At 40.4% G+C, this 99484-nt stretch carries 102 protein-coding genes, 1 pseudogene and 1 riboswitch; of the genes and pseudogenes, 27 read left to right on the forward strand and 76 right to left on the reverse strand.

The window, feature by feature from the left end:
- Positions 1-146 precede the first annotated feature (146 nt).
- The 12 genes from BN2425_RS14875 to BN2425_RS14930 all read right to left on the reverse strand — a co-directional run bounded on the left by BN2425_RS14875 (position 147) and on the right by BN2425_RS14930 (position 13840).
- Positions 147-1646: an acyl-CoA synthetase gene (locus tag BN2425_RS14875; RefSeq protein ID WP_042460969.1), complete on the reverse strand. Its 1500-nt coding sequence runs from the start codon at positions 1644-1646 to the stop codon at positions 147-149.
- Positions 1647-1960: 314 nt separating this feature from the next.
- A complete protein-coding gene (fabG, locus tag BN2425_RS14880; RefSeq protein WP_042460972.1) occupies positions 1961-2701 on the reverse strand; it encodes a 3-oxoacyl-ACP reductase FabG in 741 nt (246 codons plus the stop codon).
- Positions 2698-3606, reverse strand: coding sequence for an intracellular short-chain-length polyhydroxyalkanoate depolymerase (phaZ, locus tag BN2425_RS14885; protein WP_081798085.1), 909 nt, complete (start codon positions 3604-3606; stop codon positions 2698-2700). The genes fabG and phaZ overlap by 4 nt, the downstream gene beginning before the upstream one ends.
- Positions 3602-4615, reverse strand: a complete 1014-nt coding sequence (locus tag BN2425_RS14890) for a 3-oxoacyl-ACP synthase (protein ID WP_042460974.1) — start codon at positions 4613-4615, stop codon at positions 3602-3604. Before BN2425_RS14890 ends, phaZ begins: the two co-directional genes overlap by 5 nt.
- A gap of 14 nt (positions 4616-4629) precedes the next feature.
- Entirely contained in the window at positions 4630-4809 is a 180-nt protein-coding gene (locus BN2425_RS14895; RefSeq protein WP_042460977.1) for a hypothetical protein, read from the reverse strand.
- A 12-nt stretch (positions 4810-4821) separates the two neighbouring features.
- Positions 4822-5823, reverse strand: a complete 1002-nt coding sequence (locus tag BN2425_RS14900; protein WP_042460980.1) for a branched-chain amino acid ABC transporter permease — start codon at positions 5821-5823, stop codon at positions 4822-4824.
- A gap of 4 nt (positions 5824-5827) precedes the next feature.
- Complete coding sequence (locus BN2425_RS14905) at positions 5828-6688, reverse strand: branched-chain amino acid ABC transporter permease (RefSeq protein ID WP_042460983.1); 861 nt, start codon at positions 6686-6688, stop codon at positions 5828-5830.
- Between the two features lie 17 nt (positions 6689-6705).
- Positions 6706-7416 carry an ABC transporter ATP-binding protein gene (locus BN2425_RS14910; RefSeq protein WP_042460986.1) on the reverse strand — a complete coding sequence of 237 codons (711 nt, stop codon included), beginning with the start codon at positions 7414-7416 and terminating at the stop codon, positions 6706-6708.
- Positions 7409-8164, reverse strand: coding sequence for an ABC transporter ATP-binding protein (locus tag BN2425_RS14915; protein ID WP_042460989.1), 756 nt, complete (start codon positions 8162-8164; stop codon positions 7409-7411). The genes BN2425_RS14910 and BN2425_RS14915 overlap by 8 nt, the downstream gene beginning before the upstream one ends.
- Before the next feature lie 83 nt (positions 8165-8247).
- A complete protein-coding gene (locus BN2425_RS14920) occupies positions 8248-9441 on the reverse strand; it encodes a substrate-binding domain-containing protein (RefSeq protein WP_074433073.1) in 1194 nt (397 codons plus the stop codon).
- A 303-nt stretch (positions 9442-9744) separates the two neighbouring features.
- A complete protein-coding gene (locus BN2425_RS14925; RefSeq protein WP_042460996.1) occupies positions 9745-12981 on the reverse strand; it encodes a BTAD domain-containing putative transcriptional regulator in 3237 nt (1078 codons plus the stop codon).
- A 109-nt stretch (positions 12982-13090) separates the two neighbouring features.
- On the reverse strand, positions 13091-13840 hold the full coding sequence (locus BN2425_RS14930) for a glucose 1-dehydrogenase (protein WP_042460999.1): 750 nt from the start codon (positions 13838-13840) through the stop codon (positions 13091-13093).
- 117 nt (positions 13841-13957) lie between these two features.
- Between BN2425_RS14930 and BN2425_RS22795 the strand changes: the two genes are divergently transcribed.
- Both BN2425_RS22795 and BN2425_RS14935 read left to right on the forward strand, forming a co-directional pair.
- Entirely contained in the window at positions 13958-14101 is a 144-nt protein-coding gene (locus BN2425_RS22795) for a hypothetical protein (RefSeq protein ID WP_195891949.1), read from the forward strand.
- 197 nt (positions 14102-14298) lie between these two features.
- The gene (locus BN2425_RS14935; RefSeq protein ID WP_235714646.1) at positions 14299-16695 is read left to right on the forward strand and encodes an EAL domain-containing protein; all 2397 of its coding nucleotides are present in this window, start codon (positions 14299-14301) and stop codon (positions 16693-16695) included.
- A gap of 158 nt (positions 16696-16853) precedes the next feature.
- On the opposite strand, the gene thrB is transcribed toward BN2425_RS14935, so the two are convergent.
- The 5 genes from thrB to BN2425_RS14960 all read right to left on the reverse strand — a co-directional run bounded on the left by thrB (position 16854) and on the right by BN2425_RS14960 (position 22235).
- Positions 16854-17768: a homoserine kinase gene (gene thrB, locus BN2425_RS14940; RefSeq protein ID WP_042461003.1), complete on the reverse strand. Its 915-nt coding sequence runs from the start codon at positions 17766-17768 to the stop codon at positions 16854-16856.
- Entirely contained in the window at positions 17755-18828 is a 1074-nt protein-coding gene (thrC, locus tag BN2425_RS14945) for a threonine synthase (protein ID WP_042461006.1), read from the reverse strand. The genes thrB and thrC overlap by 14 nt, the downstream gene beginning before the upstream one ends.
- A complete protein-coding gene (locus BN2425_RS14950; protein ID WP_406603194.1) occupies positions 18825-20087 on the reverse strand; it encodes a homoserine dehydrogenase in 1263 nt (420 codons plus the stop codon). The genes thrC and BN2425_RS14950 overlap by 4 nt, the downstream gene beginning before the upstream one ends.
- 264 nt (positions 20088-20351) lie before the next feature.
- Positions 20352-21476 (reverse strand): HAD family hydrolase, encoded by a 1125-nt coding sequence (locus tag BN2425_RS14955; protein WP_042461012.1) that lies wholly within the window; start codon positions 21474-21476, stop codon positions 20352-20354.
- A gap of 162 nt (positions 21477-21638) precedes the next feature.
- Positions 21639-22235 carry a cell wall hydrolase gene (locus BN2425_RS14960; protein WP_052352887.1) on the reverse strand — a complete coding sequence of 199 codons (597 nt, stop codon included), beginning with the start codon at positions 22233-22235 and terminating at the stop codon, positions 21639-21641.
- Positions 22236-22606: 371 nt separating this feature from the next.
- Between BN2425_RS14960 and BN2425_RS14965 the strand changes: the two genes are divergently transcribed.
- Positions 22607-23053: a Dps family protein gene (locus BN2425_RS14965; RefSeq protein WP_042461015.1), complete on the forward strand. Its 447-nt coding sequence runs from the start codon at positions 22607-22609 to the stop codon at positions 23051-23053.
- A 77-nt stretch (positions 23054-23130) separates the two neighbouring features.
- Here the strand turns inward: BN2425_RS14965 and BN2425_RS14970 are convergent, their stop codons facing one another.
- From BN2425_RS14970 to BN2425_RS14985, 4 genes are all read right to left on the reverse strand, one after another.
- Positions 23131-24810: an ABC1 kinase family protein gene (locus tag BN2425_RS14970; protein WP_052352888.1), complete on the reverse strand. Its 1680-nt coding sequence runs from the start codon at positions 24808-24810 to the stop codon at positions 23131-23133.
- Between the two features lie 52 nt (positions 24811-24862).
- Positions 24863-25150: an AbrB/MazE/SpoVT family DNA-binding domain-containing protein gene (locus tag BN2425_RS14975; protein WP_216628809.1), complete on the reverse strand. Its 288-nt coding sequence runs from the start codon at positions 25148-25150 to the stop codon at positions 24863-24865.
- Between the two features lie 110 nt (positions 25151-25260).
- Complete coding sequence (locus BN2425_RS14980; RefSeq protein WP_042461018.1) at positions 25261-25671, reverse strand: disulfide oxidoreductase; 411 nt, start codon at positions 25669-25671, stop codon at positions 25261-25263.
- Between the two features lies 1 nt (position 25672).
- Positions 25673-26377 carry a DsbA family protein gene (locus BN2425_RS14985; protein ID WP_042461021.1) on the reverse strand — a complete coding sequence of 235 codons (705 nt, stop codon included), beginning with the start codon at positions 26375-26377 and terminating at the stop codon, positions 25673-25675.
- A 289-nt stretch (positions 26378-26666) separates the two neighbouring features.
- Between BN2425_RS14985 and BN2425_RS14990 the strand changes: the two genes are divergently transcribed.
- Together BN2425_RS14990 and BN2425_RS14995 are read left to right on the forward strand one after the other, a co-directional pair.
- A complete protein-coding gene (locus tag BN2425_RS14990; RefSeq protein ID WP_052352889.1) occupies positions 26667-28208 on the forward strand; it encodes a response regulator transcription factor in 1542 nt (513 codons plus the stop codon).
- 333 nt (positions 28209-28541) lie between these two features.
- The gene (locus BN2425_RS14995; protein ID WP_042461024.1) at positions 28542-29600 is read left to right on the forward strand and encodes a lactonase family protein; all 1059 of its coding nucleotides are present in this window, start codon (positions 28542-28544) and stop codon (positions 29598-29600) included.
- Between the two features lie 60 nt (positions 29601-29660).
- On the opposite strand, the gene BN2425_RS15000 is transcribed toward BN2425_RS14995, so the two are convergent.
- The 12 genes from BN2425_RS15000 to BN2425_RS15055 form a co-directional block, all read right to left on the reverse strand.
- Entirely contained in the window at positions 29661-31046 is a 1386-nt protein-coding gene (locus tag BN2425_RS15000; protein WP_042461027.1) for a DUF4832 domain-containing protein, read from the reverse strand.
- A 17-nt stretch (positions 31047-31063) separates the two neighbouring features.
- Positions 31064-31687, reverse strand: a complete 624-nt coding sequence (locus BN2425_RS15005; RefSeq protein WP_406603195.1) for a DUF4956 domain-containing protein — start codon at positions 31685-31687, stop codon at positions 31064-31066.
- A gap of 75 nt (positions 31688-31762) precedes the next feature.
- Positions 31763-32473, reverse strand: coding sequence for a polyphosphate polymerase domain-containing protein (locus BN2425_RS15010; RefSeq protein WP_042461033.1), 711 nt, complete (start codon positions 32471-32473; stop codon positions 31763-31765).
- Positions 32474-32485: 12 nt separating this feature from the next.
- A complete protein-coding gene (locus BN2425_RS15015) occupies positions 32486-33829 on the reverse strand; it encodes a CotH kinase family protein (protein ID WP_042461036.1) in 1344 nt (447 codons plus the stop codon).
- 11 nt (positions 33830-33840) lie between these two features.
- Positions 33841-35571, reverse strand: coding sequence for a CotH kinase family protein (locus tag BN2425_RS15020; RefSeq protein ID WP_042461039.1), 1731 nt, complete (start codon positions 35569-35571; stop codon positions 33841-33843).
- Positions 35555-37009, reverse strand: a complete 1455-nt coding sequence (gene pelG / locus BN2425_RS15025; RefSeq protein ID WP_042461042.1) for an exopolysaccharide Pel transporter PelG — start codon at positions 37007-37009, stop codon at positions 35555-35557. The genes BN2425_RS15020 and pelG overlap by 17 nt, the downstream gene beginning before the upstream one ends.
- Entirely contained in the window at positions 36985-38424 is a 1440-nt protein-coding gene (pelF, locus tag BN2425_RS15030) for a GT4 family glycosyltransferase PelF (RefSeq protein WP_042461045.1), read from the reverse strand. Before pelF ends, pelG begins: the two co-directional genes overlap by 25 nt.
- Positions 38424-40256, reverse strand: coding sequence for a DUF2194 domain-containing protein (locus tag BN2425_RS15035; protein WP_052352891.1), 1833 nt, complete (start codon positions 40254-40256; stop codon positions 38424-38426). The genes pelF and BN2425_RS15035 overlap by 1 nt, the downstream gene beginning before the upstream one ends.
- A 10-nt stretch (positions 40257-40266) precedes the next feature.
- Complete coding sequence (locus tag BN2425_RS15040; RefSeq protein ID WP_042461048.1) at positions 40267-41154, reverse strand: hypothetical protein; 888 nt, start codon at positions 41152-41154, stop codon at positions 40267-40269.
- Positions 41147-42037, reverse strand: a complete 891-nt coding sequence (locus BN2425_RS15045) for a GAF domain-containing protein (protein WP_154663517.1) — start codon at positions 42035-42037, stop codon at positions 41147-41149. The genes BN2425_RS15040 and BN2425_RS15045 overlap by 8 nt, the downstream gene beginning before the upstream one ends.
- Positions 42038-42105: 68 nt before the next feature.
- The gene (locus BN2425_RS15050) at positions 42106-43050 is read right to left on the reverse strand and encodes an NAD-dependent epimerase/dehydratase family protein (RefSeq protein WP_042461053.1); all 945 of its coding nucleotides are present in this window, start codon (positions 43048-43050) and stop codon (positions 42106-42108) included.
- Positions 43051-43085: 35 nt separating this feature from the next.
- Complete coding sequence (locus BN2425_RS15055; protein WP_042461055.1) at positions 43086-43427, reverse strand: helix-turn-helix domain-containing protein; 342 nt, start codon at positions 43425-43427, stop codon at positions 43086-43088.
- Positions 43428-44003: 576 nt separating this feature from the next.
- Positions 44004-44119, forward strand: a riboswitch (SAM riboswitch).
- 148 nt (positions 44120-44267) lie between these two features.
- Between BN2425_RS15055 and BN2425_RS15060 the strand changes: the two genes are divergently transcribed.
- The 6 genes and pseudogenes from BN2425_RS15060 to BN2425_RS15085 all read left to right on the forward strand — a co-directional run bounded on the left by BN2425_RS15060 (position 44268) and on the right by BN2425_RS15085 (position 52861).
- Positions 44268-45386, forward strand: a complete 1119-nt coding sequence (locus tag BN2425_RS15060) for a methionine biosynthesis PLP-dependent protein (protein WP_042461058.1) — start codon at positions 44268-44270, stop codon at positions 45384-45386.
- Positions 45371-45643 (forward strand): annotated as a pseudogene (locus tag BN2425_RS15065) (PLP-dependent transferase); the annotation flags it as partial. The gene BN2425_RS15060 and the pseudogene BN2425_RS15065, both read left to right, overlap by 16 nt.
- 15 nt (positions 45644-45658) lie before the next feature.
- Positions 45659-47518 carry a bifunctional homocysteine S-methyltransferase/methylenetetrahydrofolate reductase gene (locus BN2425_RS15070; RefSeq protein WP_042461063.1) on the forward strand — a complete coding sequence of 620 codons (1860 nt, stop codon included), beginning with the start codon at positions 45659-45661 and terminating at the stop codon, positions 47516-47518.
- Positions 47496-50945 carry a methionine synthase gene (gene metH / locus BN2425_RS15075; RefSeq protein ID WP_042461066.1) on the forward strand — a complete coding sequence of 1150 codons (3450 nt, stop codon included), beginning with the start codon at positions 47496-47498 and terminating at the stop codon, positions 50943-50945. The genes BN2425_RS15070 and metH overlap by 23 nt, the downstream gene beginning before the upstream one ends.
- Positions 50946-51222: 277 nt before the next feature.
- Positions 51223-51636, forward strand: coding sequence for a MarR family winged helix-turn-helix transcriptional regulator (locus BN2425_RS15080; protein ID WP_042461068.1), 414 nt, complete (start codon positions 51223-51225; stop codon positions 51634-51636).
- Positions 51637-51649: 13 nt separating this feature from the next.
- Positions 51650-52861, forward strand: coding sequence for an MFS transporter (locus tag BN2425_RS15085; protein WP_042461069.1), 1212 nt, complete (start codon positions 51650-51652; stop codon positions 52859-52861).
- A 258-nt stretch (positions 52862-53119) separates the two neighbouring features.
- Here the strand turns inward: BN2425_RS15085 and BN2425_RS15090 are convergent, their stop codons facing one another.
- Genes BN2425_RS15090 through pxpB form a run of 3 tightly spaced genes read right to left on the reverse strand, consistent with a single transcriptional unit; the run spans position 53120 to position 55553 of the window.
- Entirely contained in the window at positions 53120-54064 is a 945-nt protein-coding gene (locus BN2425_RS15090) for a 5-oxoprolinase subunit C family protein (RefSeq protein WP_042461071.1), read from the reverse strand.
- A complete protein-coding gene (locus BN2425_RS15095) occupies positions 54061-54828 on the reverse strand; it encodes a LamB/YcsF family protein (RefSeq protein WP_042461073.1) in 768 nt (255 codons plus the stop codon). Before BN2425_RS15095 ends, BN2425_RS15090 begins: the two co-directional genes overlap by 4 nt.
- Positions 54825-55553, reverse strand: coding sequence for a 5-oxoprolinase subunit PxpB (pxpB, locus tag BN2425_RS15100; protein WP_042461076.1), 729 nt, complete (start codon positions 55551-55553; stop codon positions 54825-54827). Before pxpB ends, BN2425_RS15095 begins: the two co-directional genes overlap by 4 nt.
- Positions 55554-55711: 158 nt before the next feature.
- On the opposite strand from pxpB, the gene BN2425_RS15105 reads away from it, so the two are divergent.
- Together BN2425_RS15105 and BN2425_RS15110 are read left to right on the forward strand one after the other, a co-directional pair.
- Positions 55712-56275, forward strand: a complete 564-nt coding sequence (locus BN2425_RS15105; protein WP_042461079.1) for an FAD-dependent oxidoreductase — start codon at positions 55712-55714, stop codon at positions 56273-56275.
- 216 nt (positions 56276-56491) lie between these two features.
- Positions 56492-58024 carry an MDR family MFS transporter gene (locus BN2425_RS15110; RefSeq protein ID WP_042461084.1) on the forward strand — a complete coding sequence of 511 codons (1533 nt, stop codon included), beginning with the start codon at positions 56492-56494 and terminating at the stop codon, positions 58022-58024.
- A 21-nt stretch (positions 58025-58045) separates the two neighbouring features.
- Here BN2425_RS15110 and BN2425_RS15115 read toward each other — a convergent pair whose 3' ends face one another.
- From BN2425_RS15115 to BN2425_RS22560, 6 genes are all read right to left on the reverse strand, one after another.
- A complete protein-coding gene (locus BN2425_RS15115; RefSeq protein WP_042461087.1) occupies positions 58046-58441 on the reverse strand; it encodes a hypothetical protein in 396 nt (131 codons plus the stop codon).
- Between the two features lie 32 nt (positions 58442-58473).
- A complete protein-coding gene (locus tag BN2425_RS15120) occupies positions 58474-58674 on the reverse strand; it encodes a hypothetical protein (RefSeq protein WP_042461089.1) in 201 nt (66 codons plus the stop codon).
- 171 nt (positions 58675-58845) lie between these two features.
- Positions 58846-60066 (reverse strand): helix-turn-helix domain-containing protein, encoded by a 1221-nt coding sequence (locus tag BN2425_RS15125; RefSeq protein WP_042461095.1) that lies wholly within the window; start codon positions 60064-60066, stop codon positions 58846-58848.
- A gap of 239 nt (positions 60067-60305) precedes the next feature.
- Positions 60306-61244 carry a magnesium transporter CorA family protein gene (locus tag BN2425_RS15130; protein WP_042461097.1) on the reverse strand — a complete coding sequence of 313 codons (939 nt, stop codon included), beginning with the start codon at positions 61242-61244 and terminating at the stop codon, positions 60306-60308.
- 224 nt (positions 61245-61468) lie between these two features.
- Complete coding sequence (locus tag BN2425_RS15135; protein WP_042461102.1) at positions 61469-62365, reverse strand: cation diffusion facilitator family transporter; 897 nt, start codon at positions 62363-62365, stop codon at positions 61469-61471.
- Positions 62366-62392: 27 nt separating this feature from the next.
- The gene (locus tag BN2425_RS22560) at positions 62393-62536 is read right to left on the reverse strand and encodes a hypothetical protein (RefSeq protein WP_154663518.1); all 144 of its coding nucleotides are present in this window, start codon (positions 62534-62536) and stop codon (positions 62393-62395) included.
- Positions 62537-62629: 93 nt separating this feature from the next.
- On the opposite strand from BN2425_RS22560, the gene BN2425_RS15140 reads away from it, so the two are divergent.
- A complete protein-coding gene (locus tag BN2425_RS15140; protein ID WP_042461107.1) occupies positions 62630-62839 on the forward strand; it encodes a YozQ family protein in 210 nt (69 codons plus the stop codon).
- A gap of 70 nt (positions 62840-62909) precedes the next feature.
- Here BN2425_RS15140 and BN2425_RS15145 read toward each other — a convergent pair whose 3' ends face one another.
- The gene (locus tag BN2425_RS15145; protein ID WP_042461110.1) at positions 62910-63710 is read right to left on the reverse strand and encodes a TraR/DksA C4-type zinc finger protein; all 801 of its coding nucleotides are present in this window, start codon (positions 63708-63710) and stop codon (positions 62910-62912) included.
- A 238-nt stretch (positions 63711-63948) separates the two neighbouring features.
- On the opposite strand from BN2425_RS15145, the gene BN2425_RS22565 reads away from it, so the two are divergent.
- Complete coding sequence (locus BN2425_RS22565) at positions 63949-64110, forward strand: hypothetical protein (RefSeq protein ID WP_154663519.1); 162 nt, start codon at positions 63949-63951, stop codon at positions 64108-64110.
- Between the two features lie 66 nt (positions 64111-64176).
- A complete protein-coding gene (locus BN2425_RS15150; RefSeq protein ID WP_042461112.1) occupies positions 64177-65541 on the forward strand; it encodes an amino acid permease in 1365 nt (454 codons plus the stop codon).
- A gap of 86 nt (positions 65542-65627) precedes the next feature.
- On the opposite strand, the gene BN2425_RS15155 is transcribed toward BN2425_RS15150, so the two are convergent.
- The 5 genes from BN2425_RS15155 to BN2425_RS15175 form a co-directional block, all read right to left on the reverse strand.
- Entirely contained in the window at positions 65628-66404 is a 777-nt protein-coding gene (locus BN2425_RS15155; RefSeq protein WP_042461114.1) for an enoyl-CoA hydratase-related protein, read from the reverse strand.
- A gap of 79 nt (positions 66405-66483) precedes the next feature.
- Positions 66484-67113, reverse strand: coding sequence for a LysE family transporter (locus BN2425_RS15160; protein ID WP_042461118.1), 630 nt, complete (start codon positions 67111-67113; stop codon positions 66484-66486).
- A gap of 94 nt (positions 67114-67207) precedes the next feature.
- A complete protein-coding gene (locus BN2425_RS15165) occupies positions 67208-67666 on the reverse strand; it encodes a GtrA family protein (protein ID WP_042461122.1) in 459 nt (152 codons plus the stop codon).
- Positions 67617-68657 (reverse strand): glycosyltransferase, encoded by a 1041-nt coding sequence (locus BN2425_RS15170; RefSeq protein WP_042461124.1) that lies wholly within the window; start codon positions 68655-68657, stop codon positions 67617-67619. The genes BN2425_RS15165 and BN2425_RS15170 overlap by 50 nt, the downstream gene beginning before the upstream one ends.
- A gap of 20 nt (positions 68658-68677) precedes the next feature.
- Positions 68678-70351, reverse strand: coding sequence for a DUF6044 family protein (locus tag BN2425_RS15175; RefSeq protein WP_406603193.1), 1674 nt, complete (start codon positions 70349-70351; stop codon positions 68678-68680).
- Between the two features lie 177 nt (positions 70352-70528).
- Between BN2425_RS15175 and BN2425_RS15180 the strand changes: the two genes are divergently transcribed.
- Positions 70529-71515: an ion channel gene (locus tag BN2425_RS15180; protein ID WP_042461128.1), complete on the forward strand. Its 987-nt coding sequence runs from the start codon at positions 70529-70531 to the stop codon at positions 71513-71515.
- On the opposite strand, the gene BN2425_RS15185 is transcribed toward BN2425_RS15180, so the two are convergent.
- From BN2425_RS15185 to BN2425_RS15195, 3 genes are all read right to left on the reverse strand, one after another.
- Positions 71516-71923 (reverse strand): YugN-like family protein, encoded by a 408-nt coding sequence (locus tag BN2425_RS15185; protein WP_042461130.1) that lies wholly within the window; start codon positions 71921-71923, stop codon positions 71516-71518.
- 100 nt (positions 71924-72023) lie between these two features.
- On the reverse strand, positions 72024-73373 hold the full coding sequence (locus BN2425_RS15190; protein WP_042461133.1) for a glucose-6-phosphate isomerase: 1350 nt from the start codon (positions 73371-73373) through the stop codon (positions 72024-72026).
- Between the two features lie 158 nt (positions 73374-73531).
- Positions 73532-74695, reverse strand: a complete 1164-nt coding sequence (locus BN2425_RS15195; RefSeq protein ID WP_042461135.1) for an iron-containing alcohol dehydrogenase — start codon at positions 74693-74695, stop codon at positions 73532-73534.
- Between the two features lie 137 nt (positions 74696-74832).
- Here BN2425_RS15195 and BN2425_RS15200 point away from each other — a divergent pair, with 137 nt between their 5' ends.
- A complete protein-coding gene (locus BN2425_RS15200; protein ID WP_042461138.1) occupies positions 74833-75063 on the forward strand; it encodes a DUF378 domain-containing protein in 231 nt (76 codons plus the stop codon).
- Positions 75064-75108: 45 nt separating this feature from the next.
- Here the strand turns inward: BN2425_RS15200 and BN2425_RS15205 are convergent, their stop codons facing one another.
- Both BN2425_RS15205 and yugI read right to left on the reverse strand, forming a co-directional pair.
- Positions 75109-76311 (reverse strand): ornithine--oxo-acid transaminase, encoded by a 1203-nt coding sequence (locus BN2425_RS15205; RefSeq protein WP_042461141.1) that lies wholly within the window; start codon positions 76309-76311, stop codon positions 75109-75111.
- Between the two features lie 352 nt (positions 76312-76663).
- Positions 76664-77062, reverse strand: a complete 399-nt coding sequence (yugI, locus tag BN2425_RS15210; RefSeq protein WP_042461143.1) for a S1 domain-containing post-transcriptional regulator GSP13 — start codon at positions 77060-77062, stop codon at positions 76664-76666.
- 320 nt (positions 77063-77382) lie between these two features.
- Between yugI and BN2425_RS15215 the strand changes: the two genes are divergently transcribed.
- Entirely contained in the window at positions 77383-77643 is a 261-nt protein-coding gene (locus tag BN2425_RS15215) for a helix-turn-helix transcriptional regulator (protein WP_042461145.1), read from the forward strand.
- Positions 77644-77829: 186 nt separating this feature from the next.
- Here BN2425_RS15215 and BN2425_RS15220 read toward each other — a convergent pair whose 3' ends face one another.
- From BN2425_RS15220 to BN2425_RS15245, 6 genes are all read right to left on the reverse strand, one after another.
- Positions 77830-78093, reverse strand: coding sequence for a DUF1871 family protein (locus BN2425_RS15220; RefSeq protein WP_042461148.1), 264 nt, complete (start codon positions 78091-78093; stop codon positions 77830-77832).
- 45 nt (positions 78094-78138) lie between these two features.
- Entirely contained in the window at positions 78139-78516 is a 378-nt protein-coding gene (locus BN2425_RS15225; protein ID WP_042461150.1) for a PH domain-containing protein, read from the reverse strand.
- 127 nt (positions 78517-78643) lie between these two features.
- The gene (locus tag BN2425_RS15230) at positions 78644-79852 is read right to left on the reverse strand and encodes a serine-tRNA(Ala) deacylase AlaX (RefSeq protein WP_042461152.1); all 1209 of its coding nucleotides are present in this window, start codon (positions 79850-79852) and stop codon (positions 78644-78646) included.
- Positions 79853-79996: 144 nt separating this feature from the next.
- Positions 79997-80365 (reverse strand): hypothetical protein, encoded by a 369-nt coding sequence (locus tag BN2425_RS15235; protein ID WP_042461155.1) that lies wholly within the window; start codon positions 80363-80365, stop codon positions 79997-79999.
- A 152-nt stretch (positions 80366-80517) separates the two neighbouring features.
- Positions 80518-80727 carry a hypothetical protein gene (locus BN2425_RS15240; RefSeq protein WP_042461157.1) on the reverse strand — a complete coding sequence of 70 codons (210 nt, stop codon included), beginning with the start codon at positions 80725-80727 and terminating at the stop codon, positions 80518-80520.
- Positions 80728-80805: 78 nt separating this feature from the next.
- Positions 80806-81540, reverse strand: a complete 735-nt coding sequence (locus BN2425_RS15245; RefSeq protein WP_406603196.1) for a peptidylprolyl isomerase — start codon at positions 81538-81540, stop codon at positions 80806-80808.
- A gap of 128 nt (positions 81541-81668) precedes the next feature.
- Between BN2425_RS15245 and BN2425_RS15250 the strand changes: the two genes are divergently transcribed.
- Positions 81669-82052 carry a kinase-associated lipoprotein B gene (locus BN2425_RS15250; RefSeq protein ID WP_042461165.1) on the forward strand — a complete coding sequence of 128 codons (384 nt, stop codon included), beginning with the start codon at positions 81669-81671 and terminating at the stop codon, positions 82050-82052.
- Between the two features lie 53 nt (positions 82053-82105).
- Here the strand turns inward: BN2425_RS15250 and kapD are convergent, their stop codons facing one another.
- The 9 genes from kapD to BN2425_RS15290 all read right to left on the reverse strand — a co-directional run bounded on the left by kapD (position 82106) and on the right by BN2425_RS15290 (position 88706).
- Complete coding sequence (gene kapD / locus BN2425_RS15255; RefSeq protein WP_042461168.1) at positions 82106-82729, reverse strand: 3'-5' exonuclease KapD; 624 nt, start codon at positions 82727-82729, stop codon at positions 82106-82108.
- A 175-nt stretch (positions 82730-82904) separates the two neighbouring features.
- Positions 82905-83285, reverse strand: a complete 381-nt coding sequence (locus BN2425_RS15260; protein WP_042461170.1) for a hotdog fold thioesterase — start codon at positions 83283-83285, stop codon at positions 82905-82907.
- Positions 83286-83423: 138 nt separating this feature from the next.
- Positions 83424-83648, reverse strand: coding sequence for a hypothetical protein (locus BN2425_RS15265; RefSeq protein WP_052352894.1), 225 nt, complete (start codon positions 83646-83648; stop codon positions 83424-83426).
- A 140-nt stretch (positions 83649-83788) separates the two neighbouring features.
- Positions 83789-85297 carry a leucyl aminopeptidase gene (locus BN2425_RS15270; RefSeq protein WP_319922079.1) on the reverse strand — a complete coding sequence of 503 codons (1509 nt, stop codon included), beginning with the start codon at positions 85295-85297 and terminating at the stop codon, positions 83789-83791.
- 60 nt (positions 85298-85357) lie between these two features.
- Positions 85358-85738 (reverse strand): DUF309 domain-containing protein, encoded by a 381-nt coding sequence (locus BN2425_RS15275; RefSeq protein WP_042461173.1) that lies wholly within the window; start codon positions 85736-85738, stop codon positions 85358-85360.
- 94 nt (positions 85739-85832) lie between these two features.
- On the reverse strand, positions 85833-86438 hold the full coding sequence (locus tag BN2425_RS15280) for a 3D domain-containing protein (protein WP_042461175.1): 606 nt from the start codon (positions 86436-86438) through the stop codon (positions 85833-85835).
- Positions 86439-86570: 132 nt separating this feature from the next.
- Positions 86571-86897, reverse strand: coding sequence for a YuiB family protein (locus BN2425_RS15285; protein ID WP_042461178.1), 327 nt, complete (start codon positions 86895-86897; stop codon positions 86571-86573).
- Between the two features lie 148 nt (positions 86898-87045).
- On the reverse strand, positions 87046-87180 hold the full coding sequence (locus BN2425_RS22800) for a YuiA family protein (protein ID WP_195891950.1): 135 nt from the start codon (positions 87178-87180) through the stop codon (positions 87046-87048).
- Between the two features lie 308 nt (positions 87181-87488).
- Positions 87489-88706 (reverse strand): NAD(P)/FAD-dependent oxidoreductase, encoded by a 1218-nt coding sequence (locus BN2425_RS15290; RefSeq protein WP_042461181.1) that lies wholly within the window; start codon positions 88704-88706, stop codon positions 87489-87491.
- A 411-nt stretch (positions 88707-89117) separates the two neighbouring features.
- Between BN2425_RS15290 and BN2425_RS15295 the strand changes: the two genes are divergently transcribed.
- The gene (locus BN2425_RS15295) at positions 89118-90116 is read left to right on the forward strand and encodes an NAD(P)/FAD-dependent oxidoreductase (RefSeq protein ID WP_042461183.1); all 999 of its coding nucleotides are present in this window, start codon (positions 89118-89120) and stop codon (positions 90114-90116) included.
- A 108-nt stretch (positions 90117-90224) separates the two neighbouring features.
- On the opposite strand, the gene BN2425_RS15300 is transcribed toward BN2425_RS15295, so the two are convergent.
- A complete protein-coding gene (locus BN2425_RS15300) occupies positions 90225-90590 on the reverse strand; it encodes a HesB/IscA family protein (protein WP_042461186.1) in 366 nt (121 codons plus the stop codon).
- 123 nt (positions 90591-90713) lie between these two features.
- Positions 90714-90950, reverse strand: a complete 237-nt coding sequence (locus BN2425_RS15305; protein WP_195891952.1) for a YuzB family protein — start codon at positions 90948-90950, stop codon at positions 90714-90716.
- A gap of 236 nt (positions 90951-91186) precedes the next feature.
- Here BN2425_RS15305 and BN2425_RS15310 point away from each other — a divergent pair, with 236 nt between their 5' ends.
- Positions 91187-92254 carry an NAD(P)/FAD-dependent oxidoreductase gene (locus BN2425_RS15310; RefSeq protein ID WP_042461191.1) on the forward strand — a complete coding sequence of 356 codons (1068 nt, stop codon included), beginning with the start codon at positions 91187-91189 and terminating at the stop codon, positions 92252-92254.
- Positions 92255-92286: 32 nt separating this feature from the next.
- Here the strand turns inward: BN2425_RS15310 and BN2425_RS15315 are convergent, their stop codons facing one another.
- Positions 92287-92616 carry a YuzD family protein gene (locus BN2425_RS15315; protein WP_042461194.1) on the reverse strand — a complete coding sequence of 110 codons (330 nt, stop codon included), beginning with the start codon at positions 92614-92616 and terminating at the stop codon, positions 92287-92289.
- 189 nt (positions 92617-92805) lie between these two features.
- On the opposite strand from BN2425_RS15315, the gene BN2425_RS15320 reads away from it, so the two are divergent.
- Entirely contained in the window at positions 92806-93027 is a 222-nt protein-coding gene (locus BN2425_RS15320; protein WP_406603197.1) for a NifU family protein, read from the forward strand.
- A gap of 64 nt (positions 93028-93091) precedes the next feature.
- On the opposite strand, the gene yutH is transcribed toward BN2425_RS15320, so the two are convergent.
- The gene (gene yutH / locus BN2425_RS15325; protein WP_042461199.1) at positions 93092-94114 is read right to left on the reverse strand and encodes a spore coat putative kinase YutH; all 1023 of its coding nucleotides are present in this window, start codon (positions 94112-94114) and stop codon (positions 93092-93094) included.
- Between the two features lie 197 nt (positions 94115-94311).
- Here yutH and BN2425_RS15330 point away from each other — a divergent pair, with 197 nt between their 5' ends.
- Positions 94312-94818, forward strand: a complete 507-nt coding sequence (locus BN2425_RS15330) for a phosphatidylglycerophosphatase A family protein (protein ID WP_042461201.1) — start codon at positions 94312-94314, stop codon at positions 94816-94818.
- Between the two features lie 30 nt (positions 94819-94848).
- On the opposite strand, the gene BN2425_RS15335 is transcribed toward BN2425_RS15330, so the two are convergent.
- From BN2425_RS15335 to BN2425_RS15345, 3 genes are all read right to left on the reverse strand, one after another.
- On the reverse strand, positions 94849-95613 hold the full coding sequence (locus BN2425_RS15335; protein WP_042461204.1) for a TIGR01457 family HAD-type hydrolase: 765 nt from the start codon (positions 95611-95613) through the stop codon (positions 94849-94851).
- Positions 95614-95689: 76 nt separating this feature from the next.
- Positions 95690-96127, reverse strand: a complete 438-nt coding sequence (locus BN2425_RS15340; protein ID WP_042461206.1) for a DUF86 domain-containing protein — start codon at positions 96125-96127, stop codon at positions 95690-95692.
- Positions 96128-96152: 25 nt separating this feature from the next.
- Positions 96153-97454: an EAL domain-containing protein gene (locus BN2425_RS15345; protein WP_042461209.1), complete on the reverse strand. Its 1302-nt coding sequence runs from the start codon at positions 97452-97454 to the stop codon at positions 96153-96155.
- A gap of 177 nt (positions 97455-97631) precedes the next feature.
- Here BN2425_RS15345 and BN2425_RS15350 point away from each other — a divergent pair, with 177 nt between their 5' ends.
- Together BN2425_RS15350 and BN2425_RS15355 are read left to right on the forward strand one after the other, a co-directional pair.
- Positions 97632-97898, forward strand: a complete 267-nt coding sequence (locus BN2425_RS15350) for a DUF3055 domain-containing protein (protein ID WP_042461212.1) — start codon at positions 97632-97634, stop codon at positions 97896-97898.
- Between the two features lie 44 nt (positions 97899-97942).
- Positions 97943-98227, forward strand: coding sequence for a hypothetical protein (locus BN2425_RS15355; protein WP_042461214.1), 285 nt, complete (start codon positions 97943-97945; stop codon positions 98225-98227).
- Positions 98228-98262: 35 nt separating this feature from the next.
- Here BN2425_RS15355 and BN2425_RS15360 read toward each other — a convergent pair whose 3' ends face one another.
- Positions 98263-98538: a YutD family protein gene (locus tag BN2425_RS15360; RefSeq protein WP_042461217.1), complete on the reverse strand. Its 276-nt coding sequence runs from the start codon at positions 98536-98538 to the stop codon at positions 98263-98265.
- Positions 98539-98653: 115 nt separating this feature from the next.
- On the opposite strand from BN2425_RS15360, the gene BN2425_RS15365 reads away from it, so the two are divergent.
- Positions 98654-99295: a YhcN/YlaJ family sporulation lipoprotein gene (locus tag BN2425_RS15365; protein WP_042461220.1), complete on the forward strand. Its 642-nt coding sequence runs from the start codon at positions 98654-98656 to the stop codon at positions 99293-99295.
- The last annotated feature ends 189 nt before the right edge of the window (positions 99296-99484 follow it).

The raw sequence follows: 99484 nt of genomic DNA on the forward strand, positions 1-99484 counted from the left end.
CGCAAGCGCCGAGGAGGCTCCCGGAACCTCCCCGCGGAAAGCGAAGCGCCTGGAGCGCAAATCAACAGGCCAATCGAACGAGCCAAAAACTAAAAAAGGGGGCTATCCAAAGTCAGTTACCTGACTTTTTGGATAGCCCCTTTTTGCTAGACTTTCATGCTCATTTCTTTTAATTTCTTTTTATCAATTTTTCCAACATGGGTTTTGGGCAGTTCTTGTAAAAAGACAAATTGTTTGGGGATTTTATACCCGCCAAGTTTCAACTCACAATATCTTTTGAGATCACCTGCATCTAATGAATAGGTAGGCTTTAATACAATGAACGCCGCAACCATTTCCCCCCATTTTTCATCTGGCAGCCCGATAACGGCAGTTTCATCAATGGCTGGGTGAGCAGCTAACCATTGCTCCACTTCTAGCGGATAAACATTTTCCCCGCCGGAAATAATCATATCCTTTTTCCGTCCTACAATATAATAAAATCCCTGTTCATCCCTTTTCGCCAAATCCCCTGTTTGAATCCAGCCATCCGCCCATGTTTCCTGGGTCGCTGTTTCATTTTTCCAATAAACAGTGAAGGAATGTTTGCCGCGAATTAGCAGCTCGCCAACCTCATTCGACTGCGCTTCCTGTCCGTCCGGCTTCACAATTTTTATCGCATTAAACAACATGGGTTTCCCTACAGAACCGCGTTTTATTTGCGCTTGTTCCGGGGTAATAAAGAAATTATTTGGCCCCGCTTCTGTCAGACCATAGCCTTCTTTAAATGCTATGCCTTTTTTCTGAAAAGCTTCATAAATGCTTAATGGGCATGGTGCCGCTCCCGACAAGAATACCCTCATAGTTGGAAAGCTGCTGTTTTGAAATTCCTCTGTCTGGATGAGGAGATGGTACATGGTTGGAACTAATAGGATAATAGTACACCCGTAACGATTGATAGATTCAACGGTTTTTGCACCGGAAAATTGTTCTCCAATCACCACGGTTCCCCCATTCATTAAGATTGGGATAGACAAGGCGTTTAACCCTCCTGTATGAAACATAGGCATATAGTTGATCGTCACATCATCCGAGGACAATCCCCAGCTCAAAATCGTGTTAATAGCGTTCCAAAGGATTGATTGGTGACTCAAAACCACCCCTTTTGGTCTACCTGTTGTCCCGCCAGTATAAATCATTGCCAATGGGTCATTTTCTTCCATGTCATCAGAAAATTTGTAGTTAATTGGATAGGATGTAATCCTATCGTATTCCTCATTACCTATAGAAAAAAGTCTCAAATTGTTATCATTTAGTGGTTTTGATAGGTTCTTAAACTGCAGGTGAATCCCTATCAAAACAGGTGTACAATCTTCTAAAATTTCGTTTATTTCAAGCAAGGATAGTCGCCAGTTGAGCGGAACAAAAATCGCTCCAATTTTTCCACAGGCAAAGAGTAAATCGAAATAGCTTATATGAGGCGGTGATAAAAGGGCAACCCGATCCCCTTTTGTGACACCTTGCTTTATGAGCCAGCTCGAAACCGCATTCGCGCGGTGATTCAATGCTTCAAATGTCCATGTTTTATTGGTTTTTTCATCTATTATTGCTGTCTTTTTTGGGGATAATCTTGCACGATTCTCCAGCCAATCCAGTTCCCACCTCACTGAATGATCGCTCCTTCACTAGTAGATGAATATATGTTACAAAAACGTAGTTACAGGTAAGTTACAGCAAGGCTTCCATGCTAGTTTTAAACCTGTGTAAAAAGAAATTGCTGATTTTTGTAAACCAGTGATTGGAGAGGAATGCGTGATGACTTCTAGAAAGTCCCCAATTATGCTATCTGATTTTCTACGTTCGCAGAGATGATTCAATAAAGAAATTCAGTGTCCTGCGGAGTATCGGGCAGGGGAGACCCCGCTGGTACTTAACACAGCCTTTATAAAAAAAAACGACCTAAAAAAAGGCCGTCCTTCCTTTACATCATGATCCCGCCATCTACATGTAGTACGGTTCCATTTACATAACCTGCTTCATCTGATGCAAGAAACAAATAAGCATTGGCAATGTCCTCAGGCTTGCCTAGTCTGGCAAGCGGTACCATTTGTTTCATTTGTTCAAGAATCTTTTCAGGCACCTGTGCTGTCATTCCAGTTTCTATAAACCCTGGAGCAACAGCATTCACCGTAATTCCTTTTCGCCCCAATTCTTTCGCCCAAGTTTTTGTCATCCCGACAACTCCCGCTTTAGTTGCCGCATAATTTGTTTGGCCAATATTCCCATAAACACCCGAAACCGAGGAAGTGTTAATAATTCTTCCCTTGCCGTTTTCAATCAACGCTGGCAGTACCGCCTGTGTGCAATGAAACACCCCAGTCAAATTGACATCCAAAACGCTTTGAAAATCAGCAGGTGCTAATTTAGAAAGCAGAGCATCCTTAGTAATCCCAGCATTATTAACTAAAATATCAATTTTTCCGTAGAGTCTAAGCACTTGCTCCACCATTCGGTCAACACTCTCGCGATCTGCCACATTGACCTGAAAAAAGCTAACTTCATAGTCTTTATTGCGAAGTTCACGCGCACTTACTTCTCCTAGTTCTTCATTAAAGTCGGCTACGGCCACTTTTGCTCCTTCACGAGCAAACACTTCGGCCGCAGCTAAACCAATGCCATTGGCCGCCCCAGTTATAATGGCCACTTTACCAACTAACCTCATACCTGTACCTCACTATCCAAAAATTGCTCCATTGCCTTCAATAATTGCTCCAAATCGTCAATTAGTGCGGAATGACCACAATTTTTCAATTCGACTACCGTTGCTTTATCACCTAAGTCCTTAATCAACTCGTCAGTCATTTCCTGTACAACCACCATATCACGATCCCCATACAACACGAGAACAGGGACTTTGATGTCGTCTACTTTTCCATTGCCTTCTACTAAACCGTTATGGTGATGGCTAATATTAAAATGATTTAAAGCATAATAAACTTCGGCTAAATTTTGCTGTGTCCGCATATCTTGAACATACTCATCATACAGTTCTGGTTCTGGCTGCTTGTGGGTATAAATGACCGAATTCCAGATTAATTTTAACAAAGCTGTATCGTTTGTATCGTAAGCTGTTTGGATGGGAATATACCGAACCAAATCCCGCTTCATTTCTTCATGCATTGTCATTCTGCGCGGTTCCTCAGTGTCCTTCAGCTTTCCGTCAAAAGGATAACCTCTGGTGGAGGCGGATGCGAGAAGAATCAGCTTATTGCTATAATCCGGGTAATCTGCACAAAATTGCATGGCAATCGCCCCGCCCAATGACCATCCGGCAATGGCAAAATTCCTTAACCCAATCGCATCAACAAACAGCTTGACGTCATCGGCAAAATCCTTTATCGACATGATCAACTGGTTATAGCTGGAACCGCCAAAGCCTCTTAAATCTACCGCGTAAACTTTGTACTTTTCATCCAAATTGTCAATCACAAGATCCCAGTGCTTCGAGGAAGTCATATTGCCGTGAATCAATAATAAATTGATCTCCCCGCCATCTCTTTCCCGATATGCAAGCGTTTCCCCATTCGATAAGTGGACTTCCTTTAACGTAACATTTGCCAATTTAATCACCTTTCCCCCATTTTATAGTGGTTGCTCCCCAAGCGTAGCCAATACCTGCGCTAACAAAGACAACGACATCGCCATCTTTTATTTTTTCTTGCTCTAAAGCCAGCTCCAGCGATAAAATTTGGTCGAATTGACCGATATGTCCATATTCCTCAAGATAAATCGACTGCTCCTCTGACAAGCCCAGTTCATCCAACACATATTGATGGGCCGAACGCTTCATGTGTAATATGGCCAAATAATTAATTTTCTCGACCGTATAGCCACTTTTCCTGATGGACTCCCGAATCACTTTTAAAAAATTGGTCATCGATTGTTGTTCCAGCCGCTGTTTCATTCCCTCAGGGTCCAGCACATCCAACATATTCTGGCGGTTCTCTAATGCCTCTTTTGTGATTGGATTCTTGGTCCCTCCTGCTACGACTACAACGTCCTCAGAAAAAGAACCATCCGTAATGAGTTTTGTCTCTAACAGCAAATTTTCTTCGTACCCTTTTCTCAAAAGAATTGCGCCGCTCCCAGCCCCGAGATTGTACATAAACCTGGTTCTAGGATTCTGGTAATCAATGAAATCCACATTGCGGTACCCGCCCGCAAGGAGCACCGTATTTATTTCAGGATCGGCCAGCATCATACTTTTCGCCACTTTCAACGCCATGACCGTTGTCCCGCATCTTAATGCCAAATCGAAGGCCCAGGCGTTATACGCGCCAATCTCCTCCTGCAGCTTGATTCCTGCTGTCCACAACGGATATTCCTTATGTTCTTCGCCAATATAGATAACAAGGTCAATCTCTAGCGGGTCGATTCCTGCCTTTTCAAGCGCCTTTTTTGCGGCCACAATCCCCATTTGACATGTATGGTCTTGTAGTCCGGGAATATGTTTTTTCTTAATCCCCATCTTCCCTTCGACAACCGCTGGAGGAAGACCTGCCAGCTCCGCTATTTCTTTGCCGGATATGGTTACATCCGGCAAATAAGTTCCTGTGCTCAGTATGCCAATCTGCACGATAATCACCTCCTCTACGACTCTTCCGCAATCTCCTTCATAAACGACATGGCCTCTTCAATAGATTCAAATAATGTCTCACGGTCTTCCTGTACATGGGTCACCTTTATCCGCCATTGTTTGTTTCCCGTTTCCTTCTCTACAGCAGCCACTTGAAAGCGGACAACGAAGGAAGCAATTTGTTTGGTATCCATTTGCTCCTCCTTTTACCCCGCTGCCTTTTGTTCGCTTTTGACAGGATAAGATTTCTTCTTGCGTTTCCAAGCTATTTTCCTCAATGTCCCAACAATTCCTTGTGGGAAAAACATAACCACTAGAATGTAAATAATTCCGAAGAAGATAATCCAGCGTTCGAAAATCCAATGTTCCTTGGCAAGCCCCGTCAACCAGTCATGAGCAAATTCGATGATCCCCGCGCCAATAATGGGTCCCGCCAAGGTGCCTACTCCTCCAATAATTGTCATCAACAGGGCATCCAGCGTGATATCCATTGAAAACACACTGGTATTCACGTAGCGAAGCGAAATCGCATATAAAATTCCGGCGATCCCGGCTAAAACTCCGGAAACCACACTAGCAGCAATTTTATAATGCAGCACCTGAAAACCAAGGGATGCAGTTCTTTGTTCATTTTCCCTAATGGCTTGGAGGACTCGGCCAAGAGGAGAATTCACAAAGCGCCTTAAACCAAAGAAAACCGCAGCCATACCAATTAAGCAAAGGAGATAAAAATTGGTCCGGTCAATAAACAGTTCCGGAACTCTAAAGGTGAAACCGTCATTCCCAAAAGTGAGCGTCCGCCATTTTTCAGCCAGGACTAAAAACAAACCGGCCAAGGACATGGTTAACATTGCATAGAAGTGGCTTTTCAGCCGCAATGTTAATAACCCGACAATGAAACTGACAATCGCCGTCAGCGCAATCGTAGTCAGTACCGCCCATAGGAAATAGGTCATATCCGGTTCAAATCGTTTCATAAAAATGCCGATTGAATACGACCCAAGGCCAAAATACATGGCATGGCCAAAGGAAACAATCCCGGTAAAACCAATTAACAGGTCGTAGCTCATGGCAAAGATTGAAAAGATGAAAATTTGCGTAAGTAAAATTAATAAATTCCTAGATTCATATACAAAAGGTAACAGGAAAAGCAATAGAATGAATAACAAGAAAATAATCGCCGGCCGCTTGTCTGCAAATTTGTTCATTCCCTCACCCCTTCGCACTGAATAGGCCCTGCGGCCGGATAATTAATACGACAGCCATTAACAGCATGTTGACTGCTAGTGATAAATCCGGTACATAGTACGCCATAAACGAACCGGAAAGACCCACCAAAATGGCGGCTAATACGGAACCTTTAAAGTTTCCCATACCGCCTATCACCACCACAATAAATGCCAATATAGCAAACTCCATCCCCATTCCGGCATGAATCACACCGGAATAAGGTCCCAGCAAAACTCCGCCAAGGGCAGCCATCCCGGCGCCAATCATGAATACAAACATAAATACCCGTTGGATGTTGATTCCGAGTGCCTGCACCATTTCCTTGTTCATGACACCCGCTTGAACCACCAGCCCTATTTTGGTTTTTTTCAACATAAACTGGACCCCGGCGAAAACGAGCAGGCCCACAATGATAATAAACACCCGGTATTTTATCAGATTGATTTCACCAATCTCCCAGCTTCCTTTTAAGTAATCGGGAGGGGATGCCGTTAACTGATTAGGGCCCCAGATGACTTTCAGCATTTCCGAAAGAACCATCATCAGACCGAGAGTGATTAAAATTTGCTGAACATGGTTGCCGTATACCGGTTTAATAATCCATTTTTCTGTTACTATTCCTAAGATAAAACCGGTAACGATTGCCCCGATAATTCCGATTAAAAAGCTGTCTGTCTTGGAATAAATCCACAAGCCGCTGTAGGCTCCCCATGCGAATAATCCGCCATGGGCAAAATTCAGCACATCCATTAAGCCAAAGATCAGCGTGAGCCCGGCCGCCAATAAAAAAATTAGCATGCCGGTTGCCAGACCGTTTAAGGCCAAGTTCATAAATAAATCCAAGAAGAATTCCTCCTTTCCTAGGCAATTCCCAAATACTTCCGTTTCATTTCTTCATCTTCTTTTAATTGCTTCATCGTCCCGTGACTGACAGTCCGGCCATCATCAATGATGTAAAAACAATCGCCAATCGTGCTGGCCATCATAAAGTTCTGCTCCACTAGAACAATCGTGGTTTGGTCTTTCATTTGCATAATCGAATCCATGACTTTTTCGACCATGATCGGGGCCAACCCCTTGCTCGGTTCATCAATCAACAGCAGTTCATTTTCATTGACATAGGCCCTGGCAATCGAAAGCATTTGTTTTTGCCCGCCGCTTAGCAGTCCTCCTGGTTTTTTCCAAAACTTTTTCAGGTCAGGGAACAGTTCAAGAACCCATTCCATCCGCTTGGCTGTTTCTTCATTATCTTTTTGTATGGCAACTTTCATATTCTCCTCAACCGTTAATCCGGCAAAAATTCCTTGATCTTCCGGTACATAGCCAATCCCTCTTTTGGCGATTGTATAGGTTGGGAATGTTTGAATTTCTTCCCCTTTAAATACAATACTTCCTTTTGATGCGGGATTAAGCCCCATAATCGTTCGCAGCGTTGTTGTTTTGCCTGCCCCATTTCTGCCAAGCAAAACAGTTACTTCTCCTTTTCTTACTTCAAATGAGACTCCTTGAAGGATATGATACTGACCGATATATGTCTCGACCTGATTAAGCTTCAGCAGGCTGTTATTCATAATGACCTCCTAAATAAGCAGACTGGACGGTCTCATTTTTCATGATTTCCTCCGGTGAGCCGTCCGCTAACAGCCGCCCGTTAAATAACACCATGACGGAATCTGAAAGATCCAAAATCATATCCATTTTGTGTTCAATTAAAATGATGGTCCGGTTACCCTGATTTTTAATTCTTTTAATAACCTCCAAAATGGCGGGTACTTCCTCTAAAGACATCCCCGCAGTGGGTTCATCCAATAAAAGCACCTCCGTTTCCAATGCAAGAAGCATGGCGATTTCCAGCTTTCGTTTCTCGCCGTGGGCCAAGTTACTAGCTAACGAATCCTTTTTCTCATCCAAAAGCACAAGCCGCAGCCAGTCTATTGCCTTTTCCTCGAAATGGCGGTATTTTTTATAGTGAAATAGCATTTGATAACGGATGCCTGCCTGGGATTGCACAGCAAGGCGCACGTTTTCGAGGACCGTTAAATTGGGAAAAACATTGGTAATCTGAAAGGACCGGCCAATCCCTTCCCTTGTCCGCTTGGTCGGGGAAAAATGGGTTATATCGTTGCCCCGATAAAAGACTTTTCCTTTGGTTGGCGCTAATTGGCCGCTTAACAGATTAAAGAATGTTGTCTTGCCTGCCCCATTCGGCCCAATGATGGACTTGAAATGTTTCTCAGGAACCGAGATGCTGACAGAATCAACAGCCGTATGCCCGCCAAATGTAATGGATAAATCATTGGTTTCAATTAAGGTTGCCATTGGTACACCACCTAGTTAGAACTTGATAGAAATAGGGAGAGGCTGGCAAATAGTTGCTCGCCATCCCCTCCAAAAATCAATGTTTATTTGTTACGGATTGGAGGTGCGGTTTCTTCAGGAGTCAATTCGCGAATCAAGGTTGGAACCGGATAGGACACTCCGTCCTTCTTCTCGAGTTTGATTGCGTACATGGCTTGCAGCGCTTGATGATCCTCAGGGCGGTAAGTCATTTTGCCTTTAGGTGTATCAAAGCTCATTCCTTCCATGGTTTTGATTAGTTTATCAACATCCGTATCCCCATTTGTTTTCTTTAACGCCTCTACAATGGAGATGGCAGCACTCATTCCGCCAGGTGTAAATAAATCAGGTACCTCACCGTTAAACCGTTTTTTGTGCTCCGTTACGAGCCAATCGTTGATTTTGTTTTTTGGCAGATCATGATAATAAACAGTGAAGCCCTCCATGCCCACAAGTGGTTCCATCGTCGATAAAGCAGCAATATCCGGGGCACCGGTAGAAATTTTAATGCCTTTTTCTTGGACCTTCATATCCGCTATTTGCTTCCAAGGAGAGTTGGCTCCTGCCCAAACGACAAATAGGTAGTCCGGCTTAGCATCGATAATTTTTTGGATATTTGATGTAAAATCAGTTGCTGCCGGGTCGGCATATTCTTCTTTGACGATTTCCGCACCTAATTTTTTCGCCGCTTCCTTGAAGGCAGCTACTCCATCACGTCCAAATGAATAATCGGGTGCAAGCGTAGCAATCTTGACCCCTTTCTTTGCTATTGCGGCAGCACCGGCCACGGCATCCTGCGAGGAGTTACGGGCTGAATGGAACATGTACTTATTAAACTCAGATCCTGTAATACTATCAGCAGCAGCTGGTTCTACAATCATTATTTTCTGATATTCTTCTGCCAGCGGTAAAACGGCTAATGTATCTGCCGAGCTAGAAGAACCGACAAGAAAATCTACTTTATCTTCTTCTAATAATTTCGTTGCCTTTTGTACAGCTACTTCTGGTTTAGTTTCCGTATCTTCGACGATAAACTCAATCCTTCTTCCGTCTATTTCCATTTTTCCGTCTGTTGCGTATTCAAGACCCAATTCAAAGCCCCTTAGTGTCTGCTTTCCATAGGACTCTAAAGCACCCGTTTTCGAGGCAAGTACCCCTATTTTAAGCGGATCTTTGCTTTCCTCTTTTCCTCCATCACCTTTTGATTCAGAAGACGATTTTCCTGAACTGCATGCACTTGCAAAAATCATCATAAACATAAGTAACCCTAATAATGACCAATTTTTCTTCACATTTTTTCCCCCTAAATATTTTTAAAAAGCTGTGGTCTTGCTTTGAAATCAGAATAATAAATCCTAGTTGCAAAAAAGTTACAAAATAGAAAACGGAAGCACCCTCGGAACAAGCAAAAACGCTTGTTCCTGCGAAGCATTTTCTCTAAGAAGCTTTCCTTAATGTTCAGCACCGTATTGTCTGGAACGCTTCAACCGAGTTATCGCAGGGCGGGGAGCGAAGGACACCAGGCGCTAGGATGCTGGAGCAGGACAAAAAAAACAGCCCTATTAAGGCTGCTTTATCTGTTGATGGAAACTTTCGGAGTCAATGATCATTTCATACATATGCCTGGTTGGTTCTAATGGAGTCACACCTAACTCTTCTTCTAAAACCTCCGTACATTTTCGGAACCATTTCACGGCTTGAGGACGGTTATTTTTTCGATAATAGCAGTACATCAATAGCCGATATGCCTCTTCCCAAGTCCGGTCTCGGGCTAAAATTTGTTCACACCAATAGATAGCAACATCGTAATTTTCCGTTCTTACCATAATCTGTGCCATTTTTTCGGCACCGCGTAAAAAATACACCAGCATGCTCTCCCGTTTACTGATACACCAGTCATCATAACGGCGGTCTGGCAAATAATCTCCATTGTAAAATGCCAGACCTTTCTCCAAGAGATGAATAGCTTTTTCTTGATTGCCTTCCATAAGTCCTGACTGAATCCATCTTTGAAATTGGGCCGTATCCAATTCAATCACGGCAAGTGGATTTAACCCATAGGAACCCGCATCTCTTATGATAAAAAAGGGATCCGTTCGTGCCTTCCTTGTTGGCTCTAACACATGATGCAGACTGTTTAGAGCTACCTTAAAATCCCGGTCGGCACTTTTTTTATCCTGATGGGGCCATAGCGTTCCAAGTATTTGTTCCTTTGCCATTGGCTCATATCTAGTTATTAATAATTGAAAAATTTCCTTCGCTTTTTCTCGCTGCCATTCCTTTTCCCCGACCTCTTTTTCGCCAAGCCACACTTTAAATTGACCGAAAGTCTGCACCCGGATGGAATAGCCGGGATGCGAATCGAGTGTGTTCATGCCCATATCCTGGAGAATCTTGGCTGCGTAGGCTTTTTGGATACCCTGTTTCATGCATTCAATTAGAAGCGGGATAAAAACTTGTAAATCTCTAGGACTGAAAACAGAGGGGTTATGGAGAAAGAAGTCGTACTCATGGACTTGCACCAAACTTAAAAAGGAATCGGCTGCCTGATAATAGGAATCTAGTTTTTTCTCCAAGAATAACAGGTAAGCAAGCCAGAATTTTGCTAACATTTGACCATAAGAATCCTCACATTGGTCAAATAAATCACCTGCTTGTTCTAAATACTTTAGTGCCTTTGGGTAATAGCCATTATTTATGCAGGTTATGCCGATGCCGAGAGTGATGAGTGCAGAGAGCCATACATCATGAACCTTTTCGGTCTCTTGTAATGCTTTCTTTCCTGCCTCCATTGCCCGTTCAAACTCTCCCCTTCTTCCGTATAGAACACACAGCCCCATTAATGGCTCCGCCTTGCCTCGATCCACATGAAGCGCTTCCATTATTTCTAATGCCGTTTGGTAACAGTTCTCCGCAAGTTCACTATCATATTTATTCAAAATTTGCACGGCATGCCCCATCCGAATCCAGCCGCATGCTTCTACAAAAGGAGCCTTTAAGCCAATCCCTTGCTGTATCCCCGCTTGAGCCAGCTCTTTTGCTTTATTCCCTTCACCGGTAAATGCCTCAATTAACGATAATAATAAGTCGGTTTCGCGATGTGCCTGTGGAAGGGATAATAAATCCTTCCCGCGCATCTCATCTTTCTTTTGATATAGCAGCTTCTTTGCTGCTTCATAACGGCCTGTTCTTAGATACAGTCTTGCCTCAAAATTGCCGTCAATGCTGGAGATATTTAATCTTTTCGCTTTCAGGAGCCATTTTTCTGCTTTACTGGCCTTCCCTAAATTCAGCAAGTTCTCCGATAATAACTCATACAATTTTCCAATATCCTGTGCCTCACTATTGCTTTTTTCACGATAGGAAATGGCTTCATATAACAGCCTTTCTGCATGATGGGGCTGAATCGTGTCCAAAAAAATCATGGCTTTTCCTTCTAGTGCCTTACTTATTCCCAGGTAGTCCTGACGCATGTTTGCTCCTTCATGCGCCATGTCGTAACAGGCTTCAGCCTCTTGAAATTGCGAACGGTAGCGGTATACCTCCGCTTTCAAAAGCCATAGCTGATAATAGTTGCCCATCTCACCTGTTCCCATCATCGATAATAAATCCAATTTTCCGCTCTCTAGCATTCGAAAGCCATGATCTTGTAAAATTGCAGCAATCGCTTGAACCTGTTTGATTTTTTTATAATGGTAGAGGGCTTTTTCCCATAGTTCTCTCTTTTCATAGAAACGGGCACATTTTTCATGAAGGGCTCTATAATGGCCCGGATGGCTGTTTTGAAAATGGCCCTCTAAAAATTCTTTAAACAAGGCGTGGTAACGGTAATGGGTTTTACCTGTCTTTTGAATAAATAAATTCCGATCCTTTAACTGTTCCAGCATACTTGATGCACCTTGTATTCCGATGACTTCTGTACATAATTCTTCGTCGATTTCTTCAAAGATAGCAGTTTGCTCAAGAAATTGTTGAATAATTGGCGGCTGCTTTGAAAACACCTCCATGACTAAGTACTGAAAAAATTCCTGCATGGATTGGGCAGAGTGTGCAAACAGGTCAGAAATGTCGTTTTTAAGAGGAATTTGTTGGGCAATCATGCACAGGGCGATAATCCAGCCCTCGGTCATTTGATAAATCATCTGCAACTGTTTTTCGTCTACTTCCAACCCGTAAAGATCGGTTAACAGTAATTCCATTTCCTCCATCGTTAATGCCAAATCATCCTTTGTAATCTCTAGCAACTGACCACACACCTTCATTTTCGTAAGGTGCTTCCACACCGGACGGCTGCGGCTGGAAATGACAAGATGCAAATTAGCAGGAATATGTTCCAGCAAATTTTCCATCCACGTATTAATTGTGTAGGACTGTTCAATTTGATGGAAATCATCTAATATTAAAATTATTGCTCTATTAGTCTCCAGCACTTCATTTAGAAACAAAGAACATAGCACACTTAACTCCTCACTGCGAATATACCGATCCATCGTTTCCATATAGATTAATAGCTCTGTTCCAAATTCGGGAACGGCTTTTCGAATCGAGTAAATAATGTGGGATAGAAATGGAAGTATGTCATCATCCATGGACGAAATAGAATACCAGCATCCGGAAACTTTTTCATCTCTCATAAACAAAGCAAGAGCAGTGCTTTTTCCAAACCCGGCAGCAGAATGAATAAGAGTCAAGGGATACTCCAATACCTTTTTTAACTTTTGGGTAAGCTTTGCTCTCCTAATAAAATCATCTTTAACAGCGGGAATGCGCAGCTTTGTTTGAATAATTGGAAGCTTCATCCGATCATAGCCCCTCTACTTAAAAATTCCCAATTTTTACATTATTTTATCATATTATAGGTGCTTTGGACGATAACAAAAAATACCCAGCATAAGTTGGGCATTCCATTTATTCATCATATATCATTTTTCTGGTCATGCCTCCGTCAATGACCAAATTAATGCCCGTCACAAAATTATTATCAGGTGCGGTTAAATATAGGCAGCCCTCGGCGATATCACTTGGCTTGCCCACCCGCTTTGAAAAATGCTGCTCATGGTCTGCGTAAGTAAGCTGTGAGTAGTCTCCTGTATGAATCCAGCCTGGTGAAATGGCATTTACCGTAATCCGGTCCTCACTTAAAGTAGCCGCTAATGCATGGGTGATAGCCACAATCCCTCCCTTAGTAGCGGCATAGCTTTCCGAGTTTGGCTCAGACATCAAAGCCCGTGTCGATGCAATATTGACAATCGAACCTCCTGCTTCGTTTTCTCGCATAAGCTTGGCCGCTTCACGTGAACAGAGGAACACACTTCTTAAATTTGTATTGATCACATCATCCCATTGTTCGACCGATAATTCATAGAATGGAAAAAAGCCTCCTTTCCCTGCATTATTAATTAAAATATCCACTCTGCCGTACGTTCTTTTTGTTTCTTTAAACAAATGAATAATCTCTGATTCTAATCGGATATCTGTCTTTATAAAGAGAGCCTTTCCTCCGTTCTCCTGGATTTCTCCAACAGTCCGCTTCCCAGCATCAACATCTACATCCGCAACGACGACCTTTCCGCCATTACGGGCAAATGCTGTGGCCACTCCACGCCCAATTCCACTTCCTGCACCTGTGACAACAATTACTTTATCCAAAAATTTCATTTTCCTGCTCCTTTAGATTTGTCTCTCACTTCTCTTTATTTTACCAAGGAGAATATTGGAATAAAAGGCTATCATCTGAAGATACTAAAACATCATACTAATTAAGGTGGGGTATTCATGAGCGAAAAGTGCTTTTATTGTTCAAATGACATTGAGGAAAACCAGCTTCATTTGGTTTCATTTATTACCTCCAATGAGGAGAGAAACGAATCGCTATGTGATGAATGTTATCAGGAATGGCTCCACGGGATCAAGGGGTAATGCAACTCGACTGTTTTTTCCTTTCTTTCTAATTAGGGATTATGCAGTCTAATTGGAGTGTGGATTCATTGTCAATTAAGAAAAAAATCCCGCTTATTTTTTGCCTGTTAGTTTTTCTAATATTAGTTGCGAACAATGCCATCCATTATATTCGATCTAAAAACCAACTTCTAAAATATAATAACCGAGAAATTTCTATGATCGTCAAGGAGGTATCTTTTCAGGTAGAGAATACAAGAAATGGGGCATTATTCGTGGAAAATATTCTTGCCAGAGATTTGCGGACTGCCTCCATTGCAATTCAACACTTTCTTCCGGCCGATTATCATGATGTGAGTAATGCCCAACTCAAACAGCTCGCAAAAGAAACAGGGGTATCCCATATCACCTTACTAGCCAAGACCGAAAACGACATTATTGGAGTAAAGTCATCCGACCCTGAGGAAATCAATATGGGAACGAAAGGCTGGGGTTATTGGTACAATGCATTTCAACAACTGTTCCAATTAACCCCCGTCTCAGTTGGCAAAGGACTAACCCTAGAGAATTATTGGTCTGGTCCAATTGAAGTTGCCTCCTCCAACCCAGACCATATTGATAAGTGGGGCTACTATTATGATGCCAGTACAAATTATATTATCAATCCTTACTTTCGGGATAAAGTATTGGAATATGAAAAGAAGTTCGGACCCATGAAAATCATTGAAGATTTTACAAGTGAGCATGAAATTTTGGAGCTTTCCGTGTTTAATCCAGAAAAGTTTGGCAAGAAAAAAGAAGTGGTCCATTTGAATGGGAACACCTATACGAGAATCTCTGCCGAGCCCATATGGTACGGCACTTATAATTATCCTAACACCCAACAGGATGCCTCCTATATTTCAAAAGCAATCCAGACCAAAAAGCAACAAAATTATATCGCTGACTTAAATTCCAAAAGGGTCATGAAGACATTTGTTCCAGTTTATCCTGCCAATCAAGCACCTTATGTCATAGGTCTGGTTTATTATTACGAACTTATTGAACAGGAGCTTGTCAAAGAACTCAAAGTACATATTTTGCTCTCTATTGCCATTATGATTATGGTACTCATTATCAGTTTTGTGTTCTCCTACTCCATCACCAAGCCAATAGGTTATATCGTCAATCGGGTAAATGAGATCGCCAAAGGTAACTTTGGGAAAAAAGTTATAGTGAAACGAAATGATGAATTAGGACTGCTTGCTGAGAATGTAAATGCACTTTCAACAGATTTACAAAATTACGTCAACGATCTTGAAAACAGTCGAAAAGTGATTGAATACCAAGCATATCATGATCCATTAACAGGATTAACAAATCGTAGATTTTTTCATGAACGTCTGCATTCCATCGTGAACGAGCCCTCTTCCGAAAAGCAGCAACTATCAATTATTTTCATTGACATTGATCGGTTTAAACAAGTCAATGACACTTTTGGACATAACAAAGGGGACGAGCTCCTAAGAATTGTTGCAGGCCGACTAAGAGATTGTTTTCCTGACAAAAACCAACCGTTGATTACTAGGCAGGGCGGTGATGAATTTCTTCTTCTTTTCCTTCAATCTAGTTTAAAAGAAACCGAGGCAGCTGCAAAAGAAATTATCAACAGTCTACGAAAGCCATACTGGATTGGGGGAAATGAAATTTTTCTGGGGGCTAGCTTGGGCATCAGCCTATATCCTAACCATACACAAGATATCGACACCCTTATTTCATACGCTGACATGGCGATGTATGAGGCTAAGAAATCAGGAGGGAATAAAGCGGTAGTCTATTCAGACCAATTATTAAACGCAAATCTGGAGAGGACCCAAGTAGAATTACGGTTGAGAAAGGCGATTGAAGCTGGAAGCTTAGAAGTATACTATCAACCTAAAGTGAATGCTGCCACCGAATCTATATATGGTACGGAAGCACTAATTCGGTGGTTTGATGACGAACTGGGTGCAGTCTCTCCGGATTTATTCATCCCGATTGCGGAGGAAACAGGTTTAATTCAGCCATTATGGCATTTTGTTATGAAACAAGCCTGTCATCAGATGTACGAATGGAATCAAAATCTCCTTCAACCATTATCAGTTTCGGTAAATTTTTCCGCAAGGCAATTTGGGGATCCAGTTCGTATGGTTGAGCAAGTGAGAGCAATTCTATCAGAAAGTCAGCTCAAACCTTCACAATTTGAAATTGAGATTACCGAAAGCATTCTAATGAATGATTCTAAGGAGATCTTGGAGGCACTTTCTACTTTGCAAGATTTAGGGATCTCCATTTCGATTGATGATTTTGGAACAGGTTATTCATCATTACACTATTTAAGAAATTTGCCCATCTCCACATTGAAGATAGATAAATCATTTATCCAGGATATACAGGAGGATTTAACCAATTCAGAGATTGTAGAAGCGATTATTAATTTAGCAAAGAGTCTTCATTTAAATGTGATTGCCGAAGGGGTTGAAAAGGAGTATCAAAAGAAGTTCCTTTTATCAAAAAAATGCTGGCAAATGCAGGGGTATTTATTTAGTGAGCCGCTAAATAAATACCAATTCGAAGAGTTCATAAAAAAAGGATAAACAGAAATGTCCGTTTATCCTTATACACATTTTTTAGAGTTAACTTTTACAGCAATTGAGCCTGTTGATTTCCACTCCAATCAGCAGTAGTAAATCAATCTAAAAAAATATTCATATTCTTCTAGCCTGGCTAAATTTGTTGTTAATCCTTTTCTATATTATCCCACGATGCTGTCTATTTTGACACAGCTTCCATGTGGAGAGATTTGCAGATGTTTGACGGTCATATCTGGAAATGCCTGTTGCAAAGATTGCGAAAGCTGCTTTCCATACCCTTTTTCCGCAAAACAGATGACCGTTGGACCTGCCCCACTAAGGGCAGCACCGAAGGCACCGTTCGCTTTAGCTGCTTGTTCAATTTCCTCAAAACCGCGAATAAGTGGTTTACGATAAGGCTGATGGAACAAGTCACTACTCATCATCTTCCCAGCAGTGTCCCAGTTTTGGCTGAGAAGTGCTGCAACCAGAAGATTTCCAGTTGCAGAAGCCTGTACTGCTTCTTGCCTTGAAAAAGTCTTTGGCAGGACCTCCCGTGAATCTTTGGTCAGCAGCACTTCCTTGGGAATAACGACGGCCAAATCCATGTCAAGATTGGTAAAAGCCAGCATATCTACTTCATTGTCCTGATAACAGCCAACCACAAGCCCTCCATATAAAGAGGCGCCGACATTATCCGGATGCCCCTCCCACTCTGTTGCCAACTGCAGCTTTTCTTGTTTCGATAATTCCAGCCCGCTCATCACGTCAGCAAGTTCAATTCCTGCCACAATGGCTGAAGCACTAGAACCAAGCCCGCGTGCCAGTGGAATCTCACTATCGATCGTTACCTTACACGGCGGCAAGACTTTTCCAAATCTTTTAGCAGTCGCAATCGCAACCTGACCAATGAAGTGCTGTTCATCAGAAGGAAACTCCTGCAATTCATCATTAACAGTTGAAAACACCCAGCTGTCGCTTTGTTCAACCTCTAATGTCAAAAACAAATCTACTGCCAACCCGATTGAATCAAAACCTGGTCCAAGATTGGCGGTGCTCGCCGGAACTTTAATGATAAAGCGATTATTGAGCGGCATGGAGCATAACTCCTCTAATATGATCCGCAACAGCCTGTTCATCGTTCGGCAATTGCACAGGTTTAATCAAGCTGCTTTGAATCGCCGTATCTGGATCTTTTAAACCATTGCCGGTTAATACAGCAACAATTTTCGTTCCTTTTTTGATTTTTCCATTATGGATTGCCTTATAAACACCTGCTATAGAGGCACATGAGGCCGGCTCGGCAAACACGCCTTCTGACGATGCCAATTTTTTATAGGCTGCAACAATTTCCTCGTCGGTGACTTCATCAAATTGGCCATTGGATTCCTCAACCGCATTGACGGCTAAATTCCAGCTTGCTGGGTTGCCGATTCGGATCGCTGTCGCAATGGTCTCCGGATTTTCAAACACCCGGTTATGGACAAGGGCGGCGGCTCCTGCTGCTTCAAATCCAAACATTCTTGGTAGTCCGGTTCCCTGTTTTTCAGCGTATTCTTTAAACCCTTTCCAATAGGCACTTATATTGCCTGCGTTTCCAACCGGTATCGCTAAAATTTCCGGTGCTTCGCCTAACTGATCACAGACCTCAAAGGCAGCCGTTTTTTGACCTTCAAGCCGGAACGGATTGACCGAATTCACAAGAGTAACCGGCTCAGTCTCACTAATATTGCGGACCATTTGCAACGCTTGGTCGAAATTGCCCTCGATGGAGATGATTTCCGCCCCGTACATCATGGCTTGGGCAAGCTTGCCTAAAGCAATCTTCCCTTCCGGAATCACGATAATGCATTTAATGCCGGCACGTGCGGCATAAGCGGCGGCAGCAGCTGATGTATTACCAGTTGAGGCGCAAATCACTGTCTTACTTCCTTCTTCCACGGCCTTGGCAACGGCCATTACCATGCCTCGGTCTTTAAAGGAACCGGTCGGATTCGCTCCTTCTGTTTTCACGTATAGCTCAACACCCCACTCCTTGGAAAGGTGTTCCAGCTTGATTAATGGGGTGTTTCCCTCATTTAATGTTAATTTTGGAGTTTCTTGATTGATAGGTAAGTATTCTTTATACGCTTCTAATAATCCTGGCCATCTTTTCATGATTTTCTCACAACCCTATACGCACTTTTTACTTCTTTTACTGCTTGTAAATCATATAATTCTTGAATAATCCTGTCATAATTCGTCAATGACGCCTGATGAGTAACCAAGACAATTTCCGATGTTTCATTTTTCTTTATTGGCAGCTGGAGAATTTTCTCAAAGCTGACCTGATGTTTTGCAAAAATACCAGTAATATCTGCGAAAACCCCTATTTCATCTTGAACATGGATCCGAAGAAAATACTTTGAGTATTTTTCCCCATCATTTTTTAAACTTTTGGGATACTGTGGTGACACTGCGCTCTTGCCATTTACGCCAAGGCGCAAATTTTTAATGATTCCCACAAGATCTGATACAACCGAAGTGGCGGTTGGCAAACTACCGGCACCGGGACCGTAAAACATCGTTTCGCCAACGGATTCACCGTAAACATAAACAGCATTATATTCATTTTGCACAGAGGCGAGCGGATGATTGTTCGATAGAAAAGTCGGCGCCACACTGACTTCCACATTATCCCCGTTGCGGTGAGCATATCCGATCAACTTCATAGTATATCCGAGTTGTTTTCCATAATTGATATCTTCTTCTGTCACATGGGAAATGCCAGCTACTGCGACATCCTCTAAGTCAATATGCATGGAAAAGCCCAAAGTGGCCAAAATCGTCATCTTGCGAGCGGCATCAAGGCCTTCTACGTCTGCTGTTGGGTCAGACTCAGCAAAGCCGAGCTCCTGGGCTTCCTTCAGGGCTTCCTCATAGGACCGACCCTCATTCGTCATTTTCGTTAAAATATAGTTGGTAGTTCCATTAACGATGCCCATCATTTGGGTAATCCGATCTGAAGCAAGTCCATCTACTAAACTTCTTAATATAGGAATTCCCCCAGCCACACTGGCCTCATAAAATAAATCACAGCCGTGCTCAGAAGCAACAGTTAACAGTTCGGATCCGTGCAAGGCCATGAGGTCCTTGTTAGCTGTCACGACATGCTTTCCTTGACGGAGGGCCGTTATCAAATAGTCTTTTGTATCCTGAACGCCCCCCATTACTTCAATAACGACATCGATTTCTTGGTCAAAAAGGATCTCATCTGCTTGATCCGTTAATAATTCAGCTTCAACTTCAATAGGTCTTTGTTTACTCAAATCCCTTACAAGGATTTTTTTGATCACAACTGGGCATCCTATTTGATGCATCAATTTATCTTGGTTTTTCTTAATGATTTGCACAACACCTGAACCAACGGTGCCCATACCCAAAAGCCCAATCGAGATTGCCTTCACAAACTTCCCCTCCCGTCTATGTCCTCACAGGGAAAACAATTGTATTTGTATTGTAGACATTATATGATTCTATTCATTTTTTTACAATAGATATATTTTTCGGTTTTCTTGATTGTAATCGTTTACTGCCGCATTATACAAGGATTTTTTTATTAATAAAAAATTTTCTATAAAGACTGAAAATTAATGATATATAAATGGCCAGACCCCCTTTATGGGGTACCAGCCGTTTTTTTATACTATTTCTTTTAGCTGGATAACCGAATCCAAGATATAGTCAGCATGATATTTTTCAAACTCGATCCTTGCTGTCTTGCCAGAAAGACCGGTTAACACTGCGGCGAACTTCGCACCAAGATTTCTGGCAGCAAGCAGGTCAGCCAGGGAATCGCCAACGATCAGCACCTGTTCGGCCCCTTCCATTGGCAGCGGCAGACTTACACATTCTTCCGCCGAAAGCTCCTTTTTATGTATTCCCAATATATACGTAAACGGGTGTGGTTTCGACAGCGATATTTTTTCCTGAAGGGCATTTTCTGCTGCCAGCACATCATCAGCAGTTACCATTCGTTTTTCCTCAAAATACTTCAGCCAATCTAAATGGTGAAACGGTTGGATCGTTTCTAACTCTGGACGTCCTGTACCAACCCCAATTTTATACCCAGAATTTACAAGATACTGAAATAACTCAGCTATTTCTTCTCGAGAAGCCAAAGTTGTTTCATTAGCCAAAAATCCCCGTTTTCCTGTTTGTACAGAAGGTCTCCCTGTTGAAGATAGGACATTGTCGTCTCCAACATACCACTCCTGGCAGGCATGCTCGCAAACCGACCATAACTCACCCTTGCTGAATGCGGAAGTATGTATTCCCAGCTTCTCAATTGCCAGCGTATTTAAATACTCGAACAACTCCTGCTTTACAGCAGATGACCGCCCGAAATCCTTTATAAAAGCCGAAAAATTCATCTTGACGGGATAATTATTCAATACTCTGCCAATTTCTAATAGTGTTTCTCGAGTAATCGGGGTCTGGAGCCATTGATTAATTTTTTCATTCTCCGTTTCCTTAATTTGCATTAATAAGTGAATCAATTGATGGCTAAAAGTTAAATAAATCATATCCCAGTTAGCATTTAGACCACGTGACTTTTGAAATTTGAGGATTTGATCCTGCTCAAAGACCCTGGCTCTTATTTGTTTTATTTCATCTTCGCTGTAGTCAGTTTTAAATTGTTCCGGCGAAAGAGCTAAATAGTTGCAACTAATCAACATTTCCCATACTGACAAGGCCGAAGCATCAAAATAATGCTCCTCACTCAAAAGCACTCCATCAACATCAAACAATATTGTTTTATACAATGACGACTACCTCATTTCCCGAACTGCTTTGTAGGTTATCGTAACATATTAACCAGTGTGATATAAAGTATATTGTCTAAGTATTGGGCATAAAAAAACAGGAAATCCAACAAGGAATTTCCCGCCTTTTACATAAATTTTATTGAACCGGAGATACTTTAATTATCTGGCAAAAACATGGTTTCCAATTCTAACTGTTACTTGACGTGTTGATACCCAAGAGCTTGTCGAAGTTTTAGGATTGTAGAAAAATAAAGATCCATTTCCTTTACCCAATAAGGCCAATGCTTCATTAACAGCTCTTTTCGATTCAACGTCTGCAGCCTGATTAATCTGGCCGTTGGCAACAGGGGTGAAAGCATAGTGTCCATTTGAAATTTGATAAATGACTTCACGGACTGTGTCAGGGAAGTCGGAACTCATAAATACACGGTTCAAAATGACAGTCGCGACAGCTACTTTACCGGCATATGGTTCACCTACGGCCTCTGCACGAACCAAACGCGCCATTAAATCTTTATCTGATGCTGATAGGATCGAGTTAGGTAGAGTCAGAGATTGACCCGAGACAAGTATTTTACTATTGTTTGCTTTCATTAAACTGTTTACAGGAATTCCAAATCCTTTTGAAACGGTCCAATAGGTCTCACCATTTTGAATTTTGTGAGTGGTTGCTGCTTCTGTTTGGTTAGTTAAAGTAAATGCTGAAATAGAAAACATTAATCCAGCGGCTACTAATAGTTTTTTAAATTTTTTCATGACTTGTCCTCCTAGTAGTCGTTTTTCGTCTACTATTAACCTATCAGATGTAATATTTCTGTTCATGGTCCAAAAAGTGGTAATAATCAAAGGTGCTGCTTAAAGCTATGCTATTAAACTAGTAATGTCACTGTTGGAAACATTAACCAGAACTATTGAAACTCCTAAATGTAAACACTTTTGTCAGTATATGGGGCAATTTTTACAACTCGTAAACAATATGTAACAGGAAGTTTGGCTGACTTTCGCTATATATAACTTCTTCCCCCTTCCTTTCATTTCACAGAATTAACAACTATTTCCGCAAAATAGACAAGAATAACATAAACCAAATGGGTAAAATAAAGATGACTATAAAGGAGGCTATAAATATGAACACACAGCTAGTCCATGTCCTTAACAAACAAATCGCAAACTGGTCGGTATTGTATATTAAGTTACATAACTATCACTGGTACGTGAAGGGCGACCAATTTTTCACGCTGCATGCAAAATTTGAAGAACTGTATAATGAGGCGGGATTGCACGTCGACGAATTAGCCGAGCGCCTATTAGCAGTCGGAGGTCAGCCTGTTGCTACCATGAAGGAATGTCTGGAACTTTCCTCTATTGAAGAGGCAGCCGGTACCGAAACAGCTCAGGAAATGGTACAGTCTGTTGTAAATGACTTTTCCATAATCATTGGTGAATTAAAAGAGGGAATGAACTTTACCGATGAGATAAATGATGAAACCACCGGAGATATGCTGCTCGCGATTCATTCTGGCTTAGAAAAGCATGTTTGGATGCTGAAGGCTTTTCTTGGAAAAACAGTTTAAGTGATGCACTCCAAATGTATCATCAATATTAATATTAAAGGCTGATCCAACAGATTTTTCTGGATCAGCCTTTTTTGTTATGATCGCCCCGGGTTAAACGGGGGTTTGGCGTGCGGCCTTCTGCGTTTTTTTTCTTTTTTTCTAATCACTTGTAAAAGCGTCAAAATACTTCCAAAAGCCATCATGATCACACCTAAATCATAGGACTGTTGGATCATTTGTGATCCTGCTATGAATAACCCTGTTCCAAATATCGCTAGGATCATTTTGTTCGTTTCACGGTATTGCTGCGTCAGCATTTTCTGTTCGTACGCTTTCGATGGCTGAAACCGGATATCACCCGATTCAAACTGGTCGATCAGGTGAGCCATTTTGCGCGAAGCAGGAATGATTTTTAATAGTGTATCTTTTACTTGGTTAACAACAGTTTTCTTTGCAGGTTTGACGGTTTCACCACCAACAACATCTTCCACAAACGGCCTAATGCTGGCTACCAGGTCAAAATCCGGATCAAGCCCATTGCAAATGCTGATCACCGTCATCAACGCTTTACCGAAAAATGTCATCCGAGATGGAATCTGAAACGGCTGCTCATAAAGGAATTCTCTCATACCCTCTAAAAAGGCCTCATTATTAATCGTTTCCAAATTAAATTGGCCTTCTGAAAATCCTGCAAGCACGACATTCACACTTTTCTTTAACGCAGCTCTGTCAGCATTTTTACGCAAGAAGCCAAGCTGTGCCAGGGCATCCACTATCCCTCCTGCATCCTTCAAGTAAATATCCATCGCCAGTTTTACCATGTTACTTCTCATGTGGTCAGAAACGGTCCCAACCATTCCGAAATCAATAAAGCAAAGTGTCCCGTCCCTCTTTACTAGCAAGTTACCAGGATGAGGGTCAGCATGGAAAAAACCATCCTCTAAAAATTGTTTTAAATATGCCAGAAACAGAATTGATGCTAGCTTCTTCTTATTGACTGCAGAGGATTCGAGTTTGTTCACCTCTTTGATTTTGACTCCATCGATAAATTCCATCACCAGCACTTTGCTTGTCGTCAGTTCCCAATTAATAGCAGCTGTCGCCACTCCGGGAAAATCCTGAAACGCGGCTTGAAAGGTCTGTAAGTTTTTGGCTTCGGTAAGATAGTCGAGTTCATCTGAAGCAACTTCTTCAAACTCGTCGTATACATCTCTTAAATCTACGAAATTTCCAATTTTGGTAAACCGGCCGGCGAGCGCTGTTAACACTTTCAATGTTGCAAGATCAAGGGCTACTATATCCTCAATCCCTGGGCGCATGATTTTAACGGCGGCTGTTTCACCGTTCGTTAACATCGCCTTGTGGACCTGTCCTAACGAGGCGGCTGCCACTGGGGATACATCGAATTCAGAAAATAGTTCCGTAACCCTTCCGGACAACTCTTGCTCCATTCGTTTCTTAATCGATTCGGCGGGAACTGGAGGCACAGCATCCTGCAGTCCGGATAAAATATCCGTGTACTCCTTGGGCAGGATATCCACCCTTGAACTGACAAATTGGCCCAGCTTGATCATTAACCCCCCGAGTTCTTCTGCTGTACTGGTAAACTTTCTTGCCTGGTCGATATAAACAGCCTTTGCCTTTCTAGCGGCTGCATCTTTATGTAAAAACTTTTTAGTTTTCCCCAGCCACCATAGCTGGATCGAAAATCCAACAAACATAAAAAAGATGGTCCGAAATCGTCTGTTTCCCATTAAACGTACTATTTCACGCATCCTTGTCCACTCCTTCTATAGTTAACACAGGACAAGCCTGCGTGGTACCATGTTAATCTCCCTGTTCTTTTTGTCCTTCTCCCTCTGCCTCAGTCTCTGTCATTTCAAAAATATCACGGGCCATTTTCTCGAACCGTTTTGATTTGTTAAAAAAGAAATTAGCAAACCTGTTGACGATTTCCGATTTAACAAGAATAACGGTGCCTTTGCGTTCATCTCCAAATACCACAAATTTTTCGCCTGATTTAATCCCCAACTCTTCTCTTGCTTCCGCTGGAATGACAACTTGGCCTCTTTCACCGATGCTGGTTGTTCCGAAAATCTTTCCATGATTCATCATGGGTTCATCACCTCATCTGTATGATAATTCATACCTTTCATACGAACCATACACTTCACACAATGTACATATGACATTATTGTGTACATAGAAAAAGAGGATGACGTGTGTCACCCTCTTTTGTGGGAACGGACCAAGATTACCAAACTGATTGTGATAATGGCGAAAGCCGTAAAAGCTAATATTGGAATCGTGATAAACCCGAACCAATTGATATAATCCTGCGAGCATGGAACTCCGGATGTACACATTTCAAATTGCTGCAGGTAAGGAACTTTTTGCAACAGTGTATGATATCCGGAAATCAGCATGCCAATGATAGACAATGGCAGGACATAGCGGTAGATTCTAACATCATTTCGATAGACAGCCATTCCAAGGATAATAGCTAACGGGTACATAAAAATTCGCTGATACCAGCAAAGTGTGCAAGGGATAAAGTGCATTACTTCGCTAAAGTATAAACTGCCTAAAGTGGCAACGATGGAAGCAATCCAAGCCATCATCAATGATTTATTCATGTTATTTCTCCTTTGCCGCTGATTCTACCATTTCCTTTAAATCATCCATCGTTTGCCCGGTAAACTTTTCACCGTTTACAAACAATGTAGGAGTACCGGTTACATTCATCTGTTTCGCTAAATCCATATCCTTCTGCCAGGCATCTACAGATTTTTCAGTCTCGAAATATTTGACTACCTTATCCACCTCTGCGTCACTGGCCACTTCCTTCAATGTATCCGTCAAAAATTGCTCTGTAAAATAGTCCATTTTTTCATACTTGGAATCTTCAGGCTGTTTCTGATAAAGCAGCTCATGGAATTTCCAAAACGTTTCATTTCCCAGCTCATGGAAGACGGATTCAGCAAATTTCGCCGACCGTTCTGAATCGACATTAATGAACGAATTATTCATAAAATATAATTTTGCCTTTCCTGTATCCACCAGTTCTTTTTGAATAACCGGCATGGTTGTTTCGGCAAAATTTTTGCAGGCAGGACATTTATAGTCCCCAAATTCAATGATGGAGACAGACGCTGACTTATCACCCAAAAATGGCTGGCTGCTATAATCAATTTTAGATGCTTCTTGGTTATCCTGCTTGTCCGAAAAATTTCCAAATAAGATTAGGGCTAAAACGCCGACTGCAATCAAACCAATGACCCAAAAGATAAATTTCGATGAACCGTTGTCCTTCTTCTTCATTTTGTTTTTTTGATTTGCCATAATCAGACTCCTTCTATCATAAACTTTGGGAATGGAATACAATGTTTTCATCCCAGTTAGTTTAAATATCACTTATCCATCAAAATTTTGCAAATAATAGGTTCTTATGGAATTATACAACACTGACAGGACATAAGACCCGAGTGCTAACAAGGTCATAGTATATTTCTATCATATATATATATTTATTTAGAAAAAATGACAATCAGCTTGACTGACACTAGATTGTTTACTATTCTTTTTAGTAATGGAAATTTTCTGAAAAATAACTTTCGGGGGAGTGGCAGGTTTGGTTGTTTCAATTAAAGATCAAATGAATCAGCTATTCCGGCTGGCTGGTTTAGAAATTTACAAGCATCAAAAAGAGATTAAACAGGAATGGGAGAACATGATTAAGGGACTAAACCAGCGTAAAGCCTTGATTGACGTTAGCCCTGAGGAACAATTGGTTCTGCTTCACTTGAATCAGTTATTTTGGAACATGATTCCCAAATTTAATACTGGGGATTTAAATACCATCCTTCAACAGCTCCGATCTGATTGGGAAAATCTGAACAGTAAGCTTCAACCTCATAAATTGATGCTGCTTTTCACTTTGTTAGAACAAATCACCCAAAAAATAATCAAAACCAATGATAAAGCTGACATCCACCTTCATCAGTCCATTCAGCATTTCTTTTCTCTGGTCCTACAAAACTTGCTCGTTGAAAACAAAAGTAAATATCTGACGTTTGAAGACTTTTTCAGTAAAATGGGTGATACGAAGGACGGTCCGCTTCTTTGGTTTGCCAAATTACTGATAACGGACAAAGGAGCTTCTATTAATCATTTCAAAGCAAATACAAGTCTGGAGATTGATGAAACATATGAAAAAATCGTCTCTTCACTGCAGGGACCATCCATCGACCTTTTGTCCGAGGCCATTATGCGGTTAATCTCCGATACATTACCAGAAGATGAACTAGAGGTCGCTACGGTCGTTTCTCCTACAGAATGCTACCTATATTGCCTGACTAAATCAGATGGAGAAAAATTTAAACCAGTGATTAACCTGCTTCTCCATATGTTCAAAGAGAATGAAAAATTATCAGAAGTCCTTGAAATTAAGAATGATTGGAAAGACTCCTTGATTTTATTTGATGAATGGATTATGCTGGCCCGTAATTTTAAAGAGGCAATCGAAAGTGTTGTAGGCGGATTCACTAAATATCTTCCCTTTGAGCGTGCGGCTTTGTTTTATTATACAAAAACCGAAACCGGGGAAGACATTGGTATGGGCGTAATGGGGCATAAAATTGCAACGAAGGAAATTCGAAACATCCGAGAAAACCTTGTGAACTTACCGCAAATAACGAAAACCATGTTAAATATCCAACCACTCTATTTACCAAAAGCAAAGGTGGTCCTGCCAAGCAGGTTTGTCCAGCAATTCCGATTAGAATCATTGGTCATTATCCCAATTTATAGTGCATTTAACCAACAAATTCTCGGTGCTGTCTTTTTAGACCAGGGAGAAGGTGAAATGTTTTCTATCTCTAATGCTATGCTGTCTGTTATCACGAAGTTTGGACAGCATGCCGGCGAAATCTTGGCAAAGTATACCCCAGAGAAAGATTATATTTGGCCCATCTCCAATAAAACGCTTCTTTCAAATCGAGAAATTGAAATTCTAAAATTAATTGCTGATGGAAAAACAATTGACGAAGCAGCCGATCTGTTATTTTTAAGCAAGTATACCGTACGTGACTATATATCGATTATTAAAAAGAAGTTAAACGCCCAAAACCGGACCCAAGCGATTGCAGAAGCCATACGGCAGGGATTTATCTAAAAGGAATAAGAGTCCCAGGAATGCCCCTGGAGCGTTTTCCTTTTTTACAAATTTCCTTTTTCTTACTCTTGCTGCACATATTCCAAAATGGTTTGAAGTGTTTCTTCCATCACTGACATACGGTATATAAGCTTCGCTAATCTTTGAATTTCTTCGGAATTCCGGTATTTGTTCTGCCGGCCGCATGCTGAGGAGTTTTTGGCACTAGTATAAGGAACCTTTGCCTTCAGATTCTGGCATATTTCTCTCTCAAGACAAATCAAATGAAAAAAATACCGTTTTTGGGTTATCATAAACACGATGCATATTTTATTACAGCAAGGAGAATAAGTCATGGCTGATAACGAGAAATACATAGGGTTTATTGGAACCTACACAAAAGGAGAAAGTAAAGGAATCTATTCTTTCGCTTTAAATCCAGCGGAAAAAACTTTATCCGATATAAAGGCAGCAGCTACACTGGAGAATCCTACTTATTTGAACATCAGTAAAGACAATCGCTTCCTTTATTCTGTCGCCAAAGACGGAGATAATGGCGGAGTTGCAGCTTTTTCCATTCAACCAGGTGGTGAGCTAAAAGAATTGAACCGAGTTATGGATGCTGGGTCACCGCCATGTTATGTGAGCGTAGACAGCAACAACCATTTTGCTTTCAGTGCCAATTACCATAAAGGAACAGTTGACTCTTACCTAATTAGCCAAGAGGATGGATCTCTTGAATCCATCGTTTCCGTAATGAAACACGAAGGCCGAGGCCCCGACCCACGCCAAGAGAAAGCCCATACCCATTACGCCAATGTTACTCCGGATGAAAAATATATCGCAGTTTGTGAACTGGGAATTGATGCCCTCATTACTTACAAAGTTGGAGAAGATGGCAAACTAGAAAAAGTTAACCTTCTTCCTTTAAAAGCCGGGAGCGGTCCAAGGCATCTAGCCTTCCATCCAAACGGGCAGTTTGCTTATCTCATGACTGAATTCAGCTCCGAAGTCATTGTGTTAGATTATCATCCTGAGAATGGTCATTTTACTGAAAAGCAATATATATCCACCATTCCAGAAGACTTTACGGAAAATAATCAAGGTAGCGCCATCCATATTTCATCTGACGGCCGTTATGTTTATGCAGGCAATCGCGGACACAATAGTATTGCTGTATTTAGTGTTGATCAGACCACAGGGGAACTTACTTTTCTAGAACATACTTCTACAGAGGGAGATTGGCCAAGGGACTTTTCACTGGACCCTACGGAAAAATTTATCGTAGCCTCCAATCAGGAGTCCAATAATCTTGTCTTATATGCAAGAGATGAGTTTTCCGGCCGTCTTTCCTTAATTCAATCCGATATAAAAGTGCCGAATCCGGTTTGCATTAAATTTTTGACTGTATAGCATAAAAAAACAGAAATAAAAAAGAAAGCTGATAGGCAGCTATTAGCTTTCTTTTTTTCATTATTGGGTAATTTTGATTTTCCCGATATCGTATCTCCCATCTGACCTGATACCACTCATTTCCAATTGAATTCCAGGCTTTTGTGTCTCAGGATTAATGATGGCTGCACAAAGGTGGTAATCCCCACCATCTAGCGAGCTTGGAATCGTAATCGTTGCCTGTGCAGAATTTTTTCCTGGCAGCCACTTTCTTATGTCTATGTTTGTGTTTTCCTTATAAACAATCTTCCCCTTGACATCTGTCAAAGACAGCTCTAACGGCCAAGGAAAGTAGAATGGTGCTACACCTGAGTTTTTCCATACCATCTCTATATCTAAGGAATCACCAGTGCTGACTTTTTCTTGATGAGTTACTTTATCTAATTTAAAGTGATAACCAATTTTTGATAAAAATTGATGAAGGTTCCCGTTTAAGGGACCGCTTTTGGGATAATCAGCAGGCGAACTCGGCCCCAGCCAGCTTACATGTGTAAGCTCCAATTGGTCCATAGTGCTTGAAAATGTTGATCCTGAAAAATAATCATTCCAATTATCAGTAGGGGCAAATTCTCCGCCTGTTGGGGCATTCTCCCAATAATCAGGCATCGCGGGAAACTTTTCTTTGGTCAACCAAAATGTGTACCCCTTTGTTACCCACTTCCAAAATTCATCCACCGTATCTTCCTTTTTGCCAAACATATCATTAAAAAGCCCCAATTTGTTATTAATTGCAATTTGATGAGGTCTTCTCATTAATAGAACTTTATTATCAAAGGAGCTTAGATAATGGTTTACATATGTTTCAACAACCGGCAGTTTTGGAAATGGTATATAAATCCCGTCTTGCTGAAGTGTGTGAAATTCAGCCCAATGTCCAATACTTCCAATTTCAATAAACGCAATCTCAGGGTCGGCATTGTATCGTTCTGCTAATTTCTCTATTAACTTTTTGTGGTAAGCAATTAGTTTCTTATTTGAATAATTTGGGCTAAAGCCCTTTCCCCATTGATGGTCATACCAAGTGCCGTCCTGATTGATTTCCTTATAGAGCCAATCCGGAATGTCCTTGTGTTTTTCATCCCCAGGGGTATCCATTACTACACGAAAGATCAGTTTGACATTATGCTTTCTCCAGTAATCTAACTTGTATTTTTTCTCAATCCCCTCAAAATCATAGTGCCCTTTTTCGGGTTCTAAGTCTCGCCAAGTGAAATTCGCGTAAACTAATGTATGAGGCTGACTGTATGGACCACCGTCTGCAGGCGGAGCAAATCCCATGTAAGGATTGACGACAGCACTTATATCCGTGTTTTCAGGCTTGAACACAACTTCCTTTTCTCTCCTTAGGTAGGCTGATAGAATTAAAACCACGAGTATAATCACAATGAATAGGGTTATTTTCTTCATTTTTGACTTCAAGTCCTTTATGCGGCGTAATCACCGTTATAATTAATTAAAGAGACATCCTTTACCCCTTCGACAGAAGACAACTGATGAACGAAAGCAGTATTGTCGCCTTTTATTTTTAATTCCACTGTCAATTCTGTAATATCATTTCTGACAATCTTTGATTTCAGACTATGTTTAATTTTAGCCAATTGATATTTTATCGAGTCCGTTGCTGCCTCATCATGATGGATAACTAGCAAATAAATAGAATCCTTACCTCTTTTTCTTGTCATTATGAACATAACAAGTCCAATAAGAATAGAACCTATGATTGCCAAAGAATAGACACCTGCTCCTGTAGTAATTCCTCCCGAAATCGCCCAAAACATAAAAATAACATCGAGCGGATCCTTAATAGCGGTTCGAAACCGGACAATACTCAAAGCTCCAACCATCCCTAGTGATAAAACTACATTGGTACTAATTGTCATAATGATGAGGGTCGTAATCATCGTCATTAAGATGAGCGTCACATTAAAATTATGGCTGTAAACAACTCCCCTAAATGTCTTTTTATAAATATAGAAAATAAACAGGCCAATGACAAAAGCGATGAGCATTCCTAGAATGATATTTTGAAGGGGTATATCTCCAAACATACCTTGTTCCAGGAAATTCTTTTTTATGACATCATTAAAATTTACTTGATTATTCATAATGGATCCCCTTTTTCTTTATATTTTGTAGTAATACATACCCTCTTCACGGCATATAACATATTTTGAGATTGCGGAACGTTGGTGACTCTCAAGCTGCAGTAATGTATGAATATGCGAGGGTAAATATTCATTATATTTGATTTCTAGAACCATGGCCTTATTGTGAATGGCGTTGACAGTTACGAGTTTGGGATTAAAGATATAAAATGAATTGACACCCGCCATTAGCCGTTTATCAAAAGTGATCCGGACATCGCCATGTTCATAAGTATAAGCTTCTCTTATGTAATCAACGATAATCCGCGGCTGCATGTGTTCACTGGTACATTTGACATAGAAATCCATTCCTAACTGAGAATTTTTTTGCTTTAAAAATTCAAAATCAGACATCATAATTTTTTCATATTCTTCACGTGTAAGATTCATCGATTCTTTGCAAATATAATCCCCATACTTACTTTTTCTTTCTAACTTTATATGTCGATCACTTTCATTGTAAATACGGATGCGATACTTATCCCGACGATGAATCCCCCACAACTTTTCATATATGGCGTTATCATAGACATCATCAAAATAAAGGCTTCGGATGTGATAGCCATCCTCATTCACGGAATTCTTATCCGGCTTTACTACATAACGTAATCTGGAACGCAGCTCTTCAAATATGTTGTAGGAAATATAATATTTCAATTCGTGTCTCAGCTTTTTATTGCCATATTTCATAATAATCTTCCTTTATTGGAGAGTATCAAACAGTTCGGTTAGATATTTTTTCAAGTACTGGGGCCTTTTTTGAGCAAAGTTTTGCAACTCTTGAACATTTGCACGCCAATCGTCCAAGTTTCCTTCCCACTTTTCCAAATGATTTGGCATCTCAGGTTCCAACTGCTGCCTTATTTTATTGATAGTTCCAATTACTCGTTCAGGCTGGAAGGTTTGTGTTAAATGATAATCAGCACGATCACTTAATTCCTTCCGAAACTGCTCATTTTTTATTAATTCACGAAACAGGAAGGAGATATATAAGGAATCGTCCCCTTTTCCTTTATAGTTATATAGTCTTTCGACTGTATTTTCCTGATAATTTTCAAAGCTTAAGTCACTGTCATAAATAATCCAACGCCACCTATCATACTCATCCTCGGCCTTCCAATAGCGGATATTATGACTCGGCCAATCATTATTGGCAATGTAAAGCTCTGTAATGACATAATCCATAAAATTTTCAATATCGATCTGGTTTTTCACATAGTTGAAATGGTCTTGGTCCTTTAGGTCATGGTTTTTAATATAATCAATCAATTGCAGATAATCTTTATTACTGCCTTCTTTTTCAACTGCATCTGCTTCAAGTAAGTCGATATCTTTTTTCTTTACCCCATGATTGTCGGCAAGAAAGGCATCATTGATTTTTTCACGTAAATCATATATGCCCCAGTATTCCTCATTTAAATAGACAACAACAGGGCGATATGCCTGAAAATCTATTTCTGTATCTTTTACGAGGGTCGAGACCAAGCCATCCACCATATGAGTCCTCGCAAAATCCTGACCGCCATTTCGCAGCACAAATGATTCATAGTCATGAAGTTCTTTTTCAGGAAATAACGGATAATCAAAGCTTTTCTTCCCATCTTCCTTTTTTGCAAATAGGGCAAAGGATTTTTGGGGGAGGGTTCTGGTCTCCCCCCCAAAAATCTCCAATTCAGCTGATGCCTTAAAAAGGTCTTTTCCTGGTTCCTTGATTTCTATTTCCACAGGAATGCGTTTTTCCTGCCAATAATTAGCGCCCTTATAAGGGTATTGAGTGGAAGCATGGTCTCCTAAAATGTAGATCCCTTTTTCTTTTGACCAGAGGTTATCAGGATTAGTCTTTATTGAAAATACAGGGAAATTGGACTCTTCAAAGTCTTTGCTCGCAGTTGTCTTATCAATGACTTCCGGCCTTTTTTCTACAGGCTCGACAGGAATTTCCTTAGGACTATGTTGGGAATTCCACACATACAAGCAGGCTATTATTAGTATTAAAATTGAACCAGCTACAAATAACGGTATCTCAATTCTCTTTAATAGTTTCATAGTTTACCTGCCTATTTGATAAAGAAGTCTCTTACACCGTTGTACCAGACATTATCGTCTCCTTCTAATCGGTCGAAGGCAATTTGCGTGTTCCCTTTTGAGTCCTTAATAATAACTCTCCAATAATTCTTCCCTTGTTTCAATTCTTCACGGGAAATCTTCATTGAAGTACTTGAAAGATCCTTTTGTTCAATATAAACAGAGCTAAAATCGATAGTTTGACTGACCTGGAAATCATAGGTTAAGTCATCGCTCTGAAAGTCATAGGATGGGTCCCATGTAAATTCGTACGATCCTTCCTTTTCAACAATTTCTCCTAAATAGATAGGCATCGGTTCTTCTAAACTCTCATAGAAAATCTGTTTGTTCTGCTCAGGTATGTTTACTAGGTTTTGATAGCTCTTCTCGAAATTGTCTATCTTGAATGGAACTCCTTCTAAGTCAGGTGACTTATTAATATACGAGCTGGCAATTGGATAATACTTATCCAAGTATTCTTTGATCTTTTGTTTATTGAGGGTTTTTGAAACTTCCTCAACTTTTTGTGTTAATTCTTTAATATTGTCAGGATCTTTAAAGAACCGTTGATGCAGAACACTGCTCCAGTAATTACTAATGCCCAGCTGCCATTTAGCGGTATACCCTTTGTGTTTCTCGTTTTCTTCGGCTTGCTGTCCCCAAGCTGCATCATAATCCCAAGGCAAGAAGTAAAACTTTTGGGAGTTCAACGGATTGTACAAGAAAAAGTTCTGGGCGTCGGTATCAATATTTCCCATAAGTAAATTAACTGCCAGCCAGGTTAGATAATTTTCCCGGTTAAAGTATTTGTCAATTACATCATTAATGCTTATCTTGTAGTTATTAACGTCGTCTAGCATTTTTAATAGATTTTCGTGATCTTCACTTCCCTTAATTTGCAGGATACTTTCAAATTCATCCTTGTTGTAATCTGGATCGCTTGCCAATTTTAACTTTTCAGGATAACGCAGGAATTCAAATAAATTCGCCTTATAAAGGTTTCCGTTAGGATCCAACCCATGGGAATAAAGGAATCGTTTATTAGGCTGTTCAATTTGAGTAAATAACCCGTAATCAACAAATTGCTGGTCAGGAGTTGGAGCTGTTAAATCCTTAACGTGCAATTGAACAAACTGCGTTCTTAAGCTTGTGAAATTAGGTATATCTCGAAATAGATCAAAGCTTAATTTTTGACGTACCCGTGTAAGGTCATACTGGTGTTTATTCAAGTTGATAATTGTTTGCCCATGCCATAAACCCGCACTTTCCGCCAACTTTAACTTATATGACTTTTGTGAAACAAATCGGCTAGAGTTGCCACGGATTTCAATGCTTGAATTTGGTGAATTGGTTCCGAATCCCCAATCACCCTCCCGAGGACCATTTGGCCCGCCTTCCTGTACAATAGCATCCAGTTTCGGGGGGTCCCCGGTATTTCCATTGTCATACCAATGGTTGATGGAATAAAAACTCTCCAGACTTTCTTTATTAAGAACAGTTACATATAAGTGTATAACGCTGTCTTCTTTATCATTGTCATACACCCTTTTATCCTCTAGTAATTGATCCCCTTTTGGTTCTGCATTCACCTGCTTCGTTTGTTCCTTTTGTGTGCTGGCAGAGTCAACTTTTTCGAAAACATTGAGCGAAGCAGAGCAGCCAGTAATCATGATAATTAGAGTAAGGGCTAGGGCGAGAAGACCAGCTTTATTCTTTAGTTTCATAACTTCCTCCAACACCGTTTAATAAGTTTAATTTTTGTACGACTTTGGTGATAAATAGTTTTTCCTGCTTAACCATGATTGGGAGTGAACAGAAGGTATAGTAATTAAAGTTTTTACTGTAATAGGAAATACGCTTTAATGCCAATACTAAGCCAATGAATCCGGCAAGAAAACAAGATAACCCATAGGTTTCGATTTTTGAAGTGATGATAGTTAATAAAATATTTGCCAAGCAATAACTAGTAATCACAAATGCTGCACCTTTACGGTCATCAAAATACAATAATATTTGAATAATAATGAACATCATGATAAAGAAGTAATTCCCCACTGTAATAATATTAAAAATGTCAACTTGGTCAGTAGATAAAGGGAGCAACTTAGTGCCAATAGCAATGGAACAAATTGTAAAGAACAACTGAAACTCCATAATCCAAGCAAACTCACGAGAAAGGATGCTGAACATTTTTGCTTGCGCATCTTTTATATCATTTAAAGACGATTGACCTAAAATTAAAGAATAGTAATTTTTATATTCATCATAAAAAGAGGTTTCTACTGCTACAACAAACATCACTATTGCTGGAAGTATGGTTAAGTAGGCATAAAAGACAGGGGTATCGTATATGGGTGCCATTACAAAGGTACTGCTTATAATTGTCTTTAAGTCTCCCCCCCAGACAATAAAACTATGACCGTACAGACCTAGTGAATAAAACAAGCCTACCAAAAATAGTGAAGGATACTTTTCCAAATATGTGAGAAAGTCAAAATAACGCAGGTTATTTTTAGGAAAATGTTCTTTAATACTTTTAAAAAAGTACATAACAATCACAAAAAAACCAATATCCAAACAAATAAATATTCCCGTTGAACTGTTGATACCCAACCAAGTAAACCCCAATAAAATGAGTAAAGAAGATATCGCTGCCCCAACTGAAAATCCAACAATAATCTGGAGGTACTTTTTTATTGCGGAAATATATATTGAGAGAAGCCAAATAATAATCAATTCAATATAAAATACATAAGAGAAAATCTTAAAAAATATCGGCAAAGGAGAAAATGAATAAAAAATGATCCCTGCAGCACCACCCAGCATAAGATTAATGGCTAGAATACCATATAAAGAAGATAAGATATTGTCCTGTTGCTCCTGGTAGATTTGATCAGCCAAATAGCGGGATAATAACATGGTGAATCCCCCCGTAAGGAGCTGTGAAAACACAAAGCTGTATAGTGTCCCACCAAGAAACATTTCTTTTTCGTAATATGGTGTATCCATTAACTCAAGCACGTATTCTGATAAGGTCATTAATGTAATACATAGGACCATTGGACCGGCAATGACAATGGATGAAAAGGTAAAAGCTCTTATTTTGCCTAAAAAGCTATTATCCTTAAATAAATGCTTTAACTGGAAACCAATTCCTGCCATTGTAAAGACCTCATGCTTTCGTAGATTTGTTTATATTGTTGGATAAACTTTTCTCTTGTATAAATTTGTTTTACTCGTTCCAAGCCATTTGCTCCCATTTCATAACAAAGGTTTGGGTTTTCGGCTAATCGAATAATCGCTTCTGCCATTTCCACATAATGCATAACAGGGACGATGATCCCAGCTGATCCAATCCCATCATTGACACCGTAGAGTAGTTCCTTACAGCTGCCTACGTCCGTACTAACAAATGGTTTCCCACAGGCCATCCCTTCTAACAAAGCCAATGGCTGGCCTTCACTTATACTTGAAAGAACTAAAATATCCATTCGTCCAATATATTCTTTAATATTTACCGATCCGGTAAAATAGATATCTTCCGCTCCAAGTGATTCTAGTAATTGTAAGCATTCCTCATAATACTCTGGGTCTTCCTCATATGGACCAAATATATAAAATCTTGCCTGCGAAACTGTCTTTTTTACAATGGAGAAACTTTGAATCATTGTCTTGATATCCTTGATTGGCACTACCCTGACAACAGCACCAACATTGACATAGGCGGCTTCTTCTGCCCCTTTTTGCGGCAAGTTACTGAAATCTTCCGGATTGACTCCATTAGGGATGATGGTTATTTTGTCTTCGCGGCAGCCTATTTCGGCCTGTATTTCTTTATTTTTATTAAATAAGCTGATCACTTGGTTCGTGTTGGAATAGGCACAATGGGATAAGCTATAGAAATATTGAATCCACAAATCCTTAAAATACCCTTTGATCCAATCGGATTTAATAATTTCTTCTTCTCTTTCTCTTGTATAAATGCCATGCTCAGTTAATAGATACGGTCTTTTATATAGATACTTTCCATAAGCCGCCACCATACCTGCATAACCAGTCGAAACACTATGGTATAGATCGGCTTCCGGAACAGGGTTTTTTAAAAGCCAAAATAACGGAAGCAGCATAGAGCGGACTGACCAAAATAACTCCGTAAATGGAATTTGCGAGTATCTCTCTAAACAAAGTTCATGGATAATATCAAAGAGGTCCCGACTCATAATAAAATTAGATATGGAACTCATTTTCCGGCTCCGAAAAAGGGAGAATAACAAATTCCAATCAGTCTGGTCTCTATTTAGTAACGATTTAATTACCCTTTTTTGGTCTTCATCCAAGCGAAACTCTTTGCCTGGTTCCCCAATTTCTGATATATAGGAATCCAAGAAAACTTCTCTTACTTCTATTAAGTTATCAGGTAATTTGTATTTAAATTTGCCACGCATTTTTTCTTGGGCTCCAATTGCAAAAATTATAAACTCATGCTCAGGCATATTGGTAATTAGCGTTTGTATCCAACTCGATACACCACCAGTTACGTAGGGATACGAGCCTTCAGCAACAATACAAATCCTCATTACTTACCCTCCAGTTGAATGACTAGCTTGTTATCTTTTGCATGTACCAGATATCGATCATCACTGACCTTCTCTACTTCACAATTCTTACTGCTTAGTATGGATTTTTCCGTTCGGAGCAGAAAATCCAGGCTTCCGGAAAAATTATTAATATTTACAGTTAATTTACTATCTTTCTCAGTAATAAATATTTCTGACTGTGAATAATTTTTTAGTTTTTCTGCGCTTTCAGAAGCGGTCGTGCTTTTCATCCATGGATATTTCTTCTTCACATCATGCATCATTTGTCCAAATTGCTCTGAAAGTACGCTCCAACTGTCGCCTTTATTTCGGTCTTTATCCAGCACATCGTCCGGATGAATAAAATGAGAAAATGATCCAAACATAGTTGCTGAAGCTGCGGTCATCCATTTATTGTTGTCCGAATAATGGTAATCGGAAGTTAACCGTGGAAGCTCAATAAACTCATCTCCAATTTCATATTCTTGCACATAGGAGACCTGCTCCTCATCTTGAATGTATAAAGAAGCTAAAATATCAATAGATGGAATTGCTTCTTTGATGGCCTGTTTCCCTTCTTCACTTAAAATATTAGATGGTGGTACGTAAGTATGCAGGGTATAATTAGGAAAAATGCTATCAAAGTAGTCCTTAGCTTCTTTGAGTGAGTCTGCCATATCTTTTTCACTTTTCCATGCTTTGTATTCTAATGACTCAACTTGATCTTGGTCTGTTGTCAAGGATTGATGGTTATATCCATGTACTCCTATTTCGCCCCCCAGTTTGATCAAATCCCGCCCAAAGGTTTTTAATGTTTCTATTCCAATCCTGTCCTCAAATGGACCGGTAGTTTTGTTATTATAAGTTTCGATTAGCACTCCTGTATATTTCACATCTTCTTTAGTTCCGATTTGTTCAATATCCGGCCACCATATATCACGGAAAAATGTTGAAATATTGCGTCTATACTGTTTATAAATATCTTCATTATAGCCTTCCGGAAAAGGTGCCGGAAAATCATCAATATAGACCACCTTAGAATTCATTATCGGGTATATAAAATCACCATTTAAATAACTTAATGCCCCAACAATAAATCCGCGGTTCAGTTTATCACCGAGCATCGTACCATTAAACACCATAAAGGTCCCTTTACCATAGGCTGTACTCCATAGCAACGGTACATTTTTGAGGGAAGAAGCCAACACTTTACTGGAAGAATTGATTTGAACAGGTAAAGTGCTGTTAACAAGAAAATTATCCTTAACCTTCAAGTTATTTCCCTTTAACAGAATATCAGAAACAAGCTTTATTCCTTCAATGGTCTCATATTCATTACCTAATTCGTAAATACCCAGTTTACGATAAATAGTAAAAAAACCATCCGTTAGTTCTGGCCGGACTTCGAAGAAGACCTCCCCGCCTTGATATACATAATTCGTTATGAAATTAATATCATTGACTTTTTCTAAAGATGAAAAGGCAATGATAATATTTTTATATTTTGACAGATCCTCAGGCAGATCCGACACCTGGACTACCTCTAAGTTCTTTTTTATATACTCAAATGTTTTTTCATTATTATTTTTTAATGCCACACTATCCGAATCTTCCGGGTCATAAACTAAAAGATACTCATCACTGTTAAACTGCTCCGCTTCTTTTGCCGAAAGAGCAGAAGTAGGTTTTGTTGTATGATCGTTTAAATTTCCATTGCCAGTATTCAATTGTAAAACATAATTAGAACGGGCCAATTGAATTACAATTCCAAAAAGAAATAAAAAGACGATGATTATAATGATGTTCTTACTGATTTTAAATTCATATCCCACTTTTTTCCTCCTACAACCAGAAGCGTATGAGACTCAATCCCTGAGCGGATAACTTTACAGGTTGTTTTTTTAAAGTTGTAAGAATGTCTTGTAATTTCTGTGAGTTCGAAAGTTTATATTGCAATTTCATGGCAGTAATATAAGCCATTTCATCATTTGGATATTCGGCTAAAAATTTTTCGCAGAAGTAAGCAGCCTTATCGTATGCCCTCAGATTTAGGTCACAATCGATTTTATCGATATAATGTTGTTTTTGGCTTTGTTCACTTAAGAGGATTCTTTCTAAGACGGAAGACTGAAGGGACTGGTATTGCTTATAGGTCCCTTCATCTAAAAAACCGCTATTTATATACGTTTTAATCACTTCCGCATACGATATGAGGACTTCAGGATCATTCGGCCTTTCCTCTAATACAGATGCTAATTCTTGAATAGAATTCATCAGCTTCCGCTTCATTTCCATAATCGCGGTAGCTGCATAGTGTGATGTTTCGGAATCATCACATTTTAGGGCTTTTTCGAGTACGATCGGGTTACCAATTGAGTTTTCCTTTAAACTATGAATCATCAACTTCCTTTTAATACTATTATCATTTAGCAGCAGTGCTTCTTGGATGGGTACGAAATTGATTTCACTCTCAACGTCAATGGTTTTATACAGGCTGATCTCGCCTTCAATGACTGTTATGGGTTCATCATTACCATCATGTGTGGATCGTGGTTGAGAATTATCGGACTTGATGGGTTTAAACAAATAAACCACAAGTAAGAATCCCAAAAACGGAAAAAAAGTGATTAATAAAGATTTTATTAAAATATTTTCCTTTTTCCGCCTGATACCAACAACCGCGTATCCAATACATACTAAAAAGTAGAATAGAACAAGAATTTTAAACATAGGCTTCTTCCTTATTATCAAAAAGTTTATTCTTTCTACTATTATCAGAAGTTAATAATTGTTCATGTTCAAATGCACGGGTGAGAGCTGAAGAGATCAGGTTTGCTGTGACAAACAATAAATTTTGGTAGGATAATGTCAAGTATTCAAATTCGGGATTATATAGACCTACTACTCCAATCACCTGGCCCTTAATCGAAATGGGTGCCACCAGCGTTGGCAGATTCGGATCTAAATCCTTATTGATCTTTACTGTATTTTTTTCAATCGCTTCAAGCAAAGTGTTTTGTTTCCTAATTTCCAATGAAGCAGGTACCACCAATGCAGTGGATTTCTCTACTAATCCCAAAGTCTTCTCGGAATAATCCAGCAGATATAAGGCAGCTCCACTTGTTTTCATAATTTTTTCCAAAATGGTAATAGAAGAAGAGTAAATGACGGAACGGTCTAAGCTGTTTAAATCCTTCATTACTTCGTAAACAGTTGCAATGCTGTTATTTGTATATAAAACTTGATCCTGTAATTCATTTTTCACAAATAATGTATCCTTATATAATGATGTTAAGGTTTCAAGTTTTTCTTGAATGGATTCCATCTCAGAGCGAGAGTTTTGAACCATTTTTTCTTTTTTCTCTAAAACATATCCCATTGATAATCCAATAAAGATATATAGCCCTATGTGAACTAAGGTAGTATGGTCTATTAGCTGTGAGATGATTTCCTGACCATTGAGTATATTTTGGTAAAAGAACCACACGGAAGCTAACCCAATAGATAAAATGGATTGACTTCTTCCGAATAAAAATGAGGCAGTGACAATATAGAAGAGTCGATAATCTAGGAGGTTGAGTGAATTATCTAGTAAAGAGCTGATTACGATCATTGAAAGGAAAACTGCCAGGTTTTCAATATATGGTATCAACGGTCGGAAAACTACTCGCTTTTTTGACTTTATTTGATTCGTACTTTCCCTTTTTTTTTTTCACTATTTGCATGAAACCATTGATACGTTTTCTCTAAACCCTCTTGAAAGTTATGGAAGGGAACCCAGTCAAGGTCCTTCTTAATTTTTTTATTATCCAATCTAGAATGTTTTATATCGCCTTTTTTGGAAGGGCCATAAATTACTTCTTTTACATCTGTTAACATTTCAAGACTAGCAATAAAGTCATTGACGCTTGTTTCTGTATTCGTTGAAAGATTGTAAACCCCTGCCAAATCATATTCGACAGCGCGATAGATCGCGAATGCTACATCCTCTACATAGATAAAGTCCCTAGTTTGCCCTCCATCTCCAAATACACGTAAAGGTTCTTCTTCAAGTACGTTGTTAATAAAGATAGATATAACTCCACCTTCTCCGACTGTTCCCTGTTTTGGACCATAGACATTTGAGAATCGAAAACAAAGTGTTTCCACGCCGTACACTTCACTCCACTTTTTGCAGTAGAGCTCACCGACCCATTTATTGATACCGTATGGGGATAGCGGATCACAGGCAGAATCTTCTTTTAATGGTATTTCAGTATTATTTCCGTAAACTGCAGCAGATGAAGCAAATACAACCTTTTTCACTTTATATTTATTTGAAAGTTGAAGTATATTGGCGAGACCTAAAACATTTGATTGGGTATCGAGGTAAGGGTCCCCCATTGATGTCCCGACATTAACCTGGGCTGCCAGATGAACAACAACATCAAATCGATTAGATTCGAAGACAGCTTCACATGTAGGATCCTCAACGTTTTTTTCAAAAAATTTGTGTTTGAACTGGACGTTTTCCTTATTCCCTGTCGATAGATTATCAATTATATAAACTTCATGACCTTCCTTATAAAACCTCTCCGCTACAAAGGAACCAATAAATCCGTAACCACCTGTTACAAGCACTCTCATGCTAACACCTCTGCGTATTTTTTAGTTGTACTTTGTCACTTTTTGGATATTCCGTTTTTTATTGCCTGGTTAATCTCCCTTAAATCCTCCTCATCAATCAATCCAGCCTCAAGGGCAGTATTAATCAAGTTACTCCAGTCTTTAATAGGTTCTTTTTTGGCATAAGGTTTGGAAATTAGACTTTCTGGACTTAAAAGGTTTTTGATATCTACGTCTAAAGCCGCTGCAATCTTTGCCAACACCTCAATCGATGGATTCGCTTGGATACTTCTTTCAATATGACTTAGGTAGGATTTTGAGATCTCTGTTTTTTTAGCCAGTTGAGTCAGAGTTAGATTTCTTTCATGCCGTAATTGCTGGATTTTTGTCCCTAACATAAAATAATGAGCCTCCTATAATAAATTCCACTCCTTTCACCTAAAACATTATAACGAACATTTTGTTCCTTGTAAAGAACAATAAAGGTAAAAAAAACCCTTTAGTTTTTAACAAATACTATAATGTTTATTACTATTTTTCTAGATTATATATGGGAGATATTTACTATTACCTGGTTAAACAAATGCTTAATAATAGATTGAATACATATGGTTGATCTAAAGAAGCTTTACCATTTAGTTTAATTTCCTTTTTCTATAATTTATGGCACTTTCAATGATTTGTTTAATCTCTAAAAGCTGTTCCTTTGTTGCATCCTGTTTAATGTAACGAACTGTTTTTTTTATTGTTTTAGGAAATTCGTCCCTACATTTCATTATCACAGCTCCTTGTGAAATATAAATTATTTACAGGTATATATAGCATAGTTTTGTTCTGTATATAGAACGATTATTTATATAATACATCTGCCATTACTTACCGTCAACTACTTTTTCCATTATTGTGTTAAAGTCATTGACACCCGTGCCCTCTTGTAGTAATTTTATAATAATCTAATAAAACAAAATATTGGATTCTTATCAAGAGAGGTTGAGGGAAGGGCCCGATGACACCTCAGCAACCTTCAATGGGATTTTCATTGAAAAGGTGCTAAGTCCTGCAAATTACTCGGTAGTTTGCAAGATAAGAAGAATGACAATTGGCCGTGATTTACAAAAGTCTTCTTCTTAATAAGAAGGCTTTTTTTGTTGATTAATGCTTTAACGCCTTCTAGCGTTAAAGTTTCGGCTATTCCATCCATTAGTTAACTTATTTCAACTTACCAAGGAGTGTGCGTCATGTACAAAATTGATACCAAACTTGCCCAAATCGGCAATCGCAGTGAAACAGCAACAGGAACCGTAAATCCGCCAGTATATTTCTCAACCGCTTATCGTCATGAGGGAATTGGGCGGTCAACTGGGTTTGATTATATTCGGACCGGAAATCCAACCCGTCAACTCCTTGAAAAAACTATTGCTGACCTGGAAGGCGGCGACCAAGGATTTGCCTGTAGTTCTGGAATGGCTGCCATTCTTACCATCCTCTCGTTATTTCAATCAGGTGATGAATGGATTGTCAGCGAAGATTTATATGGGGGAACCTACCGTTTGCTAGAGCAAGGCTTTAAAAAGTGGGGGCTGACAAGTCATTACGTGAACACCTGTTACCCTGAAAAAGTAGAAGAAAAAATCAATGAAAATACGAAAGCGATTTTCCTTGAAACCCCAACCAACCCTTTAATGCAAGAGGCTGATATTGAAGCAATTTCAAAGATTGCCAAACAGCACGGTATCTTGCTAATTGTCGATAACACGTTCTACACCCCTGTTCTCCAGCAGCCAATTCAGCTTGGAGCTGATATTGTCATCCATAGTGCCACCAAATACTTGGGCGGACATAATGATGTCTTGGCGGGACTTGTAGTAGCGAAAGGTAAAGAAGTATGCGAAGCATTAGCATTCCACCATAATGGAGCTGGAGCCGTATTAAGTCCTTTTGATTCTTGGCTGTTAATGCGCGGAATGAAGACTTTATCCCTTCGAATGAAACAACATCAAACAAACGCCAGAGCCATTGCGGAATATTTAAGCAATCATGAAGCCATCACGGATGTCCTTTATCCTGGACAGGGTGGTATGCTTTCATTCCGGCTTAAGGAAGAAGCGTGGATAGATCTCTTTTTACAAAACATCAGGCTAATTACTTTTGCTGAAAGCCTTGGAGGAACAGAAAGCTTTATCACTTATCCGGCAACGCAAACCCATGCCGATATCCCGGAAGAAAAACGAATTGCCTCTGGTGTCGATAACCGCTTGTTACGGTTTTCGGTCGGCATTGAGGACGCAGAAGATCTAATCAAAGATCTTGAGCAGGCTTTAGCCAAAGTGAATGAAGGAGTTTATCGTTTGAACTGAAAAATGAAGCGGCTCTTCGTGAGTTTGTGGCCAATGTGGAACTTCCTGTATTTGCCGTCAGCTTAGGTGCAGTTGAATCGATTCTCTCCTACCCAGCTAAAATGTCCCATGCGGCTATGCCTCAGGATGAACGGGAAAAACGTGGGATTAAGAACAGCCTGCTTCGCCTTTCTGTTGGACTTGAAAATCCAGATGATATTATAAATGATTTTTCTCAAAGCTTAGAAAAACTTGCCCAGAACCAATTAGCCTTCTAACAAGGAGAATAAATGATGAGCTTTCTTCAAAGGTTAAAAAGTCAAATCTTAATCGCCGATGGTGCCATGGGTACCCTGCTATATTCTTTTGGTGTGGATTCCTGTTCTGAAGAATTAAATTTGTCCCAGCCGGAGCAGATAGAAAACATTCACCGTGCCTATATTGACGCAGGGGCCGATGTGATTCAAACTCATACGTATGCCGCCAACTATTTAAAGCTGCAGCGTTATGGACTCGAGGACTCTGTAAAAGAGATCAACAGTGCCGCAGTCCAGCATGCCAAACAGGCCGCTAAACACAGAGCCTTTGTTCTCGGAACTATGGGGGGCAATCGCGGAGTAAAGCCTACCTCTATCTCAATAGAAGAAATAAAACGAAGCTTTCGGGAGCAGCTGTATTGTCTGCTCCTGGAGGGTGTGGATGGACTTCTTCTTGAAACATTTTATGACCTAGAAGAGCTTGAAGCAGTTCTCACTATTGCTAGAAAAGAGACCACTCTGCCAATTGTGGCTCAAGTTTCCCTGATGGAGCCGGGAATTTTGCAAAATCATACCCCGGTTAACACTGCTTTAAAACGGCTTGAGGAACTGGGGGCCGATGTAGTTGGTCTCAATTGTCGGTTGGGACCGCACCATATGCTGCAGGCTTTGGAACAAATTGAGCTCCCAAAACATGCCTTTCTTTCCGCATATCCCAATGCCAGTCTGCCAGCTTATACAGATGGTAAGTTCCATTATGAAGGAGATCCAAATTACTTTCGAAGTTCCGCTCTGGAATTTCGCCAGCAAGGAATCAGACTGCTTGGCGGATGCTGTGGAACGACCCCGGAGCATATCAAAGCATTTGCTTTACAATTAAAGAACAGCGTACCCGTTACGAAAAAAATAGTAAAGCAAACGGCAGCTGTAAAGGTTGAGCATCATGAACCAAAACGGGACTTTGTTCCCCTTCAGGAGATTGTAAAAGAAAGACCATCCGTTATTGTGGAATTGGACACACCTAGAAAGCTGGAAACCAGCAAATTTTTCGAGGGGGCCAAAGCTTTAAAGGATGCCGGAATCGATGCGATTACCATGGCAGACAACTCACTGGCCCAGGTGAGGATTTCAAATGAATCATTGGGATATTTAGTCAAAAGAGAATTGGGAATCAGGCCGCTTATTCATCTTTCCTGCCGCGACCGCAATATCATTGGTCTGCAATCCCATTTGATGGGGCTGCATACATTGGGGCTGCATGACGTTCTTGCAATCACCGGTGACCCGGCCCGAGTCGGCGATTTTCCAGGTGCATCCTCGGTATATGACGTGTCCTCATTTGAACTTATTCACATGATTAAACAATTAAATGAGGGCTTATCCTATTCAGGAAAGGACTTAGGACAAAAAACTGCCTTTAGCATCGCGGCCGCATTTAATCCAAATGTCCGCTCTGTGGAAAAAGCGGTAAAAAGGCTTGAGAAGAAAATCGAATATGGTGCAGATTATTTTATCTCCCAACCCGTCTATTCAGAGGAGAAATTAATCGAAGTCTATGAAAATACGAAACATTTAAAGGCTCCGATTTATATCGGTTTGATGCCACTGACAGGCAGCCGAAATGCTGAATTTCTTCATAATGAAGTACCGGGTATAAAAATCACCGATTCAATTAGAGACCGCATGGCTGAGTTAAAAGACAATCCGGTACAGGCCGCTCGCGAGGGAGTAGCCATTACCAAGTCTTTAATTGATACAGCACTTGATTTGTTCAATGGAATTTATTTAATTACACCATTTTTACGTTATGAGCTCACCGCTGAACTGGCCGTTTATGCTCGGCAGCGTGGGCATGAACGGAGGGGAAACAGCTATGTCGAAACCACCATTTATTGAACAGTTAAAAAAGCGAATTCTCGTCATGGATGGTGCGATGGGCACCATGTTACAACAAGCAGGGCTTACAGCTGAAGATTTTGGAGGAGAGGCCTTTGATGGGTGTAATGAAAACCTCAATTTAACTGTACCATCCGTTATTGCCAAGATTCACCGTGAATACTTGGAAGCGGGTGCCGATATTATCGAAACCAATACTTTTGGGGCTACCAGCATCGTTTTGGATGAATATCATCTTGGATATAAAGCCTTTGAGATTAATAAACAAGCTGCCTTACTTGCAGTGGGCGAAGCTGAAAAAATCTCAACCAAGGAATGGCCGCGATATGTGGCAGGTTCCATGGGACCGACGACCAAAACATTAAGTGTTACGGGTGGCACAACGTTTGATGCCCTCGCTGATGCATATGAGGAGCAGGCCCTTGGATTGATTGACGGCGGCGTTGATTTGTTGCTGCTCGAGACCAGCCAGGATATGTTAAATGTCAAAGCCGGTTTTACTGGAATTGAAAGGGCGTTTGAAAAAACCGGAAAAAAACTGCCGTTATTTATTTCCGGGACAATAGAACCAATGGGCACAACGCTCGCTGGTCAGTCCATTGAAGCCTTTTATATTTCCGTGCAGCATATGAATCCTGTCGCAGTAGGCCTGAACTGTGCCACAGGTCCGGAATTCATGCAGGATCACATCCGATCACTGGCCAATCTTTCTGGAACAGCCGTAAGTTGTTATCCCAATGCCGGTCTGCCAGATGAGGAAGGACATTACCATGAAACTCCGGAAACTCTGTCGAAAAAATTGGCTGATTTTGCTGCCCATGGCTGGCTGAATATTGTCGGCGGCTGCTGCGGTACCACACCAGCCCACATTCGGGCCATCAGTGAAGCGGTTAAACCCTTACCGCCAAGGGAATTTCATCATAAGTCCCTTCATATGGTCTCCGGTATCGAACCGTTCATTTACGATGACCCGACACTTCGGCCTATCATGGTCGGCGAACGGACCAATGTCATCGGCTCACGTAAATTTAAGCGTCTGATTGCCGAAGGAAAGTTCGAGGAAGCAGCTGAAATTGCAAGAGCCCAAGTAAAAGGCGGCGCCCACGTGATTGATATTTGCCTTGCCGACCCAGACCGCGATGAGCTTTCTGACATGGAGAATTTTATAAAAGAAGTTGTCAAAAAAGTTAAAGTACCGCTTGTCATTGATTCCACAGATGACAAAGTGATTGAAAAAGCACTTAAGTATTCACAAGGAAAAGCCATCATTAACTCAATTAATCTTGAAGACGGCGAAGACCGCTTTAAGGCAGTTGTGCCCCTCATCCATCGCTACGGTGCAGCTGTAGTTGTTGGAACCATTGATGAAAAAGGAATGGGCGTTACCGCTGAAAGGAAATTAGAGATTGCTAAACGTTCCCATGACCTTTTAGTGAATAGGTATGGTCTGAAACCAGAGGATTTAATTTTTGACCCTTTAGTGTTCCCGGTCGGCACAGGAGACGCACAATATATTGGCTCCGCACAGGCAACGGTCGATGGAATCCGCTTAATCAAAGCTCAACTCCCTGGGGTACAAACCATTTTGGGAATCAGCAATATCTCCTTTGGCCTGCCGCCGGTTGGCAGAGAAATATTGAACTCCGTATTTCTTTATCACTGTACACAGGCCGGACTCGACTATGCCATCGTAAACACAGAAAAGCTTGAGCGGTTTGCCTCCATTACGAAAGAAGAAATTGAACTGGCAGATAATCTTTTATTCAACACCACAGATGAAACTTTAGCAGTATTTACGGATTTTTATCGTGATAAAAAGAAAGAAGCAAAAGTGGCTGTTTTAAACTTAAGTCTTGAAGAGCGGCTGGCTTATTACGTTGTCGAAGGAACAAAGGAAGGCCTAATTCCTGATTTAGATCAGGCCCTCGCCTCCTACCCTGATCCGCTTGATATTATCAACGGACCGTTAATGGATGGAATGAAACAGGTCGGCGTTCTTTTTAATGACAACCAGCTGATTGTCGCTGAGGTTCTGCAAAGTGCTGAAGTAATGAAGACGGCTGTTTCTTATTTGGAGCCTCACATGGAAAAAGGCGATTCCGCTTCCGTCAAAGGGAAAATCCTGCTGGCGACGGTTAAGGGAGATGTTCATGACATCGGAAAGAACCTTGTTGACATCATCCTTAGTAACAATGGCTATCAAGTTCATGACCTTGGGATTAAAGTGACTTCTGCAGAATTAATCAAGGCCATTCGCGAAGAACAACCCGATATGATTGGATTATCAGGACTGCTAGTCAAATCTGCCCAACAAATGCTATTGACGGCACAGGATATGAAAGAAGCCGGTATTTCTCTGCCCATTTTGGTGGGTGGTGCAGCCCTTTCGCGGAAATTTACCGATACGAAGATTGCCAAAGAATATGATGGACTCGTGCTTTATGCCAAGGATGCAATGGCAGGCTTGGCGCTTGCCAATCAGCTGCAATACCCTGAAGAACAGCAAAAGCTGCTACAGGAAAAGCAAGAAAAACTGGCTGCGGCAGAAATTCCAAGGGATTTGCCAATCCGTGCTTCTGGCTCCGTAGCAGTGAAGGTAAAACCAGCTGTTTCCACTACAGTGCCTGTGTTTGTTCCAAAGGACACGAAACGGCATGTATTAACATCGTATACGCTGGCGCATATTGAGCCCTATATCAATATGCAAATGCTGCTGGGACATCACCTTGGCGTAAAAGGGAAAATCGCTAAGCTAATAGCAGAAAAGGATGAGAAGGTACTTAAGGTCAAAGAAGTCGTTGACCAGTTAATTGCGGAAGCCAGTGCGAACCAGTGGATTACACCGAAAGCTGTCTATCAGTTTTTCCCTGCCCAATCGGATGGTAATAAAGTTTATATTTATGATTCGGAAAATCCTGGTCAAGTGTTGGAAACGTTTGAGTTCCCACGACAAGAATCGGAACCAAATCTTTGTTTGGCGGATTATTTAAAATCTGTTGACAGTGGTGAGATGGATTATGTCGGCTTCTTTACCGTAACTGCTGGCCGGGGAATCCGGGAACAAGCGGACGAATTTAAAAGGCAAGGAAGATTTTTGGAAAGCCATGCACTTCAAGCCTTGGCCCTTGAGAGTGCCGAAGGCTTTGCCGAGTTAATCCACCGCCAAATGCGTGATCGCTGGGGCTTCCCGGACCCAACTGATTTTTCCATGCAGGAACGGTTTGCCGCTCACTATCAAGGTCAGCGTTTTTCTTTCGGATACCCTGCTTGTCCTAACTTAGAGGACCAACAGAAGCTATTTAAGCTGCTTGTGCCTGAGGAAATCGGAGTACAATTGACAGAAGGCTATATGATGGAGCCGGAGGCTTCTGTATCCGCCATGGTGTTTGCCCATCCAGAGGCAAGATATTTTAACGTTTTGAGATAGTTTTCTATTCAAGCCGTGAGTTTTCACGGCCTTTTTGCATTTTTGCAAACATTCATATTTGGATGTTTACGCCCTCACTTTTCTCTTAAACAACCTATTTTTGAGCTTACAACCTATTTCTTTTGAACTTACGACCTTTACTTTACTTTTATTGGAAAACAAAATTAACCATCCTTCGTTTAACGGTCTACCTTCAACATATGTGAACATTCCTTGACAATTTTCCTTATTCGCCTTATAGTTACCTAGGTAATTAATTTCAAATTGGAGAAATAATATGATAAGCCACGAAATATTTCATACTCTTCACCAGCTTTCCCGCCATCTCACCAATAAACAGAATGAAGCCCTAAAACCAGCTGGTTTGTACAGCTCTCAGTGGGCCGTTATTTATGTTTTAAAGCAGAAAGGTTCTCTAACCCAAAAACAGCTTTGTGATTACCTTTCGGTGGAAGCACCGCCTATGACCCGGACCATACAGAGGCTCGTGAAACAAGGCTATGTGAAACAACTTCCCGGCCAGGATAAGCGAGAGAAACATGTGCAATTAACGGATGAGGCTCTTTCCCAATATTCAAATTGGGAGAAAATAGTGTCAGATGTGAATAACGGGCTTTTAAGTCAGTTTCCCGAATCCTCCCAAAAAGAACTGTTTCATCTGCAAAAAACTTGGTTAAAACAACTAGTGTAAAGGAGTGCATCGAATGAATAAACCAAAATTATGGACGAAAGATTTTATCAGCATCTCAGCAAGTAACTTTTTTGTATTCTTAACATTTTATATTTTGTTGGTAACCCTTCCGAGCTATGCATTGGATGACTTACATGCCAGCGCTTCTCAAGCGGGCTTAATGACCACCATCTTTCTTTTGTCTGCAATTATTTCCCGTCCTTTAGCCGGGCAATGGCTCGAACGTGCAGGCAATAAAAAAGTACTTATGACGGCGTTAATACTTTTTGCAGTCGCAGCGCCTCTATATTTTGTTCCAGATGGAATGGTTGGATTTCTGCTGATTCGCTTGCTTCATGGTGTGGGTTTCGGCATGGCAACCACAGCTGTTGGAGCAATTGTCGCTGACATCATACCTTCCTCTCGCAGAGGTGAAGGCATGGGTTATTTTGTATTGTCCACCAACCTGGCAATGGTTTTAGGACCCTTTGTAGGCCTTATGACCATCCAGCAATGGGGAGCCCAAACTGTATTTGCACTATGCGTAGTCGTAGCAGTAGCTGGCATGTTGACTGGTTTAAGCGTCAAAGTTCCAAAATCTGAAGCAGCGAACCAAATTGAGGTTCTTTCCACTTTTTCATTTCGTGGACTATTCGAAGCATCAGCTGTTCCTATCGCAATTGTCGGAAGCTTTTTTGCGATTGTATATTCAGCGTTGCTTTCGTTCGTCTCCATTTATGCGATTGAGATACATGTAGAGCAGGTTTCGAGCCTATTTTTTGTTGTTTATGCCGTCATACTGTTGATGTCGCGTCCATTCACCGGTAAATGGCTGGATAAGTATGGTCCTAACGTAATCAGCTATCCATGCATTGTTTTGTTTGCTGTTGGGATGCTGCTGTTAAGTAAGAGCACCGGCCCTGTCATGTTTTTAGTCTCTGCCGGATTAATCGGCTTAGGCTGGGGAACCTTATTCCCAACCTTCCAAACTATCGCAATCCAATATGCGGAACCTAGGAAAAGAGGTTTAGCAACAGCTACCTTTTTATCTATTTATGACATTGGGGTCGCTTTAGGTTCCTTTTTAGTCGGGTTAATTGCTGCTAAAATGAGTTATAGCTCAATGTTTTTCTTATCTGCATTTTATGTACTCGTTGGAGTCATCTTATTTTTCTATTTGCACACAAGAAAAAAAGCCGTTTCTGGCAAATCAGAGCAGCATTCTTCAAAAATGCAAGAAATTTAAATTAGTCCTTTCCATCTCCTCCAAATCGTTTATAATGAGTTGTAAACCATATTGGAGGAGTGATTTTACAATGGCTAAATCTAAAGCCAGAAAGCTTCGTAACAAACTTGCACGTGAAGGCAAAATGAACCCAGATATAAAAAGAAGTCCTTTTGTTTTCTCAGATATGCGGACCAGGATAACAAAAAACAAAAAGGATCATTTATACCGGCAAAAACACAAGAACCACCATATCCAAAATGGAAATGATGGTTCTTTTTATTTTGCAGCAATAATGAATTGTTTAATTAAGTTTTGCTTTTTCAGATATAGTTCATGCGCTTCTTCAACAGAAATGGAAGAAAAGCGGATAACAGAGGTTGGCCCCGCTTGGGCAAGTAAGGGAATGTCCGTCGAAATGACGGTGCCAATTCTTGCATAACCACCTGTCGTTTGCCGGTCTGACATCAAGATAATCGGCTGGCCGCTTGCAGGCACTTGGATGCCTCCTAGTGGGGTTGGGTCTGATATGATGTCCGGTCCAGCTACATGTTCGATTCTCGGTCCTTCCAGCTGATATCCCATTCGATTTGATTTTGTGGTTACCACAAACTCTTCGTTATAAAAACAATGGATGCCCTGCTTCGTAAACATACTCTGATGCGGTCCAGGTATTACTCTTAGATTCAAATGATTTCCCCAATTTGGAATTAATTCAGTATGGAGGCCTTTAAGCGGCTTTCTAATCAGTGGATGTCCATAAACGATATCATCCTTTTTTAACGACCTCCCCGAGAACCCGCCGAATTTGCCATTTAAAAACGTTGACTTGCTATTCAATATCTTTGGGACATCAATCCCGCCAGCTATCGCCATATATGCTCTTGCTCCCTTTTTACAGGAACCGAAGGCAAGAGTTTGCCCCTTTTTTAACAAAAAGCTTTTCCACATTGGAGTCGTATTTCCATCAACGGTCAAAGAAAATTCCCCGCCGCAGATACTGACCACCATATCACTTTTCGCGACCAAATCCGGTCCTAAAAAAGCAGTCTCAAGCACTGCTTCAACAGGGTCATTTCCTACAAGAATATTGGCTATCTTCATTGAATAGGGGTCCATCGCTCCTGAAGGGCTGATGCCATATTGCTGATAGCCAAATCTGCCCAAATCTTGGACGGTCGTTTGCAGCCCTGGTTTGGTTACTGCAAAAAGCGGCTGCTTCATAGGTCTGTCCAGCTTCTTCTAAGAGTTATATTTTCATGTAAAAATTCTTGTCTCATTTGTTTCACGAATTCAAGTGCCTGCGGTCCGTCGCCATGGACACAAATGGTATCAGCTTTAATAGCGATGTCTGTACCATCGACCGCTTCCACTTTCCCTTCACGAATCATCCGGATTACTCTTTGGATTGCCTGTGCCGGATCGTGAATCATTGCATTCTTTTCCTTTCTGGATGTGAGCGTACCATCCGACTGATAGGTACGGTCGGCAAACACTTCTTCTGCAACTATGAGTCCGCTGTCCCGTCCTGCCTTTACTAGTTCGCTGCCTGCTAATCCATAAAGAACCAAAGAGCTATCTGTGTCTTGGACCGCTTGCGCAATCGCTTCTGCAATTACACGGTCTTTTGCAGCCATATTATACAATGCCCCATGTGGTTTTAGATGGGAAAGGCTCACGCCATTCGCTCTGCAGACAGCACCAAGGGCTCCAATTTGATAGACCACCGAATGATAGATTTCCCGAGGGGCGAGATACATTTCCCGCCTGCCAAATCCCGCAAGATCCGGATATCCGGGATGTGCGCCAATTTTTACTCCCGCTTTCTTAGCAAGCCTGACGGTTTCAAACATTACATTATGGTCGCCCGCATGATAGCCGCAAGCAACATTGGCACTGGAAATATGCGCCAACACCTCTTGATCATTGCCAATTTTATATGCTCCAAAGCTCTCCCCTAAATCACTATTTAAATCAATTACTGTCATCTTGCTTCCATCCTTTTATATGTTGTAACAGTGTACTTTTGTTCATCTGCTAACTGTTTGATTCTGTGAAACTCTGCCTCATCTATTGGGCAAAATTTAAGATAGTTCCCTGCCTCAAGCAGAACCGGGGGTGAATCTTCAATATCAAATAATTTAACTGGTGTTCTTCCAATAATTCTCCAGCCAGAAGGCACCTCTGACGGATAGATGCCTGTTTGATTTCCTCCAATCCCAACGGAACCCGGCAACACACTGGGTCTCGGATGCGGGAGTCTCGGGACGGCAAGCTGATTAGGCAATCCTCCTAGATACGGAAACCCCGGGACAAATCCCATCATGTAGATTAAATAGACCTGGCTGGAGTGAAGGCGGATTACTTCCTCCTCACTAACTCCGGTGGAATCGGCGATAAAAGAAAAATCCGGACCCGCTTCACCACCATAATAAACAGGTATTTCATAAACGGTGGAATTGAATGGCTCTACTTTATTTGTTCGTTCGTACAATGTGTTTAGCTCGGTAATTAAATCGGAGTAACTGATTATGTCAGGCTGATAATAAATCGCAACATTCGTATAGGATGGCACCCATTCGATAATGCCATTAATCGGTTTATCCTTAAGCTGTGAAGTAAACTGTTGGATTTCCCGATGGATGTCTTCGCTAATTATATTTCCAAACTTTATTCTTATTCCCATATCTCCGAGCGGTTCTATCTGCATCATTTGCATCACCTATTCTAAACGTAAATCGGAAAGGGGAAGATTTCAACCCTTTTCGTACTTCGGCTTTCAAAAAGTTTGAAATAAGCAAATAATTTTACAATCTCCCACTTGAAGACGATAATAGTACTGTTAAACATTTATAATTGGAGGTAATCAGCATGTATGATGTAGTAATTGTTGGTGCCGGACCCGCTGGTGCAAGTGCAGCTATTTTTACGGCCAAGGCTGGAAAACAAACATTAGTTATCGATAATGACAAAAGCGTGACCAAACGCGCGTGGATTGAAAACCATTATGGAGTTAAAGAAGTCACTGGTCCTGATCTTGTTCAGACTGGCAAAGATCAAGCTGCAAAATTTGGCGCAGAATTTGCCCAAGCTACTGTAACCAATATCAGCAAAACTGAAAGCGGATTAAAAGTGGAAACCGATCAATCAACTTATGAGGCAAAACATGTAGTAATTGCTACTGGTATGTTGGCTGATTTGGCTGAAAAGGCTGGATTAAATACGAAACTTGGCACTGAGCCAAGAGTGAAAACGATTCTTGATGTGGACACTAATGGTAAGACGAATATTGAAGGCATTTGGGCAGCTGGAACCATTGCAGGGGTCAGCATGCATACCATCATTACTGCCGGTGACGGTGCAAAGGTTGCCATTAACCTGATCAGTGAATTGAATGGCGAGCGTTATGTTGACCATGATATTCTTAAAGCATAGTTTATAAAAAGTCCAAATTAACAAACGCATGAAAAATGGGCCCAGGAACGGGTCCATTTTTTTCTGCATTTATACATCATTTTCGAAACTATCACAGGTTCAACATAGTTTACTCTATCTACAGTTTCCTCCTCCCAAATGTTCCGATTGACAATTTTTGGTTTCTACAATTAAAATGAATGAGCCTAGTAAAGTATTTTAAAAAGGGGGTTGTTTATGACAAAAGAAACACGCCTTAAACCTGTAGTTACAGGATTGTTATTAGCTATTTTAATGTCAGCCATGGACAATACAATCGTCGCTACGGCCATGCCGACGATTGTTGCTGACTTAGGGGGGTTTGATAAGTTTATTTGGGTAACCTCCGCCTACATGGTGGCCGTTATGGCCGGAATGCCGATTTTCGGCAAGTTGTCAGATATGTACGGCCGGAAACGCTTTTTCATTTTTGGATTAGTTGTCTTTCTTGCTGGCTCTGCCCTATGTGGAATTGCTCAAACAATCGTTCAGTTGAGCATTTTTCGAGCAATACAAGGAATTGGCGGAGGTGCACTCATGCCTATTGCTTTTACAATCGTTTTTGACGTTTTCCCTCCTGAAAGTCGTGGAAAAATGACAGGGCTTTTGGGAGCTGTATTCGGTTCTTCCAGTATTTTAGGGCCGCTGCTTGGTGCCTATATTACGGACTATATTAGCTGGCACTGGATTTTTTACGTGAATGTCCCAATTGGGATTGTCTCGATTTTGTTAATTGTCCGTTATTATTTTGAGTCAATGGAGCATTCAAAGCAGAAAATTGACTGGCTGGGGGCGGCCACACTGGTCATCTCGGTCGTCAGTCTTATGTTTGCACTGGAGCTTGGTGGAAAAGAATACGACTGGAATTCTGTTCAAATTATTAGTCTGTTCTCGAGCTTTGCCGTCTTTTTCATCTGTTTCTTTGCAACTGAGTTAAGGGCTGCCGAACCTATTCTGCCGCTTTGGCTGTTTAAAAAGCGGTTGTTTGCCACCTCACAAGTGCTAGCCTTTTTATACGGCGGCACGTTCATTATTCTTACGGTCTTCATTCCAATATTTGTTCAGGCGGTTTACGGAGGAACAGCCAAGAATTCAGGTTTAATTCTGACACCAATGATGCTTGGTTCCGTTGCTGGCAGCTCTATCGGTGGGATTTTTATGACAAAAACCTCCTACCGCAATCTTATGGGTATCTCATTCGTTTCCTATGTTATTGGGATGTACCTGCTTGGAACAATGGATGCTGAAACCGCACGTTGGCTGCTTACACTTTATATGATTTTGGTTGGGTTTGGAGTAGGTTTTTCCTTTTCCCTGCTGCCAACGGCATCGCTTCACGATTTGGAACCGCAATTCCGTGGTACCGCCAATTCGACTAACTCGTTTCTCCGTTCGTTTGGCATGACCTTGGGAGTAACCATTTTTGGGGCAATACAGGGAAATCGATTTACAGCTGGTTTACAAGAAGCCTTTAAAGGAATGCAAGGTGGTGGGAATTTTACTGCCGCTGACCCAAGAGAAATTTTCCAGGCCGATGAACGGTCGAAGATACCTGACTTTGTTTTGGATAAAGTGGTTCACGCACTTTCAGATTCCATAACTTACACTTTTATGCTTACGCTCATTCCAATTGCCTTAATCGTAATAACGGTCTTCTTGATGGGCAATGCACGTGTCCCAATTATCCAAAAACCAGACGGTCAACATAAATCAAGCACTGGAATCCATTGAGGACCAGTGCTTTTTTGTACATTAAACCTTGATGTCATTTCCGGCTTCAGCAATATGAAAAATCAGATGGGCCAAATGGTGAATTGGTCCATATTCCTCGTCTTCCTCTTCTGTTTCCTCGGCATAATCAAGGTCTTGTAAAAATAATGCCATAAATTCATAAAAATCGCTTAGTTGAAAGGCATAACAGCCAACTGGGTCCTCATTGCCTTCTTCATAATGAAGGATCATATAAGAAATGGCCCCATCCTTATCTGCACCATCAAAAAAAACAAATAAGCCAATATTTGTATCGAGCTCAAATAAATGTCTTGTCCCGCCTTCTGATGCTCTTTCGAAATCCTCTTCATTTAATTTTTGGACCTGCATCGTGTCAACATTGTCTTCTTGATGGAAACTTACTACGAATGATTGCATCTTATCCTCCTTAATCCATTGCGATAATAATGTTAATCTTCCCTATAGAACGTAAAATCATTTTTCATTTCCTTAGAATCTTCCTGGTAGTGTTCGTTTAAATAGGGATTTTCCGTGGTGGCAAAGCTAACGGACAGCAGGCTCATTTCCGGATCGAGTCCGTATAGTCCTTTTTCCATTTTATCCGCCAATTCGCCGCTTTGAAATTGCGGCTCCCTCTCCTTCTTAGTCAACTCATCACCCCATTTATGACTTATTATGCACAAAAAAACTCTGACATAAGTCAGAGTTTTTTTATCATACTGGAGGAAGAATTGGAACATTTGCACCTTTAGTTGCTACAAATAGTGCAACAACAGCAATCGTATATAAAATGACCGCAAACTTTTTCATTAGGTAACCTCCTATGTAATTTTATGTAAATATTTAACTGCAGCATGAGCCATTCCCTTTTGGGCGTAATGCTCTGCTAGCATTTTATAAAATTTAATTAAATAATCCTTATATTCCTTAACTTCTTCAAAGTAAGGAATTACTTTTAATTCTAAATACCTTATAGCCTTGTCTTGTGAATTAACATTTAGCAAATAAAATTCGGACAGTAAATAAAATTTTCTTACCTTAAGTTCCTTTGAAAGTAAATGAACTTGTTGAAAACAGGCTATAGCCTTATCTAATTTTTCATTAAAATAATGTAGTTCTCCGATGGAGTAAAGTGTAGCAACATAATGCTCGTTTACTTCACTCTGTAATGAAATACTCTTTTCGAAGTAGTACAGCGCTTCCTTGTAATGATTTAATTTACTTTGGAGATGTCCCATATTATTATAAATTTGCGGAAGCAATCTTTCTTCCTTCAATATTTCAGCATTGCGAATCAAATGCCTGTAACATTCCAATGCTTCTTCATAGATATTCGAATGCGTATAGCTAATGCCGAGAAGCATCAAAGTATGAAGAATCCTGATAAAGTTATATTGATTAGAGTAAATCTCTAATGCCATTTTGCCAAAGTGAATTGCATGCCCTGATTGATCAAGGGATACTTTCACCAATGCTCGGTGATAAAGGAATTCTCCACTTAATGACTCATAATGAGAATCACTATAAAGGCTTTCCAGTATTTCATCTGCTTCCTTATAATGGTTCCTCAATATTAAACATACAGCATTATAATAATGAAATAAATACTCTTCATGTTGGGAAAAATTTTTCTTTTGTTTATATAATAGGTCCTTTTGTGCTTCTGCTTCCGTTAGAAATCCTTTGAATAACAAATACCTATATTTATATAATTCATATGTATAGATATATTTTGAGAACGGAATAATATGCTCCATTTCTTGAAGTTTATGATAAATTTCGTCTATTTCGTTGATCAAGAAATAATTGAGCTTTTCATTAAACAGTCCCAAGAGAGACTGAATCTCTCCCTCTTTTTCTTCTATCTCTTCTAAGCTTACATTCAGCCTGTCAAGCAGCAGACCAATCGTATCCTTATTGGCTTCTTTCGAATTATTCTCAATTTTGCTTAAGTGCGGAACCGAACAAATCCCTTTAGCAAGCTCCGCTTGTGTAATTCCCTTTTGTGTACGATAGTATTTGATCAGGGCTCCAAATTCCATGATTACCACCAAGCTTGCCTTTCTATTTTTTTACTTAATTTTACTACAAAAAGGAATTAAATACACTGATTATTTTTAAAATAATGAATACTGCCATGCCGTTGGTCCATATTGGGAAAATTTTTATGCATTAGTGGTTTGGTCAAATATATTAGCTGCTTTTTTTAAAAAATGAGAAAAAAATACGATTGAAATCTACTATTTTATAAAAAAAGCCAGCCTATATTAGACTGGGAAGTTTAAAAATATTTCTTTTTCCAAAATACAAACCCTGTGATTGAGGATAATACCAAACAAATCAGCAAGGCAATCAAGAATGCGTGTGGACTATGTTGGAAAGGCAGCTCCACATTCATTCCATATAAACTAAATACCATGGTCGGGAATGATAGAATAATAGTTATGGAGGTTAAGAATTTCATCACTATGTTCAAGTTATTGGAAACAATTGATGCGAAAGCATTCATCATTCCAGTTAAAATAGTGTGATAGGTTTCAGCCATTTCAATCGCCTGGGTTTTTTCAATGATGACATCCTCTAATAAATCCTTGTCTTCCTCATACATCTTTAAATAATTGAATCGTAAAATTTTATCCAGAACCACTTTATTTGATTTTAATGAGGTGGTAAAGTAGACCAAACTCTTTTCTAAAGACAGAAAAGCGTATAGTTCTTTATTTTTCAATGATTGGTGGACAACTCGTTCAATTTCATTGGTTTTCTTGTTAATTTGCTTCAGATATCGTAGGTAGTACGAAGAGATAACAAAGAGAAGCTGCAATGCAAAACGCGTCTTTTTAAATGTATAAAATTCTTTTACACGATTTTTTCTAAATTCATCTATGATTGGTGAATCCTTTAAGGATACAGTTATAACGTTATCATCGGTCAAAATAATTCCAATTGGAATCGTTTCATATACTTCAAGCCCATTCTCATCATGGACGATATAAGGAAAGTCTACGATAATATAAATTCTTCCCTCATCACGTTCAATCCTTGGACGTTCTTCATCGTCCAGTGCGTCTTTAATTATGTCGATGTCGACTTGGGCATCCGTTGATACCCGGGCAATTTCTTCTACTGTCGGTGCAAACATGTTCACCCAGCAGCCTTTTGAAATAACATCTACTTTTTCCAAAACCCTAGTTTCGGTACTTTTGAAAATTTCCAGCATAGAAAAACCTCCTCACTTACTTTGGTTGAGGAAGCCAATTACCTCTTAGAGTTGATATTATTGTTGAAACCAAATCCATCAATTGAAAGAAACTATTGACTTCCCCTTGACTGCCGGGGTCCGGGTCTATAGAGTAACTCAACAATATCAACTCCTTTGCATTTATATATCCATACCTATCATAAACCCTTATTTCTGAAAGTACAAACCAGTTTTTTTGGAAATTATTTTTCTTCAGGGAAATAAGGGTTTAAATGGATTAATACTTCACGAATATTGTCGTGCTGATCCATAAGATTTCGCTTGATGGTCCGCGCAAGATCATGTCCTTGCTTAATAGTTTTAAAATGGTCAATGGAAATTCGTAAATCAACGAGAATATAATGTCCATGTTCCCTTGCCCTAATTCGGTCAATTCGTTTGACCTCAGGAAATTCGTTTATAACAGCAATATATTCTTGAATCGTCTCCGTGTTAATATTCCGTTCCAATAAAATATCAAAAGCCTCGGTCAACATTTCTTTTGAAATTTTAAAAATCAGGTAGGCAACAAAAATGCTTGCCGCTTTATCGCCATAAAGCAAAATGGGAATATCCAACCTTGCGCCGATAATCGATAAGATCACCCCGATGCCGGCGGCGATAGAGGCGACGATATCTGCTTTATGGTCAAAGGCAATGGCTTCAATCGCCTTACTTTTGTTTTGCTCGGCAACCTTTAATGAACTGCGGTATAAAATTACCTTTGCTGCAAAAGAAAATACCGCCACCCACACGGCGAGGATGTTCGGTGATTCCGCTTCGTGAAAAAGTCCAGCCAATCCCTCATATACAACATAGATGGAAACTAAGAAAAGCAAAATTCCTACAATCTCTGAAACAATGACTTCCGCCTTGCCGTGTCCATAAGGATGTTCTTTGTCTGCAGGCTTATTGGCAATTTTAATGACCAAAAGAACAATGACCGATGCAAACACATCGGCCGCTGAGTGTATTCCATCTGCAAATACCGCATCACTATTCCCATACCAGCCAATAATAATTTTCCCTAAGGTAAGAATGATGTTGCTGATGACGCTAATCCAGGCAATCTTTTTTGCCAGTGCTTCTCTTGTCCCCATATAGACCACCTTTGCGTTAAAACTCCCTTATTCTTCATTCCCTTGTTTTTCCTCTTTTATCCGCTCCACTTCTTCAGTTACAGAGATTTGATTGATTTGATCATGAAGGTAATGGAAGGCTTGGTCTAATTGCTTACGGCTCGGAAAGTTGTTTTTACGATTACGATTCATTTCGTTTCTCAACCTTTCAGTGAAATTTTTTGTGAGTAATCCTCATGAAAATAGACAACAATAGCCTTGAATCAATTTATAAAAGGAGTGGTCATGTTGTCAAAAAAAAATCAGAGTGACAGTACAGAACTTGCTGGCCGTGTTTTCCATGAAGAAGATTACCAAAAAAGTGATACTTTGTCATCCGGCTTAGCTACTACACATGAACAAGCCATGGACGCTTATATGGAAGGCGAAATTGGCGGTGTTATGGAAGATGTAGCAGGCAAAGATATCCCTCTTGGGAAGGACGATGCCGAGTAAGTTCGGACTTCCACGAGAAGAAATTAGAGAAAACAGCTTTCCAAAGTGAAAGCTGTTTTCATTTATTAATTCAAGGTCTTTGGTCTACCCTTTCAGGATCATGGGGCTCTATATAGTTGTCGGTCTCTTCCACATATGGGTCATGTTCAAAAGCAGGCAGGTCACCGAATGTGGTCATGATTCCTTCTTCATCAAGTGCCTCTTCATATCGTTCATGCTGCGGATTTGGATAAACAGTAATATTTTCTCCATACATGTCGTTCCCGACAAAGTTTTCAAAGTCTTCTACATAGCCTTCGCTTTCTTCTGCCTCCGTCGAGACATCATTGTAATGATCTTTTGTATAAAAAAAGTCAGAAGGCGATTCACTTGTACCCCACTGCGACACGACCTGCCAAGCATCCTCAGCATCGAAGGCGACATTTTCATCCTGTTCGTCCATATCAAACTTACCAAACGGGGGCATTAGCACTCCTTCTTCTAGCGGACGTTCACGAGAAATAACTTTGTCAGGGCTGTGTTCGATACAGTGAGTGGTGTTTGGGATGACTTGCAGCCGTTCTAATGGAATGTCTTTTCCGCAAACAGCACATTGCCCGTATGTCCCATTTTCCATTGCCGTCAAAGCACGGTCGATGTTCTTTAACTGCAATTCATAATGTTCCTTTAAAGCGATATCCTTTTCCCGCTCATATAGGTCTGTTCCTTCGTCAGCCGGGTGATTATCATAACTTGATAATTCCCCCATCGATTCATGATAATGTCCTCTTTCAAGACCAAGATAGTCGTTCTGGTCAAGTCGGTCGTTTATATCACTTTTTTCTTGCAATAATTGTATTCGCAAGTCAGCTAACTGCTCTGTCGTTAACATTTTACATACCCCTTTCATTTAGAAAAGTGCGGTTGATTATCATGTCTGTTTGGTTACAAGCTCTTTTATATTGTCATTGTTTTTCCGGTTGAATATGTAATAAAGTGTCACTTCAGGATATGGGAGTTTTTCCCGTGACTTCAAACTAAATGCCATAATTAACCTCTCCCATTCTGAATAAGTTAAGATTGTCCGTGTATCTTAAAAATAGAACACAGAAAGAAATGAGGGGATCTCTATGGTAAACGAAAACTTTAATAAGTTTAGAAAAGTTCAACATAAGCACGAATCAGCCTATTTGGGAACAGATCGTGAGCAACAGCCTGGTTTGAATGATAGAGACTATAACAACCAAAGTAACACGGATAAATCAATTGGTGCCGCTGGAAGGGACCTGTAGAGGTATAAGGGTTGGGGCAAGCCTCAACCTTTTTTAATGACAAAGCGGCTTAAAAGGAGAATTAAGATGGGTAATTCAAAGACAGGAGCACAGGAGGAAAAGTTAAAATGGTGGCAGCTTTCCTTATTTGGCATTGGCTGTACAATTGGCACTGGCTTTTTCCTTGGTTCCAGTTTAGCAATCAAGATGGCAGGGCCATCCATTTTAATTGGCTATTTCATTGCTGCAGTGGGTACCTATTTCGTTTTCGATGCTCTTTCTAAAATGACCGCCAAGGAGCCTCTCGAGGGTGGCTTTCGCTCCTATGCAAAAAAGGCCTATGGAAAATGGGCCGGATTTAGCAGTGGATGGGTTTATTGGTGTTCTGAGGTACTAATTATGGGAAGTCAAATGACGGCCCTTTCTATCTTTTCGCGATTTTGGTTTCCAAAGGTGCCACTTTGGCTGTTTGCAGCAGGTTATGCCATCCTTGGTCTTGCCATCATTTTGATTGGGGTAGGCGTTCTTAATAAGATTGAAAATATTTTAGCCGTTTTAAAAGTATCAGCCATTCTGATGTTTATCGTGATCGCCTTTCTTGCCCTTTTTGGCGTCATTGATGGTGATAAGCCAATCCGGTATCCTAATGAAACACGAGACTTTTTCCCTGGAGGAGTTACGGGATTGTGGTCAGCTGTACTATTTGCCTTTTATGCCTTTGGTGGCATTGAAATTCTAGGATTAATGGCAAAAAATTTAAAAGATCCAAAGGAAGCGCCTAAAGCAGGGAGAGTCATGCTGTTTACCTTAATGATTTTCTACGCTGTCTCGATCGGACTTGCCGTGACAATGGTGCCTTGGAATCACTTCAACACAAAGGAAAGTCCATTCGTAATTGCTCTGGACGCCTATAATCTGTCCTTCGTACCTCATTTTTTTAATGCGGCGTTAATTATTGCCGGTTTTTCAACGATGACCGCTTCCCTTTACGGTGTGACCAGTGTCCTTGTCACTTTGGCAAAGGAAGGAGATGCCCCGGCCAGCTTTGCAAAGAAAGGCAAATTAAAGGTCCCTTGGCCAACATTGCTGATTACTTTGGGGGGGATTAGCTCATCGGTGTTGGCGGCTCTTCTCATGCCGAACCGGATTTATGAATATATCACAACAGCAGCCGGGCTCATGCTCCTCTATAATTGGGTGTTTATCTTAGCGTCCTCTAGAAAGATCTTGAATTTAACCACAAAAGATAAAATCAAATATATAATCGGAGCAGTGTTTATATTCATCGCCGTAACCGGCACACTATTTCACGATACAAGCCGTCCAGGATTCTTTATCAGCCTAGCATTCATCTCCGTTATCGGGCTCATAACATTACTAATGAGAGCAAAATGGAAAAAAGCAGAAAAACCAAAAAGAAAAAGCATCCTTAAACCTTGGCCAACAGCCTAGTGGGGACAAGTCCCCACTACACTAAAGAATTAACGCAGTGGGGGACTGTCCCCCAGCTCTTTAAAGCGGTAGAGGACTGTCCCCTTTTATTCTCCTTTGAAGGTTGGTGGGCGTTTTTCTTTGAAGGCGTTTAATGCTTCGATTCGGTCTTTGGTTGGGATGATGACTTCGTATGCTTTTGATTCGATGGCGAGTCCGGTTTTGATGTCGACGTTGCTGCCGTTGTTTATGGCATATTTTGCTTGGGTTATGGCCAAGGGCGCGTTCTTGGTAATTTCTTGTGCCAAGTCGAGGGCAGTAGGGGTTAATTCGTTTCGTTCAACGACTTTATTTAAAATTCCGAGCTCATATGCCTGCCAGGCATCTATTTTTCTTGCGGTGAAGATTAATTCTTTCGCCTTCGATGTGCCAATTAACCGGCTTAGCCGCTGTGTTCCACCGGCACCGGGAATGATTCCCCAGCTCACCTCCGTCAATCCGATTACGGCTTCTTTTACGGCAATGCGAAAGTCGCAAACAAGAGCAAGCTCCAGCCCGCCTCCGAGTGCATATCCATTGATTGCTGCTATGGTTGGCTGCGGCAATTCTTCAATCAGTGTAAACACGTCCCTAATCATATGGACATTTCTCAGAACGCCTTTTTCGTCTAATGTGCTGCGTTCCTTTAAATCTGCCCCTGCACTAAACGATTTTTCACCAGCTCCCGTGATAATAACAGCTCGTACCTCTTTGTCCAATTTCAGTCCGGCCACAATTTCTCTCAACTGACAAAGACTTTCCCAATCAAAACAATTTAACTGATCAGGTCGGTTAATCGTGATAATCGCCAATGGATACTCAACAGTTAACTCTACTTTCCTCATGTTATTCCCTCCTCGTATTCTAGGAAAATTTCATATAAAAAGGTAATGGTATTTTCTTACATAGTAATGTCTCCGTTTTTTATCTGTCAAATAAAAGATTAAAAGCTTGGAAGCCAAAATAGATTCCAAAGCCAATTAGGGAAAGACCGGAAAGAAAAGATATGACTACCAGCAGTTTGGAGGTTAAAAAATTGCGGAAACTGCTCGACACACCCGCCATAGTAACATCCCAAATGAGCAGCCCAATAAAAATGGCGCTGCTGTACAGAACTAATTGACCAGTCTCATAGCTGGCAGCTGTCTTCGCCAGAACAGACCCATAAATCCCCAGCCAAAACAATATAGTCAAAGGATTGGATATGCTCATGAAAAATCCAGTAATAAAAGATTTAAATAATGGTTCTTTTCCCCTAGCCTGCTCCAACGAAATTTTCCCTGCATTTAACATCGTTTCTATCCCCGTATAGATAAGGACAAAACAGCCGAACAGCCAAAGAAAGGTCTGAACCATCTCTGCTTCGAGAAATTTGACAACCCCTATGTACACCACAAGCATATAAATGCCATCGGCAATAACTGCCCCCACCCCGATTAACCACGAATGCATAAAGCCGTTACGAATCCCTCTATCAATTTGTGCTGCATTAACGGGTCCAATTGGAGCAGCCAGCGATAATCCCAACAAGATATAACTCAAAAAAACATTCATTCTCTTCTACCCCTCCCCTAAAAGAAGCCTGTCTACCCATATTTATTCACGAAGGAGAGGTTGTACTACAAAAAAATACAGGCTAACCAAGAAATCAGCCTGTTTTAGCGGTTGTGATTTTTTTAAAAACAAAAAACTTTTGTCCGAGATAATTACTTCCGGTGTAAAAGATACTTCCTAACAAGACAGAGTAAATGTGAATATTCTGTGGACTGATCAATTGCAGGTATGAAATCGATAGAACTAATTTTTCACTAAGATAATAGGAACAGAAATAACAAATAAGGATGGTTGCAAAAAATTTGGGCATTCCTGATTGGCTCGAGACGTTGCTTCGAAAGGTGAACGTCCGGTTCAAAAAATAGCTGATACACGCTCCTGCCGCATTTCCTATGAACGTGGAGGCCCAATAAGAAAATCCTGCTAAATTTAACATACATAACGTGGTAGACAGCCCTGCAGCCGTATTCACAAACCCGATTAATAAAAACCGAAAGAAAGAATTATTGATTCGTTTCAGAAACTTTTTTGTTATCAATTCGAAACGGTTCATCCTCTCCAAGTGAATTTAATAGATGGCGTCTCGGAATTGGGAGACTCATTGTATCGATATCAATAATGTATTTGGGCCGTTGCTTGGTCTCTTTATAGATTTTACCTATGTACTCCCCGATGACCCCAATGGCGATTAATTGCAGGCCGCCGATTAGCCAAATCGAGATGATTAAAGAAGTCCAGCCAGTTTGGGTGGCCCCTAAGAATTTTAATGCGATAAAATATCCTCCGAATAACAGGCTGGCTAAGAAGGAAAGAAGTCCGACGATTAGCACAAACCGGATCGGTGAAACAGAGAAAGATGTAATCCCGTCAAAAGCAAACGCCAGCATTTTCTTAAGAGGATATTTTGTTTCCCCAGCCTGCCTCTCTAAGCGATCATAATGAACAATATCAGATCGGAAACCAAGCAATGGAACAATACCCCTTAAGAAAAAATTTGCTTCTTTGAAACGTTCCAGTTCCTGTAATGCCCTTTTGCTCATTAGGCGGAAATCTGCATGGTTATAAATAAGGTCGACCCCCAGCTTTTTCATCAAACGATAAAAACCCTGTGCGGTGCTCCGTTTAAAAAACGTGTCCGTCCCACGACTTTTTCGGACACCAAATACAATGTCACAGCCCTCCCGATATTTTAGGATAAACTCGCGAATGACGCGAATATCATCCTGGAGATCTGCATCGATCGAAACTGCACAGTCCGAAACATCTTTGGCTTTCATTAGCCCTGCAATTAGTGCGTTTTGATGTCCAACATTCCGGGCTAATTTCAACCCACGGATATACGGGCTCCGCAGCCCTTCCTTGTAAATCATATTCCAGGTTTGATCCTTGCTTCCGTCATCGACAAATAAAATCTTGCTTTTATCCGAAACCAGCTCTTCGGATATGAGTTCTCTTAACAGCTGCTCAAGCTCTGTAAACGTTTTAGGCAATACGGCTTCCTCGTTATAACAGGGTACAACAATTGTTAGAATTGGTTCGATCATCTTCGCTTTACCCCCGATGTCTAAGATGTCCTGTATAAATAAATTTTCCATGCGGAAGTTTTCGAAACGAAGACCTTTTCGAGTTTTAGCTGATTTTGTTCCGCATTATCAATTGGCAAAGCAGAAAAAATATAGCGGCCGCCCATTTCTTTAAAAACTTCCGTGTTAAGTTCTAGGTCTTTCAAGTGTCGTTTTGAATCTTTTTTAATCATGTATCTTTTTCCAAGCTGGGCGGTAAAGATGTAGCAGCGCCCGCCCCATTTATCAAAGTATTTCTGAATGGTACTATTTTTCTGTAATTCTTTTTCAATGATTTTTCTAAATTGGTGTTTATAGCGCAGCGGATAGAAATTATTATAGGTATCTAGCGTGTAGAACCCATTGTATTGGGCTATCGCCGGATGGATTCCAATGCTTGCCACCCGGTATTTCTCCTGAGGCTGTCCGATATATTCTTTAATATTGTGAAATAATTCTTCCGCATAAAATTCCTTTACCGTAGGTTTTTGCCGGTATATGATTTCATCATTGAATAAGCACAACAGCAAAATCTGCAAGGCTGCTAACCACTTGGCGGTTTGCGACCAGCTGAACCCCTGGAGTGAGATGATTCTCAAGGCAAGCGCGAAACTGGCATAAATCACCATCGGCCTTAAAAAGTGATAGCGGGCAAAATTAAATGTATTCATAAAATGAAACCTTTGCGTTAACGGCTGCCATCCTTTATAAAACCAAAAAGCATACCATAGAGACAATAGAAAGTTTAATACAAAGAGGACGACGAAAGTCCGTTCCTGCTGCCATAGCTTTTTGGAATAAACAAGGTAGAACGCAATAAAAGTAGCGGGCACAATAAATAAGGTATGGACAGTCATGACATGAGTGTGGCCCAGGAAGTAATTTTTGATGGTTAATCTAACCGCATGCCAGAACGAGAGTTGGGCGTGAAAATATTCATCACGGCTGTTCGGCTCCCCTTTTACGAAAAAGGAGTACACCAGTCGATACTCTATTAACATAAACACAAACGACATATACAAAATAGAGAATAAAAATCGTAAATTCCAGTTCTTCCTCCTTAACACGTCCGTAAGCCACAGGAACCCCATTGCGGACAAGAAAAAGAAAAAACCCAACACAATACTGGCGTAAAAGGGTAGGAAGGTCAGGACAGCGTAACTTTTTAAAGATTCCTCCCCATTCCGGATGTTTAAAAATGCCCACAGGGCAAGTGGCATCCCTAAAGTACTGAGCATTCCCGACGGCCAAAACGGTGTTAAGGCAAATGCCAGTGCGGCAGCTATGTTAAGTGGAAGCCATTTTTCTTCGGGAAGCAAATGCTGTTTCAATAACAGATACATACCAAAAAACGCAACCGCTCTCGTTAACGCTTGATTGATTCCATAAGCAACCATTGTCGGGAATAACGAATACAGCCAAACTATGATACTGTATTCAGTCCCAAACGCATTCCTTGGCAGATAGCCATTTATAATCTGTGGAATCACCCCTGTTACTCCGCCAAACATCTGACCGCTTCGTGACAACACTTTATACCATGCCAGATTCGAGTCTAAGTTGTCATGGACCCGTATATGGGCGTTACCCTGTAGGATAAACAATGGAGAAAGGTAAATAGCAAGCACAAGTAAAGCAAAAATTATATATCTTTGTTCCTTTTTTAAAACCATCATCACTTATCGACACCTCAAAAATGGTAAGTAATGCTATGCATTCTTAAAGTCTGCATAAAGGTAGAAGATTATTCCTTTTGGATTGTAAATTGTCGAGAAAGTATGCAAAGAACAATTTATTAGATGATAATTTTTGGCAAATAATAAAATGTGCGAAATAAAAATGAGGTGAAGAGATTGCCCAATCGAATATTGATCAGCTTTCTGCGATTGCCCTTGCTTTTACGAATTTTGTTCATTGCTTTGCTGGTTTTCCTTACATTTGGCGTCTCCATTCATTTATTAGAACCAGATACTTTTCCTTCCGTATTTGACGGCATTTGGTGGGCCATTATTACAGCTTCTACAGTAGGCTATGGTGACTTTGTTCCTCATTCCCTGCTGGGAAGATTAACGACACTAATATTGATTTTATTGGGGGCGGGTATCGTCTCATCTTATTTTGGAACGTTAGCTGCTGCCGCCGTCACAAAGCAGGATGCCTTATTAGAAGGAAAAGTTGCCTTTAAAGGAGAAGGCCACATTATTATTATTGGCTGGAATGAAAGGTCTAAAGAAATTATTCAAAAGTTAATACATATAAAACAACCGAAAATGGTTGTGTTAATTGACGAAACCCTGGAGGAGAATCCTATTCCCTCACGTTATCTCCATTTTATTAGAGGAAAAGCCCATGTTGATGAGACCATTATAAAAAGTGACGTTTTGCATGCGGAAAAGGTGCTGATTACAGCTGACAGGGGAAATGATGAGTTACAGGCAGATATGAACAGTATCCTTACCTTACTAACCATAAAAGGCCTCTGTTCTAAGGTAAAATGTATCGTTGAAATTTTGACCGCAGAGCAAGTTATTAATGCCAAAAGGGCAGGGGCCGATGAGGTGATTCAGTCCAATAAGCTAACTAGCATTGTGATGATGAACAGCATTCATGCGAATGAGGATGGGCTATTATCGACCATTGTTCACCTGTTGCAGGAAAACCGGCTGTCTACCTTTTTTGCTTTAGATTCAGACGTTGGCAAAACCTTTCAAGAGCTCGGTCAAGAAAAAATCAAAAAAGGATGCCTGCTGATCGGCATAAAAAGAGGAGAGGAAACACTTCTGAACCCTCCCCGTTCAATTGAAATTATGAAAAGCGACCTGCTGTTAATCCTTCAATAATTAATCAGAGAGCAGTAACGTTTCCAATTCTGAAACTAATGCCTTACCTGCCTCAACGTATTGACTTGGGATGCTATCATCTTTATCTACTGGTTCTTGGAACTGATTAAATGAAGCTGAGAAGTTTCCCACTTCTCCTTGCACATCCAAACCTGATTCATATTGGTGGGCTAGCAAGAATGGCCTGCCAACCTTAACGATACAATTGTCGGCATCTAGTTGACTGTCTACAGCTGTAAAAGGCAGCCTGAGAAACTGATAGCCCTGCTCGTCATTCAGCTTGTAATCAAAACAACCGTGGTCATAATCCCAATTCCCTCCAATTGTATAACCGACTGGTTTTAATTTTTGTTCCAATTCATATAAATCAAACCGCTTTCCCTCGACTTTTGATGGCAATTCAATCATTATGTTACCCCCTTTAGTCCAATCACAATTAGTTTCTCCATTCTGGTAAATTCCATTAAAAAAGTGCTGATCATTGGATCTGCACTTTTTTAAACATTATTTATTTCAGACGTTTTTCTAGTTCAGCCTTTATCTCTTCATATCCAGGTTTACCTAACAAAGCGAACATATTGACTTTATACGCCTCAACCCCTGGCTGGTCAAATGGATTTACTCCAAGCAAATAGCCGCTCATAGCACAGGCTTTTTCAAAGAAGTACACTAGATAGCCAAATGTATACTCGTCCATTTCAGGAATGGTTACAATTAAGTTAGGAACTCCTCCATCAGTATGGGCCAGCATCGTGCCTTCAAATGCCTTATTATTGACAAAATCAATTGTTTTACCAGCAAGATAATTCAAACCATCCAAATCATTCTCCACAGCTTCGATTGTTAGCTCATGGCGTGGTTTTTCCACTTTGATGATTGTCTCAAATAAATCGCGGCGTCCTTCCTGTACATACTGTCCAAGCGAGTGCAAGTCAGTCGAGAAGTTGGCTGATGATGGATAAATTCCTTTTTGGTCTTTGCCTTCACTTTCACCAAACAGCTGCTTCCACCATTCGGAAAAGTATTGCAGCCCTGGCTCATAGTTGATCAACATCTCAATGGTTTTCCCTTTATTGTAAAGAATATTTCTAACGGCCGCATATTGATAAGCAGCATTTTGCTCCAGTTCAGAACCGCTGAAATCGTTTTGGGCTTGACGAGCACCCTCCATCATTTTTTCAATGTCCGCTCCGCTCACTGCAATTGGCAGCAAACCAACCGCTGTCAGTACAGAATAACGGCCGCCGACATCGTCTGGAATGACAAATGTTTCAAAGCCTTCTTCGTCAGAAAGGGTTTTTAACGCGCCTCTTGCTTTATCAGTGGTGGCATAAATTCTCTTGCGCGCTTCCTCAGCTCCATACTTTTCTTCAAGCAGCTTCCGGAAAATCCGAAATGCAATAGCTGGCTCGGTCGTAGTACCTGACTTGGAGATTACATTGATAGAAAAATCTTTTCCATCAAGTAAATCCATAACATCCCGCATATACGAAGAACTAATGTTGTTTCCTGTAAAAATAATTTGCGGTGTTTGTCGTTTTTCTTTAGGCAATGCATTGTAAAAACTGTGCTGGAGCATTTCAATAGCAGCTCTTGCTCCTAAATAAGAACCTCCAATACCTATTACAAGCAAAACGTCCGAATCAGATTTGATTTTTGCAGCCGCTTTTTGAATTCGTGCGAATTCTTCTTTGTCATAGTTGGTTGGCAGGTCGATCCAACCGATAAAATCATTTCCGGCACCTGTTTTCTCATGCAAGGAATGATGGGCAACCTTGACCAAGTCCCTTAAATATGTAATTTCGTGCTCTCCAAAGAAAGCAAGTGCTTTTGAGTAGTCAAAACGAACATGTGTCATGCTTACTCCTCCATTATTTTATATTTCATTACTCACTTTATCGAATGATGACCAGAATATCAAGATAACGCATATGATGTAAGCGTGCCCATTATCGATAATTTTTTTACACTAATTATCAAACAAAGAACCCGGATTAGAAATCCGAGTTCTTATTTTTATAGTGATGCGCGATAAATAGCTAAAACATCTTCACGGTCCAGTTTGGCAAACCGGCCAAATTCACCATTTACCATTGCCCGATCGGCCATCACGTCGAGTTTGCTACCATCGATGTCATAGTCGGCCAAGCGGGATGGCGCTCCAATGCTGTTCCAGAATTCACGCAGTTTTTGAATGCCTTCCAAACCTGCTTCTTCTGCCGTCTTCCCTTCTGGATTTACTCCAAAAACTCTCTCTGCCAATTTTTTAAAGCGCTCTGGTTTAACACCTAGATTATGCTCCATCCAATGCGGGAATAAAATTGCCAGTCCTCCGCCATGCGGTATATCATACACAGCAGAAACGGCATGCTCAAGATTATGGGTTGCCCAGTCACCGTTATACCCCATATTTACCATGCCATTTAACGCCATAGTGCCGCAATAAAGAATAGTGGCACGATGCTCGTAGTTTTCAAGGTCCTCCAGTAATTTCGGCGCAGTTTCCATTACTGTTAATAGAAGCCCTTCACACATACGGTCCTGAAAGTCGGTATGCTCTTCAAGATGAAAATAGTGTTCAAACACATGTGACATCATATCGACAATCCCGTAAATAGTTTGATTTTTTGGTACTGAATAAGTATGTACCGGATCTAATATAGAAAATTGCGGGAACGTAGCTGGACTGCCCCAGCCATATTTTTCGTTTGTTTCCCAATTGGTGATAACAGATCCTGAGTTCATTTCGGATCCAGTTGCCGCGAGAGTTAATACAGTTCCAAAAGGGAGAGCTTCCTTGGCGAACGCTTTTTTAGTTACGAGATCCCATGCATCGCCATCATATTTTGCACCGGCAGCAATAAGTTTGGTGCAGTCAATGACACTTCCACCGCCTACTGCAAGTAAAAATTCGATACCTTCCTGTTTGCAAATTTCAACACCTTTACGGGCCGTAGTGATGCGAGGATTTGGCTCCACACCGGACAGTTCAAAAACCTCTGTCCCAATTTCTTTCAAGAGGTTGACCACCTTGTCATATAACCCAGTCCGCTTAATACTGCCTCCGCCATAGACAAGCAATACCTTTTTGCCAAAGCGGGGTACCTCTGCTTTTAATTGTTCAAGCTGATCTTTCCCAAAGATTAATTTAGTCGGGTTTTTAAATGTGAAATTCTGCAAATTTCAGCACCTTCCTTTCCATTCTTCATTATAGTATAGTCTGTTATTTTGCCAAAAAAATTTGTTCATTTTCAATGAATATTTTATTGGAGTTGATTAATTCTAATAATGAATATATTCCAAAAGGAGGAACCATTTTGAGCGCTATCCAACGTATTGCACTTGTCCTTACCATTATCGGCGCCATCAACTGGGGGCTGATTGGCTTTTTTCAATTTGATCTTGTTGCCGCCATTTTTGGAGGCCAAGACAGTGCCCTTTCAAGAATTATTTATGGTTTAGTTGGAATTGCAGGTCTAATCAACCTAGGACTGCTGTTTAAACCTAACCGTGAAACGGTAAGATCCCCAGAAACTAGCCAATCTTAATAAAGTGAAAAAACCGGTACAAAGTATACCGGTTTTTTCTTTGGTTTAACCCAACACCTTATGAATCCTCTCTAATGCCCAATCCAATTCGTCCTTCGTAATCACCAAAGGGGGAGCAAACCTGATAACAGTATCATGCGTCTCCTTACACAATAAACCATGCTCTTTTAATTGTTCACAATATTTTCTGGCCGGCTGATTGAGAACCATGCCAATAAATAATCCCCGTCCCCGAATTTCTTTTATGATTGGATTTTTTATCTCTTTTAACTTTTGGAAGAAATACTCTCCCATCTCCAATGAACGTTCAGCCAGCTTTTCCTCTACCAAAACATCCAGTGAGGCTATCGACACAGCACATGCCATCGGATTACCGCCAAAGGTAGAGCCATGTGAACCTGGATTAAATACACCTAAGATATCTTTGTCTGCGGCAACGCAGGAAATTGGGAATACTCCACCGCCCAGGGCTTTTCCCAGGATATACATATCCGGCTCAATCCCTTCCCAGTCACAGGCAAACATTTTTCCAGCTCTACCTAATCCAGCCTGGATTTCATCTGCAATAAATAGAACCCTATTCTTCTTACAAAGGTCATAGGCTGATTTTAGATAGCCTTCCGGGGGAATGACAATCCCGGCTTCCCCTTGTATAGGCTCCACTAAAAACGCTGCTGTGTTAGGCGTAATAGCTGCTTGCAATGCCTCTATATCACCGTAAGGCACGAGTTTAATTCCAGGGAGCATTGGACCAAAGCCTCGCTTGTATTCATCTTCTGATGATAACGAAACCGCTGTCATTGTACGCCCATGGAAATTTCCGTTACAACCAATGATCTCAACCTGGTTTTCTGCGATTCCCTTTACATCATACCCCCAGCGGCGTGCAGCTTTTACAGCTGTTTCAACAGCCTCCGCTCCTGTGTTCATGGGAAGAGCCATTTCCTTATTGGTTATCTCGCAGATTTTTTTATACCATGGTCCTAGCTGGTCATTATGGAAAGCACGGGAAGTCAGGGTTACCCGGTCTGCTTGTTCCTTTAAGGCTTGAATAATTTTTGGGTGGCGATGTCCTTGATTGACAGAGGAGTAAGCGCTTAACATATCCATGTACTTGTTGCCTTCTGGATCCTTTACCCAAACTCCTTCAGCATATGAAATGACAATCGGCAAAGGGTTATAATTTTTCGCTCCGTACTTCTCAGTCACTTCAATCAATTCATTTGATTTATTCTTTCTGGATGACATAATCGTTCCTCCCCATAGCCATTTAGTGATTTAAAATAGGCTCTGTTATATTTGGATGTTGACTTCCGCTCCAGAAGCTTTAAGTGTTCCCGCGGGCGTGCCGGGGAGCCTCCTCGGAGCTGAAAGCGCCTGCGGGGTCTCCCCACCCCCGTACTCCCACGGGACACTGAAATACATCCTCGCATCAGCCCACGTACGAAGAAAACGCGATAGCATAATTGAGGATTTTCGAGGAGTCGAGCGCCTTCCGTACCAATCAACAAAGCTAAAAAATAATAATTATCGTTTAACAGAGCAAAAAAATAAGGTCTAGTACAGACAAAAATATGCAAGTTCTAGACCTTATCCTGATTTATTTTTTTATTAAATCTTCGCGCTGTGATTGATCAATCCATTCCTGCAGCTTCTCTTTTAACGTGTTAAATCCTTGTTGACCTTCAGCCTCGGGAATAATGGCAGCGGCTTGACGTTTCCGAGGTTTCTTTGGTTTCGCGCTTTGGACTGGCGCCTCTTCCGTTGCTTTAATAGACAGACCGATTTTTCCGGCCTCTTCATCAACGGATAAAACCTTTACCTTAATTTCATCCCCAACTTTAAGATGGTCATTAATATCCTTTACGTACCCGTGAGTAATTTCAGAAATATGAACAAGTCCTTGTGTATGTTCATCTAAAGCCACGAATGCTCCGTATGGTTGAATTCCTGTAACTTTTCCTGTAATGATACTACCTGGTTCAATTTTATCAGACATGAAAACACTCCTAAATATACAATTTAATTTTCCCATTTATATGCAATATAAAATTATATCATACTTAGAGCCTCGAATCAAAGAAGTATCTGGATTATTTGTCGTCTAATTTAAAGGCACTGTTAAATTTGGATGTTGATTTCCGCTCCAGTCACTCGCTTTCCGCGGGCGTGCCAGGGAGCCTCCTTGGCGCTGAAAGCGCCTGCGGGGTCTCCCTAGCCCCGATTTGTAACACAAAATTCATTCCTTCCCCACCTTGTAGAGAAAAATTCCATGTTAAACTAAACTTGATTAACTACGTATTAAAAGAGGTGATTAGTATGAGCCGTTCAATAGGTCAAATCATTAAGGATGCAAGGGAATTAAGGAAGATGACACAAGAGGAGCTTGCACATAAATTGAGAGTGGGGGTTCATACACTTGAAAAGTATGAATCCGAAGAGCAAAATCCGAGTAATGAGACGATCTTAAAGCTGTCCACAGTATTAGATTTGCCAGCTACTGCCCTTTACAACAGCCTAAAACATCATACAGCCTCTTCAGCAGCAGACGTTAAACATTCACAATATAAAAGAGAATGAAGAAGGTTTAAAATATTAAAAATCCTCTTTATTCTCCCTCTTTATATAATGGAACCAAGTATAAACTAGGGAAAACTGGATAAACTTATTTTATAAGCTTTCTAGTATTCCCCCCCTTTTTGAGCGGACAACTTATTGGTTGTCCGTTTTTTTTTTAATACCTGGAAGTTATTTATTCGATTCGTCTTATATCGAGCAGGATTGGTCCGCCTTAATCTTAAGTAACTGTAAGGCAACATGGTAACAACCTTCTAAGGGAATCAACTTTTCAAAGGAAAATTCGTAAATAGCTTGGATTTGTTTTGCCAGTTTTGTTGGATCATCCATTATGTGAACCGCCTGAATCACATCAGCAATCTCTGTTTCATAACTTTCCGAACTTAATTGAAACGGGTCCCATTCATTTAAAATATCAACATATTTTAAGTTAGTCTCAACTTCTTCTCTCATGTTTCCACCTATCATTTTACCTGCTTTAGATTTTTCAAAAGAATGTTATTTCAGCACATAAGCTGCAAGAACACTTTGAAGTTCATAGATATTTAAATTCTTATTAAATTGTTTTTGCAGTGGCAGTGCGTTTCCAGATATCCAAATTTTTAATTCCGCATCTAAATCAAAGTTTCCGGCAGTCTCAATGCTAAAGTGGGTAATGCTTTTATATGGTATAGAATGATACTCCACCTTTTTACCAGTTACTCCCTGTTTATCCACTAATATTAATCGTTTATTTGAAAAAATGAACAGATCACGAATTAGTTTATATGCCTTTTCAATTCTCTCATTGGGTGCAAGTATTTTAGCATATTCTTTCTCTATTTCTGCCACATTGATTTCGGAAGCATTCCCCATTAAGCCATCTAAAAACCCCATTATATCACCCTCATACTTTGATAGTTAAAGTATACCTAATGAACCTGAAATAGAAAACTCACAACCCTCATTATCCTTATCTCAAAAATTAGTGTCTTCTCGGGTTACTCTGCCCTTATTATGCCTTTCATTCGTTGCAAATATCATCCTTGGATGCTATTTGCTGCACATAGTCCAATAGCTGTTCTCCGGAAACCAGCGCGTCCCCGCCCCCTTGAGCAAAACTATCATTGCCTCCCCCTTTTCCATTGATAACTTTAAGGGCATTGCTAAGTATTTTCTTCATACTCTCAGCCCGTGCTTCACCTCGTGCACATACAAGCTGAAGGCGATTTTCATTTTCTGAAATAAGGAACACAATCGCCTGATTATTCTCAGTAATCATCAAGCGCGCTAGTTTTTGAAGCTCTTGTATAGTACGGTTTTGAAAAACAATCCCTATTTGATGATCGGTGCACTTATCCAGCCATTCTCTTGCCTCATAGTGAAGCAGAAGCCCCAGCTGTTCTTCAATTTGCTTTTCCGCTGCTTTTGCACTTTCTACCATTTTCACAACAGCTTGTTCCATATCCCGTTCTGGTGCATTGAGTAACTGGGTTAATTTCAGCAGTAGTTTTTGTTTTTGGTCAAATTGGCTTAAAACCCGTTCCCCACAAATAAAAGTAAGGCGGACCTTTTTCTTTTGCCTTTCCCAATTCAAGACTTTAATAGCGCGAACTTCGCCCGTAGTTTTGGGATGTGTACCGCCGCAGCCATTATAGTCAAACTCCGGAATAATCACCAAGCGAATATTGTCTTTTACTTTTGTTTCTTTTCTTAGAGGATAAAGTGAAAGCTCACCTTCGGTTACCCATTTCGTTTCAATCGTCCTGTTCTCGAGGATTATTCGATTCGCTAATTGTTCAGCTGCTTCTGCCTGTTCCTCATTCAGTTGTTCGGTCTCCAAATCGATGGTAACCGCGTCATTTCCAAGATGGAAACCAATGGTTTTATAACCAAATAAATGGTCAAAGGCGGCAGAAAAAATATGCTGCCCGGCATGCTGCTGCATATGGTCAAACCGGCGTTCCCAGTTAATGGTGCAACATACTTCGTTACTTAGATCCTGTATTGGACTGTCGAGATAGTGAAAGATCTCCCCATCTACTTCTTCGACGTTTACCACCTGTTGTTCTCCGATAAATCCAGTATCAAATGGCTGCCCCCCTCCTGTTGGATAAAAGGCAGTTTGATCCAATACTGCTAGCCATCTGCCATCCTTGTCCTGTTCCTGTCTTAACACATGTGCTGTAAACAAACTTATGTATGCATCATGATAATAAAGCTTAGTAGCCAAGATTGTACACTCCTTTTTTACGTCCCAATAATATACATTCAGTATAGTAGAACTAATTCAAAATGAAAACCTGCCCTTAAAAAGAAGGCAGGTCTTAGGATGAGTATAAGGGGATTATATCCAATGAAACATGTTCAAAAGCTTCTATTTCTTATCTTTCTTCCTTAACGGATATTGACTCCCAAATTGACCTAATTGTTGAGGATATCCTCCCATTTGTGGGTATCCTCCCATCTGCGGGATCCCTCCCATTTGTGGGTATCCTCCCATCTGCGGGAACCCTCCCATGTGAGGATATCCTCCCATTTGTGGGAAGCCCCCCATTTGCGGGTATCCTCCCATCTGCGGGAACCCTCCCATTTGCGGTTGTCCTCCCATCTGCGGGAAGCCCCCCATTTGCGGTTGTCCTCCCATTTGCGGGAAGCCCCCCATTTGCGGTTGTCCTCCCATTTGCGGGAAGCCCCCCATTTGTCCAGGCATGCCTTGTGAACCTGAAAGTTGCCGTTTAGTCATTAATCGTATCGCCTCCTTTATGTCTCATGATAGAGTATGTCTTTCTTTTTGGATTAGCTTAGATATTTACCCATAACTTATCCATTTCATTAAAAACAGGCTTATCCATCCGGATTACGACGACCTGTGGCATAAAAAAAGAACAGCATCGGTCAGCTGTTCTTTTGCTCTGTTTGACTTTTTTTTAACTGTTCTTCTAATTGCTTTGCCTTCTGTTCATCCCGCTTAGAAATTTTCACGATGATCCGCATGGCAACAAGTGCTCCGGCCATAAAGATAATTAACGATATAACTGCGGGGACGTATTCTGATTTATCCTCTGGAAAATATAAAAACAAAGACAAGACTAAGGAATGAAACATTTTATTCTCCCCTTCTGCAGAGAGCTTGTTTTAATAATTAATTATACCAATACTATATGTTCTATTCCAATAATCTGCCTATTTCAAAACCTTGATCCCTTTTATCGTTACATCATTTTGTGGTTTATCCTTTGCATCAACCGGTGTACTGGCTATCGCATCGACCACATCCATTCCTTCAATTACTTGGCCGAAAACAGTATGTCTTCCATCCAGCCACGGTGTCCCGCCGTTTTGGTCATAGGCATGAATGATGTCATCCGGGTAGCCTGCTTTTTTCATTTGGTCCTTCATAGATGGGTCCAATTTGGTGCTCTGGACAATAAAGAACTGGCTCCCATTTGTATTGGCACCAGCATTTGCCATTGATAATGCTCCGCGAATATTAATCAAATTGGGTGCGAACTCGTCCTCAAAAGGTTTCCCCCAGATACTTTCTCCTCCGGTCCCATTCCCCTTTGGATCACCGCCTTGGATCATAAAATCTTTAATAACCCGATGAAATATTAGCCCATTATAATACCCTTGCTCACTATGGGTAATAAAATTCTCCACCGCTTTGGGGGCATACTCCGGAAATAGTTTAATTTTAATATTTCCCATCGAGGTCTCCATTTCAACAAGCCGCTCATTCTCCGAAACCTCTTTCGTAAGTTGAGGATAAACTCCGTTCTCCACTGGTTTGTCTCCTTCCTTCTGTTCGGTCTTCGATTTTGAACTCTCAGGTTTTGCCCCATTCTCGTTTTTGCTGGTCCCACAACCAGCAAGACTAATGAGCAAAACCAATGTTACACAGGTTAATATAATTGTCATCTTGTTCCTCATAGTAGCTTTCCTCCAATTTTTTCACTTTACTCAAATATAATGGCAATATATTTTTAATTTAGCTATTTTCATAATAAAATGAAAGAAACAAATTTGCTAGTTAGGAGTGATTCGCAATGGAAGAATTACAGGCAGGTACCATTGTAACAGGAATTTACAAAACAGGAAAATATATCGGGGAGATTACGGAAGTTCGCCCGCAGCATTATTTAGTAAGAGTGCTGGCAGTTGCCAAACATCCTATGCAGGGAGATCTGCATCATCCTAAAGAGGCGGATGTGGGATTTTTCCATGAACGGCGTGCTCTAAGCTTCAGAGAGCAGGCGAACATACCAAAACAAATGGTCAAACCATTTGACGGGGAAGTGCCGGATTATCAGCAATCTCTTCAAGAATCCGTTCAAAAAATGAGGGATGAGTTGAAAGAACAGGCATCCCCATGGGCAGAAAAAAGCTTACAAATCATTAAATCATTGGAGAAAGATTATTTCAAAGGGTAATAATAAAAATAATAATAAATAAAAGGCCAAACCGGTTTAAAGGATTTGGCCTTTTATGCGAATTCATTTAAAAGTTTTGAGAAATCAACTCGGTCACCAATGGTGGTTGGTTTTGGCTTTTCTAAATACCGTTTATCCTTTTCTACCAGCTTAAAAATATTATACGTAGTTAAAGCATCATCCAAGGCACGATGGTGCCGGCCTGTCCCTTCTTTACCATATTCCTGAACGGCTTTCCATAGGCCCGTTTGGTTTTGGTCTCCAAAGAATCGTTTGTACTCCATCGACAAATCTAATTCATGTGCTTGAAATGGGAAAGGAACACCCGCGGCTAAACAATTCTGCCTTAGTACCTTCATATCCATATTGCCCCAGGTAACGATGGTGGTGTCTAATTTGTTTTTGGTAAACTCCTCAAGTTTTCGAACAAATTCAAAGAAAGATAGCCCCGTATCTACCTGCTCCTGTGTTATATGTAAGAACGATTTGCAGCGTTCCGATAATTTCGAGAATTTTAGTGGCGTAACAAAGGAGGAAAACTGCTCCATTATTTGATTATCGACCACGGAAACAATTCCAACCTCAATAATTTCAGCAAAAAAGTCCTTCGCCCGTACATTTCGCTCAGGCATAGTAAACTCAAAATCAATAAATAAATACTGCTTCTTTAAGACCATAAATATTCACCACCTTTATCGTACATTTGTAATACATTATATAAAAAACCTGTACAAAAAAATTGTGCTTATATCTTACATTATAGCACGAATTCTGGCTAAATTTTTTAAATTTTGAATAAACAGATGTAAAAAAAAGGATAGGAACAAATCCATCCTTTTCCATTCAGAAGCATTATTTTTTCCTTTTAATAATTGCCATTGTACACCTAGAAACACAAATCAGCCGGTCTTGTTCATCCGTTATCTTGATATCCCAAACCATGGTTGTTTTTCCTCTATGTAACAAGGTCCCTACGGCGGTAACTGTCCCATCCGACTTTGGCCGGACATGGTTTGCATTAATTTCAAGTCCTGCTACGGCTTCTGTTTCTTTGTCCACTAATTCATAGGCACCAACGCTAGCGACTGTTTCAGCCAAAGCTACGGACGCTCCTCCATGGAGAATACCAAATGGCTGCCTCGTCCGCCTATCGACCGGCATCGTGGCGATTACTCTTCCATCTTCAATATGGGACAACTCTATTCCAAGTGCCGCTATTAATGTTTCCTGCATGTTTCTTACTTCCTCTCTTATGTAATGTTTTTATAATCTAAATATTCTATCCATTATAAGGAAATCCTTCTTATGATTTCAAAATGCCATGTTTCTAAAGGAAAAACAGCTCTCATGTACGAGCTGTTTCTTCGTTTTCTAATAAAATCCTGGGTATCCGAATGGTGCATAACCAAAACCTGGGTATCCAAATCCCGGGTATCCAAACCCTGGGTAGAATGGGCGTGCTGCTGCAGCTCCTAAACCTCCTCCAATAAGCCCTCCTAAAAAGCTCAGTCCACCGATTGCTAACGGCAGTCCCCATCCCCATCCGAGAAACCTTTGGTCCCCAACCGGATAGGCATTTCGATAATATGGGTACATTAAGGCCTTACCTCCCTTTCTTAGTTCTATTGCAACTATACTATTTCATATGCAATAAAGCTGGAGTTGGAGTGGGCTTAACGTGAAGATACTGGTCCTTAAAAAAGAAGCTGACGATTCATTCGTCAGCCCCTGCTTTATTAGTTTAAAGGTTCAAAACGCTCAACAAATAAGGCAAGTGTCCGAGTCATAACCCCAGTTGCCCCAGCTGGCCCCAGATCATATTCTTTCTTAGATGTTGCAGTACCGGCAATATCCAAATGGACCCATGGAGTACCCTCAGCAAACTCACCGATAAAGGCTCCGGCAACGATCGCGTGTCCCTCACTCCCAGGAGAGTTATTTAAATCGGCTACAGGGCTGTTCCGTACTCGCTCTTTTTCCGATTCAAACAATGGAAGCTGCCACATCTGCTCTCCGGCCTCGATTGAAGCCTCCAATACCTGTTCGTATAATGGTTCATTATTTGTCATTGCTCCTGTAGTGTGTACGCCAAGTGCAGTAATTACGCCCCCAGTTAATGTCGCCACATCTACCAGGTAATTGGCGCCGTGATGCTTGGCATAGGTAATCGCATCGGATAGGACGAGGCGTCCTTCAGCATCAGTATTCAGCACTTCAATGGTTTTGCCGCTCATTGATGTAATCACATCATCAGGTTTAAAGGCATTGCCGCTAATCATATTATCTGTTGATGGAATAACAGCAACCACATTCTGCTCAGGTCTTAGTTCACCGATAATTTCCATTGCACCAAGTACAGCGGCCGCACCGCCCATATCAGTTTTCATGCCAACAATGCCGGCTTTCGTTTTTATGGAATATCCACCAGTGTCAAAAGTTATTCCTTTACCGACTAAACCGATTACATCTGTCCAGTCTTCTTTACCTTGGTATTTCAAGACAATCATTTTCGGAGGTTCTATTGACCCTTGGTTAACAGCCAAGAACGCCCCCATACCAAGCTTTTCAATTTCCGGCTTATCTAAAACTTCCACTTCAAATTGATACTTGGCACCTAGGTCTGCCGCATAATTGGCCAAGTCCGTTGCTGTCAACAAATTTCCCGGCGTGTTGACAAGGCTTCTTGCTGAATTGGTTCCCGTACCAAACGCATATCCAACCATTACCGAAGCACGTAAGTCCTCTTCCTCAACACTTTCGTTATAGATTGTGAGAGTTTCAACTTTACGTTCCGGTTCATTTGACTTTTGCCTATAGCCTTCAAAATGGTAAGAAGCTAGAGCAAATGCTTCTCCTACTGCATGTGCTACATCCAGACCGTCTACCTTTTCTGTTACAAAAGAATCCAAATATACGGCTGCTTCGTTCAGTTTGCTTCGATTGACTTCCTTGAACACTTTACCAAAAGCGTTTCTTAATTGATCAAAGGTTAACTCCTTTTCCTTGCCAAGCCCAACGAACCAAATTCGTTTTGACCCGATTTTCCCTAAACTATGTACTTTGCTAATTCGCTTTAACTTGGCTGAAACATCCCCTGATTTCACTAATTGAGTGAGCTGTCCATCAAAGGACTCATCCAATTTTGCCAATGGCCCAGAAAATTTTTCCGGCTTGTCAAATAGTCCAATAATCAATCCTTCATGTGTAGCCGCAGATGATAATTCTCTTTCAAATTCAAACAACATGATACACCTCCACAATTTTCAAGATTTATTATATCGAAAAAATAAATATATTTCGACTTTCTAATCATCCTCCAAATACAAGAGCAGCTGAGGCAGCTGGGGTAATTGCTTCACTTTTTCAAATGGAATACGATCAATACCCGCTGGAAAGATTGCCAATGCCTGCTCAATAAACGGATAAATCTTTTCTAAGTCGAGCCCCCAAAACTTTGGACGGTATGCTTGTAGGTACTTATGTGCAGTTCTCATCATAGCTCTCGCACCTTTTACGTTGCCATACTCGTAATGGTAAATTGCCACACTCATTTGTAATAATCCCTTTAAAAACAAATTGTCTTTTTCTGTCATCCACATTTCTTCTAATAAGTCATGGCATGTATAATAATCTCCCTCGTTAAAACAGACAAAAAACTCATAGTATTCGATTGGGTAGTCAGTCAAGAGATCTTCCCCTTTTCATCCTCTTTATCTCTATTTTAGGTAATAGAGAAAGATTTGTCATGAGAACAGCAAAAAACAGGCCCGGTTGGCCTGCTTATCGATTTTCCGAACGAATATATTGCTGTCTAAAAACCTGCAGGGATTTGTCTTCATTCAACGCTTGTAGCGCTTCCTCTGTTAACTTTCCCGTCCCTTTTTGGACAACATACACATCAACTGTCTTCTTGCCCCATTGCTGATAAACATCCTCTACTGTTTCGTAATAAAGGTCTAAGCGATTGCCTTTAATGGCTCCTCCTTTATCAGCTACCACTCCGTAACCATAACCAGGTATAAATAGAATCGTTCCAATTGGGAAAACCGATAAATCTGCAGCAATAGTTGAAAATAAATCCCGTTTCACTTTAACCCCAGAATAAGTGATCCCATATTCCGGATGACCTTCTTGCTTTCCTGTAGATTCGATACCGGCTGTATAGCCGGTAGCTGTTACCGTCTGTTTTGGATATTTTGACCAGTCAAAGGCATCTTCCAATGTTGACGATGCAGCAACAGCACTGCTTTGAGAGAAAATGGCTGCCAGCCGCGAAATCAATGTATGTGCATCAACACCCGAAATTGCTTGGAATGTAACAAGGGATGCCATTAAAAAAAGGCAGGTCATCATGAATCTTGTTATCCATTTTTTCGTTTTACTCATCAAAAATTTCACTCCTCCCAAAATATTCATTCCCAAGAAAATAGGAATTATTCAGAAGGATGATGAAGATTTTTTAAATATAGCCTTGGATCGGTCAAAATACAAAAAAAGACCAATCTCATGTGAGACGGTCTAAAACATTTGATAGCCACTTTTTCGTAATTGCTTTATAGTAAAACCGGCAGCAATGGCACCAGCAAGACCACTTAAAAGGATTAAAATATCCGCCGTAGCTAAAGAACTCAAGCGCTGCCCTAATTCCTGAAATGAGTGTCCACTGTTCGTAAAATACTCAATGAAACGTACCTTGTCAACAATAAATATCGCCACAATCGGATAAACAAATGCCATAATCCAAGACATGCGGAGAAGCATGTTTAAGATAAAAGCGATTCCAAAAAATAACACAAAAAATAGCACAATCGATATAATTAAGACAACAATATTCATTTGTTGCATGAAAATTCCCCCTTTGCATCAACTTTTAGTGTACTGAAAGTCAAAAAGGGAGTCAATAAAAACAAATGACTTTACGGTAGATAACATAAATAATTTGGAACAAAAAAATAACTCTCCGAGTGTCTCGAAGAGGTTTATAATGTAAAACCTAGTTTTCATCTTTCATTTGCTGGCCTGTTCCTTCACAGGAGGAACAAGTTTCTGAACCCCCAAGCAGTAATTGGAAATAGCCAACGCCTGAACAATACTCACATGGCTTTGTATCCACAGTATTTACGGTCATTGTACTTATCCTCCTTATATATTGACTTAAATTTCTGATAATATACCATGAAAGAATGAAAAAGAAAAGAGCTAAATTATTGGTAAATCAAGTAAGAAAAGCGATTACATACAGGCTATTCTTGCATTTCCTTGACGTTTCACCTTTTTTTAAAATAGGCTCTGTTAATTTGGCTGTTGATTTCCGCTTTAGGCGCTCGCCTTCATCTCGAATCAACAAGTTAAACAAATCAACATTTTCGTTTAACAGAGCCGAATATAAAAAAGAACAGGCTCCTGTTTTAGGTTGCCCTGTTCTTTTTCACATTATTAAAATACATTAAATTTTCCTTTTTTCAATAATAGGCCTATGCCGCCAATCATGAATAAAGAGCGGTTGTCGATGACTTTTTTCATAAAGGAAGCTTTGGCACCCGTTAACTTTTTGCCAAAAACAACTCCAATTGCATCATCTTCGCCTAGGGAACAAACCGTACCTTTATTATCAAATTCAAATGGCACGAGATCCTGTTTATTGCGAACCAATCTAGCTATATTGGCCGCTACATTTTCACCTTGTTGCATAGAAATCTGTGCAGTTGGCGGATATGGACGATTAATTTCTTCATTAATAACAAGTGAACTGTCCCCGATGACAAATACATCTTCATATCCAGGAACACGAAGTTCCGGAGTTACCTTTACCCGTCCTCGCATTGCTTCAAAACCGGATTTTTCAATAATTGCATTCCCACGGACACCTGCTGCCCAAACAACAGTTTCGGCTTTAATTTCATAAGGCTCTGCGTCACCTTTTGCTACAAAAATTCCTTCTGGAGTACACTCTTTAATGGCCGTTCCAATTAAGAATTCTACTCCTTTGCGCTCCAACTGGGAAACTGCATATTTCACTAGTTCCGGATCAAAACCAGGGAGTACAGTTGGTGCAGCTTCTACACAAAGTATTTTTACTTTGTGAGGGTCTATGTCGTACTCACGGCACAACTCAGGTATTCGGTTGGTTAACTCACCAAGAAATTCAATGCCTGTGAAACCAGCACCACCAACAACAATCGTTAACCGATTATCGTTTTTCTCAGCTTCCATATTATAGGTAGCAAATTGATATTCAATATGCTCACGCAATTGACGTGATGAATTAACATTGGTGATACCAAAAGCATATTCTTTCAAACCTTGAATACCAAATGTTTCAGGTTCGCCGCCCAATGAAATAACAAGATAGTCATACTCCACTTCGCCATTTTCCAAAATAACTTTTTTCTCATCCTTTTTAATTTCCACTACTGTGTCTTGAACAAAATCGACTTTACTGCGATCAATAACAGCTCGGATATCATACCGAACTCTGTCATGATGAAGCGTACCTGCTGAAGCCTCATGGAGCCATGTAGTTTCATAATGATAATCGTTTTTATTTATTAACACAATATCAGCTTCATTTACACCAACTTGCTTTTGCAAGCGTACAGTTGTCATCAGCCCGCCATACCCGGCACCTAGAATTACAATCTTTGGCTTTTTCAAAGTGATCACTTCCACCTTTTAAGTATATTTTTACTCCTTAATAATTTGCACACTTCTTGTGATGCTATTATTTTCTTACTAATAAAAAAGTATGTGATAAAATTCACTAATGGAAATATAGGAAAGGAGTATTTCTTAACCATTGGTCAGAAAGTAAATGCATTAATTCATTCAAAATAATGTACTTATTTTGTCACACAATGTTAACAATATATCCACATTACATCATATGCCAGTTGTTACAGATTATCAAGTAATTTACGTAAAATAAATCTCCCAATTTTTAACTTGTTTGTAACACGGTACTTTTAACCAAAGAGTACGGTCTGCCCTAGAAATAAGTGAGGAAACAATTAAATTATGATATGATAGTGTGTGGAGTTGTTACTACTAGGTTAGGGGGATACCGGAGTGCAAGAAGATCAAAAAGTTTTTGACATAACGATCATCGGTGGAGGTCCTGTCGGTCTTTTTACTGCCTTTTATGGGGGAATGAGACAAGCATCCGTGAAAATAATTGAAAGCCTGCCACAATTAGGCGGCCAATTATCAGCACTATATCCAGAAAAATACATTTATGATGTAGCTGGATTTCCGAAAATTCGGGCACAAGAATTAGTAAATAACCTAAAAGAACAAATGGCAAAGTTTGAACCTACTGTTGTCTTAGAACAATCTGTGGACAAATTGGAAAAACAAGAAGATGGCATATTTAAACTTACAACCGATAAGGATGTGCATTTTTCTAAATCTGTCATTATTACTGCCGGAAATGGCGCATTCCAGCCCCGTCGTCTTGAGCTTGAAGAAGCAACACAGTATGAGAAAAAAAATCTGTATTATTTTATTGAAGATTTAAAGCAATTTGCCGGGCAAAAAGTTGTTATATTTGGCGGTGGTGATTCAGCTGTAGACTGGGCACTAATGCTAGAACCAATTGCTGAGAAGGTGACCATCGTGCACAGGCGCGATAAGTTTCGGGCTCACGAACATAGTGTAGAAAACTTATTCAACTCAAAGGTGGAGGTAAAAACACCATTTGTCCCAGCACAATTAATAGGGAATGCAAATGGAATTAACCAAGTTGTTCTGAAAAGTGCTAGTGGTGAAACAACTGAAACCCTGGATGTCGACGCCGTTATTTGTAATTATGGTTTTGTTTCCTCTTTAGGCCCAATTAAAGAATGGGGTTTACATATTGAAAAGAACGCCATTGTAGTTAACTCCAAAATGGAAACGAATATTCCAGGAATATATGCTGCCGGTGATATTTGCACTTATGAGGGCAAAGTAAAATTAATTGCTTGCGGATTTGGTGAAGCACCAACTGCGGTAAACAACGCTAAAGCGTTTATGGATCCCAAAGCTAGAATTCAGCCATTACACAGTTCTTCTATGTTTGATAAATAAAAAGCAAAAGGCGCCCCAGGGCGCCTTTTTTTGTTTTGGCTCTGTTAATAATATTGGCTGTTGATTACAGCTCCAATCAACAGTATCGCTTAACAGATCCTTTGTTTATTAGCATTCTTCCGGTGATCCGGCTACTGCTGCAGTTCTAAAGGATGAACCGCAGCCGCAGGAAGCGATGGCATTTGGATTGTCAATAGTAAAACCGCCACCCATCATCGATTGCTTATAATCAATCTTGGTCCCTTGTAATATTGGGGCACTTTCCTTATCAACAAGAATCTTTATGCCAAACTGTTCAAATTGTGTATCATCATCCTTGACCTCGTGGTCGAAACCCATTCCGTATGATAAACCACTGCAGCCGCCGCCTTTCACTCCGACACGTAAAAAGGCACCTTCTTCTTCATTATGCTTCATCATATCTTTAATTTGTAATGAAGCTGCTTCTGTTAGAATGATAACATCTTTGCTCATAGGATACTCCCTCCTTTGTCTGAGGTTTTAACTATAGTATATACACTGACCGGAAACTACTCAACTGTTGAGCTTCATAATATAATATGAAGCGCTTTCTAAAAGGAATCGGCTTGGTCCTAATTAAAAAACTGGATGAGTCTCAACATATTCATAGATATGATTAACCAGTTCTTCCGGTGTGTTCCCCGTCACTACTTTGCCATCAACAAGTGCATATAGAGAACGGGCACATTTGCCGCAGTGGCTGAGACAGCCATATTCAATGACGTCCAAATTTGGGTCTTTTTTTAATGTTTCAAACGCCTGGTGGGCTCCATTAGCCAGATTGCTGACACAAAATTCGATGATAATTTGAATCATACTTTCACCCTCTCCGCTAAGTAATTAGCGTACTTCAAACCACTGATTCAGTCAACAGCATGATGTATGTAACGATGTCAAGAAACATGGTATATTTGTTGTTATTTTGTCATATTTTCGCTATACTCGTAAATGGTGTTACACACGGACAAGAAAATTATGAATATTAGCTAAATCAACAATTTTTTTATGCTTATGGATTTGTGAAAGCCTAAACCAAAGGGGATAAAGAAATGAAAAACCTTGTTGTACTTGGCGGCGGTTACGGGGGAATGAAAATTCTTAATGAGCTGCTCCCTGACCAGCTTCCAGAGGATGTATCCATTACCCTTGTCGACCAGGTACCATATCATTGTTTAAAAACTGAATATTACGCACTGGCTGCTGGGACCATTTCAGACAAAGAAGTTCGTGTTACATTTCCAGAACATTCAAGACTTACCATTAAATATGGAACTGTCACTCGAATTGAGCCAAACGAGAAAACAGTATATCTTCAAGACGGTGAGAAAGTAGTTTATGATGATTTAGTGATTGGACTTGGCTGCGAGGATAAATACCATGGTGTTCCAGGAGCGGACCAATTTACTTATAGTATCCAATCGATTAGCCAATCCCGTCGGACCTATGCTGCCCTAAACAATTTAGGACCAGGGTCTGTTGTGGGAATTGTCGGGGCCGGTCTTAGTGGCGTGGAACTTGCCAGTGAATTGAGTGAAAGTCGCGAGGATCTTCAGATTAAATTATTCGACCGCGGTAAACATATCCTATCTGCCTTTCCAACCAGACTCAGCACTTATGTAGAAAATTGGTTTGTGAAGCACAACGTAGAAATCATCAATAATTCGAACATCACAAAAGTGGAACCAAATACTTTATATAATCATGATGAACCAATCTTTTGCGACGTGATTGTTTGGACTGCTGGAATCCAAGCCAATAAAATCGTCCGTCAGATGGATGCTGAGAAAGATGGCATGGGCAGACTGACCGTAACTCCACGCCATCATCTGCCTAACGATGAGCATGTTTTTATAGTGGGTGATTGCGCAAGTCTTCCTCATGCCCCAAGCGCCCAGCTTGCCGAAGGACAGGCTTTGCAAATCGTCGACGTGTTAAAAAAAAGATGGCAAAATGAGGAACCCCCTACTGCGTTTCCGCCGATTAAACTGAAAGGCATCCTTGGCTCTCTCGGTAAAAAGCAAGGCTTTGGTTTAATGTCGGAACGACCGATTACGGGGCGTGTAGCTCGTCTTTTGAAATCTGGTGTTCTTTGGTTGTATAAATTTCATAACGGGTAAACGAAAAGGCTGTCTAGTAGACAGCCTTTTGCTTATTGCTCCGCCTGATATCCGTGCTTCTCAAGCTCCGCAAAAATAGTTTTTAAACGCGGATTTCCTTCCCCTACTACTTTTTCCCCAATAACAACCACTGGATAAAACATATCCTCATCGATCACTCTTTTGGCAAACTCTACTTTAGCCCTGTCCCCAATAGGCTGATCAATATCAACGTAAGTCATCTTGACTGCCTGACCAGGAAACTTTCTGGCAATGGCAGCTTGCAACCATTCATATGTTTCTTTTGAGGATGGGAGGTTCACACAGCTGGGGCAAAGCTGTTCAGCACCATATAGTACGATTTCTACCTCTCTAAACTCCATAAAACCATTCCTATCGTTTTTCTTTCATTTTATCAATACAAACAAATAGAAACCAAATTCTGTGCTTCTTTTGCCGTCAAACTTTTTATTCAACAATACAAATTCCGGCATTTCAAACAATGGATTTTTAATGTAAATACCATTATAATATAATTAGGAAAGGAGTCGATTAGTTTGGAAGATAAAGAGATGTTTGAACAAGTTCAAGATGTACTTGATAAATTACGCCCATTTCTTCTTCGCGATGGCGGAGATTGCGAATTAGTTGATGTAGAGGAAGGTATTGTGAAGCTTCGCCTACTCGGAGCATGCGGTTCCTGCCCAAGCTCAACGATTACACTAAAAGCCGGGATTGAAAGAGCACTTTTAGAAGAAGTACCTGGCGTTATGGAAGTAGAACAAGTATTTTAATATGATAAATGTATTAAGCGATTGCCTTGATTAAGCAATCGCTTTTTTGTTTGCTTCCAGACTTTTAATGGTATAGCCACTCAAGCTGCGGGAGGTTCAGCCTCCTGACTGGCGCACCAGTTAGCTGAAAAAATTGGGCAAGAAATCGCTCATACTCAGAAGATTGCTTAAGAATTCTACCCATCCGTTCCTCTAACAATTTCTTTTCTTGTTCAGATTGTGTAATATAATAACTTTCCACACATTCAAAGTAATGAAGTGGAAAAATTAATCGTGAGTACAACAGCCTCCACGAAAATGAAGACAACGGCGATACGCTTTGATAGTGCTCAAAAAAATACCTAACATCCATATCATATGTTTGAATATTACGCCAATAACGCTCTCTAGTCCATTCCGCCAAATCACGGCTTCGATGGTCAAATACCCAATCAAACGGAAATTTAATAGCGTAAGGACCTGAGGAGGAGGACCACGTATTTTGAGTAAACCGTTCATGGCAAACTGTTCCACTATCTATTTCCAGAGGGTCATCATCCAGTTCTGTATCCACGAGATATTGAATAGCATTTTCAGTTAACCCCATAAAATAAGGGAAAGATTCAATAAACATTCTTTCAAACTCATCTTCTGGCGCTTGGAACAACAATCCATTCCAGACCTTCTCCATTTGCTCAAGACGCTGTTCCCATAAGCGTTTCCATTGGCCAATCCGGCTAATCCGCTGAATTTGAAACGGTACCCTTCTACCCCGTTCATGAAATTTGGCAAGCTTTCTGCCAAGCCTTGTTTGCCTTTGATTTTCCTCTTTTTGCCGGCTAGCCAGTACACAATATTGCCTCTGCTCCCAATCGGTCATCCAGTTTCCCTTTTTGTCTCTCATAAAAATAGCTGTGTCTTTATCTCCTAATTGATTTAAATGCTCTGCAATCTGGACCAATTCTTGAATGCTTTCCTCTTCTCTATTTCCGGGATTGGCTATTAAATAAATCCAACCATTCCCTTTTAGGGCAGGACATCGGTTGATTTCTATCTGCTCATTTTCAACTTTTATGCCATATTGCTGTTCGAGCATACTTTGGAACATCCCTCCACCTCCCAAGAATCCATCTTACCTCATGTATATGTTTTATTATCAAGAAACTTGTGTCTGTTGGTATTGCTTCTGGGATGGAAACAAATTTGCTGGAGCATTGTAATTAAATCATTACAAATGGTAAAATTGCATATATTATGGAAACGCAGTATATATTTAGTGAAAATCGAAGAAATAGGTGATAAAAGATGGCAGAAAATAATGTAGACATTGTAGAAGAGACCGCAAGAAAATGGCTCAACGCAAGAGGAGTCACCATTCAAGACATCGCGGATTTGGTTTTTTACCTGCAGGAAAAATATCATGAAAACTTGCAAATGGAAGACTGTATCCAAAACGTCGAACGGGTCCTATCCAAGCGCGAAGTTCAAAATGCAATTATAACCGGTATCCAGCTGGATGTCCTTGGTGAAAAAAAGATGCTGGAAGAACCTTTGCAAACCATCATTGCCACGGATGAAAGCCTCTACGGAGTGGATGAAATCCTGGCTTTTTCAATCGTAAATGTATACGGATCGATTGGTTTTACCAATTACGGCTATATTGATAAACAAAAGCCTGGCATTTTAGCCCGTTTAAATGATAAATCAACAGGCGAATGCCATACTTTCTTAGACGATATTGTTGGAGCAATTGCAGCTGCAGCCTCAAGCCGGCTAGCACATAGAGCCGCAGGCGTAAATAAAGACGATTAAGAGCAAAGGATGGATTTGCCCATCCTTTGCTTATAGCTTCCATTGATCTAAAGAATCAACCGCGTATGTCGGCTGCTGCTTGTATCCAGAAAGCATTATTTTCGTTGTAACCCCAGTATGAACAATCAGAGTATCGATTCCGGCATTGATACCGGCCATGATATCGGTATCATAATTATCGCCCACCATCAAAGTATCCTCTTTCGCCGTTCCTAAAACCTTCAAAGCCTGATCCATAATAATCGCTTCGGGTTTACCAATAAACACAGGGTTCGTTTGGGTGGAAATGGTAATCACTGAAGTAAGTGCGCCATTTCCTGGCAGTAGTCCTCTTTCAGTTGGGATCGCAATATCACCATTCGTTGAGATGAAACCGGCCCCATTGCGGACAGCCAAGCAGGCTATTGATAACTTTTCATAAGTGATAGCACGGTCAATCCCGATAACAACGAAATCAGCGGTTTCTTCGGCAAGTTGAAATCCTTTTTCGGCAATAGCTGTATGGAGACCCTCTTCACCAATGACATAAACTTTGCCATCTGGCTTCTTTTCATATATGTAATTAGCAGTGGCCTGGCTGGTGGTAAATACCAGGTTCTCCTCGGCTGGTATATCAAAGTTACGAAGCTTCTTTGCAACTTGAGCTGGTGTTCGAGATGAATTATTGGTTACAAATAAATAGGGAATCCCATTGTTTCTCAGTGCTTTTACAAAATCAGAAGCAGCCTCAATCCGTTCAGTCCCCTTATACATCGTACCATCTAGATCGATTAAGTATCCTTTATATTTTTTCATTCTTATGCCTCCCTGTTTATATTATCTTGCCCACAGAAGTCTTTGCAAAAAGAAAAGACCGTACATTTACGGTCCCTCAATTTTTAAAGGCTGAAACTGGCCCTAACTCGTTTTGCAAATAATCTCGTACATTTTTAGGAAAAACCTTTATTGCGGGAAGATGAAGCGTGAATTGCTCAATAAGTTGAGCATGGTCGATCTCCGTATAAAGTTGAACAAGCTTTTTGCGGAATGGGATTAGCACCTTTAAATCCGCTCCCGTCTCAGCAGCAATGACCTTTTCATCCATTAAGATATCAATAATGTCTTCATAACTTCCCGGATCACGCATAATAAAGCCGTCAATCATCGCATTTCCAACGTCTAATACAGCCTCGAGCATCATTTGCGTCATTCTTTCTAATGCGGCTCTGCTTAAAGGATCAGGCCAGGTTTGCTGCCCTTCAAACAGGTTGATTTGTCCTTCTAAATAAGTTAATTGATTTTCAATTTGATCTCGGTCAACGAAATACATATACGCCACTTCCTTTAGGTATGAACTAGGTTGCAATGTCCGGCATTAAAACTGTCGGGGGAGCATAGAAATTACCTTGTGCTAAATGTACCTGATTTCTTGAAAGAACAAAGGCTTCAGCTTCACTTTCAATTCCTTCTGCGACGACTAGCGACCCGGCCTCTCTTGCCACTAACATTAACCCCTTCAACATTGATTCCTTTACAGAGTTTTTGTCAATATTTTGGATCAATGAGCGGTCAATTTTAATGACATCTGGCATAATCTCGCTAATTGTACTCAGGTTGGAGTAGCCCGCGCCTGTATCATCAATCGCAATTCGAAATCCCATTAACCGCAGCCTCTTTATATTATAAATGAAATTCTTTAATCCATCGATAGAATCGCTTTCTGTCACCTCTATCGTAACTTTCTTCGGTGTTATGGTATTATACTTCTGCATCAATTTTTGAAGATCCCGTGTAAATCGAATATTGGCTAAGGTTAGAGGTGTACAATTGATAAAAATGTCCTGTTTACACCTAACCGCTTTTATCTGTTCAAATGCTTTTTCAATGACGATTAACTCTAATTCATATAAATTTCCAGTTTGCTTTGCCACAGAAAAGAGCGATAAGGGGTTTTCCAAAGATGTTCCCTTAGGGCCGCGGGTTAACATCTCCCAAGCACGTATCTCATTAGTTGAAACATCAATGATGGGCTGTGCCATCAATCTGATGTTTTTTTGAGCAATAATCTTATTAATGGTTAGAATCATGTTATTGTATTTAGATGCCATTCTTTTCTCCGCGATGGCAATGGCCTGCATATGAGCTTTCATAATTGAGTCTTGAACAGACCCATATCTTTTATCGACAAACATATATCCTGTTTCAAATTGAAATTGTACGGAAGGGAAATGCCGATTTAAAGCTATTTCCACCTCTTGAACCAGTTTTTCCTTCACCCTGTCTATTTCTAAAACTAAATACTGTTCCGAATCCACCTTTATGAAAAGGGTAAGACCATCACCGTAAAAATCGTGCAGAGTAATAATGCGTGACTGATCAATTTCCTTCAAAACGGCAGTCTGGAACGAAAGTTTTAATGATTTCATTAAGTGTTGGTACTGTGATTGACCAAGCTGCTCTGCAAGGTCACTAAAATTTTGGACATTGAATACAATGACTGCTACCTCGTATCCAGCATCAAATGCGGCAGCTACCCCCTCTACAACAGGGTTACGTACCACAAAATGCGGCGGGTAAAAGCGTAAAGATGATAATGGCAAAAATAGTTTTCTCCATTGAAGGATGTTTTTCGCTTTCTGAATATATTTTTGAGCCATTTAATCATCCCTTATGCAGTATTGGTAATTTTAATTGTAACATAATTTGACAATTTTCGGATTTTTTTACTAAGTTTTTTTAAAATTATATTGGGAAATTTCTGTACTCCCATCCTCATGAGTTATCTGATACTATAGTATATATGGTAAATTCGAAAATAAAGGAGCAATTAATCCGTGAGTGAGCGTTATTTCTTATATGATGATAAAGAAAACACAAAAACAAGGTTTGTCAGTTTTGTTGGCGAAAACCAACGCTATGATTTAGCTATCGTCCAATCGGACCGGCATTATGGGAAATATCTGGTCTTAAATATGCAGGGGAATCGTTTTGCGATAATTGGCCCTGATGACTTAGAAGAGGAAGGCTATTTAGAATACGCTTTTCAAATCAGCGAGGAAGAAGCGGAGGAACTGAAAGCATTCTTACATGAGATTGTTTAGAATATCTCACCGTTAGTCATAATAATCGGAAAGGGAGTGAGCTCATGTCCAAACGAGATGTAAACCTCTATTCCGATTTTTCTAATGTAGAAAAACAAGAAAACTATCTAACGGCTGAAGAATTTCCTGATGGTCCTTTTGGTTCTCCGTTTAACAAAGATAAACCAGTACAATTGAAAAGCACCCCATGGAAACAAGGGCAGCGCCGTTACAGCAATTTCAATTATGAAAACAAATCACTGCATGAGGGGCTGCCACGAGAAATGCCAGGTGCCCACCCTCCGCACGATGATCCGAATACAGATGAACAGAACCAATATAGCAAGTAAATAAAAAACGAAGGGTCCAAACTATGGATCCTTCGTTATTTTTTTGCTTTCTTTAATACAAAATAGGCACAGCCAAAATTACAGTATTCATATAAATACTCACTAAGTGTGCTAATTTTCGTATCAAAGGTAGCCTTTTGATTTTGGTCCTCAAAGAAGCCCTTTAACCGCAGCTGTCCGTAGCCCCAGTCACCCACAATATAATCGTACCTGGATAAAATATCACTATATCTTGCTTTAATTGCCTCTTCGTTAAAGCCGTTCCTATATTCTTGAATTAATTCGTAAGCTGTATTATTAAGGATAATCATGTTTTCACCTCGTTCTGCGGGCCTATCTTTATTTCCATTATAACCGATTCACCATCAATTACTAAGTAAAAAAATACTCCTTATTGGCTAATCTAAAAAAAGGAGGTCGATTAATATGAAAAAATTACTCATCATCCTCGGATTGTTTACCATCACAGCCCTATCAGGCTGTTCTAAAGATAGTGCCAACCGAGATGTTTATGAAGAAAGCGGCAATACCATTAACGTTAATAATAAACGACATGAACTTTATAATGAGGGAGCAAGTCGAGATCTTCGCGATGTAAGCAGGGATTATGGATTTGTCCGTCATCAAAAGAGTCCAGTGATGAACGATAATGAGACTGACGACCACTATGCTGCGCTTGATCGCGAACAGATTGCTAATATTATCAGCAAGTTCTCAACTAGCATGGCAAATGTCAATGATGCAGCCACACTTGTGACGGATCAGGAAGTTTTAGTTGTCTATGATACCGATACAAAAGATCGTAATTTTACGGCCGACCAAGTAAAAAGGACAGCCCTATCGGTTGTACCCCGATATTACCATGTGTACGTTTCTGATAATAAAACGTTAATGCGTGACTTGGAGAATTTGGCCCATTTGGATTCTGGAAGTGCTCAAGCAAGAAATCAAGTGGTCCCTCTGATTAAAAAGATGCTAAAAAGCCCGCAAGGTAACCCAGTTGACACGAACGAAGATGCCAATGGACGGACTGCGGATGATAATAACATGAAAAATAAATTAAAATAAAAGGCTCTGTTCTATATGGCAGTTGATTCCCGCACCAGTTGCTCAGCGAACCCGTGGGCGTGCCGGGGAGCCTCCTCGGCGTTGTACTCCCGCAGGAGTCGATCGCCTTCAGCTCCAATTTACAGAGTTTACAAATCAATAATATTGTTTAACAGAGCCAAATAAAAAAAAATCGAGTAGGAGGGGGTG

This window comes from Neobacillus dielmonensis (assembly GCF_000612665.1).
In the GTDB taxonomy this organism is placed as follows: Bacteria; Bacillota; Bacilli; order Bacillales; family Cytobacillaceae; genus Neobacillus; species Neobacillus dielmonensis.

Excerpts from the sequence above, each read along its gene's own strand:
- fabG (WP_042460972.1), bottom strand. The coding sequence starts at position 2,701 with ATGAGGTTAGTTGGTAAAGTGGCCATTATAACTGGGGCGGCCAATGGC.
- BN2425_RS14895 (WP_042460977.1), bottom strand. The coding sequence starts at position 4,809 with ATGGATACCAAACAAATTGCTTCCTTCGTTGTCCGCTTTCAAGTGGCT.
- BN2425_RS14900 (WP_042460980.1), bottom strand. The coding sequence starts at position 5,823 with ATGAACAAATTTGCAGACAAGCGGCCGGCGATTATTTTCTTGTTATTC.
- BN2425_RS14910 (WP_042460986.1), bottom strand. The coding sequence starts at position 7,416 with ATGAATAACAGCCTGCTGAAGCTTAATCAGGTCGAGACATATATCGGT.
- BN2425_RS14915 (WP_042460989.1), bottom strand. The coding sequence starts at position 8,164 with ATGGCAACCTTAATTGAAACCAATGATTTATCCATTACATTTGGCGGG.
- BN2425_RS14920 (WP_074433073.1), bottom strand. The coding sequence starts at position 9,441 with ATGTTTATGATGATTTTTGCAAGTGCATGCAGTTCAGGAAAATCGTCT.
- BN2425_RS14925 (WP_042460996.1), bottom strand. The coding sequence starts at position 12,981 with ATGAAGCTTCCAATTATTCAAACAAAGCTGCGCATTCCCGCTGTTAAA.
- BN2425_RS14930 (WP_042460999.1), bottom strand. The coding sequence starts at position 13,840 with ATGAAATTTTTGGATAAAGTAATTGTTGTCACAGGTGCAGGAAGTGGA.
- BN2425_RS22795 (WP_195891949.1), top strand. The coding sequence starts at position 13,958 with ATGAGCGAAAAGTGCTTTTATTGTTCAAATGACATTGAGGAAAACCAG.
- BN2425_RS14935 (WP_235714646.1), top strand. The coding sequence starts at position 14,299 with ATGATCGTCAAGGAGGTATCTTTTCAGGTAGAGAATACAAGAAATGGG.
- thrB (WP_042461003.1), bottom strand. The coding sequence starts at position 17,768 with ATGCCGCTCAATAATCGCTTTATCATTAAAGTTCCGGCGAGCACCGCC.
- thrC (WP_042461006.1), bottom strand. The coding sequence starts at position 18,828 with ATGAAAAGATGGCCAGGATTATTAGAAGCGTATAAAGAATACTTACCT.
- BN2425_RS14950 (WP_406603194.1), bottom strand. The coding sequence starts at position 20,087 with ATGGGCACCGTTGGTTCAGGTGTTGTGCAAATCATTAAGAAAAACCAA.
- BN2425_RS14960 (WP_052352887.1), bottom strand. The coding sequence starts at position 22,235 with ATGAAAAAATTTAAAAAACTATTAGTAGCCGCTGGATTAATGTTTTCT.
- BN2425_RS14965 (WP_042461015.1), top strand. The coding sequence starts at position 22,607 with ATGAACACACAGCTAGTCCATGTCCTTAACAAACAAATCGCAAACTGG.
- BN2425_RS14970 (WP_052352888.1), bottom strand. The coding sequence starts at position 24,810 with ATGCGTGAAATAGTACGTTTAATGGGAAACAGACGATTTCGGACCATC.
- BN2425_RS14975 (WP_216628809.1), bottom strand. The coding sequence starts at position 25,150 with ATGATGAATCATGGAAAGATTTTCGGAACAACCAGCATCGGTGAAAGA.
- BN2425_RS14980 (WP_042461018.1), bottom strand. The coding sequence starts at position 25,671 with ATGAATAAATCATTGATGATGGCTTGGATTGCTTCCATCGTTGCCACT.
- BN2425_RS14985 (WP_042461021.1), bottom strand. The coding sequence starts at position 26,377 with ATGGCAAATCAAAAAAACAAAATGAAGAAGAAGGACAACGGTTCATCG.
- BN2425_RS14995 (WP_042461024.1), top strand. The coding sequence starts at position 28,542 with ATGGCTGATAACGAGAAATACATAGGGTTTATTGGAACCTACACAAAA.
- BN2425_RS15000 (WP_042461027.1), bottom strand. The coding sequence starts at position 31,046 with ATGAAGAAAATAACCCTATTCATTGTGATTATACTCGTGGTTTTAATT.
- BN2425_RS15005 (WP_406603195.1), bottom strand. The coding sequence starts at position 31,687 with ATGTTTGGAGATATACCCCTTCAAAATATCATTCTAGGAATGCTCATC.
- BN2425_RS15010 (WP_042461033.1), bottom strand. The coding sequence starts at position 32,473 with ATGAAATATGGCAATAAAAAGCTGAGACACGAATTGAAATATTATATT.
- BN2425_RS15015 (WP_042461036.1), bottom strand. The coding sequence starts at position 33,829 with ATGAAACTATTAAAGAGAATTGAGATACCGTTATTTGTAGCTGGTTCA.
- BN2425_RS15020 (WP_042461039.1), bottom strand. The coding sequence starts at position 35,571 with ATGAAACTAAAGAATAAAGCTGGTCTTCTCGCCCTAGCCCTTACTCTA.
- pelG (WP_042461042.1), bottom strand. The coding sequence starts at position 37,009 with ATGGCAGGAATTGGTTTCCAGTTAAAGCATTTATTTAAGGATAATAGC.
- pelF (WP_042461045.1), bottom strand. The coding sequence starts at position 38,424 with ATGAGGATTTGTATTGTTGCTGAAGGCTCGTATCCCTACGTAACTGGT.
- BN2425_RS15040 (WP_042461048.1), bottom strand. The coding sequence starts at position 41,154 with ATGTTTAAAATTCTTGTTCTATTCTACTTTTTAGTATGTATTGGATAC.
- BN2425_RS15045 (WP_154663517.1), bottom strand. The coding sequence starts at position 42,037 with ATGATCGTAATCAGCTCTTTACTAGATAATTCACTCAACCTCCTAGAT.
- BN2425_RS15050 (WP_042461053.1), bottom strand. The coding sequence starts at position 43,050 with ATGAGAGTGCTTGTAACAGGTGGTTACGGATTTATTGGTTCCTTTGTA.
- BN2425_RS15055 (WP_042461055.1), bottom strand. The coding sequence starts at position 43,427 with ATGTTAGGGACAAAAATCCAGCAATTACGGCATGAAAGAAATCTAACT.
- BN2425_RS15060 (WP_042461058.1), top strand. The coding sequence starts at position 44,268 with ATGTACAAAATTGATACCAAACTTGCCCAAATCGGCAATCGCAGTGAA.
- BN2425_RS15070 (WP_042461063.1), top strand. The coding sequence starts at position 45,659 with ATGAGCTTTCTTCAAAGGTTAAAAAGTCAAATCTTAATCGCCGATGGT.
- metH (WP_042461066.1), top strand. The coding sequence starts at position 47,496 with ATGTCGAAACCACCATTTATTGAACAGTTAAAAAAGCGAATTCTCGTC.
- BN2425_RS15080 (WP_042461068.1), top strand. The coding sequence starts at position 51,223 with ATGATAAGCCACGAAATATTTCATACTCTTCACCAGCTTTCCCGCCAT.
- BN2425_RS15085 (WP_042461069.1), top strand. The coding sequence starts at position 51,650 with ATGAATAAACCAAAATTATGGACGAAAGATTTTATCAGCATCTCAGCA.
- BN2425_RS15090 (WP_042461071.1), bottom strand. The coding sequence starts at position 54,064 with ATGAAGCAGCCGCTTTTTGCAGTAACCAAACCAGGGCTGCAAACGACC.
- BN2425_RS15095 (WP_042461073.1), bottom strand. The coding sequence starts at position 54,828 with ATGACAGTAATTGATTTAAATAGTGATTTAGGGGAGAGCTTTGGAGCA.
- pxpB (WP_042461076.1), bottom strand. The coding sequence starts at position 55,553 with ATGATGCAGATAGAACCGCTCGGAGATATGGGAATAAGAATAAAGTTT.
- BN2425_RS15105 (WP_042461079.1), top strand. The coding sequence starts at position 55,712 with ATGTATGATGTAGTAATTGTTGGTGCCGGACCCGCTGGTGCAAGTGCA.
- BN2425_RS15110 (WP_042461084.1), top strand. The coding sequence starts at position 56,492 with ATGACAAAAGAAACACGCCTTAAACCTGTAGTTACAGGATTGTTATTA.
- BN2425_RS15115 (WP_042461087.1), bottom strand. The coding sequence starts at position 58,441 with ATGCAATCATTCGTAGTAAGTTTCCATCAAGAAGACAATGTTGACACG.
- BN2425_RS15125 (WP_042461095.1), bottom strand. The coding sequence starts at position 60,066 with ATGGAATTTGGAGCCCTGATCAAATACTATCGTACACAAAAGGGAATT.
- BN2425_RS15130 (WP_042461097.1), bottom strand. The coding sequence starts at position 61,244 with ATGCTGGAAATTTTCAAAAGTACCGAAACTAGGGTTTTGGAAAAAGTA.
- BN2425_RS15135 (WP_042461102.1), bottom strand. The coding sequence starts at position 62,365 with ATGGGGACAAGAGAAGCACTGGCAAAAAAGATTGCCTGGATTAGCGTC.
- BN2425_RS22560 (WP_154663518.1), bottom strand. The coding sequence starts at position 62,536 with ATGAATCGTAATCGTAAAAACAACTTTCCGAGCCGTAAGCAATTAGAC.
- BN2425_RS15140 (WP_042461107.1), top strand. The coding sequence starts at position 62,630 with ATGTTGTCAAAAAAAAATCAGAGTGACAGTACAGAACTTGCTGGCCGT.
- BN2425_RS15145 (WP_042461110.1), bottom strand. The coding sequence starts at position 63,710 with ATGTTAACGACAGAGCAGTTAGCTGACTTGCGAATACAATTATTGCAA.
- BN2425_RS22565 (WP_154663519.1), top strand. The coding sequence starts at position 63,949 with ATGGTAAACGAAAACTTTAATAAGTTTAGAAAAGTTCAACATAAGCAC.
- BN2425_RS15150 (WP_042461112.1), top strand. The coding sequence starts at position 64,177 with ATGGGTAATTCAAAGACAGGAGCACAGGAGGAAAAGTTAAAATGGTGG.
- BN2425_RS15155 (WP_042461114.1), bottom strand. The coding sequence starts at position 66,404 with ATGAGGAAAGTAGAGTTAACTGTTGAGTATCCATTGGCGATTATCACG.
- BN2425_RS15160 (WP_042461118.1), bottom strand. The coding sequence starts at position 67,113 with ATGAATGTTTTTTTGAGTTATATCTTGTTGGGATTATCGCTGGCTGCT.
- BN2425_RS15165 (WP_042461122.1), bottom strand. The coding sequence starts at position 67,666 with ATGAACCGTTTCGAATTGATAACAAAAAAGTTTCTGAAACGAATCAAT.
- BN2425_RS15170 (WP_042461124.1), bottom strand. The coding sequence starts at position 68,657 with ATGATCGAACCAATTCTAACAATTGTTGTACCCTGTTATAACGAGGAA.
- BN2425_RS15175 (WP_406603193.1), bottom strand. The coding sequence starts at position 70,351 with ATGATGGTTTTAAAAAAGGAACAAAGATATATAATTTTTGCTTTACTT.
- BN2425_RS15185 (WP_042461130.1), bottom strand. The coding sequence starts at position 71,923 with ATGATTGAATTGCCATCAAAAGTCGAGGGAAAGCGGTTTGATTTATAT.
- BN2425_RS15190 (WP_042461133.1), bottom strand. The coding sequence starts at position 73,373 with ATGACACATGTTCGTTTTGACTACTCAAAAGCACTTGCTTTCTTTGGA.
- BN2425_RS15205 (WP_042461141.1), bottom strand. The coding sequence starts at position 76,311 with ATGTCATCCAGAAAGAATAAATCAAATGAATTGATTGAAGTGACTGAG.
- yugI (WP_042461143.1), bottom strand. The coding sequence starts at position 77,062 with ATGTCTGATAAAATTGAACCAGGTAGTATCATTACAGGAAAAGTTACA.
- BN2425_RS15215 (WP_042461145.1), top strand. The coding sequence starts at position 77,383 with ATGAGCCGTTCAATAGGTCAAATCATTAAGGATGCAAGGGAATTAAGG.
- BN2425_RS15220 (WP_042461148.1), bottom strand. The coding sequence starts at position 78,093 with ATGAGAGAAGAAGTTGAGACTAACTTAAAATATGTTGATATTTTAAAT.
- BN2425_RS15225 (WP_042461150.1), bottom strand. The coding sequence starts at position 78,516 with ATGGGGTTTTTAGATGGCTTAATGGGGAATGCTTCCGAAATCAATGTG.
- BN2425_RS15235 (WP_042461155.1), bottom strand. The coding sequence starts at position 80,365 with ATGACTAAACGGCAACTTTCAGGTTCACAAGGCATGCCTGGACAAATG.
- BN2425_RS15240 (WP_042461157.1), bottom strand. The coding sequence starts at position 80,727 with ATGTTTCATTCCTTAGTCTTGTCTTTGTTTTTATATTTTCCAGAGGAT.
- BN2425_RS15245 (WP_406603196.1), bottom strand. The coding sequence starts at position 81,540 with ATGACAATTATATTAACCTGTGTAACATTGGTTTTGCTCATTAGTCTT.
- BN2425_RS15250 (WP_042461165.1), top strand. The coding sequence starts at position 81,669 with ATGGAAGAATTACAGGCAGGTACCATTGTAACAGGAATTTACAAAACA.
- kapD (WP_042461168.1), bottom strand. The coding sequence starts at position 82,729 with ATGGTCTTAAAGAAGCAGTATTTATTTATTGATTTTGAGTTTACTATG.
- BN2425_RS15260 (WP_042461170.1), bottom strand. The coding sequence starts at position 83,285 with ATGCAGGAAACATTAATAGCGGCACTTGGAATAGAGTTGTCCCATATT.
- BN2425_RS15265 (WP_052352894.1), bottom strand. The coding sequence starts at position 83,648 with ATGTACCCATATTATCGAAATGCCTATCCGGTTGGGGACCAAAGGTTT.
- BN2425_RS15270 (WP_319922079.1), bottom strand. The coding sequence starts at position 85,297 with ATGTTGTTTGAATTTGAAAGAGAATTATCATCTGCGGCTACACATGAA.
- BN2425_RS15280 (WP_042461175.1), bottom strand. The coding sequence starts at position 86,438 with ATGAGTAAAACGAAAAAATGGATAACAAGATTCATGATGACCTGCCTT.
- BN2425_RS15285 (WP_042461178.1), bottom strand. The coding sequence starts at position 86,897 with ATGCAACAAATGAATATTGTTGTCTTAATTATATCGATTGTGCTATTT.
- BN2425_RS22800 (WP_195891950.1), bottom strand. The coding sequence starts at position 87,180 with ATGACCGTAAATACTGTGGATACAAAGCCATGTGAGTATTGTTCAGGC.
- BN2425_RS15300 (WP_042461186.1), bottom strand. The coding sequence starts at position 90,590 with ATGAGCAAAGATGTTATCATTCTAACAGAAGCAGCTTCATTACAAATT.
- BN2425_RS15310 (WP_042461191.1), top strand. The coding sequence starts at position 91,187 with ATGAAAAACCTTGTTGTACTTGGCGGCGGTTACGGGGGAATGAAAATT.
- BN2425_RS15315 (WP_042461194.1), bottom strand. The coding sequence starts at position 92,616 with ATGGAGTTTAGAGAGGTAGAAATCGTACTATATGGTGCTGAACAGCTT.
- BN2425_RS15320 (WP_406603197.1), top strand. The coding sequence starts at position 92,806 with ATGTTTGAACAAGTTCAAGATGTACTTGATAAATTACGCCCATTTCTT.
- yutH (WP_042461199.1), bottom strand. The coding sequence starts at position 94,114 with ATGTTCCAAAGTATGCTCGAACAGCAATATGGCATAAAAGTTGAAAAT.
- BN2425_RS15330 (WP_042461201.1), top strand. The coding sequence starts at position 94,312 with ATGGCAGAAAATAATGTAGACATTGTAGAAGAGACCGCAAGAAAATGG.
- BN2425_RS15335 (WP_042461204.1), bottom strand. The coding sequence starts at position 95,613 with ATGAAAAAATATAAAGGATACTTAATCGATCTAGATGGTACGATGTAT.
- BN2425_RS15340 (WP_042461206.1), bottom strand. The coding sequence starts at position 96,127 with ATGTATTTCGTTGACCGAGATCAAATTGAAAATCAATTAACTTATTTA.
- BN2425_RS15345 (WP_042461209.1), bottom strand. The coding sequence starts at position 97,454 with ATGGCTCAAAAATATATTCAGAAAGCGAAAAACATCCTTCAATGGAGA.
- BN2425_RS15355 (WP_042461214.1), top strand. The coding sequence starts at position 97,943 with ATGTCCAAACGAGATGTAAACCTCTATTCCGATTTTTCTAATGTAGAA.
- BN2425_RS15360 (WP_042461217.1), bottom strand. The coding sequence starts at position 98,538 with ATGATTATCCTTAATAATACAGCTTACGAATTAATTCAAGAATATAGG.
- BN2425_RS15365 (WP_042461220.1), top strand. The coding sequence starts at position 98,654 with ATGAAAAAATTACTCATCATCCTCGGATTGTTTACCATCACAGCCCTA.